Below are 110,079 nucleotides of genomic sequence, written 5' to 3' on the forward strand. Positions count from 1 at the left end.
GAGGAGCACCGCGGCGAGCCGGGGCGCATCCAGGACGTGCTGGCCGCCGACGGCTATGTCCAACAGGACTACGTGATCCAGATGGCCAAGGAAGCCGGGTTCATCCTGGTCGAGGCCAGCGAGATCAACGCCAATCCCAAGGACACCAAGGACCATCCGTTCGGCGTCTGGACCTTGCCGCCCACGCGCCTGTCGGCCCCGCGCGGCGAGCCGGCCGAGCCCGGCTTCGACCACGCCAAGTACGACGGCATCGGGGAGAGCGACCGCATGACCCTCAAGTTCGTGAAGCCGACATGAGGCCGCTGGCGCTGATCCTGGCTGCGGCCGTCCTGGCTGCCGCCAGCCCCGCCTTCGCCGAGAAGTCGGTCGAGGCGACCAAGGCCCTGCCGTTCCTGGACAAGTTCCTGAAGGTCCCGCCCGCCGAGCGTACGCGCCTGAAACTGACCTATGCGGTCCGCCACGAGGGTCAGAAGCTGCCGACCCTGAAGGCGACCCTGGTCGAGCGCAACGGCGCGCGCACCCCGCTGCCGGTGGACGCTGAGGGCTATTTCGAGCGTTTGCCGACCCTGGCCCAGCTGGAGGGCGATCCGGCCCTGGTCTTCGACGTGCCGGTCGGCTGGAAGATGAGCACGATGATGCAGTTCGGTACGACGCTGAAGCCGGGCCAGGACTATGATGCGCGCGAGTTGTCCGCGACCGTGACCGAGGCCAATACGGTGATCGGCAAGGCCGCCGGCGTCATGGCCATCATGGCGCCGAAGATGACCGGCATCGCCTTTCCGAAGGCCGAGGGCGGGATGGTGACCTTTGCCGGCGGCCGCACCGCGCCGCTGCCGATCGCCGAGGGCGTTCCCTATTTCCGACCGGCCGACCACAAGGGCGCCGTGCGGGTAAAGTTGACAAAGTCGCCCGTTAAGGTCGCCTTCTACGACGGGAAGAAATAAGCCCGCGCGTCGTCTGAACGGTGTTTACTTGTCGACGGCGCGCGGTCTAGCTATCCGCCAACACTTTTCGCGCAGAGGGAGATCGCGCTTATGGCTACGCTTCAGGAAATCACCGACCGCATCAAGGGCGCCGTGGGCGACGACAGCGGCCTGGGCAAGAGCCTCAAGTTCGACCTGAAGGACGCCGGCTTCATCCACATCGACGGCGGCTCGGTCACCAACGAGGACAAGCCCGCCGACCTGACCATGACGCTCAGCATCGACGACCTGCTGGCCATCGGCGCCGGCACGCTGGACCCGACCATGGCCGTCATGACCGGCAAGCTGAAGCTGTCGGACATGGGCGCCGCCATGGCGCTGCAGCCGAAGATGGGCGCCCTGTTCGCCAAGATGCGCTGAGCCACGGCATGAGCGAACCGGCGTCTCTGGTCTCGATTCCCGAGGCTCCGGTTCCCGCCAACGGTAAGGCCGAGTGGTTTAGCGGCGCGGATGGGGCGACCCTCCGCGCCGCGACCTTTTTCCCCGAAGGGCCCGCGCGGGGAACGGTGGTGCTCAGCCCCGGGCGCACCGAGCCGATCGAGAAGTATTTCGAGGTCGTCGACGACCTCCTGGGCCGCGGCTTCGCCGTGCTGGTCCACGACTGGCGAGGGCAGGGGCTGTCGGCCCGCGGCCTGCCGGACCGCCTCAAGGGCCACGCCCGAGGCTTCAAGACCTTCCTGTCCGACTACAAGGCGCTGCTCGACACGTTCGAGGCGCGGATGCCCAAGCCGTGGATCGTCATGGCCCACTCGATGGGCGGCTGCCTGACCATGCTGGCCCTGGCCAGCGGCGAGAACCGGTTCGCGGCGGCGGTGATGTCGGCGCCGATGCTGGGCCTGAACACCGGCGGCATTCCGCCCTGGCTGGCCACGCCGCTGTCCTGGACCGTCTCGCGCGTCGGCCTGGCCGGCGAGTACGTGCAGGGCGGCCAGTACGACCCGCTGGCCCAGACCTTCACCGGCGACGCCCTGACCCACGACGAGGCGCGCTACGACCGCTACATGGCCCTGCTGCGCGCCCATCCCGACCTGGCCGTCGGCGGCATGACCTGGGGCTGGGCTGATTTCGCGGTCACCGCTTGCGCCTGGCTGCGCCGAACCAAGGGTGTCGAGGCCATCAAGATCCCGGTGACCCTGGTCGCCGCCGAACTCGACAACCGCGTGCTCAATCCTGACCAGAGAGCGATCGCCGCCCGCATCCCGCAGGGGCGCTATCTGGAAGTGGCCGGCGCCTACCACGAGATCCTGATCGAGACCGACCAGCGCCGCGCCATCTTCTGGAAGGCCTTCGACGAAACCGTCGACCCGGCAGCCCCGCGGGAGCCGCTTATTTCGCCGAACGTTTCAGACTGAGCGGCATGAAAAGCTTGCTGCGGCTGTTCCGAAAACGCGAGCCTGACCACTCCCAAGGCTATCGTGTCTATACACACGACTACGACAAGATCATCGACGCCAAGGATCTGGACAGCGTGCTGGGTCCGCTGTCGGACGCCGCGAAAGCCAGTGCGTGGGAAAGCTGGGATTTGCTGGGCCAGGGGCTGCAGGTCTGGCGGACCAGCGCCGACCTTGCGGCGCTAAATGCCGGCGCCAGGGTCCGTGGGACGGTCGCCGGACTTGCCGACACTGCCATTGCGGTCTTGGTGGATCATTCCGGATCTATGAAGGGGCGGCGCATACTGCTCGCGGCCGCCGCCACTGAGATCAGCTACGACTTTCTCACCTCGTTGGGCTGCGTGGTCGAGGTGTTGGGCTTTACGACGGTGTCGTGGAAGGGAGGTCGATCCCGGAAACGATGGTTGGGGCGGGGACGTTGGCCCCGAGCACCGGGGCGCCTCTGCGATCTGTTGCATGTCGTGTATCGCCGCGCGGGCGATCCTGCGGCATCGCTCGCGCCGATGCTGAGGCCAGGACTGCTGAAGGAGAATGTGGACGGGGAGGCGCTAGCCTGGGCGGCGTCTCGCTTGAGAGCGCTACCGCAACGGCGAAAGATTCTGCTGGTGGTTTCGGATGGCGCCCCCGTCGACGATTCCACACTCCTCGCCAATGACCTCGGCTATCTCGACCGGAATCTGTGCGAGACGATCGCGGACCTGGAAGCGGCCAGCGATATCGAGCTGGCCGCGATGGGGGTCGACTACGATGTTAGCCGCTACTACCCGCGCGCAGCGGTGGTCCAGACGCCTGACGATTTGGGGCTGGAGATGATCAGCCTACTGGAGAGTTTGCTGACCAGCGCCCCTACTTCGCCGAACGTTTCAGACTGACCAGGGCTTCGTCGAGCGGGCGGCGGTCGCCGGAGATGACGATCTGGCCGCCGTGGGGGCCCACGGGCTCGCCGCGCCAGTTGGTGACCATGCCGCCGGCGCCTTCGATCAGGGGGATGGCGGCCTCGATGTCCCAGGACTTCAGGCCGGCCTCGATGACCATGTCCATCTTGCCCATGGCGACCATGGCGTAGGCATAGGCGTCGCAGCCCATGCGGGCCAGCTTGGCGGCGGCGCGGACCTGCAGCCAGGCTGCGCGCTCGGACCCGTCGAAGCAGGCGTCGGCGTCGGTGGTGGCGATGACCGCGTCGGTCAGGTCGGCGCATTCGCGCACGCGGATCGGCTTTTCCTGGCCGCGGGCGACCAGGCGCGAGCCGCCGGCGTGGCCGATGAACACCTCGTCCAGATAGGCCTGGCCGATCGAGCCCAGCACGGGGCGACCCTGGTGGCGCAGGCCGATCAGGGTGGTCCACAGCGGCAGGCCGGAGATGAAGGCGCGGGTGCCGTCGATCGGGTCCAGGACCCAGACAAACTCGGCGTCCGGGCGGTCCTCGCCATATTCCTCGCCGATCACCCCGTGCTCGGGATAGCGCTCGCTGATCAGCTTGCGGATCGCGGCCTCGGCGCCGCGGTCGGCCTCGGTGACCGGATCGAAGGCGGCGTGGCTCTCGCGCGGCAGGTTCTTGCCGGCGCCCTTGTCCTCCAGGCCGTGGTCGGCCCGGAACAGCGGCAGGATGACCTCCGCCGACACCTTGTTCAGGTCGAGGACGAAGGCGTCGAGCGCCGCGAGGGAGTCAGCGGAAAGCGTCATGAGGCGGGGTTTAACGCCCCCGCCGCAGGTACGCTACCGTTACTCGAACCGGGTTACGCGTCGGCATGTTCCGGCGCGCCGCCATTCAGCGACTTGGCCAGGTCCAGCAGGCGACGGCGCGGACGCTCGCCCAGCAGGTAATAGGCGCGGATCAGGTCCAGCGTCTCCTTGCGGGCGAACATCTCGCCGCCTTCCGACTCGTTGGCCGCCTCGCGACGCACGTCCGACAGGCCGTCGTAGAAGTAGCCCACCGGCACCTCCAGGGCCTCGGACAGCTGCCACAGGCGGGCGGCCGAAATCCGGTTGGCGCCGCACTCGTACTTCTGGATCTGCTGGAAGCGCACCCCCACCGTGCCGGCCAGCTGTTGTTGAGTCAGGCCCAGCAGGCGGCGCCGGCGGCGCAGGCGCTTGCCCAGATGCGTGTCTATGTCGTTGCCCATGGAAGCCGTGCCCCCTAGTTGTTCCAGGACCCGTCCCGAAACGGAACGGTCTGGACTGACAGCCGCAAGTCGCGTGCCGGGCGAGGCGCCGTTGCGCCGCACGTGTGTGCAAGCTTACTAAGGGCGCATGTCGGATAAGCGTCAGCCTTGGGTTCAGGATCTGCTCTGGCGGTTGGAGGCCCTGGGCTTCGACCTCTTCATCGGGGCCGTGCGCCTGATGGGCGTGGACCGCGCGTCGGACTTCGGCGGCTGGCTGGGCCGCACGCTGGGGCCGCTGAGCGGGGCGCACAAGGTCGCCACCCGCAATCTGAAGCTGGCCTTCCCGGAAAAGGACGCCGCCTGGCGCGACCAGATCCTGGAAGAGCAGTGGGAGGGCCTGGGCCGCTCGTTCGCCGAGTTCCCGCTGATGGACAAGATCCTGCCGTCGACCGGCCGGGTCGAGGTCGTCAACGGCGAGCGCCTGGCGCAGATCGCCGAGCAGAAGATCCCCGTGGTGTTCGTCTCGGGCCATCTGTCTAACTGGGAGGTCATGCCGGCCGCCATCGTCGACAGCGGCGTGGTCTGCGAGATGACCTATCGCGCGGCCAACAATCCCTATGTCGACAAGCGTATCCGCGACAGCCGCTTCCGCTATGGCGTGCGCCTGTTCGCACCCAAGGGCGGGGACGGGGCGCGCGAACTGCTGGACGGCATGAAGAAGGGCAGCTCGGTCGCCCTGATGAACGACCAGAAGTTCGGCAGCGGCGTCGCAGCCCCGTTCTTCGGCCATGACGCCCGCACTGCGCCGGGGCCCACGCGCCTGGCGATCCGTTTTGGCACGGTGCTGCAGCCGATGTCGGTGCAGCGCCTGAAGGGCGCGCGCTTCCGGGCGGTGGTGCACGAGCCGATCGTCCCGCCCAGCACCGGCGACCGCACGGCCGACATCGAGGCCGGCGTGCGGATGATCAACGCCTTCATGGAAGACCGCATTCGCGAGCGGCCGGCGGAATGGTTCTGGGTCCACCGCCGCTGGCCGAATGAGGTCTATGCGGCGCTGGCGCAGCGGGAGGCTGAGGGGCAGGGGGGCTGACCCTTCCCGGCCTTCCTGGGCCTTGTGCCCAGGACCCATGGCGGCGGCTGGTTCGGCTTTCGTCGGATCACCTGGTGGAAAGGCCGTGAACTCGGCCCCGAGCAGCAGCGTCTGAACGCTGGGTCCTGGGCACAAGGCCCAGGAAAGCCATGAGATTAGATCTCGATCTTCTCTTCGCCGGCGTCGCGCTCGCCGTTGCGGCGGAACGGGCCCTTGTGGTTCGGGTCGTGGCGGCGGCGGCGGCAGGGGCCGAAATAGTCCGGCGAGCGGATGAACGGCCGCGGGTGGAAGATCACCGTGTTGATGCGGTCCAGCAGCGAGCGGGCGGTGACCGGCTTGACCACGATCTCGGTGACGCCGGCGTCGCGGGCCTCGAACACGCGGTGACGCTCGGCGAAGCCCGTCAGCATGATGATCGGCAGGAACGGGTCGACGCTGTCGGGCGAATTGCGCACCAGCTGCGTGAACTGCACCCCATCCAGCGGCGTCATCTTGAAGTCGATGATGGCGATGTCCGTCTGCCAGTCGCGGAGGATCTGCAGGCCTTCGGCCCCGTCCATCGCTTCTCGGATATGTCTGACGCCAACGCCCTTGAGGATCGTCGAGACGATCGACCGGATATGCTGGTTGTCGTCCACCAGCAAAAAGCGCAGCTTTTCGAGCGCCGCCGACATGCGGGAGTCGCCTCCTAAAGGACTCGCGGAAGTACCGAGTGCGTGCTGCCCACATCGCGCTCGATGGAGGCGGATAGCTATCGAATGATCTTCACTCGCGCCAGGGGCGACTTTTGTGACGGTTTACCCTCGGAAGGGCCCGGCGCCGACGAGCAGAGAGGGATCAAGGTTGCGGTCGCGCCACTTCATGCGCCAGCACAGATGCGGCCCCGTGGCGCGGCCTTCCTTGCCGGTCTGGGCGAAGACCTGACCCTGCTTCAGGTAAGTCCCTGTTGGCGCTAGGATTTTGGACAGGTGCAAATAGGCGGTGATCAGGCCCTGGCCGTGGTCGATCAAAACCAGGCCGCCTTCGAAGTGCAGCCCGGTTTCGGCGAACGCAACTAGGCCGGGCGCTGGAGAGCGCACGGGTGTGCCGACGGGTGTCGCCAAGTCGACCCCAAAATGGGGACGCTTAGGTTCGCCATTGAGGATTCTCTGGCCACCGAAACGCGCTGAACGCCTCGCTCCGGTCACCGGCAGGATGAAACCGTCGCGGAAACCCTCGAGATCGGCCAGGCTGGCGAAGCCCGCCTGCTTGCGCGCGCCCTCGGCCAGCAGCCGTTGCAGCAGCACCGGATCGGTGGGCGAGACCTGCTCGGGCGGCAGGCCGTTGATGCGCTGGATGTCGAAGTCGCCGGGCGCGATCGTGGCCTGGTGCAAGGCCGAACCCTCTGGCGTGGTCACGGTCAGGACGCTGGTTGGCGGGGCGTCGCGGTCGAAGCCGACGAAGAACCAACCGTTGGCCGAGGCCGTGGTCAGCACCTTGCCGTCCACGTCGATCATAGCGCGCGGGGTCGTTCGGCCGACGACATAGCCGCCTTGCACGTACTTGCCCGACAGGGTCAGGCCCGGCGCGGCCGCGAAGGCCTTTGCGGAAAGCGCGGAGAGCGGCAGCGCGGCCAGGACCGCGCGGCGGTTCAGGCCCCTTGCCAACGCTTCAGCGCTTCGGCGGGGCTGGCATAGGCTTCCTGGTGCTCGGGGCTCCAGTAGCGCAGGGCGTCCAGCGGGATCTGCTTGTTGCTGACGGCGCACAGCACGAAGCGGCCGGGGCTGAGCACGGCGTATTCGCCGTCGCCATAGTGCAGGACGGCCAGGCCGTCGGACTTGCCGAGATCACGATCGAAAGCGTTCATGGGTCTTACTCTACGCCGAACCGGCGGCTCAGAACAGGTCGCCCTGGTCGGCCGGTGGCGTGGCCGGCTTGGGGCGGGGCTTGGGCGCGGCGGCCGGGGCGGGTGCGGGCGGCGGCGGGACGAAGCCGCCTTCGCCGTCGATCACCGCGTCGCGGTCGCCGCTCTTGAACTTCAGATTCACGCGCTCGCCCGAGACGAGGTCGGCGGCCGAGCGGGCCAGGGTCCCGTCGCCCTTGCGGACCAGGGCAAAGCCCAGCTCCAGCGGACGTTCGGGGTTCAGCGACTGGCGCAGCTTTTCCAGATTGGCCAGGCGGTCGGCGTCGCGTTGCAGGCGGCGGTCGCCGGCGGCGTTCAGGCGCTGCCACAGAGCCGGCAGGCGGGCGTGCTGGGCGACGCGGTCGGGCGCGCGGCGGGCGGCCAGGTCCAGGCGGCGGGAGAGGTCGGTCACGCGCTCGGCCTTGGTCGCGTGCTGGCGGCGCAGGGCGTCGGGCGTCAGGCGGGCGGTGATCTTCAGCAGGTCGTGGGCGTGGACGGCGGTGTTGCGCTGAAGCGCGGCGTCCAGGCGGCCCGAGGCGATGTCGAACCGCTGTTGGGCCAGGGCCAGGATGTCGTCGGGACGCGGCAGGCCGCGGGCGGCGCTGACCAGGCGGGTGCGGCGCTCCTCGATGGTGCGCGAGCCGCAGCGGTTCAGGCGGCGGTCGAAGTCCGAGATCAGGGCGCGCAGCTCGGCCAGCACCGGCGTGGCCATCTCGGCGGCGGCCGTCGGCGTGGGCGCGCGGCGGTCGGAGACGAAGTCGATCAGGGTGGTGTCGGTCTCGTGGCCGACGGCCGAGATCAGGGGGATGGTCCCCTCGGCGACGGTACGGGCCAGGCCCTCGTCGTTGAACGCCCACAAGTCCTCGACCGAGCCGCCGCCGCGCGCGACGATCAGGATGTCGGGACGGGGGACCGGGCCGCCGGGCTGGATGGCGTTGAAGCCGCGAATGGCCGCGCTGACCTGGCCGGCGGCGGCGTCGCCCTGCACCACGCAGGGCCAGACCAGAACCTGGCAGGGCCAGCGGTCGCGGATGCGGTGCAGGATGTCGCGAATGACCGCGCCGGTCGGGCTGGTGATGACGCCGACGACGGTCGGCATCGAGGGCAGGGGGCGCTTGCGCTCGGGGGCGAAAAGGCCCTCGGAGGCCAGCTTGGCCTTCAGCCGTTCCAGCTGGGCCAGAAGCGCGCCGACGCCGGCGGCCTCCATGCTGTCGATGACGATCTGGTAGCGCGAGCCGGCCGGATAGGTGGTGATCTTGCCGGTGACGATGACTTCCAGGCCGTGCTCGGGCCGCACGCCCAGGCCCCGGACATTGCCTTTCCAGACCACGCCGTCGATGGCGGACTTGTCGTCCTTGATGGTCAGATAGACGTGGCCGTTGCCATGGTGGGTGACCTTGCTGAGCTCACCGCGCAGCCGCACGAAGCCGTAGCGGTCCTCCAGCGTGCGCTTCAGCGCGAAGGCCAGTTCTGAGACCGAGTAGGGCGGCGCGTTGGAATCGGTTGGCGGCAGATCGCTCATAGGGCTCTAGATAGGCCAAAGCCGTGTCGGGGTTAAATGGCCGAACGCACGTTGAGCCAGGATGAGATCGAAGCGCGCCTGCCGCTGTGGTGCGCGCTGGCAGAGCTGTTCCTGGATACCGAGATGCAGGATCACGACTACCAGGCGATCGCCCGGGCGGCATTGGCGGGCAGTTTTTCGGCGGATCAGGTGCGCGACATCCTCGAGCGCGAGGTGTTCCCGGCCTTCGCCGTCAACCTGATGAGCGTCGCCGGGGCGTGGGCTGGCTTCCGTCCCGACTTCGTGCGCGAGCGGATCCTGGAGACCCTGGTCCGCCCGCCGGCGAGGCGGTTCCTGGCCAGCCTGGGGACCGGCGGTTTGAAAAAGAGAATGATGGCCGAGGACTTGCCGCGCGTGCTGGCGGCGATGGAGCAACCGTCCGCTCATCCCTGGCCACGCAGCAACAAGAACCTGCCTTCCTAGGCCTTGAGCCTAGGACCCATCGATCCGTTCGCGCGGAGGGGCGGGGGGCGTGCCTACGATGGCCGAACGCATTTTCGCGTCGCCGCGTCCAGCCGAAGCATGGGTCCTAGGGACAAGGCCTAGGAAGGCTATTTGGGGGTATGGTCCTGACCCCTGAAACGGAAAATCCCCGGATGGTCGCCTCGACCATCCGGGGATCCGCCGCTCTGAGAGACTTTTGTTCTTCTTAGATGTAGCGGCGAAGCGAACGGGCGAGCTCGGTGGCGCCGCCCTTCTTCTTGGTCTGCTGCGGCTGGTAGGCCACGCGGGCGTGCTCGACGCAGTAGGGGCCTTCCGACGAGCGGCGGCCGCAGAAGGTGAAGCCGTCCGACGACGGATCGCCGATCGGCCACTTGCACATGTGGGCGCCCAGGGTCAGCACGGTGGCCGAGCCCGGCTCTTCATGACGGAAAGCCGGCAGCGGCGCCGGGGCGGCGGCCACGGGGACCGACGGCGCCTCGACCGGGGTCACGCGGCGCGGGGCCGACGGCATGGCCTGTGCGGCCGGACGCGCCGGACGCGGAGCCTTGAAAGCCGGGCGCGCCGGCTGCGAGGGCGCCGCGCGGCCCGACAGGCCCAGACGGTGCACCTTGCCGATGACGGCGTTGCGCGTTACGCCGCCCAGCTGTTTGGCGATCTGGCTGGCCGAGAGGCCGTCCAGCCACAGCTTCTTCAAGGTCGAGACCCGTTCGTCGGTCCAGCTCATAACCCATCTCCGCCATTGTGAGAGGAGACGGGCGTCCCCACGCCCATCACCCCATATATGGTGATGAAGCCGCCCCGCCGGCGGCTGCTCTACTACATATCGTAAAGAATGTGTTAAAGCGCACAATAGGCGCCATCGACTCTGTCCACAGAAACAAGATGTTGATTCACGCAAGCCCAAGCTTGCGAAACGTGGCCGCAGGGCGCACATCCCTGGAAATTCAAGGGTTTTGCCGATGAGAGACATGGCCGAGAGCGTCATTCCGCCCCAACCGCGCAACTATGGCGGTTGGAACTGGTCCGGCTTCGTCACCCTGTACCAGCGCGAAATCCGCCGATTCTGGAAGGTCGGGACTCAGACGGTCGCTGCGCCGGTGGTCACCACGCTGCTCTACATGCTGGTGTTCGTGGTCGCCGTCGGCTCGAGCCGACCGGCCGTGGGCGGCATCACCTTCGGCCATTTCGTGGCCCCGGGCCTGATCATGATGGCGATCCTGAACAACGCCTTCGCCAATTCGTCCTCGTCGCTTATCCAGGCCAAGATGATGGGCCTGACCCCCGACTTCCTGACCCCGCCGCTGTCGGCGCTGGAGCAGGTCTCGGCCTTTGCCCTGGGCGCGGCCACGCGCGGCGTGGTGGTCGGGGCGGTCACGGCCCTGGTCATCGGTGTGCTGCCGGGCGCAGGCCTGTCGATCGCCCACCTTTGGGCCATCCTCTATTTCGGCGTCGCCGCCTCGCTGATCCTGGGCCTTGCTGGCGTGCTGGCCGGTCTATGGGCGGAGAAGTTCGACCAACTGGCCGCCGTGACGAACTTCCTGATCATGCCCATGACCTTCCTGTCGGGCACCTTCTACCTGGTCGACAAGCTGCCCGAGCCGTTCCGCACGGCCAGCCATTTCAACCCGTTCTTCTATCTGATCGACGGCTTCCGCTACGGCTTCATTGGCCATGCCGACGGCTCGATCGCCATCGGCGTCGTCAGCATGGGCGTGCTGACCGTGGCCCTGTTCCTGTGGTGCTGGCGTCTGTTCGTCACCGGCTATCGCCTGAAGAGCTGAGCCGAAACAAACCCTTACGCTTCGAGAAGCCCCGGTTCGCAAGGCCCGGGGCTTTTTCATGTTGTAGCGTTTCAATTGATGTAATACATACTTACATCATGTCTTCAGTTCGATCATACAATTCGGCGCTGCGGCGCGACCAGGCCGAGGCCACCCGGGAGCGGATCCTGGCGGCCATGGCGGCGCTGGTGGAGGAGGGCGACGGCCAGGCCCCGACCAACCGCGCCGTCGCCGAGCGCGCCCAGGTCACCGAGGTCACCGTCTATCGCCACTTCCCCAGCCGCGAGCTGCTGCTGAAAGGCCTGTGGGAGCACCTAAACCGCAAGGACGGTGTGCGCGTCGGCATGCCCGAGAGCCCTGCCGACCTGCTGGCCAAGATCAAGCCCCTGATGGCCAGCTTCGACGCTAGCCCGGCCCAGATCGTCGCCCGGGTGACCACGGCCCAGGGCCGCGCCGCCCGCGCCAGCCTGGATCCCGAGCGTCGCGAGGCCTTCCTGGGTCTGGTCGCCCAGGCCGCGCCTGCGTTGCCCGAGGGCGAGCAGGCCAAGGCCGCCGCCGTGCTGCAGCTCTTGTACTCGGCCTATGCCTGGATCTCGCTGCGCGAGCAGTGGACCCTGTCGGGACCGCCCGCCGCCGACGCGCTGGGCTGGGCCGCCGAGGTCCTGCTGGCCGACCTCAAGACCCGGGGCGGCGCGCCCGTCGCCCCCGACCCCTTCGCCCAGTTCGACACCCACGCGTATCAGCCAGAAGCCTGATCCCATGATCGCCCACGTTTCCATTCCCGCCCGTGACCCGCGCACCGTCGCCGAGGTCTTCGGCGCCATCATCGACGGCGTCGTCATGCCGTTCCCGGTCGTGGAGGGCGCCTTCGTCGCCATCGCCCGCGACGGTTCGGGCCTGGGCGTCGAGGTCGTGCCGCACACCAGCGCCCATCATCCGGGGCAGGGGGCGCCGGACAGCCGCGTCTCCGACGGCCCCTTCGTGATGCCGTGGGAGACCCAGATCCGCCAGGACGGCGCGACCCAGGACGCCAGCGGCTTCCACGTCGCCATCACCAGCAAGCTGTCGGCCGACGAGATCCTGGCTCTGGGCGCGGCCCACGGCTGGCGCGCGGTGCACTGCGATCGCGGCGGCGTCTTCGACCTCGTCGAGCTGTGGATCGACAACCGCGTGCTGGTCGAGGTGCTGCCGCCGCAGGGCAGCGCCCGCTACCACGCCTTCTACACGCCCGAGGTCGCCGGTCGGATGTTCGCTGGCCCGCCGCACGCCAGTGTGTGACCCAAGCGACAAAAGTCGCAGATTTCGCCGCGTTTTCAGGGCGTCGTCATCGTCCGTTGATTGACACGACCGCGTTCGAAGCCGACAACCTGCGGCCTTCCGGTCCCCGTGCTTTCAGCACGGGGGCTTCTTTCCTTTTTGGGAGGCCGGTCCTTGAGCACCGCGACGTCGTCCAACCCCTCGCAGAACCACATCATGGGCGTGTACAACCGCGCTCCGCTGGCGTTCGAACGAGGCCGAGGCGCGCGACTGTTCTCGACCACGGGTGAAGAGTACCTGGACTGCGTGGCCGGCATCGCCACCTGCGGCCTGGGCCACGCCCATCCGGCGCTGGTCGAGGCGCTGAAGACCCAGGGCGAGAAGCTCTGGCACGTCTCCAACATCTACACGATCCCCGAGCAGGAAGTGCTGGCCGACAAGCTGTGCGCGGCCACCTTCGCCGACGTGGTGTTCTTCACCAACTCGGGCACAGAAGCCATTGAGTGCGCCCTGAAGGCCGCCCGCCGCTATCACGTGATGAACGGCAATTCCGAGCGCATCGACATCATCGGCTTCGACGGCTCGTTCCACGGCCGCTCGTACGCGGCGGTCAACGCCTCGGGCAACGCCGGCTATCTGGACGGCTTCGGCCCGCGCCTGCCGGGCTTCATCCAGCTGCCGTTCGGCGACATGGACGCCCTGAAGGCGGCCATCGGCCCGACGACCGCCGGCATCATCATCGAGCCCGTGCAGGGCGAGGGCGGCGCCCGTTCGCTGACCCCGGCCCAGCTCTTGGAGCTGCGCCAGATCACCCGCGACGCCGGTATCCTGCTGATCTACGACGAAGTTCAGAGCGGCATGGGCCGGACCGGCAAGCTGTTCGCCCACGAATGGGCGCCGGGCAGCGAGCCGGACATCATGTGCGTGGCCAAGGCCCTGGGCGGCGGCTTCCCGGTCGGCGCCTGCCTGGCCTCGACCGAAGGCGCCAAGGGCATGACCCCCGGCACCCACGGCTCGACCTACGGCGGCAACCCGCTGGCCATGGCGGTCGGCAATGCGGCGTTCGACGCGATCAACAGCGATGAGCTGCTGGACAACGTCAACACCGTCGCCGGCTACTTCACCCAGCAGCTGAACGGCCTGAAGGACCGCTTCCCGGACGTCGTCGTCGACATCCGCGGCAAGGGCCTGCTGATCGGCATCAAGGTCGTGCCCAACAACCGCGAATTCATGGTCATGGCCCGCGATCAGAACCTGCTGATCGCCGGTGGCGGCGACAACTGCGTGCGCCTGCTGCCGCCGCTGAACCTGACCATCGAGGAAGCCAGCGAGGCGATCTCCAAGCTCGAGAAGGCTTGCGAAGTCGCCCGCGCCAAGGCCTCGGCCTAGGGCTCTCTTTTCACCGTTTTCCCGGCGAAAGCCGGGACCCAGATCAAGCCCGTCGACTTCCAGGATGTATCTGGGCCCCGGCTTTCGCCGGGGAGACGGGAATAGGGATAGTCAGATGGCTCAACCCCGCCACTTCATCGACCTGTGGAAGCTGGACGGCGCGACCCTGCGCCTGATGCTGGACGACGCCCACGCCCGCAAGACCGCCCGCAAGGGCTGGCCGCAGGGCAAGGTCGACGCCGATGCGCCGGCCAAGGACCGCGTGCTGTCGATGATCTTCCAGAAGAACTCGACCCGCACCCGCTTCTCGTTCGACGCCGCCATGCGCCAGCTGGGCGGCAGCGCGATCATCTCGACCGCCTCGGACATGCAGCTAGGCCGTGGCGAGACCATCGAGGACACCGCCAAGGTGCTGTCGCGCATGGTCGACGCGGTGATGATCCGCGCCAACAGCCACGCCGACGTCGAGCGCTTCGCCCAGGTCTCGACCGTGCCGGTGATCAACGGCCTGACCGACAAGAGCCATCCGTGCCAGATCATGGCCGACCTCTTGACCATCGAGGAACATCGCGGCCCGATCGCCGGCAAGACGATCGCCTGGGTCGGCGACGGCAACAACGTCTGCTCAAGCTTCATCCACGCCGCCCCGCTGCTGGGCTTCGAGCTGAAGATCGCCTGCCCGGCGGTCTATCACGCTGACCTGCACGACCTGGCGCGCGCCGAGAGCCTGCAGGGCAAGGTCAGCATGATGACCGACGCCAAGGACGCCGTCCGCGGCGCCGACGTGGTGGTGGCCGACACCTGGGTCTCGATGGGCGACACCGACCACGACGAACGCCTGGCCGCCTTCGAGCCCTACCAGGTCGACGACAAGCTGATGGACCTGGCCGCCGCCAACGGCGTCTTCCTCCACTGCCTGCCCGCCCACCGCGGCGAGGAAGTCACCGACTCGGTGATGGACGGTCCGCGCTCGCTGGTTTGGGAAGAGGCGGAGAACCGCATCCACGCCCAGAAGTCGGTATTGGCCTGGGCGTTCGGGGCGATTGGGTAGAGCTTCCAGATCCTCCCCCGCGTTGCGGGGGAGGTGTCGGCGAAGCCGACGGAGGGGGCAAGCTGGAGGTCGGCCGAGTTGGCCCCCTCCGGCCCGCTGGGCCACCTCCCCCGCAACGCGGGGGAGGATCTAAAAGCGCGGTACTCGCAATTGATGCTCACCCATCCTATCTAGCCTCCCCATGACCGACATCGCTTCCAATCCTGCCGTCCTCGACGACGTCGTTTCCGCGTTTCAGATCGAAGGCCTGCCCGTGCGCGGCCGCATGGTTCGCCTGGGCGAGGCCGTGAACGAGGTGCTGACGCGCCATGCCTATCCCGATCCGGTGGCCAACCTGCTGGGCGAGGCCTGCGCGCTGGCGGCCCTGGTCGGCTCCAGCCTGAAGTTCGAGGGGCGGCTGATCGTGCAGGCCCAGGGCGACGGCCCGGTGCGCTATGTCGTGGTCGACTACGACACCAGCGGCGGCCTGCGCGGCTATTGCCGGTTCGATCCGGACGAGGTCGCGGCGATCTCGGAAGGCTTCACGCGTCCGGGAGCCAAGACCCTGCTGGGCGGCGGCGTGTTCATCATGACCCTGGACCAGGGCGCGGACATGGACCGCTATCAGGGCGTCACCCCGATCGAAGGTGAGACACTGGCGCTGTGCGCCGAGCAGTACTTCGCCCAGTCGGAGCAGACCCCGACCCGCGTGCGCCTGGCCGTCGGCCAGGTCGACACTGGCGAGGGGCCGCAATGGCGCGCCGGCGGCATCCTGATCCAGGCCATCGCCGGCGACCAGTCGCGCGGCGAGACCCAGGAAGCCTGGAACCACGTGCAGGCCCTGTTCGAGACCACCGGCGAGGACGAGCTGATCGACCCCACCGTCTCGACCCCGACCCTGCTGTGGCGGCTGTTCAACGAGGACGGCGTGCGTCTGCTGGAGGAAAAGCCGCTGCGCGCCTTCTGTCGCTGCTCGGAAGACCGCATCGGCGTGGTGATGGACTCGTTCTCGGCCGAGGAAATGGCCGACATGGTCGAGCCCGACGGCAAGATCCACGTGACCTGCGAGTACTGCTCGCGCGTGTACCATCTGGATCCGCCGGCGGCGTGAGGCGGGCCCAGTCCTGAATGAAGAAGCCGGCGCCCGAAAGAGCGCCGGCTTTTTTGTCGCCTAGTTCAGCTTCAGCGCCGCGCCCGGCAGATGCAGCGAGAACTCGGGGATCTCGATGTCGAAGACCTCGCCCTCGGCGTTGATCATCGAATAGCTGCCCTTCATCGCGCCCGAGGGGGTGGGGAGGGGGCAGTTGGAGACGTAGCGGAAGGCCTCGCGGGGCTTCAGTTCCGGTTGCTCGCCGACCACGCCGCTGCCTTCCACGTCGTTCACGCGGTTGAAGCCGTCTGTGATGCTCCAGCGGCGCGATATCAGGGTCACGGTCTCGACGCCGTGGTTCTCGATCTCGACCGTGTAGGACCAGAGATACAGGCCCTGGTCCGGCGAGGACTCCTCGGCCGCATAGACCGGGAAGACGCGCACGACGATGTCGCGCGTGCGCGCTTCATAGGCCGAGCCGTCCTGGCCGCGACGACGACGCATCCGCTGCATCGGCGGAGAGGTTTCACGCCTGATCGAGCGCACGGATCACATCCCGCTTGAGGTCTTCGACGCTTTCCAGGCCCACCGACAGACGCACGCCGCCTTCGGTCACGCCCAGCGACGGACGTTCTTCCTCCGGCACCGAGCGGTGCGTGGTGGTCGGCGGGTGGGTGGCCATGGACTTGGCGTCGCCCAGATTGTTGGAGATGTCGACGATCTCCAGCGCATTCAGGAACTTGAAGGCCGCTTCGCGCGAGCCCAGGTCCATGGCGATGACGGTGCCGCCGCCGCTCATCTGCTTCTTGGCGATCTCGTAGCCCGGGTGGTCCTTGCGGAACGGGTAGAGGACCTGCTGCACCTTCTTGTGCTCGGCCATGACGTCGGCCAGCGCGGCGGCGGTGTCGCTCTGGCGGCGCACGCGCAGGTCCAGGGTCTCGAGGCCCTTCAGCATCACCCAGGCGTTGAACGGCGACAGGGCCGGGCCGGTGTGGCGCACGTAGTCGCGGTAGAACTCTTCGTTGATCGCCTCGCTGGTCAGGATGGCCCCGCCCAGCACGCGGCCCTGGCCGTCGATGTGCTTGGTGGCCGAATAGACGACGACGTCGGCGCCCAGCTTCAGCGGCTGCTGGAAGATCGGGGTGGCGAAGACGTTGTCGACCACGACCTTGGCGCCGACCGCATGGGCCAGCTCGGCCACCGCGGCGATGTCGGTGATCTCCAGGACGGGGTTCGAAGGCGTCTCGATCAGCACCGCCTTGGTGCCCGGGCGGATCGCCGCTTCCCATTCGGCCAGGTTGGTGGCGTCGACGAAGGTGGTCTCGACCCCGAAGCGCGGCAGCAGCTCGGCGACGATCCAGCGGCACGACCCGAACAGGGCGCGGCCCGCCACGACGTGGTCGCCGGCCTTCACCAGGCCGATCAGTGCGGCATGGACCGAGGCCATGCCGGTGGCCTGGGCGCGGCAGACTTCCGCGCCTTCCAGCAAAGCCAGGCGGTCCTCGAACATCTTCACGGTCGGGTTGTTGAACCGCGAATAGACGAAGCCCGGCTCGTCGCCGGCGAAGCGGCGGTCGGCGCCCTCGGCGCTGTCATAGGTGAAGCCTTGCGTCAGGTAGAGCGCCTCGGCGGTCTCCATGAACTGCGAGCGCGCGATGCCCCCACGAATGAGCTTCGTCGCGACGTCCCAGTCTTTAGGATCCTCGGCCACGGGCCTAACCCTCCCTACGCGTAAAAGAGCCGGCATAAGGAGCGGCGAGGGGGTCTTGGTCAAGCGCCATCACCCCATCCGCGACCGGAGAATTGTCACGCGCGAAAATCACATTGTCACAGGCGAGCTTGCGGAGGTCTTACCTTGCGTTTGCGGCTCGGTTTCGCGAGTGTCGCGCCGATGACCGACGCCCACGCCGCAGGGATTCTGCCCTGCCAGAACATCGAAGATCTGATCGCTCAAGAAGCGATCGTTTCGGCCACGCCGTTCGACGTCGATCAGGTGCAGCCGGCCAGCCTGGACCTGCGCCTGGGCGCGCGCGTCTGGCGCATCCGCGCCTCCTTCCTGCCGGGCCTGCATCGCAAGGTGTCCGAGCGCCTGAAGGACGTGGCGATGCACGAGCTGGACCTGACCAAGGGCGCGGTGCTGGAGAAGGGCTGCGTCTACATCGCCGAGATCCAGGAGCGCCTGACCCTGCCGATGACGGTGTCGGCGCGCGGCAATCCCAAGAGCTCGACCGGCCGGGTCGACGTTTTCGTGCGCCTGCTGACCGACCATAGCCGCGCCTTCGACGACGTGGACGCCGGCTATACCGGCCCGCTCTATATCGAGATCGCGCCGCAGACCTTCTCGGTGCTGGTCCGCGCCGGCACGCGCCTGAACCAGCTGCGCCTCAAGCGCGGCGAGCCGGCCAAGCTGGCCACCCGCAGCGTCGGCGTCGACCTGCTGTCGGACACCGGCATCGTCGGCTTCCGTGGCCGCCGCCACGCCGGCGTCGTCGACCTGGACCACGAGGACGGCCACGACCCGCGCGACTACTGGGAGCCGCTGGAGGCCCGCCACGGCGAGCTGCTGCTGGATCCGGGCGAGTTCTACATCCTGGCCTCGAAGGAAGACATCGAGATCCCGGTGCTGGAAGCGGCTGAAATGACCCCGATCGATCCGTCGGTCGGCGAGTTCCGCGTCCACTATGCCGGCTTCTTCGACCCCGGCTTCGGCACGGAAGAGGCCGCCGCCGTCGGCTCCAAGGGCGTGCTGGAAGTCCGCAGCCACGAGACGCCGTTCCTCCTGGAAGACGGTCAGACCGTGGCGCGTCTGGTGTATGAGCCCCTGACTTCGCGCCCCGCGCGACTCTATGGCGAAGGTGGGTCGCACTACCAACGCCAGGGGTTGAAATTGTCCAAGCATTTCAAGGCCTGGAGCTAGCTGAGGCGTTAGGTCGCGGCCGCGCTTAGGGCCGCGTTCAGCAGACTCGCGCTTATCTGAGGGCCTGTTCTAGTCGGGCTCTTGAGACATGTTGCGTGGCGTAGTGAGGCGTCTGCCGCGAGGATTGCTCGCGGCTGGCCTCGTCTGGATGGTCGGAGCCGGCGTGGCCAGCGCGGCCCCGGCGATGTGGGAAGTCCGCGACAAGGACTCCGTCGTCTATCTATTCGGCTCGATGCACGTGCTGCGTCCGGACGTGCGCTGGCGCACGGCCGCCTTCGACCGCGCCTATGCCGCCGCCGACAAGGTCTGGTTCGAGACCCGCATCGACGTGCCGCCGGAGCGCATCCAGTCCCTTGTCGACCAGTACGGCGTCGATCCCGAGCGCTCTCTCACCCAAAAACTCTCGCCCACGGCCCTGGCCACCCTGCGGCCGGTGCTGGACCGGGGCGGCGTGCCGCTGGAGCGCGTCGAGCGCCTGCGGCCCTGGGCGGCGGCGATGATGCTGTCCGTCGCGCCCATGGTGAAGGACGGCGGCGCCGTCGCCAGCGGCGTCGACGCGGCGACTACCCAGCGGGCCCGCGTCGCTGAAAAGCCGATCGACACGTTCGAGACCATCGAGCAGCAACTGCGCATCTTCGCCGACCTGCCCGAGCAGGCCGAGCTCGACTACCTGGACGATGTCGCCCGCGAGCAGCTGACCCCGCCGCGCCACGGCGTGGCCTTGGAGCGCGCCTGGCTGAAGGGCGACATGGACGCCCTGGGCTCGCGCCTGGTCGGGCCGATGAAGGTGGGCCGGCCGGCGCTCTACGAGGCGCTGCTGCACCGGCGCAACCTGGCCTGGGCCGACCGTCTGGACGCCGAGATGCGCCAAGGTTCGGGGGCTCAATTAGTTGTGGTCGGGGCCCTGCACATGGCGGGAAATCAAGGGCTTCCGGCCCTGATGAAGGCCCGTGGCTACGCGGTTCGGAGGATCCAATGACGTGTCGCGCGGCAACGCGCCGCACTACATCTGGTGGACAGGTTGAGCCTTTCCACAAATTCTAGTCCCGTTCCCGCGACAAGCGAGCGACTGAGTCGCCAGCCCCCGGGACACCGGTTGGATAAGTTCATGGAGGCCCTCTTGGCCCGCATCGCACATGATCCGTTCCTGATCCTCCAAGGCCGCGTCGAGGCCTGGGAGCGTTGCGCGCGCATTCCCGGCTGCGACAAGGCCGTCTGGCGTCAGGACGCTCAAGGCCGCGTGATCCGCTGGTCCGACTTCGGCGATCGCTTCTCGCGCTATGGCTGGGAAGTGGCCAGCCGCCCACGTCCCGGCGTGCTGGGCCGCGCCCTGGCCTTTAAGCGCCAGGAGGCCGTGCACTGGCGCGGCCTGACCGCCGACACGCCGACGGCCGATCCCTTCCGGCAAGCCGCCTAGAGGCAAGCTTACTCTACAAAAAGACAAAGGTGCTTGACATGATTGCGCTCTGAGATGACAAGTTGGCTTGTCAAATTGAGAGGGGAGCTTGTCATGACGGATGCGATGTCCTTGCCGCTGAGACGGTTGCTGTTCGCGCTGGGGATCCTGGCCTTCATGGCCGCGCTTTCGGCGATGGCGATTTTGAAGCCGTTCCATGGCGTGGCCTCGTTGGTCGCGATCTTTGTCTGGGCCGTCGGCTTTCTGGCCTTCACCTATTTTGGCAGCGCCAAGATGAGCGATTGCCAACCGAACGGGCCGGCGATGGTCCGCTATCGCCGACGACTGGCCATGGCGATGCTGACCTATTTCATCGTGCTCATGGGGTCCATCTGGCTACTGAAGGCGGGCGGGCTGAGTGGGGCGCTGCTGTGGCTGGTCGCGGCTGCGCCGGCCGCGCCCATCCTGTGGGTGCTGGTCATCATGGGCCTGTACCTCAAGGAAGAGAGCGATGAGCTTGAGCGCGCCATCCATGTTGAGGCGATGCTGTGGGGGCTTGGCGTCGTATTGGGCGTCTCGACCGTCTGGGGCTTCCTGAGCAACGCCGGCGTCCTGCCGACGCCACCGATGTTCCTGACCTTCCCGCTGTTCTGCGCCGCCTGGGGGATCAGCCAGGGATTCATCCGGAGGCGCTACCGGTGAAAAACCGCCTGAAGGTGCTGCGCGCCGAGCGTGACTGGAGCCAGGCGGATCTGGCCGACAAGCTCCAGGTCTCGCGCCAGACGATCAACGCCCTGGAGACGGGCAAGTACGACCCCAGCCTGCCGCTGGCCTTCAAGATCGCCCGGCTGTTCGAGCAGCCGATCGAAGCGATCTTCCAGGACGAGGCGTAAGGCCTCTCCACCCGACCGAAATCCCTGCCGCTCGGCGCGCTGCGCCGAACCCTTCCGCACGCCTGTTATCTGGAGACCTCCATGCGAAAGCTTCGCAACATCCACCTGTTCGCCATTCTGATCGCCATGCTCACCGCGCTGGGCATGTTCAGCGGCGCCAAGGCCGCCGAGCGGATGAGTGTCACCGTCACGGGGCAGGGGCCCGACGTGGTGCTGATCCCGGGTCTGGCGTCTTCGGGCGCGGTCTGGGACGCCACGGTCAAGCAACTGTCGGCCTCGCACCGCGTCCACGTGGTGCAGGTGGCGGGCTTCGCCGGCGCGCCGGTGGCCGGCAATGCCGAGGGACCGGTGGTCGAGCCGCTGGTCGAGGCGATCGACGACTACATCAAGTCGGCCAAGCTGAAGTCTCCGGCGGTGATCGGCCATTCGCTGGGCGGCTTCACCGGCCTGCTGCTGGCTCAGCGTCATCCGCAGGATGTCGGCCGCCTGCTGATCGTCGACAGCCTGCCGTTCTTCGCCACCCTGATGTCGCCGACCGCCACGGTCGAGGCCGTGCGCCCGCAGGCGGCCGCCATGCGTGACGCTATCGCCGGCATGGACGCGGCCACCTTCGAAGGTCAGCAGACCCTGACCCTGCCGCGCATGGTCAAGTCGCCGGACGGGCTGAAGGCGGCGCTGGAATGGTCTAAGACTTCGGACCGTGGGGCCGTGGCCCGCGCAATGTACGACCTGATGACCACCGACGCCCGCCCGGGCCTGCCGCCGATGAAGACGCAGGTGACGGTGCTGTATCCGATGGACCCGACCACGGGCGCGACGCCCGCCATGGTCGACGGCCTGTACGGCAATGCCTATGCGACCCTGCCGGGCGTGACCCTGAAGCGGATCGACGACGCGCGCCACTTCATCATGCTGGACCAGCCCCAGGCCTTCGCTGCGGCGGTCGAGGCTTTCCTGCGCTGAGCCTAGCCTTGCGTCTGGCGGCGGCGCGCTTCAAGCATGGGGTCTTCAGTAACGGGGGCTCCATGCTCAGCAAGCTTTGTCGGTCGGCGCGCCATCTCGCGGTCGCCCTGGTTTCGGTCCTGGCCATTCCGGGCGCGGCCCTGGCCGAGCCGGCGATGTGGGCGATCAAGGACGCGGACTCGACGATCTATCTGTTCGGCACGATCCACGCCCTCAAGCCCGACGTGCAATGGCGCTCGCCGTTGATCGACAAGGCCATGAAGGACAGCGGTGACCTGACGCTGGAGATCATCGGCGGCGACGACCCGGCCGTGATGCAGCCGCTGGTCATCAAGTACGGCCTCAGCCCCGGCCAGAAACTGTCGGCCCGCATCGGCCCCGAACGCTTCCAGCGCGCCAGCGAACTGGCCAAGAGCGCGGGCATGCCGCCGGAAATGCTGGAGATCATGCGCCCCTGGATGGCGGCGGTGTCGCTGTCGATGGCCCCGATGATCAAGGCCGGCTACGACCCCAAGGCCGGCGTCGAGCAGGTGCTGCTGGCCATGGCCCGCGAGGGCGGCAAGGCCCAGGCTGGCCTGGAGACCCCCGAGCAGCAGGTGCGCTTCTTCGCCGACCTGCCGGCCAAGACCGAGGACGACTTCCTGGCCTCGACCCTGGAGGACGCCGAGGAGGGCCTGGCCAAGATCGACAGCCTGGTCGCCGCCTGGGCCGCCGGCGACGTGCCGCGCCTGGAGAGCGAATTCGTCACCGAGATGAAGGGGGAATATCCCCAGCTCTACGACCTGCTGATCGTCAAGCGCAACGAGGACTGGGCCCGGCAACTGAAGACCAAGCTGGCCGGCTCTGGCGTCAGCTTCGTCGCCGTCGGCTCGGGTCACCTGGTGGGCCCCGACAGCGTCCAGGCCCAGCTGGCGAAGCTGGGGATCAAGACGGAGAAGGTGGAGTAGGGGTTACTCCGCCGCCGCCCGCAGATAGATCGACCGCTTGGGCGTGCTCATCACCCGCTGCAGCATCGGCTCGAAGGCCTCCAGCGGCATGGACTGGAACTTCGGGTCGAAGGCTTCCTGGTCGTACTGGTGGCAGAACTTGGCGGTGTGCTCGAAGTCTGGATGGCCCCGGAACTGGTCGCGCATGTCGCGGTCCAGGCCCAGGTGGTGGAAGAAGTAGTACCCCTGGAAGATGGCGTGGTGGGCCACCATCCAGTGGTTTCGCTCCGACACGAAGGGCTGCAGGATCGCCGCGGCGATGTCGGCGTGATTGCGCGGACCCAGAATGTCGCCGATGTCGTGCAGCAGGGCGCAGACGACATATTCCTCGTCCTCGCCGGCCTGATGGGCGCGGGTCGCGGTCTGCAGGCTGTGCTCCAGCCGGTCGATGGCGAAGCCGCCGCAGTCGCCCTTCAGCAGGTTCAGGTGCGCGATCAGGCGGGTGGGCAGCTCGCGCCCGAACTCCACCGAGGCGCCGGCGATGATGCCCCAGTCCTCGGGTGTGCCATCGGTCATGGCATGGAATTGGGCGCGCGGATGATGGTCGCCGTCGGCCATGGCGTTTCTCTCCCCAAACGTCTGTTTGAGGCGATCGTGCGCCCGAAGGCGGGATCCGTCAACGAAGGGGAGGGAGCCTTGGAGCGGGCGGGGGGAATCGAACCCCCGACATTCAGCTTGGGAAGCTGACGTTCTACCTCTGAACTACGCCCGCCAGAGGACGCTCCGTTTAGCCCGCCTCGTGCGCGTACTCAAGCGGTGATGGCGAGACTTGATTTCCCGCCGCGGCTTGACCTCTAGTGGGCCTGTTTCGGGGGCTTCAGCTTAAAGTCGTTTCAGATGATGCAGTTCTATCGCTCGGCCGTTTCGGGGCTGGCCGTCCTCGCGTTCGCCGGTGCGGCGCAGGCGGCCGAGAACCCCGCCGCCAAGGCTTTCGGCGCGCGTGAGGTGGTGCTGGACGCCAGCCTGTCGCCGGACGGCAAGTCGATCGCCATGATCCAGCCGCTGGCGAACGGCCAGGCCTCGGCCCTGGTCGTGGCGCCGACGGACGGCTCCAGCCAGCCCAAGCCGATCCTCAGCGCGACCGGCCGGCCCGACCGTCTGACCGGCTGCGGTTGGGTGTCGAACACCCGCCTGGTCTGCGACATCTACATGGTCACCTTGCAGGACGCCCGGAAGCTGGTGTTCACCCGCGTGGTGGCGCTGAACGCGGACGGCAGCAACGTCAGGGAGCTCAGCGCCAACTCGAACAACGTGGTGGTCGAGTACCAACAGTTCGGCGGCGACGTGATCGACTGGCTGGTCGACGAGCCGGGCGGCGGCGCGGTTCTGATGACCCGCCACTATCGCGAGGAGGCCACCACCGGCACCCTGCTGGCCAACCAGCGCCGGGGCCTGGCGATCGAGAAGATCGACACCAACACTGTCCAGCGCACCCAGGTCGAGCCGCCGCGCGGCGACGTCGTGCGCTACATCTCTGACCAGCACGGCGTGGTGCGGATCTACGGCCAACGGCCCAAGACCAACACCGGCTACGACACCAACCGGATCAACTACTTCTACAAGCCCGTCGGCGGCGGGGCCTGGGCGCCGCTGTCCAGCTATGACGGCGACGCCCACACCGGCTTCTTTCCCACCGACGTCGACCAGGGGCTGAACGCGGCCTACGGCTTCGAATGGATGGACGGGCGCCGCGTGGCCGTGCGCATGGCGCTGGACGGCTCGGGCAAGCGCGAGGTGCTGCTGGCCCACGACGCCGTCGATGTCGACCGCCTGATCCGCGTGGGCCGCCAGCATCGCGTGGTCGGCGCCAGCTACGCCACCGAGCGCCGCCAGGTCGAGTTCTTCGATCCGGCGCTGAAGGCCACGGCCGCGGCGCTGTCCAAGGCGCTGAACCAGCCGATGATCCGCTTCGTCGACGCCAGTCAGGACGGATCGCGCCTGCTGCTGTGGGCCGGCGCCGATGTCGAGCCGGGGCGCTACTATCTCTACGACAAGACCGCCAAGCGCCTGGCCGAGGTGACGCCGGGCCGTCCCGAACTGACGGGCTACAAGCTCTCGCCGGTCAAGCCGGTCTCGTACAAGGCCGCCGACGGGACCGACATCCCGGCCTATCTCACCCTGCCGCCGGGCTCGGACGGCAAGTACATCCCGGCCATCGTCATGCCGCACGGCGGTCCGGAAAGCCGCGACGAATGGGGCTTCGACTGGTTGGCCCAGTATTTCGCCCAGCGCGGCTTCGCGGTGCTGCAGCCCAACTTCCGCGGGTCGGCCGGCTATGGCGAGGCCTGGTTCCAGAAGAATGGCTTCCAGTCGTGGCGCACGGCCATCGGCGACGTGGTCGACGCCGGCCGCTGGCTGTCGTCGCAAGGCATCGCCGCGCCGGGCAAGCTGGCGATCGTGGGCTGGTCCTACGGCGGCTACGCGGCCCTGCAGTCGTCGGTGCTGGACGCCGACCTCTTCAAGGCGGTGGTCGCCATCGCTCCCGTCACCGATCTTGAGGCGCTGCGCGAAGAGGCGCGGGCGTTCACCAACTTCAAGATCGTCGACAGCTATGTCGGCCGTGGACCGCACGTGAAGGAGGGCTCGCCCGCCCAGAACGCCGCCCTGATCAAGGCCCCGGTGCTGATGTTCCACGGCGACCAAGACATGAATGTCGGCGTCGCCGAGTCCCGCCTGATGCAGGCGCGGCTGAAGGCGGCGGGCCGCCAGTCCGAGCTTGTCGTCTATCCCGGCCTGGACCACCAGCTGGATGACAGCCAGGCGCGTGCTCAAATGTTGGACAAGGCCGACGCTTTCCTGCGTGAGGCGTTGAAGCTCTAGCGGGAACGCGGACCGAAACGGCGGGCTCGGACAAATTCACGCCGCAACTTGCCGTCTCCATGCCGGCGGTCGCGGGGGCGAGCATGGAGTCGAGCGTCGCGTGCCAATCCTGACCGAAACCCCTCGTAGCTTCGATCCGGCTCCGGCCGTCCCGCACCGCATGGCGTTCGGCGACGTCATCGTCGAGATCGGCGCCCGCCGTGTCCGGGCCCCGCACGGGACCAGCGTCCTGGAGCCGCGCGCCTTCGACCTGCTGATGGCTCTGGCCGATCGGCCGGGCCTGACCGTGTCCAGCGCGCATCTGGTGGAGATGGTGTGGGGCGCCGGTGACGGCTCGGGCCAGGCGCTCAGCCTGTGCGTCGAGGCGCTGCGGCGGGCGTTGGCCGACGACGTGCAGGCCCCGCGCTTCATCGAGACCGTGCCGGGCATCGGCTATCGCTGGATCTTCGTGTCGCCCCGACCCCCGTCCATGACGGCGACTGCGACCGGCTGGCTGCGGCGTCCGGCCTGGGTGGCGACCCTGCTGGCCCAACGCTGACAGCGAAACGCCGCCCGGAGGACCGGGCGGCGTCGCGTATCTCAGTTCATCTCGGGCGGCGGACCGCCTTCCGGCGGCGGGGGCGGACCTTCGCCGCCCTGGCGCATCCGGCGCTGGCGCATGGTCTCGAAGGCGGTCTTCAGCTCGTCCAGGGTGATCTTGCCGTCCTTGTCGGCGTCGATCATCGCGAAGCGGTCCTCGGGACGCTTGGCGGCGACCCACTCGGCCTTGTCGACCACGCCGTCGGCATTGGTGTCCCAGGACTTGAAGACCTCTTCCGGCGCCGGCATCCGGCGAGGTGGTCCAGGCGGCGGCCCTTCCTGGGCGACGGCCGCGCCGGCGGTCAGGACGCCCGCGGCGCCGAGTGCAACGAGCAGAGTGCGTCGCATGAAGTGTTCCTCTCAGGGGATGATGTCCCTTGCCGCCTCATCGACCCTCAATGTTGCCGCCGTATTGCGCGATTGCGGCGGCGTGGGGCAGGGGCGCAACGCGAAACGCCGCCCGGTCTTGCGACCGGACGGCGTCCGCTAGCCCTTCACGCAAACGACCTGCCGCAGCGTGTGCACGATGTCGACCAGATCGCTCTGGGCGGTCATCACCGCGTCGATGTCCTTGTAGGCCATCGGCGTTTCGTCGATCACGTCGGCGTCCTTACGGCACTCGACGCCGGCGGTGGCCGCGACATGGTCGGCGAGGGTGAAGCGGCGCTTGGCTTCGTTACGGCTCATCGCCCGTCCGGCGCCGTGCGAGCACGTGCAGAACGAGTCCGGGTTGCCCTTGCCGCGCACGATGAACGACTTGGCGCCCATCGAGCCCGGGATGATGCCCAGCTCTCCGTCCTTGGCCGACACCGCGCCCTTCCGGGTCAGGTAGACGTCCTTGCCGAAGTGTTTTTCCCGCGACACGTAGTTGTGGTGGCAGTTCACCGCATGCTCGGTCACGGCCAGATCCGGGAACGTCCGCTTCAGCACGCCCAGCACCTGATCCATCATCACTTCACGGTTGGCCAGGGCGTACTTCTGCGCCCAGGCCACGGCCCGGACGTAGTCGTTGAAGCCCTCGCTGCCTTCCGCGAAGTAGGCCAGGTCCTCGTCCGGCAGGTTGATGAACCACCGGCGCATCTCGTGCTTGGCCCGTTCGATGAAGTAGGTCCCGAACCGGTTACCGACGCCCCGCGAGCCCGAGTGCAGCATCACCCAGACGTCGCCCGCCTCGTCCAGGCACAGCTCGACGAAGTGGTTGCCGGTGCCCAGCGTGCCCAGGTGGCCGTAGCCGCGCGGGTGGGCCGCCTTCGGGCTACGCGCGACGATGTCGTCGTAGCCGTCCTTCAGCCCCGCCCACTTCTCGGCCGCGATGGCCGGCGGCTCGACCTGCCAGGCGCCCTTGTCGTTGCGCCCGCCGTTGTCGGTCCGGCCGTGCGGCACCGCCGCCTCGATGTCCGAGCGGATGCCGAACAGGTTGTCGGGCAGGTGCTCGGCCCGGATCGAGGTGCGGACCGCCATCATGCCGCAGCCGATGTCGACGCCCACGGCGGCCGGGATGATCGCCTTGTAGGTCGGGATCACCGAGCCCACGGTCGCGCCCATCCCCCAGTGCACGTCCGGCATCACCGCCACGTGCTTGTGGATGAACGGCAGGCTGGCGACGTTGCGCAGCTGCTTCAGGGCGGAGTCCTCGATCGGAACCCCTTGGGTCCACGCCTTGATCGGCGCGCCCCCGCTTTCGATGTGTGTGAAGCCTCCCATGGGCTTCTCTCCTCTTGCTCCCCCTCCTGGCGTCAGGGCCGGCAAGTGTTTCCGCACAAACGAAAAACCCCTCCGGCTCACGGCCAGGAGGGGCTTTTTCGGACTTCCCGAGTTCAGTCGAACCCTAGACCGTGATCCCCTCCAACGCGCGCAGCGTCATGCCCTCGACCTGACGGTCGACGGTGACGTAAGCGGGCAAATTGGTCAGGGCTTTGTGCGCCATGGTCCTCATCCTTCGGGAGGCGGCCGATTACAGCGTTCTGTGTTCGGCCGCCAGCGGCTTTCCGTGAGGTGTCGCGGAAGTTGAGCGAATGTGGCTGGCGGGGCACAGGCGCTCGTGCGTCCTTCGAGCCCGCTGCACGGGCGCCTCAGCTCTTGCCGCGATCGCGCCCGAAGTTCGGCAGGGCGCTTTCCTGGCCCGCCGCGACGATGCCGCGGCGGATGGCGCGGGTGCGGGTGAAGTGGGCGTGCAGGGTGTCGGCGTCGCCCCAGCGGATCGCCCGGCTCATGGCCTGCAGGTCCTCGGTGAAGCGGCCCAGCATCTCCAGCACCGCATCCTTGTTGGCCACGAAGATGTCGCGCCACATGGTCGGGTCGCTGGCGGCGATGCGGGTGAAGTCGCGGAAGCCCGAGGCCGAGTACTTGATGACCTCGTTCTCTGTGACGTTCTCCAGGTCGGCCGCGCTGCCGACGATCGTGTAGGCGATCAGGTGGGGCAGGTGGCTGACGACGGCCAGCACCAGGTCGTGGTGCTTTTCCTCCATCAGCTCGACCTGGGCCCCGAAGGCGCGCCAGAAGGCCGAGAGCTTGGCGACGGCGGCGGCGTAGTGCTCGTCGTCGCTGGTCAGGGGGGTGAGGATCGTCCAGCGGTTCTCGAACAGCTCGGCGAAGCCGGCGTCGGGGCCCGACTGCTCGGTGCCGGCGATCGGGTGGCCAGGGATGGCGAAGATCTTCGAGATGTCCTGGGCGCGGAAGGCCTCGGCGACATTGGCCTTGGTCGAGCCGACGTCGGTCAGGGTGGCGCCGGGCTTCATGGCCGGGACGATTTCGGCGACCAGGCCGGGAATCGAGAGAACCGGCGTGGCGATGACCACCAGGTCGGCGTCGCGCACGGCCTCGGCGAGATCGCCGGTGACGTGCTCGGCGACGCCCAGTTCCAGCGCGCGGGCGCGATGGGCCTCACTGGCGTCGGCGATCGTGACCTCGCCGACGACGCCGTGCTGGCGCGCCGCGCGAAGGACCGAGCCGCCGATCAGGCCGAAGCCGACGACGGTGAGCTTGGGGTAGAGGATGCCGGGATTGGACATCTAGCGGCTCATGAACTCACGCAGCAGCTCGATCACCGCGCGGTTCTGCTCTTCAAGCCCAATGGTGATGCGGATGCCGTTGGGCAGGCCGTAGTTGGCTACGGCTCGCACCAGATAGCCCTTTGATGCGAGGAAGGCCTCGGCCTCCAGGGCGGTCTTGCCGGGCGTAGTCGGGAAGGTCGCCAGCACGAAGTTGGCCGCCGACGGCGTCACCTCCAGGCCCAGGCCGCCCAGCTGCTGGGCCAACCACGGACGCCATTGCTCGACCAGGGCCAGCGAGCGGGCCTGGAAGTCGTCGTCGAACAGGGCCGCGACGGCGGCTTCCTGGCCGGGGATCGAGGTGTTGAACGGCGGGCGAATGCGCTCGATCGGCGCGATGATGTGGTCGGGGGCGTAACCCCAGCCCACGCGCAGGGCGGCAAGCCCGTGCAGTTTGGAGAAGGTGCGGGTGACGATGACGTTCTCGGCGGTGCGGGCCAGGGCCAGGCCGTCCTCGAAGCCGGGATCGCTGCAGAACTCGGCATAGGCGCCGTCCAGCACCAGGATCACCGAGGGCGGCAGGGCCGCGTGGAGGCTGCGGATCTCCTCGCCCGACAGCCAGGTGCCGGTCGGGTTGGCGGGGTTGGCGATGAACACCAGCCGCGTGCGCTCGTCGACGCACTTGACCACTTCATCGATGTCGATGCGGTGGTTGATCTCCTTGGCCATGCGGACCTCGCCCTGGCAGGCGCGGGCTCCGATGGCGTAGGCGGCGAAGCCGTGCTCACCCTGGACGATGTTGTCGCCCGGCTCGAGATAGACCTGGCACAGCAGGGCGAAGATCTCGTCGCTGCCGTCGCCGAAGGTCAGGCGCTCGGGCTCCAGCTTGAAGCGCTCGGCCACGGCGGCGCGCAGGATGCCGGCCTTGCCGTCCGGATAGATGTGCATCCGATCGACGGCGTCGCGATACGCCTGCTTGGCTTTGTCGCTGCTGCCCAGGACGTTCTCGTTGCTGGACAGCTTCACCGGATGGGCGACGCCCTCGACCTTGGCCTTGCCGCCCACATAGGCGTGGATGTCCATGATGCCGGGCTTGGGGACAGGACGGGGCGCGGCGAAGCGATCGGTCATCGGACTACTCAAGTTTTAAGTCGGGCGTCTCTTACACGTCGAACTGTTCGGGCGCAGCCCCGATGACGCCGGTCAGCTGGCCCGGGGCGCGGGCCAGGCGCTCGTCGTCGGCCATGAAGAAGCCCGACAGCGAGAACAGCTTCAGCCCGCCGGCCTCGGCGATCAGTTCGGCGGCGACGCCGTCCTGGCTGAGGGCGTCGGTGATGGCCGAAGCGCTCTTGGCCGAGTCGGTGACCCAGAAGGTCTGGTCGCCGCCGGTGGGCTCGACCTCGACCTCGGCCACGGCCAGGGCGGCCTGCGAGCCCCAGGTCGACAGGCAGGGCAGGGCGGCGAAGACCTTCAGCTTGGGCTCGGCCAGCAGGCGGCCCCACCACGGGGTCTCGGACGCCAGGGGCAGCACGGCCACGCCCCACGGCGCGCGGGCCACGGCCAGGGCTTCCTGCGGGGTCTGAACCAGCGACAGGCGCGGGGCAGTGCCGAAGCGCAGGCGGGTCAGTTCCACGGTGCGAGCCGGTTCGCGGCCGCCGCAGACGGCGATCTGATAGGGACCCTGGCGCGCCAGGTTGTCGGCCATGATCTCGCGCCAGATGCGGATGACCAGGGCGTTGGAGGCGCCCTTGCGTGGGCTCTCCAGCAGCTTGCGGACGATCTGGGCCTCGCGGCCGGGGCGCAGGCCAAAGCCGGTGTCGCCCGAGGCGCGCTTGGCGGCGGCGACCGCGCCGGCCAGGCTGGCGCGCTCGTCCAGCAGCTTCAGCAGTTCACCGTCGATGGCGTCGAGCCGCCATCGGACCTCTTCGAGAGACGGTGTGGCGTCCGTCGCGTCGCTGCCCATGTTCTTCCCCGAAATTGGAGGCCGGACCATAGTCTTTGCCGCCGAACACGCAATACCTCGCCGTTCCGGGGAAGAAAATTGCGCGTCCGGCGACCCTTGGTTGGTCAATAGACGGTCGGGGCGGGGCCGGTGTCGATCATGCCCAGAAAGCTGCGGCCGTTCTCGAACTTCAGGCTGGCCTCGATCACCGGCTCCTGGCCCACGGCCTGGGCGGCGGCGGCCAGGGCCTGCTGGGCGTTGCGGATCGGCTGGCCAGGGCGGACCCGTTCCTTGATCGCCACCTCGAGCGCGCCCGTCAGGCGGCCTTGGGAGTCGACCGACAGCACGCCGGACTCGGCCTTGCCCTCGGCGTCGCCGGCCAGCAGCTGGCTCTGCTGGAAGGTGATCTGGCCGCCGGCGGCGCTCCATTGCTTCACCGCGGCTTCCCAGTTGCGGCCGCGCAGCTGCGAGACGTGCGACAGGCGGGTTTCCAGCAGCATCGAGGCGGTCTTGTCCTGGGCGATGCGGCCCAAGAGGCCGGTGAACGCGGTCTTGGCGCCGCCGGCCTTGAAGAAGATCGCGCCCTGGTCGTCAGGACCGCCGCGCACGTGCAGCTGCATGTTGTCGGCCGAGACCAGCTGGAACGGCTTGGAGCCCGGGGCCGGGGTGAAGATCAGCTTCACGCCCTCGACCGACATGCGCGGCGGATATTCCTTGATGTGCGAGATGCTGGCCCGCAGCGCCTGGCCCGTGATGGTGACGTCGCCGGCTTCGGGGCGGGTCAGGACCACGCCCTGCGGGGCGACCAGCACCCAGTGGGTCAGGTCGAAGATCTCGGCCTCGCCCTTCAGCTGCGGCGCGCGGACGGCCCAGCCGGTGGGCTCGGCGACGCGGACGTCGGTTAAATCGAGGTTCATGCGGAACGGAAAGCCCGAGAAGGTCCGGCCGCCCCAGGACAGGTCATAGCCGCGCGACTTCAGGTCGGCCGACTGGGCGTCCATGCGCTGCTCGGCCTGGCCGCGCAGCCAGAACCAGCCATAGCTCCAGCCGCCTGCGACGAGGGCGGCGAGGATGAAAGGTGCGAACAGGCGACTGCGGCGGGCTTTGCGAGACGGGGCGGCGTCGTTATGGGTCATGAAGTGGGCGCGTCCAGTCGGGAACAGTGATGAGCTTTGAAGGCGGCGGTGATCGCTGGGTGTTCGGATACGGATCGCTTATGTGGCGGCCCGGGTTCCCGTTCATAGACCGAAGAACGGCTGTGCTCCACGGCCGGCGGCGGGCCTTCTGCATCTATTCGGTCCATCATCGCGGCACCTACGAGCGGCCTGGGCTGGTGCTGGGCCTGGCGCCCGGCGGCGCGGTGCGTGGCATGGCCTATCGTGTGGCCGAGGCCGAGTGGGAGGACGTCTACGCTTATCTGCGCGAGCGCGAGCAACCGACCGAAACCTATTTCGAGACCTGGCGCGACGTGAAGATCGACGGAGGAGAGAAGGCGCCCGCCCTGGTCTTCCTGTCAGACATGAAGCACCAGCAGTGGGCCGGCGCCCTGACGCTGGAGCAGCAGGCCGAGCTGATCGCCGGCGCGACCGGGCTGTCGGGACGCAATGTCGACTATCTCAGCGACCTGGTTTCGCACCTGCGCGAGGACGGCGTGCGCGACATCGCCATGGAGCGCCTGCTGAAGATGGTCGAAGCGCGCGAGGCGACGGTCTAGAGACCCTCGTCCTCCAGCGCCTTGGTCGCCGTGTCGATGCGGGTCTGCAGCTCGCGCATGAACTCGCCGCGCTTCAGGCCGGCGGGGATGGGCTCCAGATATTCGAAGACGATCGTGCCGGGCTTGCGCAGGAAGCTCTTGTCCCAGTGGCTGCCGCAGTTCAGGGCCAGCGGCGTGACCGGCATGTTCAGTTCGCGGTACAGCGCCGCGATGCCGGGCTTGTAGTCGCCGGGCTCGCCGACCGCGCCGCGCGTGCCTTCGGGGAAGATCACGATCTGGCGGGTCTTCTGCATGCGGTCGACGGCGTCGCGGACCAGCTTCTTCAGAGCGGTGGAGTGGCCGTCGCGGTCGACCACGATCATGCCCGCTTTCAAGCCGTGCCAGCCGAACAGCGGCACCATCAAGAGTTCCTTCTTCATCACGAAGCAGGCGTCGGGCAGCAGGGCGAACTGGCTGAACACATCGAACATCGACTGGTGCTTGGCCGCAACCAGGGCCGGACCGGTGGGGCGTTGCCCGCGCACCTCGACCTTGACGCCGGCGATCAGGTTCAGCGCGACGATGATGCCGCTCGACCAGGTCTTCAGGCACCAGGTGTTGACCCGGCGCGGCAGCGGGAAGGCGGCGATCATGCCGACGGCCCAGGCGACGGACCACACCCAGAAGAACAGCTGGAACAGGATCGAACGCAGGTAGATCAAGACGCTTCCTTCGCCGCCGGCTCGGCGGGCTTATCCTTCGGGCCGAGTCCTAGGAACGCTTCACGGCCCAGGATCGCCAGGTACTTGCAATATTCCACGATCATCCGCCGGGCGCTGGCGCTGGTCTTCCACCAGCGACGGGCGGCCAGGCTCTCGGTCTCGATGGGGTAGGGATACAGCGCCACGCCGGGCATGGCGGCCGACAGCTCCAGCATCGAGCGCGGCATGTGGTAGTCGGCCGTGACCACGATCAGGCTCTTGTAGCCCTTGGACTTGGCCCATTCAGCCGTCTCGATCGCGTTGCCCACCGTGTTGGCGGCGGCGAACCCCAGGTCCACGCAGCAGTCGTAGATCGGCTTGACCGCCTTGGTCACGGTCTGGACGTCGGCGCGGGTGGCCTCGCGGTTGACGCCGGAGATCAGCAGGCGCTTGCCCTTGCCCTCTTCCAGCAGCTTTGTCGCGGCCTCTAGGCGCAGGTTCGAGGCTCCGGTCAGGGCGACGACCCCGTCGGCGGTGGGCGGTTCACGGGCGGGCGTGGAATGGTCCACGCGGCCGGTGAAGGCCAGGAGGCCCACGCCCCAGATCATCAGCGCGATCAGCAGCGCCGCTAGCGTTTTCATGATGCTTGGGTCTTCAAGGCATCTCCCCCACGATGCGCGACGCCGCCAGGCGGGCCGACAGGCCGGCGATCAGGGCCGCGACCAGCGGACAGGGCAGGGCGGCGGCGAGATCGATCCAGGCCAGCGGCAGCACCGGCGCAACCCCCGCGCCGCCGCCGAAGTACCGCACGGCCGCGCCGATCATGGCCGCGCTTGCGCCGCCCAGCAAGCCGGCCAGCGCGCCCATGGTGGCAAAGCGGTTCTGGAACAGCTCGGTGATGAAGCCCTGCTCGGCGCCGGAGAAGTGCAGCACCTCGATCACGTCGCGGCGGGCGGCCAGGCCCGCGCGGGTGGCGAAGGCGATGACGGCGGCGGCGGCGGCGGCGATCAGGGCGAAGACGCCCAGGGCGGCCAGCCGCGCCAGGTTGGCCGCGCGCTCGATGTCGGCGATCCAGCGGCTGTGGTCGTCCACCGTGGCGTCGACCCCGGCCGACTTCAGGGCCTTGTCCAAGGTCTCGGCCGTCGGCGGGCCCTTGGGATCCAGGTCCAGGGTCACCAGGCGCGGGGTGGGCAGGTCGTCGACCAGGGCGTCTTTGCCGATCCACGGCTCCAGCAGGGCCTCGGCCTTCTCGCGCGTCAGGGCCTGGGCCTCGACCACGCCGCGCACGCCCGACAGGGTCTCGGCGGCGCGAGCGGCGGCGCTGTCGGGGGTCTCGCCGGCGCGGGCGCGGACCACGACGGTGGCCGAGCCGGTCAGCTGGGCGGTCCAGCCGTGGGCGGCGCGGTTGGCGGCCAGGGCGGCAAAGCCCGTCAAGCAGGCCAGGAAGCACAGCACGGCGACCACGAACACCAGCGCCCCATCGCGGGCGTCGCGCGGAGGCAGCAGCGGGCCGGGCTTCCAGCGGCTGATCTGGAAGAGCTCGCTCATCGCAGCCCGCCCCCGCTGACCAGGCGGCCTTGCTCCAGGTGCAGGGTCGGCTGCGCGGCGCGCGAGACCAGCTCGGCGTCGTGGGTGGCGATCAGCACCGTGGTGCCCAGGCGGTTCAGCTCGACGAACAGCCGCAGCAGGCGCAGCGACATGGCCGGATCGACGTTGCCGGTCGGCTCGTCGGCCAGCAGAATATCGGGACGGTCGACCACGGCGCGGGCGATCGACAGCCGCTGCTTCTCGCCGCCGGACAGGGTGGCGGGCAGGGCGTGCATGCGGTCGCCCAGGCCGACCCAGCTCAGAAGCTCGGCGACGTCGTCGCGATAGGTGGCGGGCTTACGCTTTAGGATGCGCAGGGGCAGGGCGGCGTTGTCGAACACCGACAGGTGCTCCAGCAGCCGGAATTCCTGGAACACCACCCCGATCCGGCGGCGCAGGAATGGCAGGTCCGAGCTGTGGGTCAGGCTGACATCACGCCCAAAAAGCTCGACGCGACCCCGTGACGCACGGTGCGCCAGATAGATCAGCTTGAGCAGGGAACTCTTGCCCGCGCCGGAGGCTCCGGTGAGGAAGTGAAACGAGCCCTGGTCCAGGGAAAAGCTTATGTCTCTTAGGGTTTCCGGCGCTCGGCCGTACCGCATGGAGACGCCGTCGAAGCGGACCACCGGTAGGACGTCATCGCCCTGTTGTGTGTCGATCCGCAAAGCGCGTCACTTGGGTTTCTGGACATCAGGGTTAAAATCAGCGACCCACCTTAGGTGTGTGGGGAGCGTTCGATTCGCGGCCATGATACTGACCTGTCCGGAGTGCGCCAGCCGCTATTTCGTCGACGACTCCAAGGTCGGCGCGGAAGGCCGCGTCGTGCGTTGCGCCTCGTGCGGGAACCGTTGGACGGCCCGCAACGAAGAGGCCGCTGACGACCTTTTCGACGAGCCCGAAGCCCCGACCCTGGCCAGCCAGTTGGCGAGCGCCGACCAGATCCCGCCGGCCGCCCTCAATGACGCGAACCCCGAGGCCGAGGGCGACGAGCCGCCGGTCAGCGCCCTGCCCGGCGAGGAACTGCCCAAGGTCTTCCGCGCCCGCGCCGACGCCGAGCGTCGCCTGCGGGCCGCCACCGCCACTGGCGTCATCTGGGCCGGCATGGCCGCGGCCATGGCGGTGATGGTGATCGGCGCCCTGATCTTCCGCATCGACGTGGTGCGCATCATGCCCGGTTCGGCTGGCGCCTATGCCGCCGTCGGCCTGCCGGTGAACACCGTGGGCCTAGTCATCGACCGCGACAGCATCAAGGCCCAGCCCTCGATGCGCGACGGCCATGCCGCCGTGACCATCACCGGCACGATCCGCAACATCACCGAACACGAAGTGGCGTCGCCGCCGCTGCGGGTCGAGCTGATGAGCAAGGAAAACAAGCGCGTGGCCGGCCAGCTGGCCGCGGCCGCCGACGCCAAGATCCCGCCGGGCCAGATCCGCCACTTCTCGATCACCTTCCTGGATCCGCCCCGCACCGCCATCGACCTGCAGATCGGTTTCGCCACCGAACCGGGCGCGGCCAAGGCCGTGAAAACGGCCCTGAAGACCTCGCATGACGGTGAGGGCGAGCACGGCGCGGCGCCCGAAATGGCTCTGCGCGGCGCTCAGGATGCGCCCGCCGCGCCGCCGTCTCCGGACACGGCCGGGACAGAAGCGGCTGGACATGAGACCCCGGGACATGAGAGCGGGGGGGAAACTCCCCCTTCCGCTGCTCACGAACCGGCGCATCATGAATGACACCAAGCAACCCGAAGTCCTGATCTCGGAAGCCGAGATCGCCGAACGGGTCCAGAAGCTGGCCGAGGACATCGCGCCGCGCATCGACAACGACACCGTCGTCATCTGCCTGCTGACGGGCGGTCTGTGGTTCGCCGCCGACCTGACCCGCGCCCTCTACAAGGCCGGCCGCGACGTGCGGTTCGACGCCCTGTGGCTGGCCTCCTACCACGACGAACGCAAGAGCACCGGTCGCTGCGAAGTCCGCGCCGACCTGCAGCGCCCGCTGGTCGGTCGCCGCGCCCTGGTCGTTGACGACGTCTTCGACACCGGCCTGTCGCTTTCCGAAGCCGCCCGCCTGGTCAAGGACGCCGGCGCCAGCGAAGTGCTGACCGCCGTCTTCGCCCGCAAGCCCTGGCCGTCCTCGCGCGGCATGGAGCCCGACTTCGTGGCTTGGGAAGCCCCCGCGCGGTACCTGGTCGGCTACGGCCTGGACGACGAAGGCAAGAGCCGCGGCCTGCCGTACATCGGCGCGCTGGACTGATCCTAACGCCGTTTCCCCGGCGAAAGCCGGGGCCCAGATCTCAAGGCGCTGGTGCTGATTGGATTGGCGCTGGCGTCCTAGAGACCGCTTCAGCGCTCTTCCATCTGGGTCCCGGCTTTCGCCGGGAATACGGAATAGCCTAAGCCGCCTTCCGCCCGCGGCTCTTCTTCTGGCCGATGTCGAACATGTCGACGCGGTCGGCCAGTTCCTGCGATTCCGAACTCAGCGCATGCGCCGCAGCGGTGGTCTCTTCGACCATGGCCGCGTTCTGCTGCACGACCTGATCCAGCTGGCTCATGGTGGCGTTGACCTCGCCCAGGCCGGTGGCCTGCTCGCGGGCCGAGGCGGCGATGGCCTTTACCTGGGTGTCGATCTCGATGACGCGGGCGACGATGCGGGCCAGGGCCTCGCGGGTGCGGCCCACGCGCTCGACGCCGGCGCTGACCTGCTGACCCGAGACGCTGATCAGCTCCTTGATCTCGCGGGCGGCGTCGGCCGAGCGCTGGGCCAGGGCCCGGACTTCTTGGGCCACGACGGCGAAGCCGCGGCCGGCCTCGCCCGCGCGGGCGGCTTCGACGCCGGCGTTCAGGGCCAGGAGGTTGGTCTGGAAGGCGATCTCGTCGATCACCCCGATGATCTGGCCGATCTGGCCCGACGAGGTCTCGATCAGGGTCATGGCCTCGACGGCCTCGCTGACCACGGGGTCCGAACGCTCGGCCTCGTGGTGGGCGGCGGCGGCGGCGGCGTTGGCCTGGCTGGCGCTGTCGGCGGTGCTCTGAACCGTGGCGGTGATCTCGTCCAGAGTGGCGGCGATCTCGACCAGGCTGGCGGCCTGATGCTCGGTGCGGCGGGCCAGCTCGTCCGAGGCGCGCGACATGTCGGCGACGCCGGCGGTCATGGTCGAGGCGTTGCCGGCGATCTCGCGCATGGCTTCCTGCAGCTTGGCCAGGGCGTTGTTGAAGTCGGCGCGCAGCGACTCGTAGCGGCCGGCGAAGGGCTGCTCCAGACGCCAGGTCAGGTCGCCGCGCGACAGGTAGATGAGGGCCTGGGCCAGCTGGTCGACGACGTCGGTCTGCTCGGCTTCCAGGGCGGCCTTCTGTCTGGCCTGCTCGGCGTTGGAGGCGTCGCGGGCGGCGCGCTGGGCGTCGGCGTCGGCATGGGCCAGGTCGGCGCGGCGGGCGGCGTCCAGGGCCCGATCGGTGCGGGCGGTGACGGTGACGAACAGGCGCGAGACGCTGGCGGTCAGCCAGATCAACGACCAGGCGGTGGCGGCGGTGACGCCAGCCTGGAACGCCAGGCGCAGCAGGGTGACCTCGCCGGTCATCAGCAGGGTGGGGGCCAGGAAGGCGGCGGTGACGTCGATGCCGATGATCGCCGCGGCGCCCACGGCCACGGCGCGCCAGTCGCCATAGGCCACCAGCAGCGACAGGGCGGCCAGATAGGCCATGCGGGCCTCGGCCTGCAGCGGGTGGCCCGAGAAGGCGGCGATGAACAGGCTGACCTGGCCCATCAGGGTCACGGCGGTGGAGATGCGCTGGGCGGCGTTGTCGCGCCAGATGGCGAAACCGCCCCAGGCGATCGCGGCCAGCACGATCGAACCGGCGGCCAGCAGGAAAGGCTTGTTGCCGGCCAGCAGGGCCGCGGCCGGCGTGATCAGCGCCAGGGCGGCGATACAGGCCAGGACCAGGTTGCCGCCGACCTTCCGCTGAGATTCGATGCTGTCGAATTCAATGAAGTTGTTCACAGCCGCTACTCCAGCCCCCTTGCACTCGGGTGCAACTTCGGCGGCAGCGGTTAATCCCCGGTGACCATCGGCGTCACCGGGGGTAGGTAAAACTACCTAAAGGCGTGAAAACTACTCTTTTTGCTTGCGTTCAGTCCGTGGGCTCGACCTGAGCGGATCTCAAATCCAGTCCGGCACTAGGTCGCGTGCCAGGATTTCGTCATAGGTCGGACGCTTGCGAATGACCGCATAGCGATCGCCGTCGACCAGCACTTCAGGGACCATGGGGCGGGTGTTGTACTCGCTGGCCATGGCCGCGCCGTAGGCGCCGGCCGACATGAAGGCCACCAGGTCCCCCGTCGCGAACGGCGGCAGGGCGCGGTCGCGGGTGAAGGTGTCGCCCGTCTCGCAGACCGGACCCACGACGTCATAGATGGTTTCGCCGGCGCGCTGGGTCACCGGACGGATGTCGTGGAAGGCGTCGTACATGGCCGGACGCATCAGGTCGTTCATGGCCGCGTCGATGACCAGGAACTTGCGGCCTTCCGGACGCTCGTGGACGTGGATCACTTCCGACACCAGCACACCGGCGTTGGCGGCGATCACCCGGCCCGGCTCGAACGCCAGCTTGACGGGCAGGCCCTTGGTGACCTCGCCGACCATGGCGGCGAAGTCGGCCGGGGAGGGCGGTTCGGGATGGTTGAAGTACGGGACGCCCAGGCCGCCACCCAAATCCAGGCGCTCGACCGACAGGCCTTCGCCCAGCAGCTGCTCGACCAGGCCCCGCATCTTGGTGAAGGCCTGGCGCATGGGCGCAAGATCAGTGATCTGGCTGCCGATGTGGCAGGCGACCCCGATGGGCTCCAGGGCGGCGTTGTTGCTGGCGTTGGCGTAGAGGCGCGCGGCCTCGGCGAACGAGACGCCGAATTTGTTTTCGGACTTGCCGGTGGCGATCTTGGCGTGACCGCCGGCCGCGACATCCGGATTGACCCGGAACGCCACTTTCGCCTTCAGATCCAGGCTGGCCGCGACCTCGGCGATCAGGTTCAGCTCGGGCTCGGACTCGACATTGATCTCGGCGACGCCGGTCTTCAGAGCGAAGGCGATCTCGTGACGGGTCTTGCCGACGCCGGAGAACACGATGCGCTCGCCGGGGATGCCGGCGGCCAGGGCGCGACGGACCTCGCCTTCCGAGACTGTGTCGGCGCCGGCGCCCAGGTCGCCCAGCACCTTCAGCACCGCGACGTTGGAATTGGCCTTCACGGCGTAGGCGACCAGCGGGTCGACCACGCCGGCGGCCGCCAGGGCGTCGCGGAACACAGTGTAGTGCCGCTCCAGCGTGGCGCGGCTGTAGACATAGACAGGCGTGCCGACCTCGGCCGCGATCTTGGCCAGGGGCACGCCTTCGCAGGCCAGGCCCTCGGGACCGTATTCGAAGTGATTCAACGTCGTGCCTTAATTCGGGGTCGCGCCGGGGAAGCCCTTGGCGGACGGGCCGCCGAACGGATCCTTGGTGCCGGGCAGGGGCGCAGCGCGGATGGTGCGGTTGCTGGTGGCGGGGTCGCGGATTTCCTGGTCGCCGCCGGCGCGGGCCGGCTGGTTGGCCTGGGCCGAGGCGGCGCGGCGCTCGGCGGCCCACGCGGCCTTCTTCTGGGCGTCCCACATCGGGGCCGGACGTTCCAGACCGCCTTGCTTGCCGCAAGCGGCGGCGGTCACGGCCAGGGCGGCCAAGGCGAGGATCGAAACGGGGCGCATCATGCGAGGGCTTCCTTCCAACGCGCGATCTGGGCGCGGACCTGGGCGGGGGCGGTCCCACCGTAGCTCATGCGGCTGGCCGCCGAGGCGGCCGGAGTCAGAACGGCGTAAACGTCTTGCGTGATCCGCGGCTCGATGGCCTGGAACTGTTCCAGGGTCAGGTCCGACAGATCCAGGCCCAGGGTCTCGGCCGCCTTCACGGCAGAGCCTGTCACGTGGTGAGCGTCGCGGAAAGGCATGTTCAGCGTCCGCACCAGCCAGTCGGCCAGATCGGTGGCGGTCGAGAAGCCCGCGCCGGCCGCCTTGGCCATGTTTTCGGTGTTGGGGGTCAGGTCGGCGACCATGCCGGCCATGGCCAGCAGGGACAGTTCCAGGGCGTCGAAGGCCTCGAAGGTCGGGACCTTGTCCTCCTGCATGTCCTTGGAATAGGCCAGCGGCAGGCCCTTCATGACGACCGTCAGGGTGGTCAGCGAGCCCAGGATGCGGCCGACCTTGGCGCGGACCAGCTCGGCCGCATCGGGGTTTTTCTTCTGCGGCATGATCGAACTGCCGGTCGTGAAGGCGTCGGTCAGCTTGATGAAGCCGAACATCGGCGTCGTCCACAGCACGATCTCCTCGGCCAGGCGCGACAGGTGCGTGGCGGTGATCGAGGCGGCCGACAGGGTTTCCAGGGCGAAGTCGCGCGACGAGACGCTGTCCAGCGAATTGGCGGTCGGGCGGTCGAAGCCCAGCGCCGCCGCCGTCTGGTGGCGATCGATCGGGAAGGGCGAGCCAGCCAGGGCCGCGGCGCCCAGCGGGCACTCGTTCATGCGGGCGCGGGCGTCGCGGAAGCGGCTGGCGTCGCGGCCGAACATCTCGACATAGGCCATCAGGTGGTGGCCGAAGGTCACCGGCTGGGCCGGCTGCAGGTGGGTGAAGCCCGGCATCAGGGCGTCGGCATAGGTCTCGGCCTGGGCCAGCAGGGCCTTCTGCAGCGCTTCCAGCTGGGCGGCCGAGCGATCGGCGGCGTCGCGCACCCACAGGCGGAAGTCGACGGCCACCTGATCGTTGCGCGAACGGGCGGTGTGCAGCCGGCCGGCGGTCGCGCCGATCAGCTCGCGCAGGCGCGCCTCCACGTTCATGTGGATGTCTTCGTACTCGTCGCGGAACGGGAAGGTCCCCGTGGCGATCTCGTCCTCGATCTTGGCCAGGCCGCCGAGAATTTCCTCGCCGTCGCTGCTTGTAATCACGCCCTGGTTCATCAACATCCGCGCGTGGGCGCGGGAGCCTGCCAGGTCCTGCGCCCACAGGCGCTTGTCGAAGCCGATGGAGACGTTGATCGCCTGCATCAGTTCCGCGGGCTTGGCCGTGAACCGACCGCCCCACATGGCTTGGCCCTGGCTGTTGGCCTTGGGCGTATCGGAGGCGTTGTCGGTCATATGAACGAAGTCCAGTCGGGTCAGAGCGGGCCTAAGCGCAATCCCATCCGGTTGGCGCTGGGCGGCGTCATCCTGGTGGGGGTGGCGGCGATCCTATACGTCATCGCATCGGCTTCGTTCAAACCCTCAGGCCCTGCCGATCTCACAGAATTCAAGAAGGGCACGCTGGAAAAGCTCGACGTGCCCAGCACGCCGCGGCCGGCGCCCGATACGGCGTTCACCAGCCTTGACGGCAAGTCGGCGACTTTGGCCGATTTCAAGGGCCGTGTGGTGGTCATGAACCTGTGGGCCACCTGGTGCGCGCCGTGCCGGGCCGAGATGCCCACCCTGGCCAAGCTGCAGGCCGTCTACGCCACCCAGCCGGTGACCGTGCTGCCGATCAGCGTCGATCGCGACGGCGATCTGAACCTGGTCAACGAGGAGATGGCCGCCAACCCGCCGCTGAAGACGTACCGCGATCCGTCCTACAAGCTGTCCTTCGCCCTGGAGCCCAAGGCCGGCGGCTTCCCGACCACGGTGATCTATGACCGTCAGGGCCGCGAACGGGCCCGTATGACCGGTCCCGCCGACTGGTCCAGCCCCGAGGCGCGCGGCCTCGTGGAAAAGCTGCTGGCCGAGAAGTGATCGACCCGGCCGTTCTCGAGCCATTGGCCGACGACGCCTGGCCCGCCCGAGAGCGGGACCGGCTGGGCGGCTGGCGGCTGAACGCCTCGGCCGGCCGCTCGATGCGGATCAACGCCTGCTGGCCCCTGAGCGCGCCGGACAGTGACCCCGAGGCCGCCTTGAACGCGGTCGAGGCCTGGTACGCCGCTCGGGGCCTGCCGCCGCAGTTCAAGCTGACCGACGGCCTCAGCGAGTCGATCGACTTGGCGAAGCGGCTGGCGGCGCGCGGCTATGCCGCCTCCAAGGAGACCCTGGTCATGCTGGGGCCGACGGGCGGGGAGGGCGATCCGGCTATTCAGGTCCTTGCCACGCCCGACGCGGCCTTCGAGGCGGTGTTCACGGCTACGGCCGGCGATCCCGAGGACGGGCGCGAGCGGATCGAGGCCCTTGCCCGCATCCCCGCGCCGGCCCGCTTCGCCCGACTGGACGTCGACGGCGCCCCGGCCGCGATCGGGGCCAGCGCCATCGGCGGCGGCTTCGCGGGCGTGTTCGGCATGCGGACGGCCCCTGACCATCGCCGCAAGGGCCTGGCCCGCCGCGTGCTGCGGGCGCTGATCGCCGAAGCCGCGACCCTGGGCGCCGGTCGCGCCTGGCTGCAGGTCGAAGCCGGCAACGCTCCGGCCATCGCGCTCTATGCCGACGAGGGCTTCGCCCCGGCCTATGGCTATCGCTACTGGGCGCGCGGATGACCCAGACGCTCGGTATCGTTCTGATGGTGGTCGTCCAGCTGTCGATCCTAGGGGCGACGGGCTACTTCATCTATCGCTTCGCCAAGGCGCGTTACGCCCGCGCGGCGGCTGGGGTGATCGAGACCGCCGCCGACGGTGGCCGCAGCGTACCGGTCATCGCCGCCTTCTCGGGCGTGCGCGGCCTGCCGTGGTGGTTCGCGGTCGCCAGCAACAACACCAATCCGGCCCTGGTCATCCTGCCGACGGGCCTGCGCTATCGCGTGATCCGTCTGCACGAGCGGCCCTTCTCGGCGATCGAGCAGGTCGATGTCCGCACCGCCTGGAAGACCGTGAACCTCGAGATCCGCTTTCGCGGCGCGGCCCTGACCCTGGCGGCCAATGTCGGCACGACCGACCTGGCCCGGCAGGCCTTGGCGCTGCTGCCGGCAGATGTCCCGCTGACCGACCGGGCGCGAAGCCTCCTGAACGCCCCGACCTCGTAAAGTCGACGGCCCCCACCGCAGTAAGTCGAGAGTGGTCGTTGGTAGACAAGTTTACAAAACAAACTAGTTCATGCATCGTCGCTCCACCTTGAGGAGGGGAGTCCAAGCCATGCATGCGCCGCTCAGCGCCACCGAGCGCTCTACGCTTGTCCAGATCGGTGGTCGCAACGCCCCGATCGGCGCCTTGCGCGCCTTCATCACCCTGCTGGTGATCGCCCACCACGCGGTGCTGACCTATCATCCGTACGCGCCGCCGCCGAAGGCCTTCGACGCCCTGCCGATCCTGTGGACGGCGTTCCCGGTGGTCGACCCGCAGAAGTTCGGCGGCTGGGGCATCCTGACCCTGACCAACGACCTCTTCTTCATGTCGCTGATGTTCTTCGTCTCAGGCCTGTTCGTCGCGGACGGACTGAAGGCCAAGGGGGCGGGGGGCTTCGTGAAGAGCCGGGCGCTGCGCCTGGGCGTCCCCTTCGTGCTGTCTGTGCTGATCCTGGCCCCGCTGGCCTATTTCCCGGCCTGGCTGCAGGCGGGCGGCGCGCCGTCGTTCGAGGCCTTCGCCCAGGCCTGGCTGCAACTGCCGTTCTGGCCCAGCGGCCCGGCCTGGTTCCTGTGGGTGCTGCTGGCGTTCGGTGCGGTCGCGGCCGGCGTCCATGCCCTGTTTCCGGGCGTGATCGACGAGCTGGGGCGGCTGGCGCAAGGCGCGGATCGGCGGCCGGGCCTGTTCTTCTGGGGCCTCGTCGCGGCCAGCCTGCTGGCCTATCTGCCGCTGGCGACGACCACGCCATTTGGCCACTGGACGCAGGTCGGGCCGTTCGTTGTCCAGACCGCCCGGGTCGGCCACTACTTCGTCTATTTCCTGGCCGGGATCGCGGTCGGCGCGGCGGGCGTCGGGCAGGGGCTGACCGATCCGCAAGGCAAGCTGGCCCGTCGCTGGTGGGTCTGGCAGCTGGCCCCGGTGCTACCGATTGTCGGCGCGGTGGGGACCATGATCGTGGCCTTCTCGCCCAACCCGCCGCCGCGCCTTATCCTCGATCTGTTCGGCGGCGCCGCCTTTGGCCTGGCCTGCGCGACCCTGTCCTTCACGGTCCTGGCGATCTTCCTGCGCTTCGTGCGCAAGACCGGGCCGCTGGGCGGCAGCCTGCAGGCCAACGCCTATGGCATGTACCTGACCCACTACGTCTTCACCGCCTGGTTGGGCTGGCTGCTGCTGCCGCAGGCGTGGGGCGGGCTGGCCAAGGGCTTGGCGGTGTTCGGCGGGGCGGTGGCCCTGTCCTGGCTGACCAGCATCGTCCTGCGCCGAACGCCGCTGTTGGGGCGAATCCTGTGACCGTCCATGATGCCGCCGAAGGGGATCTTCCCATGAACGACAAGCTAAAGACGGCGCAGGATGACCTGGCCTTCCTGCGCGGCCTGGCCGAGGGCGGCGGCCATCGCGGCGGGCTGGGCGCGCCCGGCGGCGCGCTGTACGGCGCGGCAGGCGTGCTCTACGGCCTGCAAACCCTGATCTACTTCGGCCAGGTGCGGGGGATGGTGAGCCTGGGCGGACTTGGCAACGTAGTGCTGGCCTGGGCGCCGACCATGGTCTTCCTGGTGCTGATGACCATCGTCATCGTCCTGGACCGCAAGAACCCTCAGCGCGGGGTGACCAATCGCGCCATCAACGCCGCCTTCTCGGCGGTGGGGGTGGCGAACCTGGCGCTGATCATCGTCTTTGCCTCGGCCGCCGCCCGTCACAAGGACTTCCACTACTGGCTGTTCCATCCGGCGGTGGTGTTCGTCCTGCAGGGCGCCGTCTGGATGGTTGTCTACATGCTGCGCAAGCGCCTGTGGATGCTGGCGGTGGCGCTGGGCTGGCTGGTGTGCGGCGTGGCGATGGGCGTGCTGATCGAGCAGGCCGGCCCCTATCTGCTGATCGCCACGATCGGCCTGTTCGGCTTCATGGCCATTCCGGGCTTCCACATGATGCGCCAGGCATTGCGCTGAGACGGTCGTGAGCGGCAAGTTCGACATCAGCGGGCTGGACGACGTCATCCATGGCCGGGTGCGGCTGGGGATCGTCGCTTATCTCGCCTCGGCCGAGGTCGCCGACTTCACCGAGCTGAAGACCTTGCTGGAGGTCACCCAGGGCAATCTGTCGATCCACCTGCGCAAGCTCGAAGAGGCCGGCTATGTCTCGATCGACAAGAGCTTCGTGGGCCGCAAGCCGCTGACCCGCGTACGCCTGACCGAGGAGGGGCGGGCGGCGTTCGGGCGCTATCTGAAGGCGATGAGCCAGCTGGTCGAGCAGGCGGGCGGCTAGAAGCCCAGCTGGGCCCGCAGGTCGGCCGCGCTCACGCCCGCCGCTCGCAGCTCGCGCAGAGTCTGGGCCTTGTCGCGCTTGGCGTAACGCTTGCCGTCCGGACCGACCAGCAGGCCGTGGTGGCGATAGGTCGGCGTCGGCAGGTCCAGCAAGGCCTGCAGCAAGCGCTGGATGTGGGCGGCTTCATACAGATCATGGCCGCGGATCACGTGGGTCACACCCTGCAGGGCGTCATCATGGACGACGGCCAGGTGGTAGGCGACGCCGACATCCTTGCGGGCCAGGACGATGTCGCCGGCGGTGTTGGGACGGGCCTGGATGACGCCGGTCTCGCCGTTGGGGCCCGCGCCGTCCTCGACGAAGGTCAGGCCCTCGAACCCGCCCAGGGCCTCGCGCGCCGCCGCCAGCGACAGCCGCCAGGCGAAGGCCTCGCCGCGCCCTAGGCGCAGGGCCTCTTCGGCGGCGGGCAGGGGCGCGCCGACATAGGGAACGGCCGGCTCATGCGGAGCCCGGCCGATATCGATCTCCTTGCGCGTCTTGAAGCAGCGATAGACCAGGCCGCGTTCGCGCAAGGCCTCGATGTCGGCGTGGTAGTCGGTCAGGTGGTCGGACTGCCGGCGAACGGGCGTCTCCCAGGTCAGGCCCAGCCAGGCCAGGTCTTCCAGGATCGCCGCCTCGTATTCGGGCCGGCAGCGGGTGGCGTCGATGTCCTCGGTGCGCAGCAGGAAGCGGCCGCCGGCCTCTTGCGCGGCGCGGAAAGCGGTCAGCGCCGAGAACGCGTGGCCGCGATGCAGGTAGCCCGTCGGCGACGGCGCGAACCGGGTGATCACCCCTGAGTCCCCCTTAGTCCTGAGGGGCGAACTTCGCGAACATGCCCAGGTGCTCGAACACCGCGCGCAGGAAGGCTTCCTCGCCGCCCAGCTGTGTCTTCAGCGCGGCGAACTGCTTGAAACCGATCATCTCGGCCAGGCCGTGGCCCGCACACCATGCGGCGATGGTGGCCAGTTCCAGGTCGATCTCGGCGACGCCGTCTTCGGCGTGCTCGGCCAGGGTGTCGCGCACCTGGCAGTAGGCGCCGCCTTCCTTCATCTGGTCGGGCAGGGCGTCCTTATCCCGCGAGCGGTCGTACATCACGCGATACAGGGCCGGATTGTCGCGCGCGAAGCAGACATAGGCCACGCCCAGGTCGGACATCCGGCCATGGTCGCCGTCGGTGGACGCCCGAGCCTTGGCCAGGGCCTCGTCCAGCTCGTGCCAGCCCTCGTGGGCCACCGCTTCCAGCAGTTCGGCCTTGTCCTTGAAGTGGTGATAGGGCGCGGCCGGGCTGACCCCGGCCTCGCGCGCCACAGCCCGCAGCGACAGGGCGGCGGGGCCGTCCGTCTCCAGGATTTTGCGCGCAGCGTCGACCAGGGCGCGGCTCAGGTCGCCATGGTGATAGGGGCGGGACTCGGCAGGTGCGGTGCTCATCGGACCTCACTGTAACCGCAGCTTTTGAAAATTCCATCCAAACGCTGTCAAGATTATCTTGACGTCGTTCAGATTGGTGATATCTAAGCGTTGTCCAGATTGGTTCGGTTCCCCACCGACCAGGCCCATGGGGGCGGACAACAGAAGGACAAAGGGGTACGTCATGAACCGCACGCTCAACGCTTTCGAAAACGCCTTCGACCGTATGGCCGGCGTCTACTTCATCGTCATGGCCCTGGCTGTCGCCGGCGGCATCATCGGCGTGGTGATCTAGGATAGACGGCTCGCGACGCGCGGGATCGCTCCATCGGAGCGCCCGCCGCCGCCCGGACCTTACTGCCTTGAACCTTCTCGCCGGGGGAGCTAACCACCCTGGCGACGCGTTAGGCTTCGACGCCAATTCCTCCGTGTGCGTCGCAGGCCGTTTCCATGATCCAAGACCTTACCCGCCGATGAGCGTCGCCTTCACCAAAGAGGGCGACAGCGAGGCTTTCGCGGCCGATCTGCCCGACCGCCCGATCTCGACCCATCCCAATCTCGTCACGCCCCAAGGCCTGGCCCAGATCGAGGCCGAGCTGGCCTCGGCGCGCGCGGCGTACAGCGCCGCCCAGACCGCCGGAGGGGCCGCCGACGGCGACCGCACCGCCATGGCCCGCGCCACCCGCGACCTGCGCTACTGGTCGGCCCGCCGCGCCACCGCCCAGCTGATGGAGCGCGATCCGGCCAAGACCGCCGTGCAGTTCGGCGACCGCGTGACCTTCGAGCGTGAGGACGGCCGCGTGCAGACCTTCCGCATCGTCGGCGAGGACGAGGCCGACCCGACCCAGGGCTCGGTCTCCTATGTCGCGCCGATCGCCAGGGCCCTGCTGGGCAAGGACGTGGGCGACGTCTCGCCCGCGCCTGGCGGTGAGATCGAGATCACCGAGATTCACTAGAGCCTGTCCGTTTCTGATGGAAACATCAGAAACGGATAAACAGGCTCTCATTCAAACATTTAGAGCGTGGCAAACGCCAAAACCGCTTACACTTTTGGCTGCCACGCTCTAGCAAGAACCGGATTGCCTTTGGCACGGTGGCGGGCCACGTGCGGATGATGTTCGTGCCGCCGACCGCCCAAGCGCTTCTGGACGCCCGCAAAGCGCTGGCCGCCGCCGATCCGGCCCTGGCGGCGCTGGAGGCCGTGACCCCGTCGTTCGAATGGCGCGTGGGGCTGGGAGGTTTTCCGGGCCTGCTGAAGATGGTCGTGCAGCAGCAGGTGTCGCTGGCCTCGGCCGCCGCCATCTGGGCCCGGGTCGAGGCGGGGCTGCCGGAGATGACGCCCGACGTCGTCATGGGCCACGACCAGGCCTATCTGCTCTCCCTGGGCCTCTCGCGCCCCAAGGCTCGCTACGCCCACGCCATCGCCCACGCCCACCTGAACGGGACCTGTGACTTCGACGCCCTGCCGCGCCTGCCCGACGAGGAGGCCATCGCGGCCCTGACCGCCATCACCGGCATCGGCCGCTGGACCGCCGAGGTCTACCTGATGTTCACCCAGGGCCGGCTGGACATGTTCCCCGGCGGCGACGTGGCCCTCCAGGAGGCCATGCGCTGGGCCGACCGGGCCGAGATCCGGCCGACCGAGAAACAGGCCTATGCCCGGGCCGAGCTGTGGCGGCCCTATCGCGGGGTGGCGGCGCATCTGCTGTGGGCCTGCTACGGGGCGGTCAAGCGCCGGGAAATCGCGCCGTTCTGATGGTTCGCGCCTCAAGAGCCGGGCGATGTCTTGGTTCTGTCGCCGACTTGGATCATCCTTCCTTTGCGTTCGGGAATGAATGGCGATTCCCTGAATAGCGTAGGAAGGAGGCCCGTCTTCAGTCCTGTCGCGTACCATATCAGCCGGGGTTTCGGGCGTTGCGGCGCCGACCTCGATGGGGGGCTCTGATGCAGGTCCTCACGCGCCCGCCGTCGGGCATGCCGGCCCTCGTGCTCAACGCCGATTTCAGGCCGCTCAACTACTATCCGCTGTCCCTCTGGCCTTGGCAGGAGGCAGTCAAGGCGGTGTTCCTGGAACGGGTCGACGTGGTGTCGACCTATGACCACGTGATCCATTCGCCGTCGTTCGAGATGCGGCTGCCCAGCGTCGTGTCGCTGAAGCAGTATGTGCCGCAGGACCGTCCTCCGGCCTTCACCCGCTTCAACCTGTTCCTGCGCGACAGCTTCAGCTGCCAGTACTGCGGGGATCTGGAAGACCTGACGTTCGACCACGTCATCCCGCGCTCCAAGGGCGGGCGCACGACCTGGGAAAACATCGTCACCGCCTGCGCGCCGTGTAACCTCTCCAAGGGCGGGCGCACGCCGCGCGAAGCCGGCATGCAGCCCTTCAACACCGCCCGCCGCCCATCGATGCACGAACTGCAGGAACGCGGCCGCCGCTTCCCGCCGGGCCGACTGCACGTCAGCTGGCTGGACTACCTCTACTGGGATATCGAGCTGGAAGCCTGAGGCTAACCGGCCCGGGCCGCTTTGAGGAGCGTCAGCCCGGGCCGTATCGCTCGAAGCGGAAGGGGATCGGCCGCTGCAAGCTGCACCTTAAAATGCGGACTCACGGCCAAGGTTCCGGCGTTCTGCGAAAATCTTTGGGACGCGAAACGCATGTGATGGTCCATGCAACCCGAACCTAGACCGACGGGTTTTTACGTCCTGAGGCAAAAGCCACGGGAGGTTCATATGCCCCGCCATCATACCGACGAAGACCAGCGTCACTTCACCCACGGCACCGCCGCCTCGACGGCCGACATGGCCGACGGCGACATCCGTCCGGAAGACAAGCATTTCGACGCCCCGCACAGCCGCGAGGCGCGCCGGCCCTTGGCCGAGAACGAGAAGCACGACCAGCTGGCCGTGAAGACCGAAAAGTCCGAGAATCGTCAGGAAGCCCTGCTGGACGAGGGCCTGGAAGAAAGCTTCCCGGGCAGCGACCCGGTCAGCGTCAAGCGTATTACCTAGTCGGGAACCTGCGAGCGGCGCGTTCGGCGAAGCTGAGCGCGACCGCCGGCTCGACCTGCATCGGTCGCGGCTCGAAGGCCACGACCGGACGGGCGCGCTCTTGGCGGCGATCCAGGGCGGCGATCTCTGCGAAGGTCAGGTCGCCCTGTTCGCGGGCCATCTTGCGGACCGTCTCGATCATGCCCGCGCCGTACACCACGGCGACACCGGCGGCGTCGGCCAGCCAATCCAGTACGCTGGCGCTGCGATGGCCGAACAGCTGGGCCATCTCGACGCCCGCGCCCAGCACCAAGGCCGCGATGGCTAGATCGTTGCGACGCATCCGGGGGAAGGCCAGGAACGAGACCGCCAGCAGGCCGCCGAACGCCAGGGCGTGGGCGGCCTTGTCGTCAAGTCCGAAATACCGCTCGGCGCCCTGGAACGGGCCCAGGGCCAGCACGGCGACCGTCAATGAGCCGACGGCCAGCGCGACGCGCGCGGCGGTGACGAAATGGACGGGCTTGAACATCGAACGCGGCCTCCGGTAGGTCGCGCCGTTCTAGCGGCAAGGTCGCGCCATTGCGTGAACGGACAGGGTTAGCGAACCGCTACTTCTGCTTTGCGGCGTCTGCCTTGGCCTTGGCGTCGGCCGCCGCCTTGGCCGCGTCGTCCTGGGCCTTCTTCCAGGCCTGATAGACCTCGAGATAGGGCTGGCGGCGCAGGACCTTGGAGGCCGGATCGACGATCACCGGCACGGTGTCGCCGACCGTCACGCGGCCGGTTCCGCCGGTCATGGGCACGCTGACCAGCTTGTCGCCGACCTTGATCTCCACCGGCATCGGGAACGGCTTGTCCTTGGGCGTCTTCCAGCGCAGCACCAGATCGCCGCCTTCGCGGGTCTCCAGCAGTTCGGGCTGCTGGGGCTCGTACATATAGACGTCGAAGAACCAGCCGTAGTCCTTGCCGGTCACATCGTTGACGATCTTGATGAAGTCCTTGGTGCCCAGATACAGCGGCTTGAAGTTGCCGGGCTTGGGATCGTCGCGGCCGTAGACGGCGATGCGGGTGATGCGGAAGAAGGCCTCGTCGCCGATCAGCGCCCGCAGCGTGTGCAGCACGTTGGCGGCCTTGTAGTAGATGTCGTTACCCGGCCCGCGATCGGCGTTGTAGACCTCGTCCTCGCGCAGCGGGCGGCCCGAGACAATCGGGAAGCGGTTCTTGCTGTCGACCCGCATCTGGTTCAGGCGCGCCATGTACTCCATGTCGCCGTGCAGCCATTGCGACATCAGCGGCTGCATGTAGGTGCCGTAGCCCTCGTGCAGCCACATGTCGTCGTTGTCGCGATTGGTCAGCTGGTTGCCGAACCACTCGTGGGCGAACTCGTGCTGCATCAGCCAGTCGAAGCCGTAGATCTCTTTCTTGTACTTGTTGCCGTAGGCGTTGATCGTCTGGTGCTCCATGCCCAGGTGCGGGGTCTCGACCACGCCCATCTTCTCGTCACGGAACGGGTATGGGCCGATCATCTGCTCGAAGAAGTCCAGCAGCGTGGTGAACTCGGCGAACAGTCCCTTGGCGGGTTCGGCATTGCCGCGCAGATGCCAGAAGGCCAGCGGGATCGTGTCGCCGAAGCGGCTCTGATAGGTCCCGGTCAGCGCCTCGTAGGGACCGACATCCAGGGCGATGGCGTAGGTGTTGGGGGTCTTGGTGCGCCAGTTGTAGGTGCGCCAGCCGTTCTGCTCGGTCATGCCTAAGAACACGCCGTTGGCCGGGGCGACCAGGCCTGCGGGAACGGTGATATGCATGTCGACCAGCTTGGGCTCGCCGGTCGGATAGTCGATGCAGGGCCAGAAGATGTCGCAGCCCACGCCCTGCACGGCGGTGGCGATCCACGGCTCGCCGGTCTCGGTCTTGCTCCAGACGAAGCCGCCGTCCCACGGGGCCTTCTTGGCTTCGAGCGGGACGCCGTCATAGGCGATGACCACCGTCACCGACCGGCCCTTGGCCACCTTGCGGGGCAGGGTGATGGTCAGGCGGCCTTCGGGATTGCTCCAGGCCGAGGGCTTCAGCGCCTTGCCGTCGACCGTCAGCTTGCGGATCGTGAAGACGCGGTCGAAGTCCAGCACCAGCTTGTCCAGCGAAGCCTTGGCGGTGAGCGTCAGCGTCGCCTCCCCCTCGATCGCCTTGCGATCGGGCAGGATCTTGAACTTCAGGTCGGCGTGCTCGAAGCCCAGGGCCTGCTGGTCGGCCGGCATGGCCCCGCCGGTCTGCAGGCTCAGCGCGCTGGTCTTCAGCGGCTCGGCGGCGTTAGCGGTGGAAAGCGCCAGCAGCGAGGCGGCGGCGCAGGCGGCCAAGGCGTGGAAACGAAACGACAAAGCAGGCGACTCCCCGATGACGAGGCGCATCGGTAAGCCCGCGCGGGGCGGGCGCCAAGTCTCAGATCTTTTCGCTGATCTTGATGGCCGCGCGGCAGCCGGCCTGGATCACCGCCGTCAGCAGCGGATAGGCCGGCGCCTCGTGCGCGCCTTCCTCGACGGCCAGGTCGCGGTGCGAAAGCTCGTCGTCGCGGAACTGGGTCAGCTCGGCGGCCAGGACCGGGTCGCGGTCCTTCAGCTCGTCGATCTGGCCGGCATAGTGCTTCTCGATGACGTTCTCGACCGCCTCGGTGCAGGCGTGGGCGGCCTTGTCGCCCAGCAGGGCGGTGCCCGCGCCCAGGGCGAAGGCGGCCGCACGCCAGACCGGCGACATCAAGGTCGGGCGGACCTTGTGCTCGGTCAGCAGGGCGTTGAAGCGGTCCAGGTGGACCTGCTCGTGACCCTCCATCTCGGTCAGCTGGTCAGCGATGCGCGCCCGGCCGGGGCTGGCGCGCATGACGGCGGCCTGGCCGCGATAGATGTGAACAGCGGCCAGCTCGCCGGCCTGGTCGACGCGCAGGATCTCGGAGAGGCGGTCGCGCAGGGCACCCTGGCCGGGGCGGGGCGGGATGGGCTTGCTCATGCGGCCGGCGCCTTGCGCAGGGCCGATAGCGCCGACCAGACGGCCAGCTTCAGCGAGATCAGCACGTTCCAGCCGGCCATCGACAGGCCCAGGAACACCCAGGCGGCCTTGTCGCAGGCCGGCGGCTTGATCTTGGCTGTGCCCTTCAGCAGGGCTTCCAGATTGGCCGCGCTGGCCGCGCCGCCGCCCGAACAGGTCGAAGGGCCGGGCCACCACTTCCATTCGGCGCCAGCGTGATACAGCGCCAGGCCAGCGCCATAGAGGAAGATCGCGCCCAGCAGCAGTTGGGCCGGCAGACGCAGGCGCGCCCAAAGCGGCGTGCGCTGCAGGATGGTCAGGACCAGGGCCAGGCTGCCGGCGACCCAATAGACCTCGCGCTGCTTCAGGCAGAGGTGGCAGGGGGCGAGGCCGCCGAACTTTTCGAACGCATGGGCCGCGGCCAGCATGGCGGCGCTGGTCAGGAAGGCGATCAGCGGCCAGTGGCGGGTGACCAGGTCATAGACCCGGTCGATGAAGGTCGCGGCCTTTGGCTCTTGGTTCGTCATACCGCGCAGGCTCCGCCGCTGCTTCCGCCCAGGAAATGGCTAGCCGTCAGACCGATGACAATAAGCGCGATGAAAAGACCGGCGAACAGGGCCAGGCGGCGCTCGACGATCGGCAGCAGGGTCGGGCCGAACTTCTTGATGATGTAGGCGACCAGGAAGAAACGGGCGCCGCGGGTGATCACCGACGCGATGATGAACATCGGGAAGGCGAAGGCGGCCAGGCCCGAGGCGATGGTCACCAGCTTGTAGGGGATGGGCGTCAGGCCCTTGGCCAGGATCACCCAGACGCCATACTTGCCATACCAGCACTGGAACTCGGCAAGGCCGCCGGCGTGGCCGGTCGCGGCCATCATCCACATGCCGAAGTCCTGCAGGAAGAAGCCGATGGCGTAGCCCAGCGCGCCGCCCAGCACCGAGGCGATCGTGCAGATGAAGGCGTAGCGCCAGGCCTTCTCCGGCTTGGCCAGGCACATCGGCGCCAGCATCACATCCGGCGGCACCGGGAAGAACGAGCTTTCCGCGAACGAGACCGCGAACAGGCTCTTTTCGGCGTGACGGGAAGCGGCCAGGCCCATGACCCAGTCGTAGAGGCGGCGCAGCATGCGGACTCCGATGTCGTGTGACCCGTAGCTAGCAGGGGAAAGCGACGCTTGTAAGCGCGGATATCGGCGCGCGCGGCTTCCCGTCCGCGCGCGCCGGCCCCGTAGGCGCCCGTTGGAGGCGGGCGCCCGCGAGTTCTAGAATTTCACCGCCAGCGAGACGCTGTAGTTGCGACCCGGCTGGCTGTAGCCGTCCTTGATCGTCGAGTTGTCGGCCAGGCCGCGGGCGTCGGCCCACCACCAGTAGTTCTCGTCGGTCAGGTTGAAGACGCCGGCCCGCAGGGTGGCGTAGTCGGTGAGGGCCACCCAGGCCGTCAGGTCGGCGACGGTGAACGAGGGCGGCGTGAAGCAGTTCAGCGGCGAGCTGCCCGGAACCACGCCCGTGCACGACACGCCGGCGCGACCGGCCGATTTGCGATCCGAATGGATAACCGCCAGGTCGCCGCCGAACTTGTTCGAGGGCGCGCGATAGGTCAGGCCGCCGGTCAGCTTGACCGGATCGATCGAGACCAGCGGGGTGTTGACGCCGTTGGTCCGCGACGCGCCGCGGGCATAGGACGCCGCCGCGCGGGCCACGAAGCCATGGCCTAGGTCGAACGAGCCCTTGGCCTCGGCGCCGCTGATCTTCACGCCCGACAGGTTCACGTACTGATAGACGGCCGGATTGGTCGGCGAGAAGTTGCCGCCCACCTGCACCTGCTCGATGAAGTCGTCGTACTCGCCCGTGAAGCCGGTGACGGCTACGCGCCAGCCGTTGCGGTGCATCCGGAAGCCGGCTTCCAGGGTGCGGCTGGTCTCGGGCTTCAGGTCCGGGTTCGAGATCGAGCGATAGTTCGAGACCGGGTTGGCGAAGCCGGTGTTCACCTGCGACGGGGAAGGGGCCTTGAAGCCCGCCGCCAGGTTGGCGAACAGGGTCACCAACTCGGTGGCGTCCCACACCACGCCCAGTTTCGGCGAGACGTGGGTGTCGCTCTGGCCCGAGGTGGCGGTGGTGAACAGCGGATCGCTCTTGGGATCCAGCTTGTAATAGTCGAGGCGAACGGCCGGATAGAGGGTCACCGGACTGGCCGTGATCTCGTCCTGGATATAGAGACCGGCCAGGGTGAAGTCGGTGGTCGGGAACGCCTTGGCGGGGAAGGTCTCGCCGGCCGGCGGCGCCGTGCCGTCGCGCGTGCCGGCCTGGCGCGTGATCGAGGCGTCGCCGCCCCAGATGACCTCATGCTTGACCGCGCCGGCCTCGAAGCGGCTGTGCAGCTCGATCGCGCCGCCGAAGACGCGGTTGTCGAAGGTGGCGTCGCGCGTGCGGTCGGCGGCGGTGGAGCGGTCCTCGGCCGAGAACTGGCGGGTGGTGCTGTTCTGCCAGTACAGGCTGGTGCGGGCGGCGGCGATCAGGCCCTGGCCGCCGTCGAAGCGGTGGTCCAGCGTGACGCGGTCGCGGCGCATCCTATCGAAGGCGGTCAGGCCGATGACGCCGGTCGCGGCCACCGGCGGCTTGGCGATGGCGCTCAGCACGTTCCAGTCGACGTCGCGGTCGAAGTGCTCGGCCGTCAGGCGGAAGCGGTTCTGGTCGTTGGGGCTGTAGACCACCTTGGCCAGCACGGCGTTGGACTGGTTGTCCTCGGGGTTGGCGGTGGTGCGGTCGGTGTTGGCCGAGTCGTTGGTCCCGGCGGTCTTCTGGCCCTCGCCGTCGCGGCGGGTATAGGCCAGCATGCCTTCCCAGCGGTCGGACCTGCCGGCCAGCACCAGGCTTTCGGTCCAGCTCTTGTCGGCCGAGGCGTAGCCGACGCGGGCGCGGCCGGCGAAGCTCTGGCCGTCCTTCAGGATGTCCGACGGATCCTTGGTGATGAAGCTGACCGAGCCGGCCAGGCCGTCGGCGCCGTACATGGCCGAGGCCGGACCGCGCACGATCTCGACCGACTTCAGGATGTCCAGGTCCACATAGTCGCCACGACCGGTCGACTGGGCGCCGAAGGCGAAGCCGTCGGGCACGCGCACGCCGTCGACGACGATCAGCACGCGGTTGCCTTCCAGGCCGCGGATGTTGAAGCCGGCATTGCCGTCGCGGCCCGTCGAGGCGCCGGCGGCGGTAAAGCGGGCAGGGGCGTTGCGCACCGACACGCCCGGCTCGTCGCGGACCAGGTCCTTGATGTCGCGAACCAGGCCGTCCTCGATGTCTTCCGACGAGATCACCGTGACAGTGACTGGGGCCTGCGAGACCGTCTTCTCCGAGCGGGTGGCGGTGACGGTGACCTTGTCGACCTCGGCGGCGGCTTCGGGCGCGGCGTCGCCGGCATGGGCCGACGTGGCCAGCAGGGCGGCGGTCGAGGCGGCGGCCAGGGCCGCCAGCTTCAGGCGAGACATCGAAATCCCCTTCGATAACTGCGTATGCGAATTGATCGCAATTTGTTGGTCAGCGGCGTAGATCGGCCGCCTCCACTGGTCAAGCTGTTTGCAATTGATTCTCAGAAGTAATCGCAATATGCCGGGCCTCGCCGCGATTGGAGCGGCGCCTGGGGTGTTCCCGATGATCCGATCCTTCCGCGCCGGCCTGCTGGGCGGCGCGCTCCTGCTCAGCCTCGCGGCGTCCACCGCCCAGGCGCACTCGCCCTATCTGCTGCCGACCGTGTTCGACGCCTCCGACCGCAAGATCGTGACGGTGGAGGGCGCCTTCACCGAGGACTTCTTCACGCCGGAAGTGGTGATGAAGTCCGATGCCTATGCCGTGGTCGGCCCCGACGGCGTGCGCACGGCCATCGCTCCGACCTATCTGCGCCAGCTGGCCGTGTTCGAGGTCGCGACGGAGAAGCCCGGCACCTATCGCATCACCACCGGCCAGCGCGGCGGCCGCACCGCCAAGGCCGCCCTGGTCAAGGGCCAATGGGAGTTCTTCGAGGGCTCCAAGGCCCCGGCCGACGCCATCGACATGCAGAGCCTGACGACCGCCGAGGTCTATGTGACGCGCGGCGCGCCCAGCGACGCGGCGCTGGCGCCGACCGGCAAGGGCATCGAGTTCAAGGCGATCACCCACCCCAGCAAGATCGTCACCGGCCAGGACGCCGTGTTCGAGGTGCTCTACGACGGTAAGCCGGTGGCCAACCAGGTGATCGAGTTCGTGCCCGCCGCGGACCGCTACGCCGACGCCAAGCCCGCGCCCAAGACCGTCACCAGCGACGCCAAGGGCCGCTTTGCGGTGAAGCCGGACCACTCGGGTCTCTACCACATCCAGACCCGCTATCGCCTGGGTCCGTCGGCCGCCGGCCAGCCTGGCTACAGCTACACCTACGCCCTGACCTTCGAATCCCTCCGCTAGGACATCCCATGAAGATCCGCACGATCCTCGCCGCCGCCGTCGCGCTGTCGCTGACCACCGGCGCCGCCTACGCCGCCTCGCACGCCCGCGACACGTTCATCAAGGAGCAGGACCAGAACGGCGACGGCGTCGTCACCAAGGACGAGTTCGCCGCCACCCGCGCCATCCAGTTCGCCAAGATCGACGCCGACAAGAACGGCGTGCTGTCGGAAGCCGAGTACGTGAACGAGTTCAAGGCGCGCCTGGAAGAGCGCCTGAAGGCCTCGGACCGCACCGAGGAGAAGAAGCAGGAGGAGCGCGAGCGCCAGATGCGCCAGACGGTCGTCCGTTTCCACGTTCTGGACAGCGACAAGAGCGGCGGCATCACCAAGGCCGAGTTCGACTATTCGGGCTGGCGGATGTTCAACGTCCACGACACCAACAAGGACGGCACGGTCTCGGCCGCCGATCCGGTCAAGGAAAAGCAGGAAGACTAGGCTTTAATATCTGTCATCCCGGACGCGCTTGCGCGATCCGGGACCGCCGCAAGCGCTGAGCTCGCCGTGGTCCCGGCTCTTCGCTGCGCTTCGGCCGGGATGACAGTCGGGATGGCGGGCGATATCGCCCGATTTTGACTTTCGGCGTTTCGTAGCTATCACCGCCGGCCAAGACATCATGGGCCGGATCGGTCCGTACGAAAGCTGAAGACCATGAGCGACACGCCTCCCGACCGCCTCTCCGTCAACCCGGACAGCCCGCACTACGACGCCGACCTGCTGGAGCGCGGCATCGGCATCCGCTTCAAGGGCGTCGAGAAGACCAACGTTGAAGAGTATTGCATCTCCGAGAAGTGGGTCCGCGTCGCAGCCGGCAAGACCCTGGACCGCAAGGGCAACGCCATGACGATCAAGCTGCAGGGCGACGTCGAAGCCTACTTCCGCGACACCGCCGAGGGCTGAGCCCCTTGTCCGTGAACGATCCGGACCTGGAAGCCATGGCGCGCGACGAGCTTTCGCGCGCCATGACCCTGCGCTGGCAGGACCTGAAGGCCATCGTGCCCTGGGGCGACACCTTCGAGGGCATCTCGCCGGCCGGCCGCTATGTCGAGGTCGAGCGCGGCTACATCTGGGCTTCGGAGGAGGGCGGCGACATCCTCTGCGAGGTCACCGTCTATGGCGGGCCGTCCCGCTACGACCAGGGCGTCCGTGTCACCAACGTGATTTCTCGACCCGCCTGATCACCTTGGCCGTGCATAAATAACGGCGTTGCGTTAACCATATGGCGCGCCGGTCTCGGCGCGTCGTGCGGGCCAAGGGGGATCGGCGTGTACCAATCAGAATTTCCGGTCGACCAGCCCGTGCCGGTCTACGATCCGACGCTGTGGTTCGCGCTGATCCTGGCGTGCCTGGCCATCGCGGCCCTGGCCTTCTATGCCGGCCGCTTGACGGTGGCCAAGAAGAAGACCGGCGAGGACCACAAGGTCCCCGAGACCATCCACGAAGCCATCAAGCAGAAGTGCGTCGCCGCTAGCAGCGCTCACTCGGGCGAGCTGGAGATCCGGGCCCGCGAACTGATCGCCGAGGTGCGCCGCCGCATCGGTCCGCTGCTGGACCTGGGCGCGGTCTGCGACCAGACCTTCGAGCGTCTGGAAAAGGCCGTCGCCGGCGAGGCTCCCAAGGAAGGGGGGCATGGACACGATGACCATGGTCATGACGAGCACGGACACGGCGAGCACCACGACGACCACGGTCACAAGCCGAAGGCCGATTCGTTGTGCTCCGAGCATGGCAAGCCGCGCGATAAATGCTGTGGCGGCGTCGAGGTGTTGAGCCGCAACGTCACCATCGTCGGCTCGCAGACCGTCCTGTTCGCCAAGGAAAAGAGCGACCATGGGGCCGATCATGGCCATCACAAATCGCCCAAGGCCCTGGATCACAAGACTTTTGCCCAGAACCTGCGCCTGGCCGTGGCGGCCTTCGCCGACGCCTGGATCCACCCCGACACCCTGACCACGCTGAAGGCCTGTCGCGACGCGCTGACGGAAACCCCACCCCTGCTGAAGCCCAAAACGGGTAGCGCCAAGCACGATTGACGGTCCCGGCGCACAGGAACGCTGTTCAGGAAGGCGAGACGGCTATTCTCTGCCCACGCGCCGTGCGAAACTGCCGGTTCGTTCGAGCGGATGTCGCGGGGCGTTTGACCTGAGCGTGCGCAGCCTTCGATGAAAAAGGGCGCGCTGAAGGGGCGGAAGGTAAGGGCATGACCGCGACGGTTTCCACGATTGCGCCTGGCGCGTCCGAAGCGCCCGAAACCGGCGTCAGCCTGAAGGACTACGTTCCCTATCGCCTGGCCACGGCCTCGGCGGCGGTCAGCCGACTGATCGCGCGCGCCTATGAAGACCGCTTCGGCCTGACCATCCCGCAGTGGCGTCTGATGTCGGTGCTGGCCGAGGGCGGCCTGACCCAGCACACCGCCGTCACCCGCACGGCCATGGACAAGGTCCGGGTCAGCCGCGCGGCGCAGGAACTGGTCGTGCGCCGCCTGGTGGCCCGCACCACCGTCCGCTCGGACCGCCGCTCGCACACCCTGGAGCTGACGGCCGCCGGCCGCCGCCTGTTCGCCGAGATTGCGCCGCTCGCGCTAGCCTACGAAGCGACCCTGCTGGCGGGCCTGGCCCCCAACGAGGTAGCGACCTTCAAACGCCTGCTCGACCACCTGCAGACCAAGGCTATCGAGCTGGCCGGCGGCGAGACCATCACGCCCCGCGCCGACGGTTCTCCCGAGGGCTCGCTGGACGTCGAATGAGCGCCTTTCCCAGGCTGGCGTTCGTGTTCGACGCCTGCTAGGAAGGCCACCCTTCGCGGTGACGCGAAGCGATGCGGGCGTGGTGAAACTGGTAGACGCGCCGGACTCAAAATCCGGTTCCGAAAGGAGTGTCGGTTCGATTCCGACCGCCCGCACCAACTTCCTTTCTTTCGGCTGACCTACTTCAGCTTCGTGGGATCCACCACGACGTGGCGGATGCCGCGGCGGTTGACCGTGTAGGTGATGTGGACCTTGCCGTCGCGGGCCTGGATGATGGCCGGGTAGGCGTAGCCGTCGGGGACGGGTTCGGTTTCCAGGGTCAGCACTTCGCGCCAGCTGACGCCGTCGCTGGAGATGGCTAGGTTCAGCGGCACGCGCGGACCCTTGCCCGGCTTGTCCGGGAACTGGCCCGAATGGTTATAGACCATCAGCTGGCGGCCATCGGCCAGGGTGACCGCATCAGTGCCTGAGTTGGGATTGGGCAGGTCGATGGTGGCGATCGGGCTCCAGGTTCTGCCGTTGTCCTTCGACCAGGTCTGGGCCAGGGCGCCCTGGCGGGTGCGGGCCACGGCCTCGAGCATGCCGTTCGGATGGAAGAGGATGCTGGGCTGGATGGCGTCGATCTTCAGCGGGGATGGGACCAGAGCGGTCTTGCTCCAGGTCTTGCCGCCGTCTTCGCTGCGCTCGAAATAGAGGCTCCAGCCGCCGCCGTCGGCTTGGGTGACGCCCTCGGATTCCTCGACGCTGACCGGCGACAGCCAAGCTCCATCGGCCAGCACGACCGGCTTGTTCTTGATCGGCCCCAGGATGCCGTCGGGCAGGCGGACGGGCTTGCCCCAAGTCTTGCCGTCGTCCTTGGAGGTCATGACCATGCCCCACCAGTCCTGCGGGCTGGGGCCGACCTTGTAGAACAGGAAAAGCTCGCCTTTTGGCGCCTGGAACAGCACCGGGTTCCAGGTCGGCAGGCGCGGGCCGCTGGCCTGGACGCCGTTGGCCAGTTCGCGGGCCTCCTGCCACTTGCCGTCGACCATTCGGGCGAACCAGATGCCGACGTCGGGATTGCGCTCGTGGGTGCCGCCGAACCAGGCCGCGGCGATCGTGCCGGCGGTGGTCTCGACGATGGTCGAGGCGTGGGACTGCGGGTAAGGGGCGTTCACATAGGCCGGGCCCTTGGCCAGGATCGCATCAGACTGGGCGAGGGCCGGCGCGGTGGCGAAAAGCGCGGCGCAGGCGGTCAGCGCGAGGACGGAACGGCGCGCGAGCAGCGAGGGGCTGGCCATGGGTTTTCCTCAGAGTCCTTGGGGTGACGGCCCATCTGACGCGGGTCTGGGCACCTCTGGTATCGGTAACGGAGCCGGGCGCCTAGGTCAGGATGTCGCAAGCCGTCTGAGTTCGCCCCGACCAAAAAACGCAACGTCTACAATCGCTTTGCCGCAACCAGGGTGGGGTCAACGGTTGTTCTGAGGTTCCCTAAGGGATGACGGTGCAGGTTTCGGCTTGAAAAACTGCGCAACCCGCCTCAGCATGAGTGAACAATGATACCGGTGTCATCCAAGAACACCGCCAAAAGTACATATCCTGGGAGGGAACGAAGATGACTTCATCCAATCGTACGCGCCTGCGCGCGCGTCTGCTGGCCGGAACGGCCGCCTGCCTGATGGCGACCGGCGTGGCCCGGGCCGTCCACGCGCAACAGACCGAAGACTCCGCCGTCGAAGAGGTGGTGGTCACCGGCTTCCGCAACAGCCTGGCTCAAGCCCTGAATGTGAAGCGCCAGTCGGCCGCGGCGGTGGACGCGATCTACGCCGAGGACATGGCCAAGTTCCCGGACCTGAACCTGTCAGAATCCATCCAGCGCATCCCGGGCGTCGCCATCTCGCGTGACGCCGGCGAAGGTCGCCAGATCTCGGTCCGCGGCCTGGGCGGCCAGTTCACCCGCGTGCGCATCAACGGCATGGAAGCCCTGACGACGTCGGGCGGCACCGACGCCTCGGGCGGCACCAACCGCAGCCGCTCGTTCGACTTCAACGTCTTCGCCTCGGACCTCTTCAACCGCATCACGGTGCAGAAGACCGCCTCGGCCGAAACGGAAGAGGGCTCGCTGGGCGCGACCGTCGACCTGAACACCGCCCATCCGTTCGACAAGCCGGGCTTCAACTTCGCCGTCTCGGGCAAGATGGGCTACAACGACCAGGCCGAGAAAGCCTCGCCGCGCGTCGCCGCCCTGATCTCCAACACCTGGCGCGACGACACCATCGGCGCTCTGTTCTCGGTGGCCTATTCGAAGCGCAACCTGCTCGACCAGGGCGCCAGCACCGTGCGCTGGCAGACGGGCACGGCCACCGCGCCGGGCTTCCGCAGCGTGCGCGGCGTGACCTGCGCCACCAACGCCGCGGCCTGCGCCGAGGCCAACGCCGCCGTCCACCCGCGCATCCCGCGTTTCGACTGGTACAAGACCCAGCAGGACCGCCTGGGCGCGACCGGCGCGCTGCAATGGCGTCCGACCGACAAGACCAACGTCTCGTTCGACATGCTGTACGCCAACTTCAAGGGCGAGCGGAACGAGGACTTCCTGGAGACCTTCACGCCCCAGACTGCCGGCGCCTGTACGGCGACCTCGCCGGTCACCTGCGGCATCAACCAGGTCGACATCCTCGACTACACGATCGCCACGCCGCGCGCGAACTTCCCGGTCATGACCAAGGGGACGTTCAACAACATCGACCTGAAGACCGAGCAGCGTCACGACAAGCTGAAGACCGAGTTCCGCCAGTTCACCCTGGCCGGCGACCACGAGTTCACCGACAAGTTCCGCGCCAAGGGCGTGCTGGGCTTCTCGAAGTCGACCTTCTCCAACCCGGTTCAGAACACGGTCCAGTGGGACCAGTACAACGTCCAGGGCTACACCTGGGACTATAGCCGTGGCGACACCTATCCGGTCATCACCTACGGCAATGGCGATCTGAAGAACGCCGACGCCTGGACCCTGGCCGAGATCCGCATGGCCCAGGGCTTCGTCGACAACAGCTACAAGACCGCCCAGTTCGACCTGGCCTACGACCTCAGCGAGGCCTTCAAGCTGAAGGGCGGCCTGGCCTACAAGGCCTATCAGGTCGAGAGCGCGGCCTTCTCGCGCACCAACGGCACCTCGGCCAACATCAACCCGATCTCGTCGGCTGAACTGCGGGGCATCGCGCGCAGCAGCTACGCCGAGACCATCGACTTCACCAAGAGCCTGGGACTGCCGTCGGGCAACGCCGGCTCGTGGATCACGCCGGACCTGAACAAGGCGCTGGGCGCCCTGAAGATGGACGATCCCAACTACGGCAAGGCGGTCACCACCACGCCGGGCACAGTGTGGATCAGCCCGTTCGCCACCACCTGCTTCACCAGCGGCTGCGGCATCTACAACCTGGGCCGTGAAGCCAGCCTGGGCAGCAACTACACGATCGATGAGTGGGACACGACGGGCTACGTCCAGGGCGACTTCAACTTCGACGTCGCCGGCGTGCCGGTGCGCGGCGACATCGGCGCGCGCTACGTCCAGACCCGCCAGAAGGCCCTGGGCTATGGCGTTGTTCCGTCGACCGTGAACGGCGTCAACTACCAGACGATCTCGGCCACGACCGCCACGCGCAGCTACAATGACTTCCTGCCGGCCCTGAACCTGGTGGTCGAGCCGAGCCAGGACCTGCTGCTGCGCTTCGGCGCCGCCAAGGTCATGTCGCGTCCGAACCTGGGCTCGCTGACCCCCGGCGTGAACATCGGCACGGGCAGCAACAAGACCGTGACCTCGGGCAACCCGTTCCTGGATCCGTTCCGCGCCAAGACCGTGGACGCGGCCATCGAATGGTACTTCCAGCCCCAGGCCCTGCTGTCGGCGGCGTTCTTCTACAAGGACATCTCGACCTTCGTGCAGAGCTACACCTCGCCGCTGTCGACTTTCGACCAGAACCCGTTCGGCCTGCCCGACAGCGCGGCGGTCGCGGCCTGTGGCACCACGCCGGGCTGCTCGCCCAGCCTGCCGGTTTGGCAGTTCTCGACCTCGGTCAACACGCCCGGCGGCCCGCTGAAGGGCTTCGAGCTGAACTACCAGCAGCCCTTCACCTTCCTGCCGGCGCCGTTCGACAAGTTCGGCTTCCTGGGCAACTACACCTATGTGAAGTCGGAGGTGACCTACCTGTCCTCGACCGGGGCGATCACGGCCGTCGGCCCGCTGACCAACCTGTCGAAGAACAGCTACAACGCCACGCTCTACTATGAGACCCCGAAGCTGAGCAGCCGCATCTCGGCGGCCTATCGCAGCAAGTACCTGACCCAGATCCCGGGCCGTAACGGTTCGGACGTCGAGGGCACCAAGGGCACGCTGAACTTCGACGCTTCGGTCACCTATAACTGGAGCAAGAACCTGGCCTTCACCTTCGAGGCCGTGAACCTGACCAACGAGGTCCAGGACCAGTACTACGACAGCAGCCAGTTGGTGTCATTCTACCACGAGACGGGCCGCGAGTTCTTCCTCGGCTTCCGCTACACCTACTAAGACCAGGGCGCGGCGCGGTTCTTTCGGGAGCCGCGCCGCTTCTGCTTTCAGGGGGCTGCATGCTCAGACTTCCCGATCGCCGCGCCGTCGTGATGGGCGGCCTCGCCGGCCTGACCGCCGCGCCGGCCCTGGCGGCTCCGCGCTTCGACGCCGTCCTCTCGAGCAAGCCGGACCCCCGCGCGATGCGGCATTTCCCGACCCTGGCCGCCGCGCTCGACGCTGCGCCCGCCGAGGACGGCAAGCCGTTCTGCATCCTCGTGCGGAAGGGTACTTGGCGCGAGCAGGTCACGGTGACTAAGCCGAACGTCCATCTGGTGGGCGAGGGGCAGGGCGCCAGCGTTATCGTGTTCAACGCATACGCCGCCGGCCGTAACCGTCCGGGCGGTCCGTCCGAGATCGCCACGGTCACCGTGCTGGCCCCAGGCTTCCAGGCCCGCCGCCTGACCATCGCCAACGACTTCGACTATCCGGGCCACATGCCGGCCGAGGTCGACTACGACCGCACCGGCGCCAGCGGGGCCCAGGCCACGGCGCTGAAGCTGGGGAAGGGCTCGGATCGCGCCTATTTCGAGGACGTGGCCCTGACCGGCTGGCAGGACACCCTGTTCACCGACGCCGGCCGCAGCCTGTTCCGGCGCTGCTACATCAGCGGCTGCGTGGATTTCATCTACGGCATGGGCGTCGCCGTCTTCGACCACTGCGAGATCCGCTCGCGCACCCGGCCGGGCAAGGACTTCCACGGCTTCATCGCCGCGCCGGACACCAACCGCAAACAGCCCTATGGCCTCGTGTTCCTGGACTGCCGCCTGACCCGCGACGCCGACATGCCCGACCACACCATGGCGCTGGGCCGGCCCTGGCGGCACACCATGACCTTCCCGGACGGGCGTTACGGCAATCCCGATGCGGTGGGCCACGCGGCCTTCGTGCGCTGCTGGATGGACCGCCACATCGTGCCCGAAGCCTGGTATCCGATGCACTACAACTTGAAAGGCGGCCGCCGGGCCATGTACCAGCCTGAGGACGCGCGCCTGTTCGAATATGCGAGCCGGGGTCCGGGGGCGGGGAAGCCTTCGGGACGCCGCCGGCAGCTGACGGCAAGCGAGGCGCGGAAGTACACGATCCCCAACCTGCTCTCGGGCTGGGATCCAGCTTAGGGAGTAAGGCGATGGTCGGACGGCGCGAGATCCTGATCGGCGGAGCTGCGGCTGCGGGCAGCCTGTTGACCGGCGAGGCCCTGGCCGGCGCCGGCGACACTCGTGCGGCCCGAAGCCAGATCGTCTGGACCTTCGATCGCCTGTCCAGCATCGGCGGCGCGGCGACCACGGTCGAGGGCGATCCGCAACTGGTGGCCAGCCCGTTCGGCCAGGCCGTGCAGTTCGACGGCGTCGACGACCGCCTGGTGATTGAGCGTCATCCGCTGGCCGGCTGGGAGCAGTTCACCTTCGAGGCGCTGTTCCGTCCTGACGGCGGCGTCTTCGCCCAGCGCTGGTTCCACCTCAACGAGGAGCCGATCGGCGGCGAGCCCTCGACGACGCGCATCCTGTTCGAGATCCGGGTGATCGAGAACCAGTGGTGCCTGGATGCCTTCGCCACGGGGCCGGGCTACAAGCACACCCTGTTGTTCGAGAACAAGCTGTTCCCGGTCGGCCGCTGGTACTGGGTGGCCCAGAGCTTCGACGGCAAGACCTATCGCGCCTATGTCGACGGCGTCCTGCAGGGCGAGGCCGAGATCGACTACAAGCCGCAGGGCGCAGGCCGCTCGTCGGTCGGTTCGCGCCTGAACAAGGTCGACTACTTCAAGGGCGCGATCCGCGAGGCGCGCTTTACGCCTCGCGGTCTGGCTCCGGATCAGCTGCAGCGGATGGGCTAGCGCTTCTTGTCTTCCTTCAGGCCGCCCAGGCGGACCGGCGAATTGTATTCGCGAGCGGCCTTGATCACGTACTGCTTGAAGGCGTCGGCGGTCTTGAGGTTGGGGCCCTCGCTCCAGGCGGCGGCCAGCATGTATTCGAACTTGTTGTCGGCCGTGGGGGCGACCTTGAAGACGTGGTTGCCCTTGCGCTCGTCGCTGGAGACGTAGGTCGGCTTGTAGGCGTCGCGCACGACGATGGCCGAGCCGGCATAGTCGATCTTGAAGCCGTTCTGCACCGCGTCGCGGTCGTCGGGATTGCGCACCAGTTCGCCGCCGCCGGTGATGGCCACGCCGCCCTGCTGGTAGATGATCTCTTCCGGGTCGTGCTTGCGGATGCCCGCCGCCCAGGTCGCGCCCTTGGCCTTCGGCGAGAAGGTCTTGAAGGTCACGCGGCCGGTCGAATAGTTCTGGCCGGCGAAGGCGGTGTACAGCTGCTCGACCTCGTACTTCCCGCGGCCGCTGTCCCAGTTCATGGTCTTGACGCGGATCATGCTGCGCAACGGGCCGTTGGTGACGACCTCGAAGGCGTAGCGGGTGTCGGTCAGGCCATTGCCGTTGAAGCGGTTCTCCTGGTCCGACGTCGGGGTGAAGCGCGGGCGTGAGATCGCGTTCGGCTTGGTTGGGTCGTCGAAGACGCCGATGCCGCCACCGCCGAAGGTGTCGTCCACCGACATGATGTCCGAGCCCAGCTTCGGGTCGATGCGCGACACCGCATAGCCGTCCAGGTTCTCGCCATAGAGGCGCGGCGTCATCAGCATCGGGGCGCGCTTGCCGTAGACGTCGGCGTCGGTCGGGAACCAGAGCTTCCAGCCGACGGCCTCCGCCTCCCAGAAGGGGACGGTGTGGCGCATGTAGCTGCCGATGCCGGCGTGGGTGCGGTGAGGGTTCCAGCCGCGCTGCTGGAAGCCGCGATAGATGTAGATGGTCTTGGTCTCGCGGGCCTTGAGGTCGACCTGCAGGAACAGCTCGTCCCACAGGCCGTCGGCGTCCAGGTCGTCCAGTTGGTAGTCGAACGAGCGGCCGTTGGTCTCGGCCAGGCGTCCGTGCGGGCCTTCCGTGGCCTGGCGCTCGTGGTCGGGGGCGGGGCGGGGCTGGCCGGCCGGGTCGACCAGGGTGATGGTCAGGGCCTGGATGCCGCGCAGCATCGGCAGCTGCTGCGGCGTCAGGATCACCGGGCTGTTGACCCGATCCTCGTCCAGGTCGTTGACGAGCTTGATTTCGATGCGTTCAGTAGGGACGAAGGTCCCCTGCGTGTACCAGGGGGACTCGGCTGCTTGGGCGACCCCCGTTGCCATCAGAGCTAGGGTGGAAACGGCGAGCAGTCGACGGGCCTTCATACGCATCTCCCTTACTTTTGGCGCATCTGAGGTCGCGAAAGCGGGGAATGCAAGTCCTGCATACTCATTATACCAGCTTCCGCTTTCCGTTGCGGACGCTATGGTGGAGTAAGCGCTTAGAGCCCCTCCGGTCTGATCGTCCCGATCAGGCCGGATCAAAGAGGCTCTAAATCAAAAGGATTGGAGCATTTCCTATGGGAAATGCTCCGGGGAGCGCTACCAAAAAATAGGGGAGAAGTGCGTGGTGAAGCGCCCGGTCGCGTTGAGTCTGATCCTGGCCCTTGGCGTCAGCCATGCCGCTTTAGCCGCCGACGCGATGCGTGACGGCTTCCAGACCCCGCCGGCCGAAACCCGCCCGCACGTCTTCTGGCAGTGGATCAACGGCAATGTCTCCAAGGAAGGCGTTCACCTCGACCTGGAATGGATGAAGCGCGCCGGGGTCGGCGGCGCGATCCTGTTCGACGTCGGCTTCAACACCCCGCCGGTGCCGCAGTACGTGGAAAAGCGCATCGGCTACGGCACGCCTGAGTGGAAGGAGGCGGTCGCCTACACCGCCTCGGAGGCCAAGCGCCTGGGGCTGCAGTTCGGCATGCAGGCCGGCGGCGGCTGGAGCGAGACCGGCGGCCCTTGGGTCAAGCCGCAGGAGGGCATGAAGAAGCTGGTCTGGAGCGAGACGGTCGTTTCCGGCAAGGGCCCGATCACCCTGGCGCCGCCGCCCGGCAACAGCGGTCCGTTCCAGGACATGCCGATCAGCACGCGCTTCGCCGAGCCTCGGCTTTACAACGACGTGGCGGTGGTCGCATGGCGCGAGGCCGAGACGATCGCCGCACCGACCGAAGTCACCTCCAGCGCCGGTCCGGTCGAGGTGGCCAAGCTTGCCGATGGAGCCTACGCGACGCCCGCCGTGCAATCCCTGGCCGGCGACGGCTGGGTGATGTTGCGCTACGCCAAGCCGGTGACCGCCCGCGCCGTGACGGTCTCGGTGGACGGCGCCATGCCTGACGGCGTGGTCGAGGCCAGCGACGACGGCGTGACCTTCCGCACCCTGGCCACCCTGCCGGGCGATGTGCGCCAGGGCCTGCCGGTGCGCACCTTCGCCTTCGCCAAGACGACCGCCAAGGTCTTCCGTCTGCGCCTGGCCAAGGACGCCAAGGCCGCACCGCTGACCGAGTTCGCGATCCACGCCGACGCCCGCGTCGACCGCTTCCAGGAGAAGGCCGGCTGGGGCGTGCTGGTCGACGCCTGGGCGCTGCCGACCCCGGCGACCGATGCGGCCATCGCCTCGGACAAGGTGCTGGACCTGACCAGCCGCCTGAAGCCCGACGGGACCCTGGACTGGACGCCGCCGGAGGCCGGCCGCTGGCGCGTCGTGCGCTATGGCTGGTCGCTGACCGGCCGCCGCGACACCCCCGCCGCGCCCGAAAGCCTGGGCCTGGAGGTCGACAAGTTCAACGCCGAGCACGTCCGCGCCCACATGCGGGGCCTGATGGAGCCGGTGAAGGCGCTACTGGGGCAGGGGGGAATGAACTACGTCATCACCGACAGCTGGGAGGCCGGCCAGGCCAACTGGACCGAGGCCATGGCCGCCGAGTTCGCCGCCCGCCGCGGCTATGCCCTGACGCCCTGGCTGCCGGTGCTGACCGGCCGGGTGGTCACGAGCGCCGAGGCGTCCGAGCGCTTCCTGGCCGACTACCGCCAGACCCTGGCGGACATGCTGACCGAGCATCACTTCGCGCAGATCAACACGATCCTGAACGCCGAAGGCATGCGCTACGAGGCGGAGGCTCCGGGCGTCGATCTGCCGACCATCGCCGACGGCCTGCGCGCCAAGGGCCAGGTCGATGTGCCGATGGGCGAGTTCTGGGTGTATCCGGTCGACAAGCCACCGCCCGCCGCCCATGTCGCCGACGTCCGCGAGGCCGCCTCGGCCGCCCACATCTACGGCAAGCCCGTGGTCGCCGCCGAGAGCCTGACTACCATGGGCGAGGACCCGTGGCGCACCGGCCCCTGGCAGCACAAGCGGATCTTCGACCGCTACATGGCCGAGGGCATCAACCACTTCATCCTGCACACCTCGGCCCACCAGCCGTTCACCGACCGCAAGCCGGGCATGACCCTGCGCCAGTACGGCCAGCACATCTCGCGCAACGAGACCTGGGCCGAGGGCGAGATGCGGGCCTGGACCGACTATCTGGCCCGCAGCGCTTGGATGCTGCGCCAGGGCCGGGCCGGCGCGGACATCGCCTGGTTCCAGGGCGAGGGCGCGGCCAACGGTCTGCCCTACGCCGAGGGCGGCAAGCCGGCGATCCCGGCGGGCTACGACTTCGACTATCTGGACGCCGACAGCCTGATCGAGCGCCTGACCGTCAAGGACGGCCGCGTCGTCCTGCCGTCGGGCGCCAGCTACGCGGTGCTGGTCATCCCGCCGGCCGTGCAGCGCCTGAGTCTGCCGGTGCTGCGCAAGCTGGACGCCCTGACGGCCGCCGGCGCGCTGGTCGTCGGCGAACGCCCCAAGGCCTCGCCGACCCTGTCCGGCGGCGTCGAGGCGCAGGCCGAATGGACGCGCCTGGTCGACAAGCTGTGGGCCGGTCCGATCCGCACCGGCTCCGTCGAGGCTGCTCTTGCGGGCAAGGCGACGCCGACGGTGCGCGGGGAGGGGATGGGGACGAACTTCGTCTGGACCCAGCGCGTGCTGGAGGACGGCGAGGTGTTCTTCGTCAACAACACCACCGACAAGCCGCTGGCGCTCTCGCCGTCGTTCCGCATCACCGGCAAGGCCCCGGACCTGTGGCGCGCCGACACCGCCACGACCGAGCCCGCGCCCTATGTCCAGCAGGACGGCCGCACCGAGGTGACGCTGAACCTGGCGCCCTACGAGTCGGTGTTCGTGGTCTTCCGCACCCCGTCGCAGGCGGCCGTGCGGCCCGCGACGCCGGCCCCGGCCTCGACGTTGCTGCGCACGGTCGAGACGATCTGGCGGGTCAAGTTCGAGCCCGGCTGGGGCGCGCCGACCGAGCCCGTGGTCATGGAGCGCCTGGCCCCGCTGAACGAGAGCCAGGATCCCGGCGTGCGCTACTACTCCGGCGCGGCGACCTACGAGACCACCCTGGAGGTCCCGCGCCAGTGGCTCAAGAAGGGGCAGCCCATGGTCCTGGACCTGGGCGAGGTGCACGAGTTCGCCACCGTCACCCTGAACGGCAAGACCCTGCCGGTGCAGTGGAAGCCGCCCTATTCGGTGGACGTTACCGACGCCCTGAAGGTCGGCCGCAACATCCTCAGTGTCCGGGTCGTCAACTTCTGGGCCAACCGGATGATCGGCGACCAGCAGCCGGGCGCCAAGCCGCTTACCTTCGCTCCGATCCAGCCGTTCAAGGCGTCGGATCCGTTGATGACCTCGGGTCTGTTGGGACCGGTAACGTTGAAAAGGCTCGAAAGTCGGTAACCGGTTTCCGGACCATCTTGCCAAGACTCTCAACTGGTATAATGATCATCTCATGCGCTCATTCAGAAGCGCGCCAGAACGCGCCGGCCCGCTTGTGGCTGGGCCTTGAGGGGAAACGAGATGATCAACGGAATTCAGCGGCGTTTGGCCGTCAGTGTGTCGGGGTTCGCGCTGCTGGCGGCGCTGGGCGGGGTCGCCCACGCCGATGAGGCCATCGCCACGTCGGGCGGCATCGCCGCGCCGATCGCCACCGCCGGCGTCGCAGGTCTGGGCCAGGCCGCTGCGCCGGTCGAAGACACCGCCGTTACCGAGGTGGTGGTCACCGGCTTCCGCAACAGCCTGCAGCGTGCGCTGGAGCTGAAGCGCACCAACACCGGCGTCGTCGACTCGATCCTGGCCGAGGACATCGCCAAGTTCCCCGACAACAACCTCGCCGAGTCGATCCAACGGATCCCCGGCGTCGCCATCAGCCGCGATCAGGGCGAGGGTCGGGCCCTGTCGGTCCGCGGTCTGGGCCCCGATTTCACCCGCGTGCGCATCAACGGCATGGAAGCCCAGGCCTCCACCGATGGCTACAACGGCGCCAACCGCGGCCGCGGCTTCGACTTCAACGTCTTCGCCTCGGAGCTCTTCAATCGCATCGACGTGCGCAAGACGCCGTCGGCCGACACGGAAGAAGGCTCGCTGGGCGCGACGGTCGACCTCGTCACCGCTCACCCGTTCGACTACAAGGGCTTCAAGCTCGCCGCCTCGGCCCAGGCCGGCTACAACACCCAGACCGAGAAGACCCGCCCGCGCATGGCGCTGCTGGTCAGCAACACCTTCGCCGACGACAAGTTGGGCGCGCTGTTCTCGGTGGCCTATTCGAAGACGGCCGTGAACTTCCAACAGTCCAGCTCGGGCCTATGGACCAACGGTCCCAGCGACGGCGGCTGGTGCCGTCCGACCACGGGCACCGGCGGCATCTGCGACGTCTCGGCCGCCGAGCTGCCGCGCGCCACCGAGCTGTACAATCTGGCCAGCGCCAGCTCGACCTACTATCCGCGCTTCATGCGCTACGTGCAGGGCCTGGGTAAGACCGAGCGCCTGGGCCTGACCAGCTCGCTGCAGTGGGCGCCCAGCGACAACACCAAGGTCACCCTTGATGGCCTGTTCTCGCGCTACAAGGTCAGCCGTGACGACTGGCCCATCGAGGCCATCGGCTTCAGCCGCGCCGCCTCGCAGGGCGGCAAGCCCGAGATGCTGGTCCGGGATCTGATCCTGGATAGCAACAACACCATGGTCTACGGCCTGTTCGACAACGTCGACATGCGCTCGGAGCATAACCGCGACGAGTTCTCGACCGACTTCGGCCAATGGACCCTGACCGGCGAGCACAAGTTCAGCGACAAGTTCAGCATCGACGGCGTCGTCGGCTATTCGTTCTCGGACTTCGACAACTTCAACGACCTGTCGACCCAGATCGACCGCTTCAACGTCGACGGCTACTCGGTCGACACCCGTCCGCAGGGTCAGTATCGTCCGGCGATCAACTTTGGCTTCGATGTCACCAATCCGGCCCTGTGGTACTTCGGTCCGACCGTGACACAGCCGGGCGGCACCGGCCCGACCGGTCCGGAAATCCGCCTGCGTCCGAACTACACCAACAACACGTACAAGACCGTCCAGATCAACGGTAAGTACGCGCTGAACGACAGCCTGACGATCCGGGCCGGCGCGGCCTGGAAGCAGTATGACTTCAGCACGCAGTCGTATCGCTACGCCTTGGGCGAGGCCAATTTCCCGGCCATCCCCAGCGGCTACACCATCCAGACCCTGACCGAGCAGTTCTGCGGCCTGGGCAAGATGAACGTGCCGGCTGCGACGCCGACCTGCTGGACGACGCCGAACATCGAGGCCTTCGCCGCCGCCTACAACATCTACGGCAACACCGGCCGCACGGCCCTGTCGCAGACCGTCTCCAGCGTCCGCGGCGAGAACCGCTCGGTCGAGGAGGAGAACAAGAACGGCTACGTGATGGCCAACTTCGACCATGACGTCGGCGGTTGGCGCGTGCGCGGCGACATTGGCGTGCGCCATGTCCAGACCGAGCAGACCTCCAGCTTCTACACCAACGTCCCGACCACGGTGAACGCGTCGGGCTTCGTCTACACGACCGTCAAGCGCAAGTACGACGACACCCTGCCGTCGCTGAACCTGGTGGTCGAGCCGACCGACAACCTGCTGCTGCGCTTCGCCGCCGCAAAGGTCATGGCGCGTCCGGCCCTGAGCGCTCTGGCAGCCGCGACCAGCGTCTCGGTCGCCGGCGGCTCGCGCAGCGTCTCGACCGGCAACGTCAACCTCGAGCCCTATCGCGCCAAGACCCTGGACGTCTCGGTCGAGTGGTATCCGAAGTCGGGCACGATCGTTTCGGCGGGCTTCTTCTACAAGGACATCAGCACCTACGTTCAGACCCTGACGCGCATACAGCCGTACTCGGCGACCGGCCTGCCGGTCTCGCTGTTGGAAGGCACGGGCGTGGGTCCGAACGACGAGTTCAGCGTCACCAACGTCGTCAACACCGACGGCGGTCCGCTGAAGGGCTTCGAGCTGAACTACCAGCAGCCGCTGGACTTCCTGCCCGACATGTTCCGCGGCTTCGGCATCCTGGCCAACTACACCTATGTCGACAGCAGCATCGACTACATCCTGGATCCGAACCCGGCGACCTATCGTGTCGTCAACGAGTCGCTGCTGAACCTGTCCAAGCACGCGGCCAACGCCACGCTGTACTACGAGCGCGGTCCGCTGCAGGCCCGTGTGTCGGTGAACTATCGCGACAAGTACCTGACCGCCGTCCCGGGCCGCTACGGCCAGGACGTCCAGGGCACGCTGGCCACGACGTTCTTCGACGCGTCCACCTCGTACAAGATCAACGACAAGCTGACGGTCAGCCTGGAAGCGCTGAACCTGAGCAACGAGAAGGACATCTCGTACATCGACTCCAAGACCCAGCGTTTCGAGAACTACCGGGTCGCTGGCCGTCAGTTCTTCCTGGGTGTCCGCTACACCTACTGATCTGAACCCCTCTTTTAGCCCTCGGTGATTGTCACCTCCTGTGCATGATCCGTGACTTCGGCGCCGGTTTCCTCCAGACCGGCGCCGCCTTTGTATCTGGAGGGTGTCTGGGAGACGCGACCATGGCTCATCTGACGGCGCACCGACTGGCGATCCTGTTGTCCCTGGCCGCGCCGGCGGCGGCGAATGCGGCCGTGGAGGTGACCCAGGACCGCAATGTCGTGGTGGTCCGCAACGGGACCGATGTCTTGAAGCTGTCGGTCTGCGCCGACGGTGTGGTCCGCGTGCTGGCCAGCCCCGACGGCAAGGCGACCGGCGCATCGCCGCAACAGCCCTGGTTCTCCAAGCCCTGCGAAGCCCAGGCCGTCAGCCTGACCGACGCCAGCGGCGCGGGCACCGGCGTCAACACCGCCTTGGGCGAGGGCGTCGCGGCCGCCACCGCCAAAGTGCTGAAGACCGGAAACCTGCGGATCTCGATCTCGCTGAAGGATGGGACCCTGACTTTCCTAGGTCCTGACGACCGCATCCTGCTGCAGGAGACCGGCGAGCGGCCACGCATCTACGAGCCGCTGAAGCTGTCGGACGGCTCGCCCGCCTATAAGGTCACCGCGCGCTTCCACCCCGTGCTGCGCCAGGGGATCTACGGCCTGGGCCAGCACCAGAGCGGCCAGTTCAACTATCACGGCGCGACGGTGCGACTGGCCCATGCCAATGCCGACATCGCCCATCCGCTGATGATGTCGACCGAGGGCTACGGCCTGCTGTGGAACACCGCCTCGGCCTCGACCCTGGACACCCGCTTCCCGACCGAGATGACGCTGGAGGCCGATGTCGGCCAGGCGCTGGACTATCTGTTCATCTACGGCCCCGAGTTCGACGACGTGGTGGCCCGCTACCGCGACATGACCGGCGCCGCGCCGCTGTTCCCGCGCTGGGCGTATGGCCTGTTCCAGTCGATGGACCGCTACGGCAGCGGCCAGGACCTGCTGGACGTCACCAAGCGCTATCGCGACGGCAAGGCCCCGCTGGACGTCATCGTCCAGGACTGGCGGTGGTGGAGCCGCATGGGCGATCCGGAGTTCCGCCCCGACGGTTATCCCGACGTGCCGGCCCTGCTGAAGACCCTGAACGACCGCCACGTCCACACGATGATCAGCATGTGGCCGCTGCTGTCCAAGACCTCGCAGATCCACGCCATGATGACTGAGCGGGGTTGGCTGGTGCCGGGCACGGCGCTCTACGATCCGACCAACAAGGACGCCGCCGACCTCTACTGGTCGCACTTCGGTTCGAAGCTGCTGGCCCAGGGCTGGGACGCGTTTTGGCTGGATGGCTCCGAGCCCGAACTGCACCTGCCGACCATGGCCGAGACCGATCGCACCCTGAACGGCCGCAAGCTGGCGATCGGGCCGGGCGAACTCTATGGCAACGTCTTCCCCCTGGCCCATGTCGCCAATGTCTCCGACCGCTGGCGCAAGCAGCGCGAGGACAAGCGGGTGTTCATCCTGTCGCGCTCGTCGTTCGCCGGCGTGCAGCGCTACGGCGCGGCCTCGTGGTCGGGCGATATCCTGAACGGCTTCCCGGTGTTCCAGCGCCAGATGCAGGGCGGGCTGAACTTCGCGCTCTCAGGCATGCCTTACTGGACCACCGACATCGGCGGCTACTACGGCGGCGTGCTGGACAACCCGCCGACCGGGCCGTCCAGCGAGGATCCGGCGTTCCAGGAGCTGTATGTTCGCTGGTACCAGTTCGGGGTCTTCAACCCGCTGTTTCGCACCCACGGCAAGCGTGAGAACAACCGCAACGACCTGTTCGCCTATGGCGACAAGACGCCGATCCTGCTGGACTACGATCGCCTGCGCTATCGGCTGATGCCCTATATCTACGGCCTAGCCTGGCGGGTGACCGACAAGGCCGACACCATCATGCGGCCGCTGGTCATGGACTGGCGGACCGACGAGCGGACCTGGAACATCGGCGACCAGTTCTCGTTCGGCCCGGCCCTGATGGTCGCGCCGATCACCAACGCCGGCCAGGCCTCGCGCCAGGTGTTCCTGCCGGGCGCCGCGCCCTGGTACGACTTCTGGACCGGCAAGAAGCTGGCCGGCGGCCAGTGGATCGACGCCGCCGCGCCGCTGAAGACCATCCCGGTCTTCGCCAAGGCCGGCGCGATCCTGCCTCTGGGCGGTGTGGTCGAGTACGCCGACCAGGATCCGCAGGGCCCGCTGGAGCTGCGTGTCTATGCGGGCGCGGACGGCAAGTTCGAGCTCTATGACGACGCCGGCGACAGCTACGCCTACGAGCGCGGCGAGCGGGCGGTGACGCCGCTGACCTGGAACGACGGCGCGCGTCGCCTGAGCATCGGCGCGCGAGTGGGCAGCTTCCCGGGGCTGGTGAAGGACCGGACGTTCAAGGTGGTGCTGATCGACGGCGGCCGCGAGCGGGTGAAGACCGTGCGGTATGACGGCAGCGCGCTCGAGGTGGGCTTCTGAGCCTAGAGCATCGCCCGGCGCAGGGCGTCCTGCCAGCGGTCGACGATCTCGCCGCGCGCGCCAGCCGTCATCGCCGGCGTGAAGGTCCGCTCGGCCGGACGCACGGGCGGAGCCGAGATGCCCATACCCTCGGCCGCCAGCCGGGCCGCGCCCAGCGCGCTGAGTTCGGCCGCGTCGGCGCGCAGCACCGGGCGATCGATCAGGTCGGCCAAGAGCTGCATCAGCATGTCGTTGCGCGAGGCGCCGCCGTCGACGTTCAGCACGGGCAGGTCCATGTGCAGATCCGCCTGCATGGCCATGAACACGTCGTGGATCTGCAGGGCCACCGCCTCCAGGGCCGCGCGGGCCAGGTGGGCGGGGGTGGTGCCCAGGTTCATGCCGCTGACCAGGCCGCGAGCCTCGTCGCGCCAGTGCGGGGCGCCCAGGCCGGCCAGGGCGGGCACCAGGACGACGCCGCCGCTGTCCGGGACGGTCAGGGCCAAGTCCGTCAGAGCGCGCTCGTCCTTTAGGCCCAGCAGCTTGGTGACGAAGGCGGCCGTGTGCCCCGACACCGAGATATTGCCTTCCAGAGCGTGCAGGGCGCCCGCGCCACGGCTCCAGGCGATGGTGCTGGACAGGCCATGAGCCGACCAGACGCGCTCGCGGGTCACGCTCATCAGTGACGAGCCGGTGCCGCAGGTGGCCTTGATGCCGCCGGGGCCTTCCAGCCCATGGCCGTAGAGCGCCGCGTGCGAGTCGCCCATGGCCGCGTGGATCGGTGTGCCGGCAGGCAGGGCGGTCGCGCCGCGCGCCGTCTCGCCGAACATGGCGTCGGACGGCAGGATTTGGGGCAGGGCCTCGACCGGCACGCCGAACAGCCGCGCCATCTCCGGGTCCCAGTCCAGGGTGGCCAGGTTCATCAGCTGGGTGCGCGAGGCGTTGCTGTGGTCGGTGGCATGGCGCGCGCCGCCGGTCAGGTTCCATAAGAGCCAGCTGTCGACCGTGCCGGCCTTCAGCTGACCGCGCGCGGCGCGGACATGGCCGTCCGGAACCGCGTCCAGCAGCCAGGCCAGCTTGCCGGCCGAGAACATCGGGTTCAGCGTCAAGCCGGTGCGGGCCAGGACGTCGGGCTCGCAGCCCTCGGCCTTCAGCGCCTCGCAGCGCGGGGCCGAGCGGCCGCATTGCCAGGAGACGACGGGACCGACCGGGCGGCCGCTGGCGGCGTCCCAAAGCACCGCCGACTCGCGCTGGTTGGAGATGCCGACCGCGCCGATGGCGAAACCTTTGGCGACGATCTCGGCAATGACTTCCGCGACGCTGGCCCAGACCTCGTCGGCCGATTGCTCGGCCCAGCCGGGGCGCGGATAGACGACCCGGGTCGAGCGCGAGGCCGTGGCCAGGATCTCGCCGTCGGGACCGACCAGCACCGCCTTGGTGTTGGTCGTGCCCTGGTCGATCGCCAGGATGGCCATCAGGCGCCGCGCTTGGCCAGCAGGTCGCGGGCGGCGTCGGCGATGCCATCGGCGGTCAGGCCGTAACGTTCCAACAGAAACTCCACCGAACCCGTGGGCAGGAAGCCCGGGAAACCCAGGATGCGCATGGGGCAGGGGGCTTGGGTAGCGATGACTTCCGCCACCGCGCCGCCCAGGCCGCCCTTGACCGAGTGTTCCTCGACCGTGACCACAGCCCCGGTCGCGGCCGCGTCCAGGATGGCCTGCTCGTCCAGCGGGGTCAGGGTGGCCATGTTGATCACGCGCGCTTGGACGCCCTCAGTCACCAGCGCCTCGGCGGCGTCCAGGGCGCGATGGACCATGATGCCGTTGGCGATGATGGCGACGTCGCCGCCCTCGCGCAGGACCTCGGCCTTGCCGATCGTGAAGGTCTCGTCGGCGCGCCTCAGGGCCGGCACCGGCATGCGGCTGATGCGGATGAACACCGGGCCGTCGAAGGCGGCGGCGGCCTTGATCGCCTCGCTGGTCTCCCACGGATCCGAGGGCACGATGACCGTCAGATTGGCCATCGGCCGCAGCCAGGCCAGGTCCTCGATCGAGTGGTGCGTGGGGCCCAGTTCGCCATAGGCGATGCCGCTTGAGATGCCGCACATCTTCACATTGGCCTGGGAGTAGGCGACGTCGGCCTTGATCTGCTCCAGGGCACGGCCCGTGAGGAAGCACGAGGCGCCGCTGACGAACGGGATCTTGCCGCCATTGGCCAAGCCCGCGCCGACGCCGACCATGGCCTGCTCGGCGATGCCGACATTGATCAGGCGGTCCGGGAACGCGGTGCGGAACTTGCCCAGTTTGCTGGAGCCGACGCTGTCATTGACGACGGCGACGATGCGCGCGTCCTCGGCGGCCAGGGCCTCCAGCGTGGCGACATAGGCTTCGCGGCAGTCGAACAGGCCTTCGACGGTCTTGGCCTCGCTCATGCCGCCAGCTCCTTCAGGGCTTGTTCGTACTGGGCCGGGTTGGGGCAGCCGTGGTGCCAGCCGGCCTGGTTTTCCATGTACGACACGCCCTTGCCCTTGATGGTCGAGGCGATCACGCACAGCGGGCGCGGCCCCTGGTGGCTCAACGCCTGGATCAGAGCCTTTGGGTCATGGCCGTCGATCTCGACGACGTCGAAGCCGAAGGCGCTCCACTTGCTGGCCAAAGGCTCAAGGGCGACCGTGTCCTCGGTCGGCGCGCCCTGCTGCAGGCGGTTGCGGTCGACGATGACGGTCAGGTTCGACAGCTTGCGGTGGCCGGCGGTCATCGCCGCCTCCCAGCAACTGCCTTCCTGCAGTTCACCGTCGCCGGTCAGCACGAAGACGCGGAAGTCGGCCTTGTCGATCTGGCCGGCGATGGCGACGCCGACCGCGACGGGCAGGCCGTGACCCAGGGGGCCGGTATTGGTCTCGACGCCCGGCAGATAGGTGCGGCTAGGGTGGCCGTTCAGGCGCGACAGCGGCTTGAGGTAGGTCGACAGCTCCTCCTCGGGAAAGAAGCCGGCCCCGGCCAGCACCGAATAGAACGCCCCGGTGCAGTGGCCCTTGCTCATGATGAAGCGGTCGCGGTCGGGCGCGTTCGGCTGCGAGGAGTCGTAGTTCAGCACGTCGAAATAGAGGGCGGACAGGATGTCGGCCGCCGACAGGTCGCCGCCGGGGTGGCCCTGCTGGGCCTCGACGATCATTTTCAGGGCGCTGCGGCGGATCCAGTTGGCGCGCTCGGCCACATGGGCGGCGCGCGCTTCCAGGTCGTCGTCCAAGGCGCGGTTGTCTCGATTCATGTTCGACCTTCCCGATGGCTGCCGTACGGCGCGCCGGAGCACGAGGGGGCGGTCGCTGGCGTTGGCCCGCCGGTCTTCCGGTCGCGCGCCTTCGCCTGGTTCCCAGGCCTCCCTCGACCCGCAAACTACGGGGCGTTCCCCAAGGGCGCAATGGCGTTTTGCTTTGATCGCTTTCGAATATTTTCGTTTTCTTTTGAACGAAAATTGTCGGAGTTTTCGGCATTTTTCAGGTGTAAGCTATTGATATTGCTAATAATGATGCTGTCGTGGGGTGTCTCGCCATTCATGTTAGCGCTCCCTTTGCCGGCGGATTGACAGGGAATTTTCGGCGTGACACCGTTCACGCGAAATTCGAAATCAATCGAAAGCAAGCGCCATCAACGGCGTCATACGGGAGGCTCGGGCCGTGCAGACGGACAAGGCGACAGGTCGCGACTCGAACACGCGCCGGCGACTCGCCCCGTCGTTGCTGCTGGCCGTGGCCGCCATTTCCCTGTCTGCCTGCAAGGTCGTGCCGATCGCCGCCGATCGTGCCGCGCGTGAGCGCCTGTCGGGCGCCTTCGACGCCGGTCGCTATGTCGAGGCCGTGTGGGACGCCCAGGCTCAGCCGCATTGGACCAAGACCGCAGCGCCGCTGCCCGAGCTGTCCGCCAGGATCGACCAGGACATCGCCGCCGCCGGTGGCCGTCAGGCGGGTGACGGCTCTCCCTGGACCTTCGTGACCAGCGGCGAGGGCTCGGTCGTCAGCCTCGACACCACGGCCCGCGCCGGCCGCGTGGTGCTGGACGTGCCCGGCTCCGGCGCGGTCACGGTGCTGGTCGGGCCGGTCGTCTCGGGCTCGGCCCTGCGCGACAGTCTGCCGTTCGTGGCCTTCAACGACTTCTCCAACCAGATCGCCTATGCCGAGGTCGGCGGCGCCCTGACCCGTCGCGCCGTGCGCGACGCACGCCCAGTCGCCGAAAGCCTGAAGCCCGGCGACCGCGTGGCCTTCACCGGCGTCTTCCAGGCCGCCAAGGCCGGCGATCCGGTGGTGGTGACCCCGATCCAGCTGCGGCGCGTGACCTCGTGAGCCTGCTGCGCGCCGAGAAGGTCGGCAAGACCTATGGCGGCGTGACCGCCCTGGACGGCGTCGACTTCGACGTGCGGGCCGGCGCGGTCAATGTGCTGATCGGCGAGAACGGCGCGGGCAAGTCGACCCTGATGAAGATCCTGGCCGGGGTGGAGCAGCCGACCTCCGGCCGCCTGCTGCTGGACGCTCAGCCTGTGCGCTTTGCCTCGATCCGCGAAGCCTCGGCGGCCGGCGTCGGCATCGTCTTCCAGGAGCTGAACCTCTGCCCGAACCTGTCGGTGGTGGAGAACATCTTCCTGGGCCGCGACCTGACCTCGGCGCCCGGCGTCAGCGACAAGGCCGCCGAGCGCAAGCGCGCGGCGGAGATCCTGGCGCGGCTGGCGCACGACATCTCGCCCGACGCCCAGGTCGGGACCCTGCGCATCGGCGAGCAGCAGATCGTCGAGATCGCCAAGGCCCTGGTCGACGACGCCCGCGTGCTGATCCTGGACGAGCCGACCTCGGCCCTCAGCGCCGCCGAGGTCGAGGTGCTGTTCCGGGTCATCGGCGAGCTGAAACAGGCCGGGGTGGGGGTGATCTACATCTCGCACCGGCTGGAAGAACTGATGCGTATCGGCGACCAGATCACCGTGCTGCGCGACGGGCGGCTGATCGACTCCAAGCCGGCGTCCGAGGTCACGGTGGCCTGGATCATCGAGCAGATGCTGGGCGACAAGGCCCGCGACCGGCCTCGGAGCACGGCCCGCCAGGCTGGCGAGGTGGTGCTGGCGGTTGAGGACCTATCCCTGCCGCGTCCCGGCGGCGGCCTGCTGCTGGACGCCATTTCGGCCAGCTTCCGGGCCGGCGAGATCACGGCGCTGTACGGCCTGCTGGGTTCGGGCCGCACCGAATTCCTGGAAAGCGTCTATGGCGCTCGTCCTGCGAAAGGCTCCGTGAAACTGAGCGGCGAGGAGATCTCGCACCTGCCGCTGGCCGAACGCTGCCGCCGGCGGATCCGCTTCGTGCCCGAGGATCGCCAGCGTGATGGCCTGTTCCACAACCTGTCGGTCGGGGGGAATCTGGGCCTGTCGCGCCTAATCGCCTTCGCGAAAGCCGGCGTCATCGACGGCGGACGCGAGAAATCCGCCATCGGCGAGATGATGGCTCGGCTGGGCGTCAAGGCGGCGTCACCGCAGATCGCCATCGGCGCGCTGTCGGGCGGCAACCAACAGAAGGTGGTGATCGGGCGCGGCCTGATGACCGATCCGCTGGTCATGCTGCTGGACGAGCCCAGCCGTGGCGTCGACATCGGTGCGCGCGGCGAGGTGTTCGACACCATGCGCGCCCTGGCCGACCAGGGCATGGCCGTGGTCTTCGCCACCTCCGACCTTCTCGAAGCCCAGGCCGTCGCCGACCGCGTGCTGGTCATGGCCGCCGGCCGCCTGACCGCCGACCTGCCGCTGGAGGCCGCCACCGAGGCGGCCCTGGTCGCGGCCTGCAACCCGACTGAAGCCCCGCGTAACATGGAGCCCGCCCAGTGACGGCATCCACCGCCGCCGCGCCGATGACCGCCAACGGCGGCTGGCTGGCCCTCGTCCTGAAGCTGCGCGCCCTGATCGCCCTGGGCGTGGTGCTGGCGTTCTTCTCGGTCATGGCCCCGAACTTCCTGTCGACGGCCAATTTTCTGATCATGTTCAAACACGTGGCAATCACGGCGATCCTGGCGATCGGCATGAGCTTCGTGATCCTGACCGGCGGCATCGACCTGTCGGTGGGCTCGATCGCCGGCCTGGGCGGCATGGTCGCCGGGGCGCTGATCCTGAACGGCCTGACGATCGCGCCGCTGGGCGTGGTGGTCTATCCCAGCATCGCGATGGTCGTGGTCATCGTGCTGCTGCTGGGCGGCCTGGCCGGCTTCGCCAACGGCGTGCTGGTCTCGCGGTTCAAGGTGGCGCCGTTCATCGCTACGCTTGGGATGCTGTACGTGGCGCGCGGCGCGGCCATGCTGCTGTCGAACGGCGCGACCTTCCCGAACCTGACGGGTCGCGAAGACCTGGGCAATACGGGCTTCCCGTGGCTGGGCGCCGGCACGGTGCTGGGCTTGCCGGTGACCGTGCTGATCATGGCCGCCATCGCCCTGGTCGCCGCCTTCGTCGCCCGCGACACCCCGTTCGGCCGCCGGGTCTATGCCGTCGGCGGCAACGAGCGCGCGGCCCTGCTGTCGGGCGTCCGCGTCGATCGGGTGAAGATCGCCGTCTACGTCATCTCCGGCGTCTGCGCCGCGCTGGTGGGTCTGGTCGTCTCCTCCGAGCTGGTGGCCGCGCACCCGGCCAGCGGCGAGACCTTCGAGCTGTCGGCCATCGCCGCCGTCGTGCTGGGCGGGGCCTCGCTATCGGGCGGGCGCGGCACGGTCGGCGGCGCGCTGATCGGCGCCTGCGTGATCGGCGTGCTGGGCGATGGCCTGGTGATGATGGGCGTCAGCGAGTTCTGGCAGATGGTCGTCAAAGGGCTTGTGATCATCGCGGCGGTCGTGCTCGACCAGCTCCAGGGGCGCCTCGCCGCGGCGGGGAAGGCTTGACCATGGTCGAGGGCGCCCTGTCGCGAAGGAGCAAGACCATGGCCAAACCCTCAGGCGGGGCGGGCACGGCCCGCGCGCGGGCCATCGCCGCCGGCGCCGGCCTGCTGGCCGAACCGCGCCGCATGCAGATCCTGGAATGGCTGCAGGAAGAGGGCAGCGCCCGCGTACGCGAGCTCTCCGAGGCGTTCTCGGTGTCGGAAGCCACCATCCGCCAGGACCTGGAGCGGCTGGAGACCGACGGCCACATCGTGCGCGAGCACGGCGGCGCCTATCTGCGCTCGGTGCCCCAGCAGGTGCGCGACATGGCCCTGCAGCACCAGGCCAATATGGACGCCAAGCGCCGCATCGGCCGCCTGGCCGCCTCGCTGGTTGGCGACGGCGAGTCGATCATCCTGGATAGCGGTTCGACCACCACCGAGGTGGCGCTGAACCTGCTGGAAAAGCAGAACCTGAACGTCGTCACCAACGCCCTGAACATCGCCCTGACCCTGGGCGCGCTGCCGTCCTGCGCAGTCCATATGCCGGGCGGCCAGTTCAAGGCGCCGACCCTGTCGCTGAGCGGCGAGCGCTCGGCCGCCTTCTTCGAGGGCCTCTATGCCGAGAAGTGCTTCCTAGCGACGGCGGCGATCTCGTTCGAGGCCGGCCTGACCTATCCGTCGTTGGCCGACCTCTATGTGAAGCGGGCCATGATCGCGGCCTCGTCGCGCGTCGTGCTGGTGGCCGACTCCACCAAGATCGGCCGCACCTCGTTCTCGTCCTTAGGGGCGGTGGAGATCGTCCACACCCTGATCACCGACCAAGCCATCCGCGACGAAGACCGCCGCGCCTTCGAGGCGCGCGGGATCGAAGTCCTGATCGCCTAGCTGAGTTCGTATCGACCCATGAAGCGCCGCGTCCTGATCATCGCCGTCCTCGTCGCCCTGGCGGCCGTGCTGGCGGTCGTCCTGCTGGCGCCGAAGGAGAAGTCGAACCTGATCGTCATCATCACGCCGTCGATGGACAATCCGTTCTTCGGCCAGGAGGCGGCGGGGGCCGAGGCCCGCGCGAAGGAGCTGGGCTACCAGACCCTGAAGTTCTCGCACGACGATGACGCCTTCAAGCAGAGCCAGCTGATCGACACGGCCATCGCCCGCAACGCCGCGGCGATCATCCTCGACAACGCCGGGGCCGACGCCAGCGCCGCCGCGATCGGCAAGGCCAAGGCGGCCGGCGTGCCGGTGTTCCTGATCGACCGCGAGATCAATGTCCGGGGCCTGGCGACGGCCCAACTGGTCTCCAACAACTTCCAGGGCGCGTCCCTGGGCGCGGAGGCCTTCGTCCAGGCCATGGGCGAGAAGGGGGCCTATCTCGAGCTGGTCGGCAAGGAGAGCGACACCAACGCCGTGATCCGCTCGCGCGGCTATCACGAGGTGATCGACCAGTATCCCGAGCTGAAGATGGTGGCCCGCCAGACCGCCAACTGGAGCCAGTCCGAAGCCTTCGCCAAGGTGCAGTCGGTGCTGCAGGCCCATCCCGAGATCAAGGGCGTGATCGCCGGCAACGACACCATGGCCATGGGGGCCGTGGCGGCGCTGGAGAGCGTGGGCCGCAGCGACGTGGTGGTGGTCGGCTTCGACGGCTCCAACGACGCGCGCGACGCGATCCGGGCCGGCAAGCTCAAGGCCACGGTCCTGCAGCCGGCCTGGCGCCAGGCGCAGTACGCGGTCGAGCTGGCCGACCGCTACCTGAAGACCGGCGAGACCGGCCAGCCGGAGAAGCAGCTGATGGACTGCTTCCTGATCAACGCTGGCAACGCCGCCGACCTCGACAATTTCAACCTCGTTCGCCGCTAGCCCGGCCAGTCTGGAGTACGCCCCATGAGCAAACTGCGGTTCGGAGCCGGCATCTGGCACTTCGCCACCTATGTCGACCGCTACGCCACGGACGGCTACGGCCCGGCGGTCAGCCTGATCGAGGCGATCGACAAGGCCGGCCAGGTCGGCGACCTATCGGTGGTCGACCTGAACTATCCGTTTGTCGATCCCAAGCTGTCGCTGGACGAGGTCGAGGTCGCGCTGAAGCGCAACAATCTGGGCGTCATCGGCATCACGCCCGAGATCTACACCCGCCAGTTCTCGAAGGGCGCTTTCACCAATCCGGACGCCGGCATCCGTCGCCTGGCCAACGAGATGTGCAATGACGCCGCCAACGTGGTCCGCCGCTTCGGCGCCGACTACGTCAAGCTGTGGCCGGGCCAGGACGGCTGGGACTATCCGTTCCAGGTCGACCACGGCAAGCTGTGGCAGATGTCGATGGACGGCGTCGGCGAGCTGGCCAGCCAGAACCCCGACCTGAAGTTCGTCATCGAGTACAAGCCGCGCGAGCCGCGCAACCACATGAGCTTCGACTCGGTGGCCCGCACCCTGCTGGGCATCGAGAAGATCGGCCTGCCCAACATCGGCATCCTGCTGGACTTCGGCCACTCGCTTTACGGCGGCGAGTCGCCGGCCGACGCGGCCCAGCTGGCCATTGACCACGGCCGCCTGTTCGGCATGGACGTCAACGACAACCTGCGCGCCTGGGACGACGACATGGTGGCCGGCTCGGTCCACCCGATGGAGCTGTTCGAGTTCTTCTACGTCCTGCGCAAGAACAAGTGGGAAGGCGTCTGGCAGCTGGACCAATTCCCGTTCCGCGAGGATAGCGTCGGGGCCGCCAAGCTGGCCATCGATTTCCTGAAGGTCATCGACCGCGCGCTGGACAAGCTGGACTTCGACGCCATGCAGGCCGCGCAGGACCGTCAGGACGCCCTGGAAGCCCAGCGCCTGGCGCGCGCGGCGCTGTTCTCGTCGTACTGATCCATGGCCCGGCGACCCCATCATTCCGGCCTTGCCCTGACCCGCCGCGCTGCGACGGGCCTGGGTCTGGCCATGATGGCGTCGCCGGCCTTGGCCGCCGGTGCGAGCGTCCCGCGCTGGGGCGTGCACGAGATCGTCCTGGACGGTCCGTCGGCCGGCAATCCGTTCGTCGAGGTGTCGCTGTCGGCGACCTTCGTCAGCGGCCAACAGAGCCTGACCGTCGCGGGCTTCTATGATGGGGCGGGCGTCTATCGCGTCCGCTTCAGCCCCCCGACCGATGGCGTCTGGACTTGGCGCACGCGCAGCAACGCCCCGGCGCTGAATGGCAAGGCCGGGACGGTGCGGGCCACCGCGCCGCGCGCCGACGACCACGGCCCGATCAAGGTCGTGGCCGGCTATCACTTCGCTCATGCCGACGGTACGCCCTATCGGCAGATCGGCACGACCGCCTATGCCTGGGCCCAGCAGAGCGACGCGCTGTGCGACCAGACGCTGGAAACCCTGGCCGCCTCGCCGTTCAACAAGATGCGGATGTGCGTCTTCCCGAACGTGGCCGGCGAGCCGATCCACGCCTTCCAGACCAAGGCGGACGGAAGCTGGGACTTCGACCGTTTCAATCCCGCCTATTTCCGCCGTTTCGAGGACCGGGTGCGCCGGCTGGGCGCTCAGGGGATCCAGGCGGACCTGATCCTGTTCCACCCCTACGACGAGAAGACCGGCTTCCACGCCATGAGCGCGGCCCGCGACGACCGCTATGTCCGCTACCTAGTGGCGCGGATGGCGGCGTTGTCGAACGTCTGGTGGTCGCTGGCCAACGAGTGGGACCTGGTCAAGGCCAAGACCCACGAGGATTTCGACCGCATGGGCCGGCTGATCCAGGCTGAAGACCCTTACGAGCGCCTGCGCTCGATCCACAACTGGCGCGAAAACTTCGATAACAGCCGCCCCTGGATCACTCATTCCAGCATCCAGAACGGCTCGGCCGCCCTGGATGACGCGCGGGCCGAGATCTATCGCAGCGTCTGGAAGAAGCCGGTGATCTTCGACGAGGTCCGCTACGAGGGCGATCTCGACAAGCGCTGGGGCGACCTCAGTCCTGAGAACCTGGTGCAGCGCTTCTGGCACTGCCTGGTGGCCGGAACTTATGTCGGCCACGGCGAGGTCTACGACACCCGCAAGACCAACGCCCCTGGCACCTGGACCGCGCGCGGCGGCAAGCTGCAGGGGACCAGCGCCCCGCCCCTGGCCTTCCTGAAGGCGGTGATGGAGGAGGGGCCCTCGCCGGGCCTGGATCCCATCGACCGCACCTGGGACCAGCACCTGGGCGGCCAGCCCGGCGCCTATTACCTGCGCTATTTCGGCGAGGCCGCCCCGACCGAATGGACGGTGGCCCTGCCCAAGGACGAACTTGAGGGCGGTGAGCGCTTCCGCCTCGATGTGCTGGACACCTGGAACATGACGGTGACCTCGGCCCCGCGTCCGTACGTGATGGCCAAGCGCGATGCGTACTTCTTCCATGATCCCGAGCAGCCCAGCGTCCGTCTGCCCGGCCGTCCCTGGATGGCCGTGCGGTTGGTCCGCCTGAACACGGAGAGCGCGGCATGAGCGCACGACTGAACAAGGGGTGGCGTCTGTCGCGCGGCGTCCAGCGCCGCCATACGGTGCACCGGGACGGCCCGGCTGCGCTTCGCCGTCGCAAAAGACTGGCTGGACGCGGTTGGGTTGAAATCCAATATCTGGACTTCGAGCCCTGCTTGCTCCAGTTTCCGGACATGGCGCTTCGCAAAGCATCCGAAGGGCTGGCCGAAGCCCCGATCGTACGTCGCAAGCTTTCGGACCATGTCCTGGACCGCCTCAAGGCGATGATCACCTCGGGCGAGTACGGCCCGGGGCAGACTCTGCCGTCTGAACGCGAACTGATGGCCAGCTATGGCGTCGGCCGTCCGGCGATCCGCGAGGCCATGCAGGCTCTGGCCAATGCCGGCCTCATCACCATCAAGCACGGCGAGCGCGCCAAGGTGCGGCCGCTGACGGCCAAGGCCGCCGTGGGCCAGATCGACCTGGTCGCCCAGCTGATGCTGTCGGCCTCGCCGGGCATGCTGCAGAACCTGAAGGAAGCCCGCCGCTTCTTCGAGCGCGGCATGGTGCGCGAAGCCGCGGTAAAGGCCAGCGACGTGGAAATCGCGGAACTGGACGCCCTGATCGTCGAGCAACGCGCCGCCCTGGACGACGCCGAGAGCTTCGTCGCCGCCGACCTGCGCTTCCACAACAAGATCGCCTCGATCTCGCGCAACGCGATCCTGGATGCGGTGGCCGAGGCGATGCTGGGCTGGCTGCGCAACGACCAGATCGACTCGGAGGCCTTTGCCGCCCGTGGCGAGGCGGTGCTGGACGCTCACGCCCAGATCGTCGAGGGGCTGCGCACCCGCGATCCCGACGCGGCCGAGGCGGCCCTGAGCCGCTATCTCGACCAGGCCGACGCGGTCGAAAGGATCGCGGTCGCCTCGTAGTCCTCAGTAGCGTTCGGGACGGCCATGGCCAGTCGATCATCCACCGCGACCGCTCGGCGTTCCGAGGACGCCGGGCCCGAGAGCACCAGCCAGACCCTGACCCGGGCCATCGACATCCTCGACGCTTTGCGCGAGGGGCCGGCCGACCTGCAGGCGCTGCAGACCCGCACGGGCCTGACCCGCAGCACCGCCCACCGCCTGGCCAATCTGCTGATCCATCGCCGTCTGGTGACGGGCGACGGCAAGATCTATCGCCTGGGCGCGGGCCTGATCTATCTGGGCTTCAAGAGCGGCGAACGGCTGGACCTGATCGACGTGGCGCGGCCCGTCCTCGCCCAACTGTCGGCCGAGACCGACGACGCGGTCAATCTGGGCGTCCGCGACGGCGACGAGATCATCTATGTCGCCCAGGCGCCCAGCCGCCGACGGGTCGTGGTCCGCCACCATGTCGGCGACCGCAACCGGGTGGCGGAGACGGCCCTGGGCCGGGCGTTGCTGCTGGACGAGGGCGAGACCTGGCAAGCCCTGTTCCCGCGCGAGGACTACGCCCTGAACAGCGGGCGGGGCCATGTGGAGCACCATGACGACGGCGGCGACCGCATCCGTTGCCTGGCCGCGCCGATCCGCGAAGTGAGCGGCGGCATCGTCGCCGCGCTCAGCCTGTCCAGCCTGCCCGAATATATGGACGACGCCCGCATGACGGCCCTGGCCGTGCGGGTGCGCGAGGCGGCGGCCGAGATCAGCCTGGCCCTGGGCTATGAGGGCCCGCGCTAGAGCCGTTCGGCTTCAACGCGGTCGATCAGCCCCTTGAGCAGGCCGCGGCCCTTCACCCAGGCGCCGTGGCCGGAATCGACATTGATGTGGCCGGCGCGGCCCAGGTCGACGAACTCCGAACCCCAGCCGCGGGCGAAGGCCTCGGCGCGCTCGATCTCGACATAGGGATCGTTACGGCTGGCCACGACCAGCGACGGAAAGGGCAGGCGCTGGCGGGGGATCGGCGAGAAGCCGACCAGCAGGCGGCCGGCTGGACCCTCGCGATTGACGTCGGCCGGCGCCACCAACATGGCCCCGCCTACGCCGCGTCCGCCCGTGACCTGAGCCAAGTGCGCGACCAGGGCGCAGCCCAGGCTGTGGGCCACCAGGATCGCGCCGGGGTTCTGGCGGATGGCCTCGGCCAGGCTGATGGTCCAGTCGCCCAGCAGCGGGCGTTCCCAGTCCTGCTGGTCGACGCGCTGGGCGCCGGGGAGGGCGCGTTCCCAGTGGGTCTGCCAGTGGTCGGGACCGGAGTTGTACAGGCCCGGCACGATCAGGATCGGCGGGCTGTCGACGTCGTCACGCCGGCGGCGGACCGGTTCGAACGCGAAGGAAGCGGGGGTCATGAGGCGTACTCGAGGCTGGAAGCCGACACGCCCCAAATGTCGGCTTACGGCGTCCCGCTGCAATTCATATCAATTCAATGGGAATTGAGAAAAGCTGAGGCGAGACGCCGATTTCTGAATTAGCCGATCCGGTCGCCACGGTGCAGCGGGTCGGGCAGGGGATCGCCGTCCTTCACGAACTGCAGCGACACCGAATTGATGCAGTAACGCAGGCGCGTCGGGGCCGGGCCGTCCGGGAAGACGTGGCCCTGGTGGCTGTCGCAGCGGGCGCAACGGGTCTCGATGCGGACCATGCCGTACGAGGTGTCGCGGATGCCGACCACATGGTCCTCGGCGAAGGGCGCGTAGAAGCTGGGCCAGCCCGTGCCGCTCTCGAACTTGGTCTCGTGCTTGAACAGCGGCAGGCCGCACAGGCGGCAGGCATAGACGCCGGGGCTCTTCTCGCCCAGCAGGCCGCCGCAGAAGGGGGCCTCGGTGCCGTGATGCAGCAGGACGCGCGCCTCCTCGGCCGTCAGGTCGGCCTCCAGGCGTTCGCGTTCGGGCTCGGTCGGCGGCGTGAGATCGAAGCCGACGGTTGAAAGGATGGCTGCGTCTGTCATGACAGGCAATGTAGGCGCTCGGGCGCCGGTTCGGTAGGGAGTCCTGATCATGACCGTCGCTGTCGCTTTCCTGCAGCCGGGTTGGGCCGATTGGGAGGCTGGCGGCGTGCTGGCCCTGCTGCGCGAGCACCTGAAGGTCCAGATCGAGATCGCCACCCCGACCGGCGATCCGGAAACCTCGATCGGTGGCGTCCTGGCCGCGGCGGACTACCGCTTCGACGATCCGGTGTTGAGCGACGCCGACCTCTACATCCTGATCGGCAGCGACGCGTGGGCGGAAGCCGAGAACCCGGCGGTCAGCGCCCTGATCCGCCAGGCCTTCGCCGACGGCAAGCCGGTGGCGGGGATCTGCGCCGGCACGACGGCCCTGGCGCGGGCGGGCCTGTTCGAGGGCCGCAAGCACACCTCGAACGGTCAGGAATGGCTGGAGGGCGTCGTGCCCGGCTATGCGGGTTCGGAACACTATGTCGACAGCGCCAAGGCGGTGACCGATGGCAAGCTGGTCAGCGCCTCGGGCCTAGCCCCGGTGACCTTCGCGGCGGCGGTGGCGCGTCTGGTGGCGCCGGAGGCCGAGGGCATGATCGCAGAGTATGTGGCGATGTTCGCGGCGGAGTTCGCCTAGATCCCCACAATCCGTTTTCCCGGCGAAAGCCGGGAGCCAGATGCAAAAGCGCCCGCGGTCCGGATAGGACGCGCGGGCGTTCTGCATTCGCCACAGAGCTTTACGATCTGGGCCCCGGCTTTCGCCGGGAAAAAGGAGTTGGGCCTATTTCAGCGCGGCTGCGCCGGCGCGGGACGCAACGCCGTCTTGGGCCGGCGTGCCGCCCGAGACGCCAATGGCGCCGACGATCTTGCCGTCGGCCAGCAGCAGTTCACCGCCCTCGATGGCGAGAGCGCCGGCGAAGATTGCGTTCAGGTTGCCGCCCTTGACGGCGTCCTGGAACGCGCCCGTCGGACGGCGGAAGCCCGACGCCGTCTCGGCCTTGCCGCGCGCGATGTCGGTCGAGGCGTACTGCGTGCCGTCCATCTTGTGGATCAGCACCGTCGCGCCGTTCGGCTCGGTGACCGCGATGGTCATGGTCCAGCCGTTCTTGGCCGCCTCGGCCTCGGCCGCGGCCGCGACGGCCTTGGCTTCGGCCAGGGTGATCAGCCGGCCGTAGGACGGATTGGGCGCCGGCGCGGCGGCGGCCGGCTTGGCGGCAGGCGTCTGGGCTTCGGCGACGCCGCCGGCCAGGCCGAGGCTGGCGGCGATCAGGGCGAGGGTCTTCTTCATGGCAGTACAACCTCGTCGTTCAGGGCGGTGTTCTGGGCTTGGGTGGAGACGATGCGGACCCGCAGGCCGGACGCCTTCACGCCGCCCGGGATCTTCAGTTTCACCTTGGCGGTCTTGGGCAGAAGGTCCAGCGGAGCCTTCAGGGCCGGGATGGCGGCGGTGTCCAGCACCTTTCCCGACGCGTCGACCAGCTCGAGCTTGGCCGCCGCGGCGTCCTGGGCGCCCAGGCTGTGGACCGTGGCGGTGATCGCAGAGCCCTTCACGACCACGTCGCCGCGACCGATGCCGAGGTCGGCGCGCTTGGCCGGATCATCGCCAGCCGTCGCCAGCTTCATGTCGATGATGGTCGTCTGGCGCGGAGCCAGCACGATCTTGGTCCCCAGGCTGCGCTCGAAGGCCACGGTGCTGCTCTGCGCCGTCCCGTCGATCGCGTCGTCGCCATTGGCGTCCAGACCCTGAGCAAGGGTCCATTGGCCGGGCGCGACGTTCCAGCCGGTCATGGTCGCCGTCACCGACTTGTCGGTGGTGTTGTAGGCGATGACCTTGAAGCTGGTCTTGGTCGCGTCCTTGACCAGCAGCGCGATGTCCGTGCCATCCGCGCCGTCGAAGCGCCACGAGACGGTGTGGCCCGGGGTCATCTGGCTGCGCTTGTTGGCCAGGCCGCCCAGGCGGGTGCGCTGCAGGATGTCGGTCGGCAGCTCCACGCGGTCCGACCACCAGTGGCCTTCGGTGTGCATGTACATGTGCTGGGCGTTGAACTGGATCTCGTCGGCATACAGCGCCTCGAGGTGCTTCTTGTCGCCGGTCAGGTTCCAGGCCGAGTAGCGGTCGAAGGCGCCGCCCTTGGCCGCGGCCTTGACGATGGCGTCCTTGTTGGCCTCGGCCAGGCCCAACTCGGTCAGGGCGTTCTCGTTGATGCTCTGCAGCGCGCGGACGCCGTTCTTGGAGATCCGCCAGTTGATCGGCGCTAGGTACTTCTTGTCGCCGGTCAGGCGATAGGCCGACCAGAAGATCTGGAACGGACCGTCCGCGCCCGAGCCCTGCAGCACCGTGCCGCCGCGCTCGGCGTCGGTGCGCCAGTTGATCTCGTTGGGCAGCGAGCCGTCGGGCTTGGTGTGGGCGATGTAGCCGTCCGCCAGGCCGATCACGGTGTCACGGGCGGTCTGGTCGCCGTTGTAGTCGCTGATCAGGATCGACGGATGCACGACGCCGAACGAGTACGGCTTCTGCCACTCCCACGGGCCTTCGCGGTACGAGATCTTGCCGCTGTACCAGTTGGTGTTGAAGTGGACGTGGCCGGCCGGGTTCTTGTCGATGACCCGGGGCAGGGCCTTCACGGTCGTGAACAGGCGCTCGACCGCCAGCGGGTCGCCGTAGTTGACGTACAGCGCCGACGAGTTGGAGTTGATGCCTTCCTCGTAGGCGTGCAGCTCGTCGGTGACGATCGTCGACAGGCCGTCGGTGAACATGCCGTTGGCGTAGACCGCGTCGGTCAGGCGGTTCAGCGAGTGGGTGATCTTGTCCGGCTGGACGCCCATCAGCGCCACGCCCGGCCACTGCTGCAACAGGTCGCTGTCGTCCGACAGGCCGCCGCCGAAGTCGCCGAAGTCGGCCTGACGCTCGTCGATCCACCAGTTCATGTACTGGCTGACCTGCTTGAGGTCCTGGGTCTGGCGGAAGGCCCACAGCGGGGTGTCGTCGGTCGGCTTGGGCTGCTCGAACGCCGGCCAACCCTGGCTGCCGAAGGTGATGTCGCCCCAGTACTCGCGGCCGATCTGGTTGTCGGGATCGACCTTCAGCAGGTCGGAGATATCGGCGTACAGGCGGCGATACAGGCCCTGGCGCTTGGAGGTGGTGTGCTCCTCGACCAGGAAGGCCCAATTGTCTTTCACTTGGTTCAGGCGGTCGGCGACGTGCTCGGCCTTGGCGTCTTCGCGAGCCTTGAACACCAGGCGGATCTTGGCGCCGTCCAGCGCCTTGGGACCAAAGTCGGCGCTGTCGGCGGCGATGGTCAGGTACAGGCTTTCGGTGGCCAGGATGCGATCGCGCAGGTCCAGCCACACGGTGCGGGCCTCGCCGGCCTTCACCGAGACGCTGACGTCGATCATGTTGCGGCCCGGCCAGATCGGGTCCTTGACCTGGATGTTCAGCGGGATGATGGCGCCACCTGCGCCAGGCAGAGAAGGGATGTCGATGGCCACGCCGTCCAGGCCGTCGCGGGCGTTCTCCCAGCCATAGGCCCAGTTGCGGGCCAGCGGCTTGGCGGCCGGGGCGTCGCCGAAGCCCGACGGGATCAGCACGTGCACGATCGGCAGGCCCGGCGCGGTCAGGTCGGCGGCGGGACGCGTGCGGGTCGGGGCTGCATCCGGCACGGCCACCACGGTGGCGCGCTCGCCCGCCGGATGACGGCCGGCGATATAGGCGTTCAGGTCGGCCAGGTTCAGATAGTCCGGTGCCACGTCGGCGCGGACCGTGTAGCTCATCTTGAACGCGTCCTTGGGCTCTTCGCCGGCAGTCACGTTGTAGGCCCAGATCTCCTGGATCGGGGTCTCTTGCGCGATGTTGGTGAAGGTCAGCACGCCGCCGTTCAGCGGCTTGGCGAAGGTGTCGACGGTGCGTTGCTGGTCCTTGGCGCGCTTGGCGACGCTAGAGCTCTTCTCACCGGCCTTCGGGGCCCAGGTCATGTCGCCATAGGCGGGGCCCTGGATCTCGATGCGGTTGATCGGCTCCTCGGGCAGGGCCAGGGTCAGGGCCTTGCCGCCGTCGACATAGACGTTCCAGTCGGGCAGCTGGAAGTAGTCGTCGCGGCCTTCTAGGCGCGAGCGGTTGTAGACGCCCGGCCAGGTGGTTTCGGAGATGCCGTCGTTGGCCCGCCACATCCACTGCTTGATGTCCTTGGCGTCGGCGAACTCGACCTTGCGGATCGTGGTCTTGGCGTCGGCCAGCAGGGGCGGGGCCGACTTGTTCCAGCCGTAGCGTTGCTTCCAGGCGGTGCGGGTGGCGGCGTCGGCCAGCGTCAGGACCGGCGCTTCAGCGGCGGGGGTCTCGTTGCGGGCGAGGGCGGCGATCGCGGTCGCCGCCAGCGGGCGGTCATAGACGCGCAGCTCATCCAGGTCGCCGCCGCGGGTGAAGTTGTAGCGGCTTTGCACCTGGTGCGGGGCGATCACGCGACCGGCGACGCCGAACTGGTCGAGACCGGCGTCATAGACCGCCTTTGTCTCCTTCTTGGCCGCCAGCTTGCCGTCGACATAGAGCTGGACGCCCGTCGTCTCGTCCCAGGTGAAGGCCAAATGGGTCCAGGCGTCGGCGGCCGGGTTCTTGTCTACCTTGAACGACACGCGGGTGCGGGCCAAGCCGTTGTCGGTGACGAAGGCGTCGAAGCCCTGGCCGTTCCAGTCGATGCGCAGGAACGCCATGTCCCAGCTGGTGTGGTCGGCATAGCCGACGCGGAAGATTACAAACGGCGCGACGCCGACCGGATAGCCCGAGCGCCAGAAGAACGAGAGGGTGCCACGCTGGGCCTGGATGTTGCCCGGGGCGTTCCACGAGACCAGGCCGTCGTCCTCGGCGTGGAAGCCCTGGCCGGCCTTGCCGTCGATCGGCGTAACCTTGTCCACGAAGTTGGGGATGGGGTCGCCGGCGGCGACGTCGGCCGTCAGACCCTTGTCGCCCGAGACCTTGAACAGCAGCGCCGGTTCAGCGCTCTGCGCCGCGACGGCCGCATTGGCGAGGATCAGCGCACAGGCCGAGCCCAGGAAAATCGCCTTCATGAAACGTGTCCTCCCGAAGAACTACATCACGGCTCCCAAAACGCTCAAATACTGCGGGTAACCGGTGTCAGCTTGGGCGCTGGTGTACCCCTCGAAGCCGCGATTGCAAACCCGCTAGGGGCGAAGATGGCGACCGCCGTCCGTGCGTGGTACCGCTCTAAAAAGGCTCTGGAGCGGTGCGATGACCTTGTGGCGTAAGTTCTTCGGCATCACGGGCCGTCTGCGGCGGCGGGACTATTGGCTGCTGAATATTATCGCGGCCGTCGTGATCACGATCCTGGACGTGATCGCCAGCCTGTTCTTCGGCTGGTCGGAGGGCTACTGGCCCACCAATCCGGTCAGCTGGGCGTTATGGGTGCTGTCGTTCTGGATCAGCATCTGCCTTCTGGTGCGGCGTCTGCACGACCGCAACAAGGGGCCGGTCTGGATCCTCGTCTACAACATCCCGATCGTCGGCTGGATCTGGTGGATCGTCGAGGCGGGCTTCATGGACGGAACCCAAGGGCCGAACCGCTACGGCCCGTCGCCGAAGGGCGTCGAAGCGTCGCCCGCGCCCCAGGCGCCTCTGATGGAGTAGCGCTCTTTCTCCGCCGCGGGCTTGGCCCTAGATTGCGCCGGTCGGCGCGGGGCCGACTCGAAGAGGGCGGGCATGGGCGATCGTAGCGAGTGGGCGGAGCTGTTCCTGTCGTCGAACGGCAGGCTGGCGCGCACGCCGTTCGTCGTCACCTCGGTCATCCTGATCGGCGTGGCGGTGCTCTATGAGACCATCGCGCCCTACACCCTGCACTGGCTGACGGGCTGGTTCGTCTATCCGGCCCTGCTGTTCTCGGGCGCCTGCGTGCTGTCCAAGCGATTGCACGACCGCGGACGCTCCGGCTGGTGGGCGATGCTGATCCTGATCGCCATCGTCGCAGTCTGGCCCCAGCCCGAGCACTTCCTGGACTTCATGTTCTCGCTGGTGATCTTGTGGGCGATCGTCGAGCTGGGCGTGATGGGCGGCGAGCAGGGCGCCAACCGCTACGGACCCAACCCGCAGAAGACGGTCGCCGCCTAGGCCGGAGCCTCGGCGTCCTCGATCGGACCGAACACCTTCTCGAAGCTGGTCTTCAGGGCCGCGTCGGCCTCGTCCATGGTCACTGGCAGGCCCAGATCGACCAGGCTGGTGACCCCGTGCTCGACCTGGCCGCAGGGCACGATGCCGCTGAAGTGCGAGAGGTCCGGCTCCACGTTCAGGCTGATCCCGTGAAAGCTGACCCACTTGCGCAGCTTCACCCCAATGGCGGCGATCTTGTCCTCGCGGCTCCAGCCGGCGCCTTTGCGCTCGACCCAGACGCCGACCCGGCCGTCGCGCAGCTCGCCGGTGACGTTGAAGGCGGCCAGGCCGTCGATGATCCACGCCTCCAGCGCCGCCACGAAGGCGCGGACGTCGCGGCCGCGCTTGGTCAGGTCCAGCATCACATAGGCCACCCGTTGGCCGGGGCCGTGATAGGTGAATTGCCCGCCGCGCCCGCTCTCGAACACCGGGAAGCGGTCGGGCTGGATCAGGTCGGTCGCCTTGGACGACACGCCGGCGGTGTAGAGCGGTGGATGCTCCAGCAGCCAGATCAGCTCGCCCGCCGTGCCCTCGGCAATGGCGGCCGCGCGGGCCTCCATGGCGGCAACGGCTGCCGGGTAGGGGACCTGCCCGGTCGAAACCGCCCACCCCACCGGCGCGGCGTCATCGCGCTTCATGGCCGGAAGTTCAGCGTTTTCAGCGTTTAACGGGAAGGCAAGCATACGGCCCTAATCTTGCAATCGAGACGGCGCGGCCACGACGGCCGTGGATGCGTCAGTTTCAGGGGCCTTACTTCGTGAGCCAGGTCAACGCCGTCAATGTCGAGATCTCCGTTCTGCTGGGGCGCTCGATCCTGCCTATGCAGCAACTTCTGCGCATGGGCCGCGGCGCGGTGATCCCGCTGGACGCCAAGACCAATGACGAAGTTTGGATCCTAGCCAACAACCACCCGATCGCGCGCGGCGAGATCCAGATCAGCGACGACCGCATCGCCATCCAGGTGACCCGCGCGGCCGACGTCTATGACTACATGGCCGGCGGCGCGTAACGCTCTGGTTGAGTCCCGGCCAACGTGTCAGGATGTCGCCGAATGGAGGGCGGCATGCGGTTTTGGTTTGCGGCGCTGGCGTTTGCGGGGTGTTTCCTAGCCTCAAGCGCCGAAGCTGAGCTCTATTCGCGCAGCGGCTATTTCGATTCCGTACGAGTTTCGCCGGAGAGCGGCGACCAGGGTGGCATTCGCATCCAAGTTAATGACGGACCCTTGCCGACCGTCGAGTTCGCGCTTTGCGAGGGGTCGTGTGGTGAGCCCGATTTCTTCCCGGCCACGATCCAGGGCGATCGGCTGAGCTTCGTTTTCACCGAGCCGAGGTACGATCGCTCGGGGCAAAAGTCCGGTGAACGGCGAGCCAATGTGGACGGAAAGTTCGTCGCGAAAGGGCTGTTGCTGAAGATCGACTTCCTCGATTCCACCCACGACGACGCCGGCGCCTACGAGTTGGTTCCGAGGCTAAAGCGCCAGCCCTGACGCCCGTTCGTGTGACGACATCCGCGACACTTCAACTCCGCTCTTCCCAAAGCCGATTCAGTTTGCTACCAGCCGCGGCTCACCACGAGCGGTCGTGGCGGAATTGGTAGACGCGCAGCGTTGAGGTCGCTGTGGGGCAACCCGTGGAAGTTCGAGTCTTCTCGACCGCACCAGTGGTGAACAAGAATAGAGCGCGCTTGGCGAAATCGGTTTCCGACTCGCTGGGGGCGCTCTAATCGTTTCTGGCCTTGGTTACGCCCCAAGCGCGCTTCAATCGGATTAGCCCAACGAACCCAGCGCTCTAAGAGCTCAGGAGGCCCCCATGACCCGGGACACCGCCGAACTGACCGACGACGTGCTGGACGACATCCCGCTGGCCCAAATCCCCATACCAAAGACCGAGACCCCCGAGGAGCTGGAAGACCTGGCCCTTGGCGAGGACTACGCCCTCAATCCCGAATATGTCGAAATGGTCGTCGACGCCGCCGACAGTGGCGACGCCAAGCGCCTGCGCGAGCTGATGGGCGCGCTGGAGCCCGCCGACGTCGCCGACCTGATGGGCTTCCTGACCGCCGACTACCGCGAAGAGATCATCCCGCTGCTGGACCCCGAGGCCCTGGGCGAGATCATCTCGGAGCTGGAGGACAACATCCGCGAGGAGGTGCTGGAGGCGACCCCGTCGGTCACCCTGGCCCGCGCGCTGGAGGAGCTGGACACCGACGACGCCGCCGACGTCATCGACGACCTGGACGACACCAAGCGCTTCCAGGTGCTGGCCGCCATGGGCGAGATCGACCGCGCCGCGATCGAGACGACCCTGTCCTACGAGGACGAGACCGCCGGCCGCCTGATGCAGCGTGAGTTCCTGGCCGCGCCGGAATTCTGGACCGTCGGCCAGACCATCGACCATGTCCGCGAGGCCGGCGATCAGCTGCCCGAGCTGTTCTTCGACGTCTATGTGGTCGATCCGACCTACAAGCCCGTCGGGGCCATCCCGATCAGCATCCTGCTGCGCAGCCGTCGCGACACGCCGCTGACCGAGCTGATGGAGGCGGTCACCGAAATTCCGGTCGAGATGGACCAGGAGGAGGTGGCCTACATCTTCGACAAGTACCACCTGATCAGCGCCCCGGTCATCGAGCCGGGCGGGCGCCTGGTCGGCCAGATCACTGTCGACGACATCGTCGAGGTCATCCGCGACGAAGCCCAGGAAGACATCCTGGCTCTGGCCGGTGTGTCCGACGCGGGTCGTGACGCGTCGGTCATCGACATCGTCAAGTCGCGCCTGCCGTGGCTGATGCTCAATCTCGCCACCGCGACCCTGGCGGTCAGCGGCGTCGCCATCTTCCAGGACGAGATCGCCAAGCTGGTGGCCCTGGCCATCCTGATGCCGATCGTCTCGTCGCTGGGCGGCAACGCCGGCACCCAGACCCTGGCCGTCGCCGTGCGCGCCCTGGCCAGCAAGGAGCTGACCACAGCCAACGCCCGCCGCATCGTGCTGCGCGAACTGCTGGTGGGCCTGGTCAACGGCTCGGCCCTGGCCCTGGTCATGGGCACGGCGACCTATCTGTTCTTCGGCGCGCAGGACCATCACGGCGCCCTGGCGATCATCGTCGCCGCGGCCCTGGTGGCCAACATCTTCACCGCGGCGGTGGGCGGCATTCTGATGCCGCTGGCCCTGGAGAAGATGGGCCGGGACCCTGCGGTGTCGTCGTCGATCTTCGTGACCTTCCTGACCGACTTCACCGGCTTCTTCGCCGTGCTGCTGATCGCCTCGCTGATCCTTTAAATCGCCTCGCTAGGGAAAACTGGCGCCGACCTTGCGCCGAGACAGGCGAACGCATCCGCGTCTGTCTCAAACTGGGTCAAACTCAGCGATGAAACCGCGTCATCAGGTCTCCCGGGCCTCCGTCGATCTCATCAAGAGATTCGAAGGCTACCGTCAGAAAGCCGCCAAGCTCCCCGATGGGCGCTGGACAGTCGGCTATGGCCACACCCTTACCGCCCGCGAAGGCGCGTCCGTCTCGGAAAAGGACGCCGAGGCGCTGCTGCTGTACGACCTGATCTCGGTCGCCCATTCGGTGAACGAGAACACGTACGCGCCGCTGAACCAGAACCAGTTCGATGCGCTGGTCTGCTTCGCCTTCAATATCGGTCTCGACAACTTCCTCCGCTCGGGCGTGCTGCGCCGGATCAACGAGGGCTCGCTGCTGCAAGCCGCGTGCGCGATGGAGATGTGGCGCAAGGCCGACTTCGAGGGCGAGCGGATCGTCATCGACGCCCTGGTCCGTCGCCGCGCCGCCGAGAAGACCTTGTTCCTGACGCCGGCCAATGGCGAGTGGGTGCCTGCGCCCAGCCCGGTGCTGCGTCCCAAGGTCGACTACGACGCCAGCTGCGCCATTCCCAAGCAGACGCCAATCGCCGTCAACGCCCGCACGGAAGGCGACCGCGTCGTCACCGAGCGCGAGGAGGGCCTGCCGCTGAACGTCGTCGTCCCGGAAGAGGACGCCCCGACGGCCACCGAGCAATCGGCCGCCGCGGTCAGCGCCCGCCTGGAAGCCATCCTGGCCGACGCGCCGCCGGTCGTGACCACCACCAAGCCGGCCCCGGTCCAGGACGACCTCGTCCTTCCGGAACCGCCGCCGCCCGCGCAACCGGCCGTCACTGCGCCCGCGCCGGTGGTGTTCCAGGATGAGCCGACCACGACCCCGGTCGCCCCGGCCCCCGAACCCGCCGCACCGCTGGAGTTCACGCCGTTCCGCCTGACGCCGCAGCCGGTCGAGGAAGTTGAAAAGCCGACGCCGGTCGACAGCTTCGCCCCGACCGCGCCCGTGGAGCCCAGCCTGTTCACCGCCCCGGCCGCCGGCTCGTCGGTCTTCAACCTGGACGGCTTCTCGACCAGCGACGAGACCGTCTCGCTGAACCCGATGGACGTGCCGCTGGTCGAGGCCGAGCAGCCGCGCTTCGGCAACACCAGCCTGCTGATCAGCCTGGGCATCCTGGGCCTGGCCCTGTTCGGCGGTGGCGTGCTGTGGATCCTGACCGTGGCCGCCGGCTCTGACACCGGCGTGAAGATGTTCGGCTACGGCGCCAGCATGATCGGCGCGATCTGCTTCGTGGTTTCGGCCTATCTGCTGCTGCGCCGCCTGGCCGGTCCGGACGCTGGCGACGAGGAATAGTTTCCTTTCCTTACGTCACGTAAGTTGAGCAAGAACGCCCGCGGGTCACATTGATCCGCGGGCGTTTGTGCTGTTGGATGACGTAATGACGAATTTCGCACCCTCGATGGACTTCGCCCTGGGCGACACGGCCGACGCGATCCAGGAAACCACGGCCCGCTTCGCCGCCGACAAGATCGCCCCGCTGGCGGCCCGGATCGACGAGACCAACGCCTTCCCGCGCGAACTGTGGGTCCCGATGGGCGACCTCGGCTTGCACGGCATCACGGTCGAGGAAGAGTTCGGCGGCCTGGGCCTGGGCTATCTCGAGCACGTGGTGGCGATGGAGGAGGTGTCCCGCGCCTCGGCCTCGGTAGGCCTCAGCTACGGCGCGCACTCGAACCTGTGCGTCAACCAGATCCGCCGCTGGGCCACGCCTGAACAGAAGCAGCGCTACCTGCCCAAGCTGATCAGCGGCGAGCATGTCGGCTCGCTGGCCATGAGTGAGGCGGGCTCGGGTTCGGATGTCGTGTCGATGAAGCTGCGCGCCGAGCAGCGCGGCGACCGCTACGTCCTGAACGGTACGAAGTTCTGGATCACCAACGCCCCGCATGCCGACGTGCTGGTGGTCTATGCGAAGACGGGCGAGGGGAGCCGCGGCATCACCGCCTTCATCGTCGAGAAGGGCATGAAGGGCTTCAGCGTCTCCAAGAAGCTGGACAAGATGGGGATGCGGGGTTCGGACACCGCCGAGCTGGTGTTCGAGGATTGCGAGATCCCGGAAGAGAACATCATGGGCCCGGTCGGCGGCGGCGTCGGGGTGCTGATGAGCGGCCTGGACTACGAGCGCGCCGTGCTCAGCGCCGGCCCGCTGGGCATCATGCAGGCCTGTCTCGATATCGTCCTGCCCTATGTCCGCGACCGCAAGCAGTTCGGCCAGGCGATCGGCTCGTTCCAGCTGATGCAGGGCAAGGTCGCCGACATGTACGTGGCCCTCAACTCGGCCCGGGCCTATGTCTACGCTGTGGCGCGGGCCTGCGACGCGGGCAAGACCACCCGCTATGACGCGGCCGGTGCGATCCTGCTGGCGTCGGAGAACGCGGTGAAGGTGTCGCTGGAGGCCATCCAGGCCCTGGGTGGCGCGGGATACACCAAGGAATGGCCGGTCGAGCGCCTGCTGCGCGACGCCAAGCTGTACGACATCGGTGCGGGCACCAACGAGATCCGCCGCTTCCTGATCGGCCGCGAACTGATCGGGGCCTAAGGTCCAGATATGGAAAGGGCCGCCCCGATTGCTCGGGGCGGCCCTCCATCGTCGTGGCCGCTTTCGCAAGCAGCGTGTGACTTAGAACCCTAGGCGTTCAACGCCTCAGGCGGAAACCTCGCTCTTAAGGCTCCAGGTAAGCACTTGCGACCGCGGTTGGAGACAATGAGACACTAGATCACCTCCTTTCAGTAGTTGAACAACACCAACAGGATATGGGTCTGTTCGAGCATTTGAAAAGAGCAAATCGTACGTGACCGGATGTCGCGGCTAGATCGGCAAAAGCTTGAGCACGACCAGGATGGCGGCCCAAAGCGCCAGGGCCGCGCCGATGACCAGCGGACGATCGAAATTGAACCGGCGTTCGGGGGCGTGCCGGGGCGAATGACCGCCCGAAGCGCCATTGGGAACGAGGTGAATGCGCGTAGCCATGCCGCGTGAATCCTTCCCTTATGAACCCTCTGTCGGGGTCCTGACTCGGACCGTATGATGAATCTTCTCCTGTGAGAAGAATTCTTCACAAAGGCCCAGGTTGCATTGACCTGGATCAGAGAAGCGCGGAGGCATTCACGTGGCCATTTGGGACCCGGACATCTACGCCCTCTATCGCCGCTACCGTGAGCGTCCGGCCCTGGACCTGCTGACCGCTATTCCCGGCGACCTGAACCCGCGTGAAATCTGGGATCTGGGCTGTGGCCTGGGCGAGCAGGCGGCGCTGCTGGCGGCGCGTCATCCGCAGGCGCGGGTGCGGGGAATGGACTCCAGCCCGGAGATGCTGGCCAAGGCCAAGAGCCTGCCAGCGCCGGTGGAATGGGTGCTGGGCGACATCGCGGGCTTCGCGCCCGAGGTTCCGGCCGACCTGATCTTCAGCAACGCCGCCCTGCAGTGGGTGGGCGATCACGACAGGCTCGTGCCGCACCTGGCCCAGAGCCTGGCGCCCGGGGGCGTGCTGGCCGTGCAGATGCCGGTGGTCGACGGCCTGGGTTGGCGCGCCAGCCTGCAGGAGATCGCCGCCGAGGGGCCATGGGCCACGCGGTTCTCGGGCGTCGAAGGCGTGCGTCACGCCAATACGCCGGCCGACTACTATGGCTGGCTGGCGCCGTTGTGCCCCGAGGTTGACATCTGGAGCACGACCTATCTGCACGCCCTGCACGGCCAGGACCCGATCGTCGACTGGACCCTGGGCACGACGCTGAGGCCCTATCTCGACGCGCTGCCCGACGACGAGAAGGGCGCGTTCCTGGACACCTGGCGCCAGCGGCTGGCGCGCGACTATCCGCGCCGCGCCGACGGCGTGACCCTGTTTCCGTTCCAGCGACTGTTCATCGTGGCGCGGCGAGCCTAGCCGCGCTCGGCCAAACTCGGCCGGCGGCGCAATTCGGAGACAGGGGCGGGCAGGGCCTCCAGGACCTGGCTGGCGGCCAGATAGCCGGCCTTCACGGCGGGCTCGAAGGCCCGCCAGTCGCGAATGTCGATGCCTTCCAGCTTGGGCGTGATCAGCACGTCCGTCGCCTCGCGGGCGGCGGCCAGGTCGCGGCCGGTGGTGACGGTGGCGGCCCGCATGAGCAGGGCCACGATCGGCGGGCCCTTGCGCCATTCGCCCGAGACGATCCAGCTCCAGATTGACGGCGGGCGCACGATGTCGTCGCTGGTGATGCTGCGGCCGCGGGTGACGTCGACGCCGACGATCGGCCCCAGCTGGAGCGACCGCATGACGTCGGCCGGGAAGTTCTTCATCACCGCGCCGTCGACCAGCACCTGGCCGTCCAGGTCGGCCGGCGGCAGAACGCCCGGCAGCGAGATCGAGGCCCTCAGCGCCGTCTGCAGGTCGCCCGTCCGATGCAGCTGATAGGCGCCCGAGGTCAGGTTCGAGGACACGGCGAAGAACGGCAGCCACAGGTCGCTGATGTCGACCTCGCCGAAGTGCTCGGCCAGCCGCGCCTTGACCTTCTCGCCGCGGGTCATGGCGATCAACGGGAAGGCGATATCGTCCAGAGGGCTGCTGTCGACGAAGGCCTTGCGGATGCGGGTCTCCATCTCGCCGTCGTCCCAACCCATGGCGATGCCGGCCGCCACCATCGCGCCCATCGAGGCGCCGCCGACGAAGTCGATCGGCACGCCGCGCTCGCGCAGGGCCTGGATCGCGCCGATATGGGCATAGGCCCGCGCGCCGCCGCCGGAGAGGACGAGGCCCACCGACTGGCCGGTCAGCACCCGCGCCAGTCGCTGCAGGTCGGCCACGCCGTTCTCGCGCAGATGGAAGAGGCGTGCGGCCTGGGTCGCCGCCAGCCACGCTGCCGAGCCGCTGGGCCGGGCCAGGCTGGCCGATTGCAGCAGGATCAGGTCGATCAGCCGCTGGGCCTGCAATGGGGCCGAGGCGTAGCTGGTGATCCGTTCGGGCGGCGGCCGGTCGCCGCGTCCGACCCGGAACAGCCGGTCGACCTGCCGGCCGACCACATGCTTCCAGGCGGTCTCGTCGGCCTCGGCCACGTACAGCACGAAGTCGTGGGCGCGCTCGACATTGCTGAACCATTCGGTCGGGGCCATCAGCGACTCGCCACCCTCGACGGTAACCGAATAGCCCAGCCCCTCGATGCAGCGCGCCAGGCGCTCGACCACCGGCCGGATGGCCGCGCCGGGCTCCTCGGCGATGAACCCGAACACGGAAGGGTCGCCGATCGCGGCGTGGGTCTGGGCCTGGCGGGCGCGACGGATCATCAGCCGCGACAGCTCCAGCATGACGCCGGGATCCTCCTCGGCCGCGTCGAAGAAGTCGTCGCGGGGGAGGGCCAGGACCTCGCTGTCGCGCAGGGCCACCATATAGGCCGAGTGGGCGCTGTCGCCGACCAGGGCCATCTCGCCAGCCGGCTCGCCCGGGCGGATCACCCCCAAGAACTGCGGCTCCTGGCCTTCTTCGCGGCGGAAGGCGCCAAGCCGTCCGGTCTTCAGGAAGTAGAGCTGGGAGGCCTCTTCACCCGGCCGGAACAGCGTCGCGCCGCCGGGCAGCGAGAACCACGCCGCGGCGCCATTCCGCCAAGTCTTGGCGAAAAGACGGGCCAGGGCCGAGTCGTCGGGCAGGGGCGTTTCCACGGGACGAGAGCTAACCCGAAGGCAGGCTTGACCACAACGGGCCGTTCAGGCGCAACTGTTGCTCCGGAAGGCGAAATGGACGAGAACGGATTTGGCCGTGAATCTTCCTGATCGGGGTCCAAAAAGCTCCGACTTTCGGGCAAGGGTGGAAAAGGCTAAGCGTCGGTCATGCCGAAGTTGAACTCCGTTATCGACGCGTCCGGCGAGACCTTCGCCCGCAACGCCGCCCACAATCGCGCTCTCGTCGCCGAGCTGCAGGCTAAGGTGGCGCAGGCGGCGCTGGGCGGCTCAGAGAGCTCGCGCGAAAAGCACACCGCCCGCGGCAAGCTTCTGCCCCGCCAGCGCGTCGAGCGCCTGCTGGATCCGGGCTCGCCGTTCCTGGAGATCGGCCAGTTGGCCGCCTGCGACCTCTATGACGGCGAGGCCCCCGGCGCGGGCATGATCTGCGGCATCGGCCGGGTGTCCGGTCGCGAGGTGATGATCGTGGCAAACGACGCCACGGTGAAGGGCGGCGCCTACTTCCCGATGACCGTGAAGAAGCACCTGCGCGCCCAGGAGATCGCCGCCCAGAACCGCCTGCCGTGCGTCTATCTGGTCGACAGCGGCGGCGCGAACCTACCGCACCAGGCCGAGGTCTTCCCGGATCGCGACCACTTCGGCCGCATCTTCTTCAACCAGGCGCGGATGAGCGCCGTGGGCATTCCGCAGATCGCCTGCGTCATGGGCTCGTGCACCGCCGGCGGGGCCTATGTCCCGGCGATGAGCGACGAGACCGTCATCGTCCGCAACCAGGGCACCATCTTCCTGGCCGGCCCGCCGCTGGTGAAGGCCGCCACGGGCGAGGTCATCAGCGCCGAGGAGCTGGGCGGGGCCGAGACCCACGGCCGGCGCTCAGGCGTGGTCGACCACGTGGCCGAGAACGACGAGCACGCGCTGGAGATCGTCCGGTCGATCGTCGCCAATCTGAACACGACCAAGCCCGAACAGCTGGTGCTGGCCGAGCCCGAGGCGCCGCTCTACGACCCCGAGGAAATCTACGGCGTGGTGCCGACCGACGTCCGCGCGCCGTATGACGTCCGCGAGGTGATCGCCCGCATCGTCGACGGCAGCAAGTTCGACGAGTTCAAGGCCCTGTACGGCACGACCCTGGTCTGCGGCTTCGCCCGCATCTGGGGCCAGCCGGTGGCGATCCTGGCCAATAACGGTGTGCTGTTCTCGGAAAGCGCCGTGAAGGGCGCGCACTTCATCGAGCTGGCCTGCAAGCGCAAGATCCCGCTCGTGTTCCTGCAGAACATCTCGGGCTTCATGGTCGGCGGCAAGTACGAGGCCGGCGGCATCGCCAAGGACGGCGCCAAGCTGGTCACGGCGGTGGCGAGCGCGGAAGTGCCCAAGTTCACCGTCCTGATCGGCGGCAGCTTCGGCGCCGGCAACTACGGCATGTGCGGCCGCGCCTACAGCCCGCGCTTCCTGTTTACCTGGCCCAACAGCCGGATCTCGGTGATGGGTGGCGAGCAGGCCGCCAGCGTGCTGGCCACCGTCCACCGCGACGCCGCCAAGTGGACCGACGCGGAGGCCGAGGCCTTCAAGGCGCCGATCCGCCAGCGCTACGAGGACGAGGGCAACCCGTACCATGCCACCGCCCGCCTGTGGGACGACGGGATCATTGATCCGGCTCAAACCCGCGACGTCCTGGGTCTGGCCATCTCGGCGTCGTTGAATGCGCCGATACCGGAGACGACCTTCGGCGTTTTCCGAATGTAGCTTCACGGAAGGACCGTTCATGACCAATCCGATCGCCGACCCCATCGTCGAAGTCACCGACACCGATGCGATGAGCCCGCTGGTCCACATGGACTCAACGCCCGAGGGCGCCGTGACCGTCTGGATCAATCGTCCGGACAAGAAGAACGCCTTCGACGCGGCGACCATCGCGGCCCTGCGCCAGACCTTCGAGACCCTGCACGGGGCCGAGGGCGTGCGGGTGGTGTTCCTGCGCGGCGTGGGCGGGGTGTTCAGCGCCGGCGCCGACCTGGACTGGATGGGCGACGCCATCGAGTGGGACGAGGACGACAATCGCGACGACGCGCTTGAGCTGGCCCACATGCTCAAGGCGCTGCACGACATCCCGGCCCTGACCGTGGCCATGGTCGAGGGCGCGGCCTATGGCGGCGGCGCCGGTCTGGTGGCCGCCTGCGACCACGCCATCGCTCTGGTCGACGCCAAGTTCGCCTTCTCGGAAGTGAAGCTGGGCCTGACCCCGGCGACCATCAGCCCGTATGTGATCCAGGCCCTGGGCCCGCGCACCGCCAAGCTGCTGTTCGCCACCGGCCGAGTGTTCGACGCCGACGACGCCTGGGGCTACGGCCTGGTCGACGAGGTGTTCGAGGACGTCGCCAGCCTTGAAGTGGCCCGCGATGCGCTGATCGAGGAAATGGTCCCCTGCGCCCCCGGCGCGATCGGCGACGCCAAGGCGCTTGTCAACGACTTTGCTGGCCAGAAAATCGACAAGGGCCTGATCGAGGACAGCGCCAAGCGCATCGCCCGCCGCCGCG

General features: G+C 68.0%; 113 protein-coding genes, 3 tRNA genes and 1 pseudogene (2 of these 117 cut by a window edge). 71 read left to right on the forward strand and 46 right to left on the reverse strand.

The genetic code is table 11. The features are described from left to right. The 5 genes from ABDW31_RS08185 to ABDW31_RS08205 form a co-directional block, all read left to right on the forward strand. Positions 1–297: the 3' end of a class I SAM-dependent methyltransferase gene (locus ABDW31_RS08185; RefSeq protein WP_184718150.1), read on the forward strand. It extends 600 nt beyond the left edge of the window; only the last 297 of its 897 coding nucleotides appear in the window; its start codon lies beyond the left edge, outside the window; it ends in the stop codon at positions 295–297. Continuing rightward, positions 294–944 carry a hypothetical protein gene (locus ABDW31_RS08190; protein ID WP_184718152.1) on the forward strand — a complete coding sequence of 217 codons (651 nt, stop codon included), beginning with the start codon at positions 294–296 and terminating at the stop codon, positions 942–944. The genes ABDW31_RS08185 and ABDW31_RS08190 overlap by 4 nt, the downstream gene beginning before the upstream one ends. A gap of 90 nt (positions 945–1,034) precedes the next feature. Continuing rightward, the gene (locus tag ABDW31_RS08195) at positions 1,035–1,343 is read left to right on the forward strand and encodes an SCP2 sterol-binding domain-containing protein (RefSeq protein ID WP_184718154.1); all 309 of its coding nucleotides are present in this window, start codon (positions 1,035–1,037) and stop codon (positions 1,341–1,343) included. Between the two features lie 8 nt (positions 1,344–1,351). Beyond that, complete coding sequence (locus ABDW31_RS08200) at positions 1,352–2,335, forward strand: alpha/beta hydrolase (protein ID WP_184718156.1); 984 nt, start codon at positions 1,352–1,354, stop codon at positions 2,333–2,335. A gap of 5 nt (positions 2,336–2,340) precedes the next feature. Then, positions 2,341–3,246 carry a cobalamin biosynthesis protein CobT gene (locus ABDW31_RS08205; protein ID WP_184718157.1) on the forward strand — a complete coding sequence of 302 codons (906 nt, stop codon included), beginning with the start codon at positions 2,341–2,343 and terminating at the stop codon, positions 3,244–3,246. Here ABDW31_RS08205 and hisN read toward each other — a convergent pair. Together hisN and ABDW31_RS08215 are read right to left on the reverse strand one after the other, a co-directional pair. Then, a complete protein-coding gene (hisN, locus tag ABDW31_RS08210) occupies positions 3,221–4,057 on the reverse strand; it encodes a histidinol-phosphatase (RefSeq protein ID WP_184718159.1) in 837 nt (278 codons plus the stop codon). The two genes, ABDW31_RS08205 and hisN, sit on opposite strands and share 26 nt — an antisense overlap. A 53-nt stretch (positions 4,058–4,110) precedes the next feature. After that, the gene (locus tag ABDW31_RS08215) at positions 4,111–4,497 is read right to left on the reverse strand and encodes a helix-turn-helix transcriptional regulator (RefSeq protein WP_184718161.1); all 387 of its coding nucleotides are present in this window, start codon (positions 4,495–4,497) and stop codon (positions 4,111–4,113) included. A gap of 127 nt (positions 4,498–4,624) precedes the next feature. On the opposite strand from ABDW31_RS08215, the gene ABDW31_RS08220 reads away from it, so the two are divergent. After that, positions 4,625–5,566: a lysophospholipid acyltransferase family protein gene (locus tag ABDW31_RS08220; protein WP_184718163.1), complete on the forward strand. Its 942-nt coding sequence runs from the start codon at positions 4,625–4,627 to the stop codon at positions 5,564–5,566. A 155-nt stretch (positions 5,567–5,721) separates the two neighbouring features. Here ABDW31_RS08220 and ABDW31_RS08225 read toward each other — a convergent pair whose 3' ends face one another. The 4 genes from ABDW31_RS08225 to xseA all read right to left on the reverse strand — a co-directional run bounded on the left by ABDW31_RS08225 (position 5,722) and on the right by xseA (position 8,970). Next, a complete protein-coding gene (locus ABDW31_RS08225; RefSeq protein WP_184718165.1) occupies positions 5,722–6,240 on the reverse strand; it encodes a response regulator in 519 nt (172 codons plus the stop codon). A 123-nt stretch (positions 6,241–6,363) separates the two neighbouring features. After that, positions 6,364–7,212: a M23 family metallopeptidase gene (locus ABDW31_RS08230; RefSeq protein WP_184718167.1), complete on the reverse strand. Its 849-nt coding sequence runs from the start codon at positions 7,210–7,212 to the stop codon at positions 6,364–6,366. Then, positions 7,197–7,412: a DUF2093 domain-containing protein gene (locus tag ABDW31_RS08235; RefSeq protein ID WP_184718169.1), complete on the reverse strand. Its 216-nt coding sequence runs from the start codon at positions 7,410–7,412 to the stop codon at positions 7,197–7,199. The genes ABDW31_RS08230 and ABDW31_RS08235 overlap by 16 nt, the downstream gene beginning before the upstream one ends. A 28-nt stretch (positions 7,413–7,440) precedes the next feature. Next, positions 7,441–8,970 (reverse strand): exodeoxyribonuclease VII large subunit, encoded by a 1,530-nt coding sequence (xseA, locus tag ABDW31_RS08240; RefSeq protein ID WP_184718171.1) that lies wholly within the window; start codon positions 8,968–8,970, stop codon positions 7,441–7,443. Between the two features lie 36 nt (positions 8,971–9,006). Between xseA and ABDW31_RS08245 the strand changes: the two genes are divergently transcribed. Further along, positions 9,007–9,432, forward strand: coding sequence for a hypothetical protein (locus ABDW31_RS08245; RefSeq protein WP_184718173.1), 426 nt, complete (start codon positions 9,007–9,009; stop codon positions 9,430–9,432). A 226-nt stretch (positions 9,433–9,658) separates the two neighbouring features. Here ABDW31_RS08245 and gcrA read toward each other — a convergent pair whose 3' ends face one another. Further along, positions 9,659–10,177, reverse strand: a complete 519-nt coding sequence (gene gcrA / locus ABDW31_RS08250; RefSeq protein ID WP_184718175.1) for a cell cycle sigma 70 cofactor GcrA — start codon at positions 10,175–10,177, stop codon at positions 9,659–9,661. A gap of 235 nt (positions 10,178–10,412) precedes the next feature. Here gcrA and ABDW31_RS08255 point away from each other — a divergent pair, with 235 nt between their 5' ends. From ABDW31_RS08255 to ABDW31_RS08280, 6 genes are all read left to right on the forward strand, one after another. Continuing rightward, positions 10,413–11,234, forward strand: coding sequence for an ABC transporter permease (locus ABDW31_RS08255; protein ID WP_184718177.1), 822 nt, complete (start codon positions 10,413–10,415; stop codon positions 11,232–11,234). Positions 11,235–11,332: 98 nt separating this feature from the next. Beyond that, positions 11,333–11,989 (forward strand): TetR/AcrR family transcriptional regulator, encoded by a 657-nt coding sequence (locus tag ABDW31_RS08260; RefSeq protein ID WP_184718179.1) that lies wholly within the window; start codon positions 11,333–11,335, stop codon positions 11,987–11,989. Between the two features lie 4 nt (positions 11,990–11,993). Continuing rightward, a complete protein-coding gene (locus ABDW31_RS08265; RefSeq protein ID WP_184718181.1) occupies positions 11,994–12,512 on the forward strand; it encodes a hypothetical protein in 519 nt (172 codons plus the stop codon). Between the two features lie 153 nt (positions 12,513–12,665). Continuing rightward, entirely contained in the window at positions 12,666–13,880 is a 1,215-nt protein-coding gene (locus ABDW31_RS08270) for an aspartate aminotransferase family protein (RefSeq protein WP_184718183.1), read from the forward strand. Positions 13,881–13,995: 115 nt separating this feature from the next. Continuing rightward, positions 13,996–14,931 (forward strand): ornithine carbamoyltransferase, encoded by a 936-nt coding sequence (gene argF, locus ABDW31_RS08275; RefSeq protein ID WP_184718184.1) that lies wholly within the window; start codon positions 13,996–13,998, stop codon positions 14,929–14,931. 181 nt (positions 14,932–15,112) lie between these two features. Then, positions 15,113–16,021 carry an Hsp33 family molecular chaperone gene (locus ABDW31_RS08280; RefSeq protein ID WP_184718186.1) on the forward strand — a complete coding sequence of 303 codons (909 nt, stop codon included), beginning with the start codon at positions 15,113–15,115 and terminating at the stop codon, positions 16,019–16,021. 60 nt (positions 16,022–16,081) lie between these two features. Here ABDW31_RS08280 and apaG read toward each other — a convergent pair whose 3' ends face one another. Further along, entirely contained in the window at positions 16,082–16,546 is a 465-nt protein-coding gene (gene apaG / locus ABDW31_RS08285; protein WP_184718188.1) for a Co2+/Mg2+ efflux protein ApaG, read from the reverse strand. Beyond that, positions 16,527–17,711: an O-succinylhomoserine sulfhydrylase gene (metZ, locus tag ABDW31_RS08290; RefSeq protein ID WP_184718190.1), complete on the reverse strand. Its 1,185-nt coding sequence runs from the start codon at positions 17,709–17,711 to the stop codon at positions 16,527–16,529. Before metZ ends, apaG begins: the two co-directional genes overlap by 20 nt. A 180-nt stretch (positions 17,712–17,891) precedes the next feature. On the opposite strand from metZ, the gene ABDW31_RS08295 reads away from it, so the two are divergent. From ABDW31_RS08295 to ABDW31_RS08325, 7 genes are all read left to right on the forward strand, one after another. Continuing rightward, positions 17,892–18,917: a 2'-deoxycytidine 5'-triphosphate deaminase gene (locus ABDW31_RS08295; protein ID WP_184718192.1), complete on the forward strand. Its 1,026-nt coding sequence runs from the start codon at positions 17,892–17,894 to the stop codon at positions 18,915–18,917. A gap of 163 nt (positions 18,918–19,080) precedes the next feature. Next, positions 19,081–19,896, forward strand: coding sequence for a TraB/GumN family protein (locus ABDW31_RS08300; protein ID WP_343698467.1), 816 nt, complete (start codon positions 19,081–19,083; stop codon positions 19,894–19,896). 141 nt (positions 19,897–20,037) lie between these two features. After that, a complete protein-coding gene (locus ABDW31_RS08305; protein WP_184718195.1) occupies positions 20,038–20,334 on the forward strand; it encodes a hypothetical protein in 297 nt (98 codons plus the stop codon). A 105-nt stretch (positions 20,335–20,439) separates the two neighbouring features. Then, entirely contained in the window at positions 20,440–21,015 is a 576-nt protein-coding gene (locus ABDW31_RS08310) for a hypothetical protein (protein ID WP_343698468.1), read from the forward strand. Next, on the forward strand, positions 21,012–21,206 hold the full coding sequence (locus ABDW31_RS08315) for a helix-turn-helix transcriptional regulator (RefSeq protein ID WP_184718198.1): 195 nt from the start codon (positions 21,012–21,014) through the stop codon (positions 21,204–21,206). The genes ABDW31_RS08310 and ABDW31_RS08315 overlap by 4 nt, the downstream gene beginning before the upstream one ends. Before the next feature lie 81 nt (positions 21,207–21,287). After that, entirely contained in the window at positions 21,288–22,169 is an 882-nt protein-coding gene (locus ABDW31_RS08320) for an alpha/beta hydrolase (RefSeq protein WP_184718200.1), read from the forward strand. 62 nt (positions 22,170–22,231) lie between these two features. Then, a complete protein-coding gene (locus ABDW31_RS08325; protein ID WP_184718202.1) occupies positions 22,232–23,116 on the forward strand; it encodes a TraB/GumN family protein in 885 nt (294 codons plus the stop codon). A 3-nt stretch (positions 23,117–23,119) separates the two neighbouring features. Here the strand turns inward: ABDW31_RS08325 and ABDW31_RS08330 are convergent, their stop codons facing one another. Both ABDW31_RS08330 and ABDW31_RS08335 read right to left on the reverse strand, forming a co-directional pair. After that, positions 23,120–23,713 (reverse strand): HD domain-containing protein, encoded by a 594-nt coding sequence (locus ABDW31_RS08330; protein ID WP_184718204.1) that lies wholly within the window; start codon positions 23,711–23,713, stop codon positions 23,120–23,122. A 79-nt stretch (positions 23,714–23,792) separates the two neighbouring features. Next, positions 23,793–23,867 (reverse strand) — tRNA-Gly (locus ABDW31_RS08335). Positions 23,868–23,992: 125 nt separating this feature from the next. Between ABDW31_RS08335 and ABDW31_RS08340 the strand changes: the two genes are divergently transcribed. Beyond that, the gene (locus ABDW31_RS08340) at positions 23,993–25,975 is read left to right on the forward strand and encodes a S9 family peptidase (RefSeq protein ID WP_184718206.1); all 1,983 of its coding nucleotides are present in this window, start codon (positions 23,993–23,995) and stop codon (positions 25,973–25,975) included. A 100-nt stretch (positions 25,976–26,075) separates the two neighbouring features. Continuing rightward, positions 26,076–26,513, forward strand: coding sequence for a winged helix-turn-helix domain-containing protein (locus ABDW31_RS08345; protein ID WP_184718208.1), 438 nt, complete (start codon positions 26,076–26,078; stop codon positions 26,511–26,513). Between the two features lie 41 nt (positions 26,514–26,554). Here ABDW31_RS08345 and ABDW31_RS08350 read toward each other — a convergent pair whose 3' ends face one another. From ABDW31_RS08350 to ABDW31_RS08375, 6 genes are all read right to left on the reverse strand, one after another. After that, the gene (locus ABDW31_RS08350) at positions 26,555–26,902 is read right to left on the reverse strand and encodes an EF-hand domain-containing protein (protein ID WP_184718210.1); all 348 of its coding nucleotides are present in this window, start codon (positions 26,900–26,902) and stop codon (positions 26,555–26,557) included. 138 nt (positions 26,903–27,040) lie between these two features. After that, entirely contained in the window at positions 27,041–28,258 is a 1,218-nt protein-coding gene (locus ABDW31_RS08355; RefSeq protein WP_184718212.1) for an RtcB family protein, read from the reverse strand. A 368-nt stretch (positions 28,259–28,626) separates the two neighbouring features. Then, positions 28,627–29,565 (reverse strand): prephenate/arogenate dehydrogenase family protein, encoded by a 939-nt coding sequence (locus ABDW31_RS08360; RefSeq protein ID WP_184718214.1) that lies wholly within the window; start codon positions 29,563–29,565, stop codon positions 28,627–28,629. Beyond that, entirely contained in the window at positions 29,566–30,687 is a 1,122-nt protein-coding gene (gene hisC, locus ABDW31_RS08365; protein ID WP_184718216.1) for a histidinol-phosphate transaminase, read from the reverse strand. Between the two features lie 19 nt (positions 30,688–30,706). Continuing rightward, positions 30,707–31,507, reverse strand: coding sequence for a chorismate mutase (locus tag ABDW31_RS08370; RefSeq protein ID WP_184718218.1), 801 nt, complete (start codon positions 31,505–31,507; stop codon positions 30,707–30,709). Between the two features lie 104 nt (positions 31,508–31,611). Then, the gene (locus tag ABDW31_RS08375) at positions 31,612–32,622 is read right to left on the reverse strand and encodes a DUF2125 domain-containing protein (RefSeq protein ID WP_184718220.1); all 1,011 of its coding nucleotides are present in this window, start codon (positions 32,620–32,622) and stop codon (positions 31,612–31,614) included. 29 nt (positions 32,623–32,651) lie between these two features. On the opposite strand from ABDW31_RS08375, the gene ABDW31_RS08380 reads away from it, so the two are divergent. Beyond that, complete coding sequence (locus tag ABDW31_RS08380) at positions 32,652–33,200, forward strand: gamma-glutamylcyclotransferase (RefSeq protein WP_184718222.1); 549 nt, start codon at positions 32,652–32,654, stop codon at positions 33,198–33,200. On the opposite strand, the gene ABDW31_RS08385 is transcribed toward ABDW31_RS08380, so the two are convergent. Genes ABDW31_RS08385 through ftsE form a run of 4 tightly spaced genes read right to left on the reverse strand, consistent with a single transcriptional unit; the run spans position 33,197 to position 36,132 of the window. Continuing rightward, on the reverse strand, positions 33,197–33,901 hold the full coding sequence (locus tag ABDW31_RS08385) for a lysophospholipid acyltransferase family protein (RefSeq protein ID WP_184718224.1): 705 nt from the start codon (positions 33,899–33,901) through the stop codon (positions 33,197–33,199). The genes ABDW31_RS08380 and ABDW31_RS08385 overlap by 4 nt on opposite strands. Then, positions 33,898–34,521 carry a YdcF family protein gene (locus ABDW31_RS08390; protein WP_184718226.1) on the reverse strand — a complete coding sequence of 208 codons (624 nt, stop codon included), beginning with the start codon at positions 34,519–34,521 and terminating at the stop codon, positions 33,898–33,900. Before ABDW31_RS08390 ends, ABDW31_RS08385 begins: the two co-directional genes overlap by 4 nt. 13 nt (positions 34,522–34,534) lie before the next feature. Further along, positions 34,535–35,428: an ABC transporter permease gene (locus tag ABDW31_RS08395; protein WP_184718228.1), complete on the reverse strand. Its 894-nt coding sequence runs from the start codon at positions 35,426–35,428 to the stop codon at positions 34,535–34,537. Further along, positions 35,425–36,132, reverse strand: coding sequence for a cell division ATP-binding protein FtsE (ftsE, locus tag ABDW31_RS08400; protein WP_184718230.1), 708 nt, complete (start codon positions 36,130–36,132; stop codon positions 35,425–35,427). The genes ABDW31_RS08395 and ftsE overlap by 4 nt, the downstream gene beginning before the upstream one ends. Before the next feature lie 58 nt (positions 36,133–36,190). Between ftsE and ABDW31_RS08405 the strand changes: the two genes are divergently transcribed. Then, positions 36,191–37,198, forward strand: a complete 1,008-nt coding sequence (locus tag ABDW31_RS08405; RefSeq protein ID WP_184718232.1) for an MJ0042-type zinc finger domain-containing protein — start codon at positions 36,191–36,193, stop codon at positions 37,196–37,198. Further along, on the forward strand, positions 37,140–37,721 hold the full coding sequence (locus ABDW31_RS08410) for a phosphoribosyltransferase (RefSeq protein ID WP_184718234.1): 582 nt from the start codon (positions 37,140–37,142) through the stop codon (positions 37,719–37,721). The genes ABDW31_RS08405 and ABDW31_RS08410 overlap by 59 nt, the downstream gene beginning before the upstream one ends. A 139-nt stretch (positions 37,722–37,860) precedes the next feature. Here the strand turns inward: ABDW31_RS08410 and ABDW31_RS08415 are convergent, their stop codons facing one another. The 4 genes from ABDW31_RS08415 to argH form a co-directional block, all read right to left on the reverse strand. Continuing rightward, entirely contained in the window at positions 37,861–39,465 is a 1,605-nt protein-coding gene (locus ABDW31_RS08415) for a methyl-accepting chemotaxis protein (RefSeq protein WP_184718236.1), read from the reverse strand. Between the two features lie 159 nt (positions 39,466–39,624). Continuing rightward, positions 39,625–40,890, reverse strand: coding sequence for a diaminopimelate decarboxylase (gene lysA, locus ABDW31_RS08420; protein ID WP_184718238.1), 1,266 nt, complete (start codon positions 40,888–40,890; stop codon positions 39,625–39,627). 9 nt (positions 40,891–40,899) lie between these two features. Further along, entirely contained in the window at positions 40,900–41,220 is a 321-nt protein-coding gene (locus ABDW31_RS08425) for a hypothetical protein (RefSeq protein WP_184718240.1), read from the reverse strand. Continuing rightward, entirely contained in the window at positions 41,199–42,617 is a 1,419-nt protein-coding gene (gene argH / locus ABDW31_RS08430; protein WP_184718242.1) for an argininosuccinate lyase, read from the reverse strand. The genes ABDW31_RS08425 and argH overlap by 22 nt, the downstream gene beginning before the upstream one ends. Here argH and ABDW31_RS08435 point away from each other — a divergent pair, their 5' ends adjacent. The 6 genes from ABDW31_RS08435 (at position 42,618) to ABDW31_RS08460 (ending at position 46,750) form a co-directional block, all read left to right on the forward strand. Next, on the forward strand, positions 42,618–43,241 hold the full coding sequence (locus ABDW31_RS08435) for a TlpA disulfide reductase family protein (protein WP_184718244.1): 624 nt from the start codon (positions 42,618–42,620) through the stop codon (positions 43,239–43,241). Then, positions 43,238–43,969, forward strand: coding sequence for a GNAT family N-acetyltransferase (locus ABDW31_RS08440; protein ID WP_184718246.1), 732 nt, complete (start codon positions 43,238–43,240; stop codon positions 43,967–43,969). Before ABDW31_RS08435 ends, ABDW31_RS08440 begins: the two co-directional genes overlap by 4 nt. Next, positions 43,966–44,451 (forward strand): hypothetical protein, encoded by a 486-nt coding sequence (locus tag ABDW31_RS08445; RefSeq protein WP_184718248.1) that lies wholly within the window; start codon positions 43,966–43,968, stop codon positions 44,449–44,451. The genes ABDW31_RS08440 and ABDW31_RS08445 overlap by 4 nt, the downstream gene beginning before the upstream one ends. 109 nt (positions 44,452–44,560) lie before the next feature. Continuing rightward, complete coding sequence (locus tag ABDW31_RS08450; protein WP_343698469.1) at positions 44,561–45,778, forward strand: acyltransferase; 1,218 nt, start codon at positions 44,561–44,563, stop codon at positions 45,776–45,778. A gap of 32 nt (positions 45,779–45,810) precedes the next feature. Then, positions 45,811–46,434, forward strand: coding sequence for a hypothetical protein (locus ABDW31_RS08455; protein ID WP_184718250.1), 624 nt, complete (start codon positions 45,811–45,813; stop codon positions 46,432–46,434). Positions 46,435–46,441: 7 nt separating this feature from the next. Then, complete coding sequence (locus ABDW31_RS08460) at positions 46,442–46,750, forward strand: transcriptional regulator (protein WP_184718252.1); 309 nt, start codon at positions 46,442–46,444, stop codon at positions 46,748–46,750. Here ABDW31_RS08460 and gluQRS read toward each other — a convergent pair. Next, entirely contained in the window at positions 46,747–47,580 is an 834-nt protein-coding gene (gluQRS, locus tag ABDW31_RS08465) for a tRNA glutamyl-Q(34) synthetase GluQRS (RefSeq protein ID WP_184718254.1), read from the reverse strand. The genes ABDW31_RS08460 and gluQRS overlap by 4 nt on opposite strands. A 13-nt stretch (positions 47,581–47,593) precedes the next feature. After that, positions 47,594–48,217, reverse strand: a complete 624-nt coding sequence (locus tag ABDW31_RS08470) for a TetR/AcrR family transcriptional regulator (protein WP_184718256.1) — start codon at positions 48,215–48,217, stop codon at positions 47,594–47,596. 163 nt (positions 48,218–48,380) lie between these two features. Here ABDW31_RS08470 and ABDW31_RS08475 point away from each other — a divergent pair, with 163 nt between their 5' ends. From ABDW31_RS08475 to ABDW31_RS08500, 6 genes and pseudogenes are all read left to right on the forward strand, one after another. After that, positions 48,381–48,491: a hypothetical protein gene (locus ABDW31_RS08475; RefSeq protein ID WP_343698470.1), complete on the forward strand. Its 111-nt coding sequence runs from the start codon at positions 48,381–48,383 to the stop codon at positions 48,489–48,491. A gap of 178 nt (positions 48,492–48,669) precedes the next feature. Then, positions 48,670–49,152 (forward strand): transcription elongation factor GreA, encoded by a 483-nt coding sequence (greA, locus tag ABDW31_RS08480; RefSeq protein WP_184718258.1) that lies wholly within the window; start codon positions 48,670–48,672, stop codon positions 49,150–49,152. Between the two features lie 16 nt (positions 49,153–49,168). Then, positions 49,169–49,261: pseudogene (locus tag ABDW31_RS08485) on the forward strand (hypothetical protein); the annotation flags it as partial. A 49-nt stretch (positions 49,262–49,310) separates the two neighbouring features. Continuing rightward, the gene (locus ABDW31_RS08490) at positions 49,311–49,952 is read left to right on the forward strand and encodes a DNA-3-methyladenine glycosylase 2 family protein (protein WP_184723765.1); all 642 of its coding nucleotides are present in this window, start codon (positions 49,311–49,313) and stop codon (positions 49,950–49,952) included. Between the two features lie 185 nt (positions 49,953–50,137). Beyond that, a complete protein-coding gene (locus ABDW31_RS08495) occupies positions 50,138–50,701 on the forward strand; it encodes an HNH endonuclease (protein WP_184723767.1) in 564 nt (187 codons plus the stop codon). Between the two features lie 225 nt (positions 50,702–50,926). Then, a complete protein-coding gene (locus ABDW31_RS08500) occupies positions 50,927–51,205 on the forward strand; it encodes a hypothetical protein (protein ID WP_184718260.1) in 279 nt (92 codons plus the stop codon). Here the strand turns inward: ABDW31_RS08500 and ABDW31_RS08505 are convergent. The 6 genes from ABDW31_RS08505 to ABDW31_RS08530 form a co-directional block, all read right to left on the reverse strand. After that, on the reverse strand, positions 51,198–51,713 hold the full coding sequence (locus tag ABDW31_RS08505; RefSeq protein WP_184718262.1) for a VanZ family protein: 516 nt from the start codon (positions 51,711–51,713) through the stop codon (positions 51,198–51,200). The genes ABDW31_RS08500 and ABDW31_RS08505 overlap by 8 nt on opposite strands. A 79-nt stretch (positions 51,714–51,792) precedes the next feature. Continuing rightward, positions 51,793–53,574, reverse strand: a complete 1,782-nt coding sequence (locus tag ABDW31_RS08510; protein ID WP_184723771.1) for a M1 family metallopeptidase — start codon at positions 53,572–53,574, stop codon at positions 51,793–51,795. A 43-nt stretch (positions 53,575–53,617) separates the two neighbouring features. Further along, a complete protein-coding gene (locus tag ABDW31_RS08515; RefSeq protein ID WP_184718264.1) occupies positions 53,618–54,178 on the reverse strand; it encodes a demethoxyubiquinone hydroxylase family protein in 561 nt (186 codons plus the stop codon). Further along, entirely contained in the window at positions 54,175–54,723 is a 549-nt protein-coding gene (locus ABDW31_RS08520) for a disulfide bond formation protein B (protein ID WP_184718266.1), read from the reverse strand. The genes ABDW31_RS08515 and ABDW31_RS08520 overlap by 4 nt, the downstream gene beginning before the upstream one ends. Further along, the gene (locus ABDW31_RS08525; RefSeq protein WP_184718268.1) at positions 54,720–55,325 is read right to left on the reverse strand and encodes a YqaA family protein; all 606 of its coding nucleotides are present in this window, start codon (positions 55,323–55,325) and stop codon (positions 54,720–54,722) included. The genes ABDW31_RS08520 and ABDW31_RS08525 overlap by 4 nt, the downstream gene beginning before the upstream one ends. A gap of 135 nt (positions 55,326–55,460) precedes the next feature. Next, a complete protein-coding gene (locus ABDW31_RS08530) occupies positions 55,461–57,683 on the reverse strand; it encodes a TonB-dependent hemoglobin/transferrin/lactoferrin family receptor (protein ID WP_184718270.1) in 2,223 nt (740 codons plus the stop codon). 163 nt (positions 57,684–57,846) lie between these two features. Here ABDW31_RS08530 and ABDW31_RS08535 point away from each other — a divergent pair, with 163 nt between their 5' ends. The 7 genes from ABDW31_RS08535 (at position 57,847) to ABDW31_RS08565 (ending at position 61,574) form a co-directional block, all read left to right on the forward strand. Next, entirely contained in the window at positions 57,847–58,632 is a 786-nt protein-coding gene (locus tag ABDW31_RS08535) for a DUF4198 domain-containing protein (protein ID WP_184718272.1), read from the forward strand. 8 nt (positions 58,633–58,640) lie between these two features. Then, entirely contained in the window at positions 58,641–59,108 is a 468-nt protein-coding gene (locus ABDW31_RS08540) for a hypothetical protein (protein ID WP_184718274.1), read from the forward strand. A 213-nt stretch (positions 59,109–59,321) separates the two neighbouring features. Further along, positions 59,322–59,570 (forward strand): DUF3297 family protein, encoded by a 249-nt coding sequence (locus ABDW31_RS08545; protein ID WP_184718276.1) that lies wholly within the window; start codon positions 59,322–59,324, stop codon positions 59,568–59,570. Positions 59,571–59,605: 35 nt separating this feature from the next. Beyond that, entirely contained in the window at positions 59,606–59,848 is a 243-nt protein-coding gene (locus ABDW31_RS08550) for a hypothetical protein (protein WP_184723774.1), read from the forward strand. An 87-nt stretch (positions 59,849–59,935) separates the two neighbouring features. Further along, positions 59,936–60,703: a hypothetical protein gene (locus ABDW31_RS08555; RefSeq protein WP_184718278.1), complete on the forward strand. Its 768-nt coding sequence runs from the start codon at positions 59,936–59,938 to the stop codon at positions 60,701–60,703. A 167-nt stretch (positions 60,704–60,870) separates the two neighbouring features. Further along, positions 60,871–61,416 carry a MarR family winged helix-turn-helix transcriptional regulator gene (locus ABDW31_RS08560; RefSeq protein ID WP_184718280.1) on the forward strand — a complete coding sequence of 182 codons (546 nt, stop codon included), beginning with the start codon at positions 60,871–60,873 and terminating at the stop codon, positions 61,414–61,416. Between the two features lie 73 nt (positions 61,417–61,489). Continuing rightward, positions 61,490–61,574, forward strand: a tRNA-Leu gene (locus ABDW31_RS08565). Between the two features lie 21 nt (positions 61,575–61,595). On the opposite strand, the gene ABDW31_RS08570 is transcribed toward ABDW31_RS08565, so the two are convergent. Further along, positions 61,596–62,696: a sialidase family protein gene (locus ABDW31_RS08570; RefSeq protein ID WP_184718281.1), complete on the reverse strand. Its 1,101-nt coding sequence runs from the start codon at positions 62,694–62,696 to the stop codon at positions 61,596–61,598. A gap of 314 nt (positions 62,697–63,010) precedes the next feature. On the opposite strand from ABDW31_RS08570, the gene ABDW31_RS08575 reads away from it, so the two are divergent. Genes ABDW31_RS08575 through ABDW31_RS08585 form a run of 3 tightly spaced genes read left to right on the forward strand, consistent with a single transcriptional unit; the run spans position 63,011 to position 67,829 of the window. Beyond that, positions 63,011–65,956, forward strand: coding sequence for a TonB-dependent receptor (locus ABDW31_RS08575; protein ID WP_184718283.1), 2,946 nt, complete (start codon positions 63,011–63,013; stop codon positions 65,954–65,956). A 59-nt stretch (positions 65,957–66,015) separates the two neighbouring features. Continuing rightward, complete coding sequence (locus ABDW31_RS08580) at positions 66,016–67,113, forward strand: pectinesterase family protein (protein ID WP_184718285.1); 1,098 nt, start codon at positions 66,016–66,018, stop codon at positions 67,111–67,113. Between the two features lie 11 nt (positions 67,114–67,124). Continuing rightward, positions 67,125–67,829 carry a LamG domain-containing protein gene (locus ABDW31_RS08585; RefSeq protein WP_184718287.1) on the forward strand — a complete coding sequence of 235 codons (705 nt, stop codon included), beginning with the start codon at positions 67,125–67,127 and terminating at the stop codon, positions 67,827–67,829. On the opposite strand, the gene ABDW31_RS08590 is transcribed toward ABDW31_RS08585, so the two are convergent. Continuing rightward, positions 67,826–69,205 carry a DUF4861 family protein gene (locus ABDW31_RS08590; protein WP_184718290.1) on the reverse strand — a complete coding sequence of 460 codons (1,380 nt, stop codon included), beginning with the start codon at positions 69,203–69,205 and terminating at the stop codon, positions 67,826–67,828. The genes ABDW31_RS08585 and ABDW31_RS08590 overlap by 4 nt on opposite strands. A 241-nt stretch (positions 69,206–69,446) precedes the next feature. Here ABDW31_RS08590 and ABDW31_RS08595 point away from each other — a divergent pair, with 241 nt between their 5' ends. The 3 genes from ABDW31_RS08595 to ABDW31_RS08605 all read left to right on the forward strand — a co-directional run bounded on the left by ABDW31_RS08595 (position 69,447) and on the right by ABDW31_RS08605 (position 78,196). Beyond that, positions 69,447–72,647, forward strand: coding sequence for a glycosyl hydrolase (locus ABDW31_RS08595; RefSeq protein ID WP_184718292.1), 3,201 nt, complete (start codon positions 69,447–69,449; stop codon positions 72,645–72,647). Between the two features lie 120 nt (positions 72,648–72,767). Beyond that, positions 72,768–75,704 (forward strand): TonB-dependent receptor, encoded by a 2,937-nt coding sequence (locus ABDW31_RS08600; protein WP_184718294.1) that lies wholly within the window; start codon positions 72,768–72,770, stop codon positions 75,702–75,704. Between the two features lie 122 nt (positions 75,705–75,826). Next, the gene (locus ABDW31_RS08605) at positions 75,827–78,196 is read left to right on the forward strand and encodes a TIM-barrel domain-containing protein (protein ID WP_184718296.1); all 2,370 of its coding nucleotides are present in this window, start codon (positions 75,827–75,829) and stop codon (positions 78,194–78,196) included. A 2-nt stretch (positions 78,197–78,198) separates the two neighbouring features. Here the strand turns inward: ABDW31_RS08605 and ABDW31_RS08610 are convergent, their stop codons facing one another. The 3 genes from ABDW31_RS08610 to ABDW31_RS08620 are packed head-to-tail and all read right to left on the reverse strand — an operon-like array spanning position 78,199 to position 81,442. Next, positions 78,199–79,647, reverse strand: coding sequence for an FGGY-family carbohydrate kinase (locus tag ABDW31_RS08610; protein ID WP_184718298.1), 1,449 nt, complete (start codon positions 79,645–79,647; stop codon positions 78,199–78,201). Next, positions 79,647–80,603, reverse strand: coding sequence for a transketolase C-terminal domain-containing protein (locus ABDW31_RS08615; protein WP_184718300.1), 957 nt, complete (start codon positions 80,601–80,603; stop codon positions 79,647–79,649). The genes ABDW31_RS08610 and ABDW31_RS08615 overlap by 1 nt, the downstream gene beginning before the upstream one ends. Next, positions 80,600–81,442 carry a transketolase gene (locus tag ABDW31_RS08620; protein WP_184718302.1) on the reverse strand — a complete coding sequence of 281 codons (843 nt, stop codon included), beginning with the start codon at positions 81,440–81,442 and terminating at the stop codon, positions 80,600–80,602. The genes ABDW31_RS08615 and ABDW31_RS08620 overlap by 4 nt, the downstream gene beginning before the upstream one ends. Before the next feature lie 406 nt (positions 81,443–81,848). Here ABDW31_RS08620 and ABDW31_RS08625 point away from each other — a divergent pair, with 406 nt between their 5' ends. The 9 genes from ABDW31_RS08625 to ABDW31_RS08665 are packed head-to-tail and all read left to right on the forward strand — an operon-like array spanning position 81,849 to position 91,189. After that, complete coding sequence (locus ABDW31_RS08625) at positions 81,849–82,511, forward strand: DUF2291 domain-containing protein (RefSeq protein ID WP_184718304.1); 663 nt, start codon at positions 81,849–81,851, stop codon at positions 82,509–82,511. Further along, a complete protein-coding gene (locus ABDW31_RS08630; RefSeq protein ID WP_184718306.1) occupies positions 82,508–84,031 on the forward strand; it encodes a sugar ABC transporter ATP-binding protein in 1,524 nt (507 codons plus the stop codon). Before ABDW31_RS08625 ends, ABDW31_RS08630 begins: the two co-directional genes overlap by 4 nt. Beyond that, positions 84,028–85,068, forward strand: a complete 1,041-nt coding sequence (locus ABDW31_RS08635) for a ribose ABC transporter permease (protein ID WP_221444653.1) — start codon at positions 84,028–84,030, stop codon at positions 85,066–85,068. The genes ABDW31_RS08630 and ABDW31_RS08635 overlap by 4 nt, the downstream gene beginning before the upstream one ends. 38 nt (positions 85,069–85,106) lie before the next feature. Further along, complete coding sequence (locus ABDW31_RS08640) at positions 85,107–85,931, forward strand: DeoR/GlpR family DNA-binding transcription regulator (protein WP_184718308.1); 825 nt, start codon at positions 85,107–85,109, stop codon at positions 85,929–85,931. Between the two features lie 18 nt (positions 85,932–85,949). Continuing rightward, entirely contained in the window at positions 85,950–86,900 is a 951-nt protein-coding gene (locus ABDW31_RS08645; protein WP_184718309.1) for a D-ribose ABC transporter substrate-binding protein, read from the forward strand. 24 nt (positions 86,901–86,924) lie between these two features. Then, positions 86,925–87,905: a TIM barrel protein gene (locus ABDW31_RS08650; RefSeq protein ID WP_184718311.1), complete on the forward strand. Its 981-nt coding sequence runs from the start codon at positions 86,925–86,927 to the stop codon at positions 87,903–87,905. 3 nt (positions 87,906–87,908) lie between these two features. Next, a complete protein-coding gene (locus ABDW31_RS08655; RefSeq protein WP_343698471.1) occupies positions 87,909–89,510 on the forward strand; it encodes a DUF5060 domain-containing protein in 1,602 nt (533 codons plus the stop codon). Then, positions 89,507–90,415, forward strand: coding sequence for a transcriptional regulator NanR (gene nanR / locus ABDW31_RS08660; protein ID WP_221444654.1), 909 nt, complete (start codon positions 89,507–89,509; stop codon positions 90,413–90,415). The genes ABDW31_RS08655 and nanR overlap by 4 nt, the downstream gene beginning before the upstream one ends. A gap of 24 nt (positions 90,416–90,439) precedes the next feature. Then, the gene (locus tag ABDW31_RS08665; protein ID WP_184718313.1) at positions 90,440–91,189 is read left to right on the forward strand and encodes an IclR family transcriptional regulator; all 750 of its coding nucleotides are present in this window, start codon (positions 90,440–90,442) and stop codon (positions 91,187–91,189) included. On the opposite strand, the gene ABDW31_RS08670 is transcribed toward ABDW31_RS08665, so the two are convergent. Further along, a complete protein-coding gene (locus ABDW31_RS08670) occupies positions 91,186–91,794 on the reverse strand; it encodes an alpha/beta hydrolase (RefSeq protein ID WP_184718315.1) in 609 nt (202 codons plus the stop codon). The two genes, ABDW31_RS08665 and ABDW31_RS08670, sit on opposite strands and share 4 nt — an antisense overlap. Before the next feature lie 119 nt (positions 91,795–91,913). Further along, entirely contained in the window at positions 91,914–92,393 is a 480-nt protein-coding gene (gene msrB, locus ABDW31_RS08675; protein WP_184718317.1) for a peptide-methionine (R)-S-oxide reductase MsrB, read from the reverse strand. A gap of 49 nt (positions 92,394–92,442) precedes the next feature. Between msrB and ABDW31_RS08680 the strand changes: the two genes are divergently transcribed. Continuing rightward, positions 92,443–93,015, forward strand: coding sequence for a type 1 glutamine amidotransferase family protein (locus ABDW31_RS08680; protein WP_184718319.1), 573 nt, complete (start codon positions 92,443–92,445; stop codon positions 93,013–93,015). A gap of 144 nt (positions 93,016–93,159) precedes the next feature. Here the strand turns inward: ABDW31_RS08680 and ABDW31_RS08685 are convergent, their stop codons facing one another. After that, positions 93,160–93,666 (reverse strand): heme-binding protein, encoded by a 507-nt coding sequence (locus tag ABDW31_RS08685; protein WP_184718321.1) that lies wholly within the window; start codon positions 93,664–93,666, stop codon positions 93,160–93,162. Next, on the reverse strand, positions 93,663–97,436 hold the full coding sequence (locus ABDW31_RS08690; RefSeq protein WP_184718323.1) for a LamG-like jellyroll fold domain-containing protein: 3,774 nt from the start codon (positions 97,434–97,436) through the stop codon (positions 93,663–93,665). The genes ABDW31_RS08685 and ABDW31_RS08690 overlap by 4 nt, the downstream gene beginning before the upstream one ends. A 181-nt stretch (positions 97,437–97,617) precedes the next feature. Here ABDW31_RS08690 and ABDW31_RS08695 point away from each other — a divergent pair, with 181 nt between their 5' ends. Further along, entirely contained in the window at positions 97,618–98,013 is a 396-nt protein-coding gene (locus ABDW31_RS08695) for a DUF805 domain-containing protein (RefSeq protein WP_184718325.1), read from the forward strand. A 72-nt stretch (positions 98,014–98,085) separates the two neighbouring features. After that, positions 98,086–98,490 carry a DUF805 domain-containing protein gene (locus tag ABDW31_RS08700; RefSeq protein ID WP_184718328.1) on the forward strand — a complete coding sequence of 135 codons (405 nt, stop codon included), beginning with the start codon at positions 98,086–98,088 and terminating at the stop codon, positions 98,488–98,490. Here ABDW31_RS08700 and lipB read toward each other — a convergent pair. After that, positions 98,487–99,212, reverse strand: a complete 726-nt coding sequence (lipB, locus tag ABDW31_RS08705; protein WP_343698472.1) for a lipoyl(octanoyl) transferase LipB — start codon at positions 99,210–99,212, stop codon at positions 98,487–98,489. The genes ABDW31_RS08700 and lipB overlap by 4 nt on opposite strands. A gap of 47 nt (positions 99,213–99,259) precedes the next feature. On the opposite strand from lipB, the gene ABDW31_RS08710 reads away from it, so the two are divergent. The 6 genes from ABDW31_RS08710 to ABDW31_RS08735 all read left to right on the forward strand — a co-directional run bounded on the left by ABDW31_RS08710 (position 99,260) and on the right by ABDW31_RS08735 (position 104,437). Further along, on the forward strand, positions 99,260–99,538 hold the full coding sequence (locus tag ABDW31_RS08710; protein ID WP_172269282.1) for a FliM/FliN family flagellar motor switch protein: 279 nt from the start codon (positions 99,260–99,262) through the stop codon (positions 99,536–99,538). A gap of 54 nt (positions 99,539–99,592) precedes the next feature. Beyond that, positions 99,593–100,015, forward strand: coding sequence for a hypothetical protein (locus ABDW31_RS08715; RefSeq protein WP_343698473.1), 423 nt, complete (start codon positions 99,593–99,595; stop codon positions 100,013–100,015). Positions 100,016–100,103: 88 nt separating this feature from the next. Then, positions 100,104–100,188: transfer RNA gene (locus tag ABDW31_RS08720), tRNA-Leu, on the forward strand. A 149-nt stretch (positions 100,189–100,337) separates the two neighbouring features. After that, entirely contained in the window at positions 100,338–101,804 is a 1,467-nt protein-coding gene (gene mgtE / locus ABDW31_RS08725; RefSeq protein ID WP_184718334.1) for a magnesium transporter, read from the forward strand. An 88-nt stretch (positions 101,805–101,892) separates the two neighbouring features. Continuing rightward, entirely contained in the window at positions 101,893–103,194 is a 1,302-nt protein-coding gene (spmX, locus tag ABDW31_RS08730) for a lysozyme-family localization factor SpmX (protein ID WP_184718336.1), read from the forward strand. Positions 103,195–103,279: 85 nt separating this feature from the next. Further along, positions 103,280–104,437, forward strand: a complete 1,158-nt coding sequence (locus tag ABDW31_RS08735) for an isovaleryl-CoA dehydrogenase (protein WP_184718338.1) — start codon at positions 103,280–103,282, stop codon at positions 104,435–104,437. Positions 104,438–104,542: 105 nt separating this feature from the next. On the opposite strand, the gene ABDW31_RS08740 is transcribed toward ABDW31_RS08735, so the two are convergent. Further along, positions 104,543–104,629 (reverse strand): hypothetical protein, encoded by an 87-nt coding sequence (locus ABDW31_RS08740; RefSeq protein ID WP_184723786.1) that lies wholly within the window; start codon positions 104,627–104,629, stop codon positions 104,543–104,545. 78 nt (positions 104,630–104,707) lie between these two features. Continuing rightward, complete coding sequence (locus tag ABDW31_RS08745; protein WP_184718340.1) at positions 104,708–104,869, reverse strand: hypothetical protein; 162 nt, start codon at positions 104,867–104,869, stop codon at positions 104,708–104,710. Between the two features lie 139 nt (positions 104,870–105,008). Here ABDW31_RS08745 and ABDW31_RS08750 point away from each other — a divergent pair, with 139 nt between their 5' ends. Next, positions 105,009–105,782 (forward strand): methyltransferase domain-containing protein, encoded by a 774-nt coding sequence (locus ABDW31_RS08750; RefSeq protein ID WP_184718342.1) that lies wholly within the window; start codon positions 105,009–105,011, stop codon positions 105,780–105,782. Here ABDW31_RS08750 and ABDW31_RS08755 read toward each other — a convergent pair. Beyond that, a complete protein-coding gene (locus tag ABDW31_RS08755; RefSeq protein WP_184718344.1) occupies positions 105,779–107,527 on the reverse strand; it encodes a patatin-like phospholipase family protein in 1,749 nt (582 codons plus the stop codon). The genes ABDW31_RS08750 and ABDW31_RS08755 overlap by 4 nt on opposite strands. 168 nt (positions 107,528–107,695) lie before the next feature. Here ABDW31_RS08755 and ABDW31_RS08760 point away from each other — a divergent pair, with 168 nt between their 5' ends. Together ABDW31_RS08760 and ABDW31_RS08765 are read left to right on the forward strand one after the other, a co-directional pair. Continuing rightward, entirely contained in the window at positions 107,696–109,288 is a 1,593-nt protein-coding gene (locus ABDW31_RS08760) for a carboxyl transferase domain-containing protein (protein ID WP_184718346.1), read from the forward strand. A gap of 19 nt (positions 109,289–109,307) precedes the next feature. Beyond that, a protein-coding gene (locus ABDW31_RS08765; RefSeq protein WP_184718348.1) for an enoyl-CoA hydratase-related protein crosses the window boundary here: on the forward strand, positions 109,308–110,079 show its 5' portion. 68 nt of this gene lie beyond the right edge of the window; 772 of the gene's 840 nt are visible here — the first part of the coding sequence; the start codon lies at positions 109,308–109,310; its stop codon lies beyond the right edge, outside the window.

The organism is Caulobacter sp., assembly GCF_039596335.1.
Lineage (GTDB): Bacteria > Pseudomonadota > Alphaproteobacteria > Caulobacterales > Caulobacteraceae > Caulobacter.

What these genes read in the sequence shown, in the direction of transcription:
- ABDW31_RS08695 (WP_184718325.1), top strand. Translation starts at nt 97,618, where the DNA reads ATGACCTTGTGGCGTAAGTTCTTCGGCATCACGGGCCGTCTGCGGCGG.
- ABDW31_RS08450 (WP_343698469.1), top strand. Translation starts at nt 44,561, where the DNA reads ATGCATGCGCCGCTCAGCGCCACCGAGCGCTCTACGCTTGTCCAGATC.
- ABDW31_RS08265 (WP_184718181.1), top strand. Translation starts at nt 11,994, where the DNA reads ATGATCGCCCACGTTTCCATTCCCGCCCGTGACCCGCGCACCGTCGCC.
- ABDW31_RS08200 (WP_184718156.1), top strand. Translation starts at nt 1,352, where the DNA reads ATGAGCGAACCGGCGTCTCTGGTCTCGATTCCCGAGGCTCCGGTTCCC.
- ABDW31_RS08520 (WP_184718266.1), bottom strand. Translation starts at nt 54,723, where the DNA reads ATGACGAACCAAGAGCCAAAGGCCGCGACCTTCATCGACCGGGTCTAT.
- ABDW31_RS08470 (WP_184718256.1), bottom strand. Translation starts at nt 48,217, where the DNA reads ATGAGCACCGCACCTGCCGAGTCCCGCCCCTATCACCATGGCGACCTG.
- ABDW31_RS08340 (WP_184718206.1), top strand. Translation starts at nt 23,993, where the DNA reads ATGATGCAGTTCTATCGCTCGGCCGTTTCGGGGCTGGCCGTCCTCGCG.
- ABDW31_RS08310 (WP_343698468.1), top strand. Translation starts at nt 20,440, where the DNA reads ATGTCCTTGCCGCTGAGACGGTTGCTGTTCGCGCTGGGGATCCTGGCC.
- ABDW31_RS08605 (WP_184718296.1), top strand. Translation starts at nt 75,827, where the DNA reads ATGGCTCATCTGACGGCGCACCGACTGGCGATCCTGTTGTCCCTGGCC.
- xseA (WP_184718171.1), bottom strand. Translation starts at nt 8,970, where the DNA reads ATGAGCGATCTGCCGCCAACCGATTCCAACGCGCCGCCCTACTCGGTC.
- ABDW31_RS08515 (WP_184718264.1), bottom strand. Translation starts at nt 54,178, where the DNA reads ATGAGCAAGCCCATCCCGCCCCGCCCCGGCCAGGGTGCCCTGCGCGAC.
- ABDW31_RS08390 (WP_184718226.1), bottom strand. Translation starts at nt 34,521, where the DNA reads ATGAAAACGCTAGCGGCGCTGCTGATCGCGCTGATGATCTGGGGCGTG.
- ABDW31_RS08575 (WP_184718283.1), top strand. Translation starts at nt 63,011, where the DNA reads ATGACTTCATCCAATCGTACGCGCCTGCGCGCGCGTCTGCTGGCCGGA.
- ABDW31_RS08670 (WP_184718315.1), bottom strand. Translation starts at nt 91,794, where the DNA reads ATGACCCCCGCTTCCTTCGCGTTCGAACCGGTCCGCCGCCGGCGTGAC.
- ABDW31_RS08215 (WP_184718161.1), bottom strand. Translation starts at nt 4,497, where the DNA reads ATGGGCAACGACATAGACACGCATCTGGGCAAGCGCCTGCGCCGCCGG.
- ABDW31_RS08435 (WP_184718244.1), top strand. Translation starts at nt 42,618, where the DNA reads ATGAACGAAGTCCAGTCGGGTCAGAGCGGGCCTAAGCGCAATCCCATC.
- ABDW31_RS08295 (WP_184718192.1), top strand. Translation starts at nt 17,892, where the DNA reads ATGACCGACGCCCACGCCGCAGGGATTCTGCCCTGCCAGAACATCGAA.
- ABDW31_RS08640 (WP_184718308.1), top strand. Translation starts at nt 85,107, where the DNA reads ATGGCCAAACCCTCAGGCGGGGCGGGCACGGCCCGCGCGCGGGCCATC.
- ABDW31_RS08710 (WP_172269282.1), top strand. Translation starts at nt 99,260, where the DNA reads ATGCGTCAGTTTCAGGGGCCTTACTTCGTGAGCCAGGTCAACGCCGTC.
- ABDW31_RS08585 (WP_184718287.1), top strand. Translation starts at nt 67,125, where the DNA reads ATGGTCGGACGGCGCGAGATCCTGATCGGCGGAGCTGCGGCTGCGGGC.
- ABDW31_RS08735 (WP_184718338.1), top strand. Translation starts at nt 103,280, where the DNA reads ATGACGAATTTCGCACCCTCGATGGACTTCGCCCTGGGCGACACGGCC.
- ABDW31_RS08560 (WP_184718280.1), top strand. Translation starts at nt 60,871, where the DNA reads ATGACCGCGACGGTTTCCACGATTGCGCCTGGCGCGTCCGAAGCGCCC.
- ABDW31_RS08615 (WP_184718300.1), bottom strand. Translation starts at nt 80,603, where the DNA reads ATGAGCGAGGCCAAGACCGTCGAAGGCCTGTTCGACTGCCGCGAAGCC.
- ABDW31_RS08190 (WP_184718152.1), top strand. Translation starts at nt 294, where the DNA reads ATGAGGCCGCTGGCGCTGATCCTGGCTGCGGCCGTCCTGGCTGCCGCC.
- ABDW31_RS08255 (WP_184718177.1), top strand. Translation starts at nt 10,413, where the DNA reads ATGAGAGACATGGCCGAGAGCGTCATTCCGCCCCAACCGCGCAACTAT.
- ABDW31_RS08380 (WP_184718222.1), top strand. Translation starts at nt 32,652, where the DNA reads ATGAGCTTTGAAGGCGGCGGTGATCGCTGGGTGTTCGGATACGGATCG.
- ABDW31_RS08220 (WP_184718163.1), top strand. Translation starts at nt 4,625, where the DNA reads ATGTCGGATAAGCGTCAGCCTTGGGTTCAGGATCTGCTCTGGCGGTTG.
- greA (WP_184718258.1), top strand. Translation starts at nt 48,670, where the DNA reads ATGAGCGTCGCCTTCACCAAAGAGGGCGACAGCGAGGCTTTCGCGGCC.
- gcrA (WP_184718175.1), bottom strand. Translation starts at nt 10,177, where the DNA reads ATGAGCTGGACCGACGAACGGGTCTCGACCTTGAAGAAGCTGTGGCTG.
- ABDW31_RS08355 (WP_184718212.1), bottom strand. Translation starts at nt 28,258, where the DNA reads ATGGGAGGCTTCACACACATCGAAAGCGGGGGCGCGCCGATCAAGGCG.
- hisN (WP_184718159.1), bottom strand. Translation starts at nt 4,057, where the DNA reads ATGACGCTTTCCGCTGACTCCCTCGCGGCGCTCGACGCCTTCGTCCTC.
- ABDW31_RS08455 (WP_184718250.1), top strand. Translation starts at nt 45,811, where the DNA reads ATGAACGACAAGCTAAAGACGGCGCAGGATGACCTGGCCTTCCTGCGC.
- ABDW31_RS08360 (WP_184718214.1), bottom strand. Translation starts at nt 29,565, where the DNA reads ATGTCCAATCCCGGCATCCTCTACCCCAAGCTCACCGTCGTCGGCTTC.
- ABDW31_RS08550 (WP_184723774.1), top strand. Translation starts at nt 59,606, where the DNA reads ATGGCGCGCGACGAGCTTTCGCGCGCCATGACCCTGCGCTGGCAGGAC.
- ABDW31_RS08655 (WP_343698471.1), top strand. Translation starts at nt 87,909, where the DNA reads ATGGCCCGGCGACCCCATCATTCCGGCCTTGCCCTGACCCGCCGCGCT.
- ABDW31_RS08600 (WP_184718294.1), top strand. Translation starts at nt 72,768, where the DNA reads ATGATCAACGGAATTCAGCGGCGTTTGGCCGTCAGTGTGTCGGGGTTC.
- ABDW31_RS08590 (WP_184718290.1), bottom strand. Translation starts at nt 69,205, where the DNA reads ATGAAGGCCCGTCGACTGCTCGCCGTTTCCACCCTAGCTCTGATGGCA.
- ABDW31_RS08410 (WP_184718234.1), top strand. Translation starts at nt 37,140, where the DNA reads ATGAGAGCGGGGGGGAAACTCCCCCTTCCGCTGCTCACGAACCGGCGC.
- argF (WP_184718184.1), top strand. Translation starts at nt 13,996, where the DNA reads ATGGCTCAACCCCGCCACTTCATCGACCTGTGGAAGCTGGACGGCGCG.
- ABDW31_RS08580 (WP_184718285.1), top strand. Translation starts at nt 66,016, where the DNA reads ATGCTCAGACTTCCCGATCGCCGCGCCGTCGTGATGGGCGGCCTCGCC.
- ABDW31_RS08490 (WP_184723765.1), top strand. Translation starts at nt 49,311, where the DNA reads ATGTTCGTGCCGCCGACCGCCCAAGCGCTTCTGGACGCCCGCAAAGCG.
- mgtE (WP_184718334.1), top strand. Translation starts at nt 100,338, where the DNA reads ATGACCCGGGACACCGCCGAACTGACCGACGACGTGCTGGACGACATC.
- argH (WP_184718242.1), bottom strand. Translation starts at nt 42,617, where the DNA reads ATGACCGACAACGCCTCCGATACGCCCAAGGCCAACAGCCAGGGCCAA.
- ABDW31_RS08665 (WP_184718313.1), top strand. Translation starts at nt 90,440, where the DNA reads ATGGCCAGTCGATCATCCACCGCGACCGCTCGGCGTTCCGAGGACGCC.
- ABDW31_RS08205 (WP_184718157.1), top strand. Translation starts at nt 2,341, where the DNA reads ATGAAAAGCTTGCTGCGGCTGTTCCGAAAACGCGAGCCTGACCACTCC.
- ABDW31_RS08330 (WP_184718204.1), bottom strand. Translation starts at nt 23,713, where the DNA reads ATGGCCGACGGCGACCATCATCCGCGCGCCCAATTCCATGCCATGACC.
- ABDW31_RS08540 (WP_184718274.1), top strand. Translation starts at nt 58,641, where the DNA reads ATGAAGATCCGCACGATCCTCGCCGCCGCCGTCGCGCTGTCGCTGACC.
- ABDW31_RS08245 (WP_184718173.1), top strand. Translation starts at nt 9,007, where the DNA reads ATGGCCGAACGCACGTTGAGCCAGGATGAGATCGAAGCGCGCCTGCCG.
- ABDW31_RS08325 (WP_184718202.1), top strand. Translation starts at nt 22,232, where the DNA reads ATGCTCAGCAAGCTTTGTCGGTCGGCGCGCCATCTCGCGGTCGCCCTG.
- ABDW31_RS08680 (WP_184718319.1), top strand. Translation starts at nt 92,443, where the DNA reads ATGACCGTCGCTGTCGCTTTCCTGCAGCCGGGTTGGGCCGATTGGGAG.
- ABDW31_RS08475 (WP_343698470.1), top strand. Translation starts at nt 48,381, where the DNA reads ATGAACCGCACGCTCAACGCTTTCGAAAACGCCTTCGACCGTATGGCC.
- ABDW31_RS08395 (WP_184718228.1), bottom strand. Translation starts at nt 35,428, where the DNA reads ATGAGCGAGCTCTTCCAGATCAGCCGCTGGAAGCCCGGCCCGCTGCTG.
- ABDW31_RS08745 (WP_184718340.1), bottom strand. Translation starts at nt 104,869, where the DNA reads ATGGCTACGCGCATTCACCTCGTTCCCAATGGCGCTTCGGGCGGTCAT.
- ABDW31_RS08645 (WP_184718309.1), top strand. Translation starts at nt 85,950, where the DNA reads ATGAAGCGCCGCGTCCTGATCATCGCCGTCCTCGTCGCCCTGGCGGCC.
- ABDW31_RS08320 (WP_184718200.1), top strand. Translation starts at nt 21,288, where the DNA reads ATGCGAAAGCTTCGCAACATCCACCTGTTCGCCATTCTGATCGCCATG.
- ABDW31_RS08610 (WP_184718298.1), bottom strand. Translation starts at nt 79,647, where the DNA reads ATGGCCATCCTGGCGATCGACCAGGGCACGACCAACACCAAGGCGGTG.
- ABDW31_RS08620 (WP_184718302.1), bottom strand. Translation starts at nt 81,442, where the DNA reads ATGAATCGAGACAACCGCGCCTTGGACGACGACCTGGAAGCGCGCGCC.
- ABDW31_RS08370 (WP_184718218.1), bottom strand. Translation starts at nt 31,507, where the DNA reads ATGGGCAGCGACGCGACGGACGCCACACCGTCTCTCGAAGAGGTCCGA.
- ABDW31_RS08225 (WP_184718165.1), bottom strand. Translation starts at nt 6,240, where the DNA reads ATGTCGGCGGCGCTCGAAAAGCTGCGCTTTTTGCTGGTGGACGACAAC.
- spmX (WP_184718336.1), top strand. Translation starts at nt 101,893, where the DNA reads ATGAAACCGCGTCATCAGGTCTCCCGGGCCTCCGTCGATCTCATCAAG.
- msrB (WP_184718317.1), bottom strand. Translation starts at nt 92,393, where the DNA reads ATGACAGACGCAGCCATCCTTTCAACCGTCGGCTTCGATCTCACGCCG.
- ABDW31_RS08700 (WP_184718328.1), top strand. Translation starts at nt 98,086, where the DNA reads ATGGGCGATCGTAGCGAGTGGGCGGAGCTGTTCCTGTCGTCGAACGGC.
- ABDW31_RS08760 (WP_184718346.1), top strand. Translation starts at nt 107,696, where the DNA reads ATGCCGAAGTTGAACTCCGTTATCGACGCGTCCGGCGAGACCTTCGCC.
- ABDW31_RS08350 (WP_184718210.1), bottom strand. Translation starts at nt 26,902, where the DNA reads ATGCGACGCACTCTGCTCGTTGCACTCGGCGCCGCGGGCGTCCTGACC.
- ABDW31_RS08530 (WP_184718270.1), bottom strand. Translation starts at nt 57,683, where the DNA reads ATGTCTCGCCTGAAGCTGGCGGCCCTGGCCGCCGCCTCGACCGCCGCC.
- ABDW31_RS08235 (WP_184718169.1), bottom strand. Translation starts at nt 7,412, where the DNA reads ATGAACGCTTTCGATCGTGATCTCGGCAAGTCCGACGGCCTGGCCGTC.
- ABDW31_RS08500 (WP_184718260.1), top strand. Translation starts at nt 50,927, where the DNA reads ATGCCCCGCCATCATACCGACGAAGACCAGCGTCACTTCACCCACGGC.
- ABDW31_RS08505 (WP_184718262.1), bottom strand. Translation starts at nt 51,713, where the DNA reads ATGTTCAAGCCCGTCCATTTCGTCACCGCCGCGCGCGTCGCGCTGGCC.
- ABDW31_RS08570 (WP_184718281.1), bottom strand. Translation starts at nt 62,696, where the DNA reads ATGGCCAGCCCCTCGCTGCTCGCGCGCCGTTCCGTCCTCGCGCTGACC.
- ABDW31_RS08280 (WP_184718186.1), top strand. Translation starts at nt 15,113, where the DNA reads ATGACCGACATCGCTTCCAATCCTGCCGTCCTCGACGACGTCGTTTCC.
- ABDW31_RS08525 (WP_184718268.1), bottom strand. Translation starts at nt 55,325, where the DNA reads ATGCTGCGCCGCCTCTACGACTGGGTCATGGGCCTGGCCGCTTCCCGT.
- ABDW31_RS08535 (WP_184718272.1), top strand. Translation starts at nt 57,847, where the DNA reads ATGATCCGATCCTTCCGCGCCGGCCTGCTGGGCGGCGCGCTCCTGCTC.
- ABDW31_RS08260 (WP_184718179.1), top strand. Translation starts at nt 11,333, where the DNA reads ATGTCTTCAGTTCGATCATACAATTCGGCGCTGCGGCGCGACCAGGCC.
- ABDW31_RS08195 (WP_184718154.1), top strand. Translation starts at nt 1,035, where the DNA reads ATGGCTACGCTTCAGGAAATCACCGACCGCATCAAGGGCGCCGTGGGC.
- ABDW31_RS08545 (WP_184718276.1), top strand. Translation starts at nt 59,322, where the DNA reads ATGAGCGACACGCCTCCCGACCGCCTCTCCGTCAACCCGGACAGCCCG.
- ABDW31_RS08650 (WP_184718311.1), top strand. Translation starts at nt 86,925, where the DNA reads ATGAGCAAACTGCGGTTCGGAGCCGGCATCTGGCACTTCGCCACCTAT.
- nanR (WP_221444654.1), top strand. Translation starts at nt 89,507, where the DNA reads ATGAGCGCACGACTGAACAAGGGGTGGCGTCTGTCGCGCGGCGTCCAG.
- ABDW31_RS08690 (WP_184718323.1), bottom strand. Translation starts at nt 97,436, where the DNA reads ATGAAGGCGATTTTCCTGGGCTCGGCCTGTGCGCTGATCCTCGCCAAT.
- ABDW31_RS08375 (WP_184718220.1), bottom strand. Translation starts at nt 32,622, where the DNA reads ATGACCCATAACGACGCCGCCCCGTCTCGCAAAGCCCGCCGCAGTCGC.
- ABDW31_RS08685 (WP_184718321.1), bottom strand. Translation starts at nt 93,666, where the DNA reads ATGAAGAAGACCCTCGCCCTGATCGCCGCCAGCCTCGGCCTGGCCGGC.
- ABDW31_RS08715 (WP_343698473.1), top strand. Translation starts at nt 99,593, where the DNA reads ATGCGGTTTTGGTTTGCGGCGCTGGCGTTTGCGGGGTGTTTCCTAGCC.
- lipB (WP_343698472.1), bottom strand. Translation starts at nt 99,212, where the DNA reads ATGCTTGCCTTCCCGTTAAACGCTGAAAACGCTGAACTTCCGGCCATG.
- ABDW31_RS08445 (WP_184718248.1), top strand. Translation starts at nt 43,966, where the DNA reads ATGACCCAGACGCTCGGTATCGTTCTGATGGTGGTCGTCCAGCTGTCG.